Genomic DNA, 110,694 nt, shown 5'->3' on the forward strand with positions numbered 1-110,694 from the left:
GGCTTAAAGCAGAATCGTACGGATATCTGCTAAAATTTTTGTCAGTTTATTGGTAAAGCGTGCTGCATCCGCGCCATTAATCACACGGTGGTCATAAGACAATGATAACGGCAACATTAAACGTGGATCAAAACCTTCGCCATTCCAAACTGGTTGCATGGTCGCAGGTGAAATACCCAAAATTGCCACTTGAGGCCAGTTCACTAACGGTGTAAATGCCGTACCACCAATTGAACCCAAGCTGGTAATGGTAAAATTTGCACCTTGAAGATCTTTTGGAGAAAGTTTCTTATCACGCGCTTTTTGACCCAGGACACCAAGCTCAACCGCAATTTGCTTAATTGATTTTTGGTCAGGATGGCGTAATACAGGTACGGTTAAGCCATCTGGTGTCGCGACTGCAATCCCGATATGGATCTCATTACGTAGCAATACTGACTTACCATCATCTGCCAAGTGGCCGGCAAAATCACGCTCTTCTTTCAGTAGATGCGCAATGGCTTTAATGATGAATGCCATAATGGTCAGGCTAATGCCTTCTTTCTTAAAGTTACCTTTAAGATCATTACGCCATGCTTCAAGTGCAGAAATATCCGCTGCGTCAAACTGGGTCACTTGTGGAATAAAGTTATTCAGAGACAATTGCGGAATCGACACTTGCTGTAAGCGTGTCAGCGCTTTCTCTTCTACACCACCAAATGCTGTGAAATCAGGCAATTTTGGCAAGCCAGAAACTTGAGCAACCGCTTGAGCCACTTGCGGCGCGGTCAAACGCATTTTTACATAAGTAACCAAATCGGCTTTCATCAAGCGTTCATGCGGGCCAGATGCTTTAACATCTGCCAGTACAACACCCAATTCACGCGCCAGTTTACGCACGGCAGGGCCTGCATAAACTTTAGCATTGGCAGCACTTTGCTCTTTCGTCAACTTATCTACGCCATTTGTAGTCGCAACTACAGGTGCAGACTCTTGTACTTTAGCTGCTGCTTGAATAGGAGTTGTTGCTTTTGCTGTCTCGACTTTCGCAACAGGTGCAGGAGCCTGACCTTCAGCTTCAATCGTCACCAAAGCCACACCTTGGCTGACACTTTGACCCAGTGCAACATGAATTGCTTTGATCACACCTGTAGCTGTACTTGGTACTTCTACAGAGGCTTTATCCGACTCAGCAACACATAAGCTTTGATCTTTTTCAACACGATCACCCACGTTAACCAAAATTTCAGAAATCGTGGCTTTTTCCACACCTAAATCTGGAACTGCAATCTCTACCGAACCAGATTGAGTCACAACTGATGCAGCTACAGGTGCAGCTGTTGGTGCTGGTGTAGCGACAGAAGTTGATGCTGTTGGAGCTGTGGCTACATTTGCAGTAGGCATAGAAGCTGTTGTTTTCACCGTAATGATGACCACACCTTCTTTTACGGTATCGCCTTCCTTAATCTCAACGCTGACCACTGTGCCTGAAACTGAGCTTGGTACTTCTACAGTCGCCTTGTCAGATTCAACCACAACAATACTGTCATCAATCGAGATTTCATCACCAACTTTGACTAAAATTTCCCCGACCAGTGCTTTTTCAACACCAATATCAGGAACTTTAACATCAACGATTTGAGAATGAGTCAAAACTGGTTCCGCTGCTTGTACTTGAACAACAGGCGCTGTTTCGACTTTAACTTCGGCTTTAATCACTTCTGGTTGAGCAGGTACTACCGCTGCTGCTGATTCAAGTTCAATGAGGATCTGACCTTCAGACACTTCATCGCCTTCTTTAACCAGAATACTTTTGACCACACCTGCTGAAGTGTTAGGCACTTCAACAGAGGCTTTGTCTGACTCAAGCAATACAATGCTCTCATCCACAGCAATCGTATCACCAACTTTGACTAAAATTTCAGCAACAGTGGCCTTATCGACACCAATGTCGGGAGTTGTAATTTGCATGATTATTTCTCCTCGTTTGATGGTTCTGCATAAGGCGCAACATCCTGAACTGAAGGATGAGCTTGAGGTAACCATGCCACAGGACGATCAACATCAAGTTCAAATGAAGAAATTGCATCTTTAACAAGACGCGCATCTACTTCACCTTCATCTGCCAATTTTTTCAAGGTTGCAACGACAATGTGCGCTGCATCTACACCGAAGTAACTACGTAAAGTACCACGTGTATCTGAACGCCCATAACCATCTGTGCCTAAAGCCACAAATGGACGGTTATCTGGAAGATAGGCACGAATCTGTTCGCTATACGCACGCATATGATCAGTTGCTGAAACCACAATACCTTTAGTACCGCGAAGCTGTTTAGATACCCATGCTTCTTTGGCTTCTTCTGCTAATGGATGTAAGCGATTATATTCTTCACATGCCATACCATCACGTGCCAACTCATTAAAGCTTGTCGCGCTCCAAACATTGGAGTGAATTTGATATTCATCACGCAAAATTTGCGCTGCTTTAATCACTTCACGAAGAATGACACCTGAACCCATCAACTGTACTGTTGCTTTGGTATCGTCTTCAAGCAAATACAGACCACGTCTAATGCCTTCTTCTGCATCTTCAGGCATTTCAGGATGTTCATAATTTTCATTCATTACCGTTAAGTAATAGAACACACGCTCTTGATTCACATACATACGTTGTAAGCCATCATGCACGATGACAGCCAACTCGTAACCAAAACAAGGATCGTAGGAAATACAGTTTGGAATCGTATTGGCTAAAATATGTGAATGACCATCTTGGTGCTGTAAGCCTTCACCGTTTAGCGTAGTACGACCTGCGGTTGCGCCTAACAAGAAACCTTGCGCTTGGGCATCACCTGCCGCCCATGCAATGTCACCAATACGTTGGAAACCAAACATCGAGTAGTACATGTACATTGGAATCATTGGCAAGTTATTGGTTGAATAACTGGTTCCCAATGCAGTCCAAGCACTCATGGCACCCGCTTCGTTAATCCCTTCATTCAGCATATGACCATCTTTTGCTTCACGATAGTTCATTAACTGTTCTTGATCTTCTGGGGTGTAGTTTTGTCCATGGGCAGCATAAATACCCAATTGACGGAACATCCCCTCTAAACCAAAGGTACGTGCTTCATCAGGAACGATTGGCACAACACGATCTTTAATGGCTTTATCTTTCAATAATGACGCAATTAAACGCACCATCACCATGGTGGTCGATTGTTCTTTACCCGCACTACCTTTTAATACACCATCAAAGACTGAAAGCTCTGGAATAGCCAATGCTTCACTGTCTTTACGACGCGCAGGAAGATACCCACCTAAAGCCTCACGACGTGCTTTCATATATTTCATTTCAGGTGAGTTTTCACCTGGACGATACAGCGGCAAGCCTTCTAACTGATCATCTGTAAATGGCAAATTAAAACGATCGCGCACATAACGCAATGAATCTACATGCATTTTTTTGATTTGATGGGTTTTGTTGACCGCTTCAATTTCATCAGACAAACCATAACCTTTGACTGTTTTCGCCAAGATTACTGTCGGCTGACCATTGCGTGTCATTGCGGCTGCATAAGCTGCATAAACTTTGTACGGATCATGACCACCACGATTTAAGTTATCAATATCTTCATCACTTAAATCTTTGATCAGCTCTTTTGCTTCTGGGTATTTACCAAAGAATTGCTCACGTGTATAAGCACCACCTTTGACTTGGTAACGCTGATAATCACCATCCAAGGCTTCTTCCATACGCGCTTTTAACGCACCAGAAGTATCTTTATCAAGCAGTGGATCCCAATGACGCCCCCAAACCACTTTAATCACACGCCAACCTGCACCACGGAAAACAGATTCAAGTTCCTGAATAATTTTACCGTTACCACGTACAGGACCATCTAGGCGCTGTAAATTACAGTTCACCACCCAAATTAAGTTATCTAACTTTTCACGACCTGCAAGTGAAATTGCGCCCAAGCTTTCTGGCTCATCCATCTCACCATCGCCGAGATAAGCCCAAACTTTACGATCTTCTTCTTTAATCAAACTGCGATTCATCAAATATTTTTGAATATGTGCTTGATAAATCGACATAATTGGACCTAAGCCCATCGATACCGTAGGGAACTGCCAATAATCAGGCATTAAATACGGATGCGGATAGCTCGACAAACCATTGCCATTCACTTCACGACGGAAATTATTTAACTGATCTTCAGTTAAACGACCTTCCAAGAAAGAACGTGCATAAATACCTGGTGCACAGTGACCTTGATAATAGATCATGTCACCACCGAAGTGATCGCTATTGGCACGGAAGAAATGGTTAAAACCAACATCATATAAAGTTGCTGAAGAAGCGAAACTTGCCAAGTGACCACCGAGGTCATCACCGGTTTTATTGGCGCGTAGTACCATTGCCAATGCATTCCAACGAATGAGGGCACGGATACGGCGTTCCATATCTTGATCACCTGGCATTGCAGGCGTTTCTTCTACCGAAATAGTATTTAAATAAGGCGTATTGATCCGCTGAATCGGAACGTGTTTTGCAATTGCTTGTTGATATAATTTTTCTAGCAAAAATGCAGCACGATCGGTTCCCATATGTTGCAAAACGGAATCAAAGGCATCTTGCCACTCTTGGGTTTCTTGGGCGTCTGTATCACCGTAATACACCATAACTTACCTACTCCATACGATCTCTTTTCTATATCTTATATGTATCATGTTTTAGGGTTGTTAAGTTATCGTTACAGATGAATGTAAAAACGCACCATTATTTAATAACTAAATAGTCATACCGTATTGCTCATAAAAAAACAAAAAAACCGCCAAATTAGGCGGTCTTTTATACGATGACTATTCAATTCGATGATAGCGCTCAAATTATCGCTATACTTAAATAAATCAAATGGATGTCTAATCGTCACAATAAAACTTAAGGCAACATCGCTAAATAGCTAGATGGATTTTTACGTTGACCATCTTTAACCACTTCATAATGTAAATGTGGTCCAGTACAACGACCGGTACAACCCACATTCGCAATATGATCACCTGCATTCACACGATCACCAATACTGGCAATTAAACGTGAAGCATGTGCATAACGCGTGATATAGCCATTGCCATGGTTAATTTCAACATACTGGCCATAACCATTTCCCCAACCAGACTTGGTCACAATGCCTGGGCCAGTTGCATAAATCGGTGTACCACTTGGCGCAGAAAGGTCCAAACCTGAATGATGTTCAGCACGACCACCCATAGTCCGACCACCATAAGTTGAACTAACACGCTTCATATCTGGAAGCGGGTGGGTAACCAACCATGAAGAACCTGTATTTGCAGTGTAATTTTTCCCAGAATAGGAATTATTACCATATTTTTTAGCAATAGATTCGTTATTTAATTCAATCGGCTTGTCTTGCTGACGTAATTTAACATTGATTTGGGTACTTGCAGGCAGATCAATATCATCAGGATGCGTATACGCCCCTTGCGATAATGTTCTTGAAAGTTGCTCCAAACGATCTGGAGCTGAAGCACCTGTAGTTGCATCTAATTGAACTAAATCTGCGAAAGCAACTGAAGCAGCAGATGCTGCCAAAGAAAAAGCCAAAAGAATACGGCGCGAATGCATAAAAAACCTCTGGTAACTGTTCTTAAAAGTTCCTTGCGTGATCTCTTCCTTGATATTCACTGAAATGAACGCTTAAGATAAGACATAACTTTGTAGGAACAATGTATGTCTGAACCGAAAAACGTCTTCCAACAAACAAGACAACACATAAAAACAGGAAACTTATCGTTTCTCAAAAAGCAAGTTGCTGATTGGCAAAAACTTACTAAACTAATTCAACCACTTTTGCCGCAACCTGAGCAATGGCAAGTGGTCTGTTATCAATATGGTATTCTGACGATCACCGGTGAAAATCAAGCCATGATTAGTCAACTCGGTTACCTGCAAAAACAATATATTTCTCAATTATCACAAATACATGAACTGCAAGAGTTACAAAAGATTCACGTTCTCATCAGAGCAAAAACTCGTCCAGAAATAAAACCCATCAAAACTGCTAAACAAATTACACCAGCAGCACAGGAAATGTTACATAATGCCGCCGCTTTTGTGAGCGACCCCAAGCTTAGCCAAGCTATGCTACGTTTGGCAAGCAATAAAAAGTAACCGCACGCTATTTTTATAAGATCAAATACAGTTTGAAATGTGACAACAATCACACTAAAAATTGTAACAATATAACATTGCCACGCAAAGACAATGACTTATGTCACATTGACAAAATGAATTGGGCACAGCTTCTCGTCATCAAATGTTACAATTTCATAGCTACTCGGATCACTTTGAATATTCCGTAACAATTGATTATTCAATGCATGTCCAGACTTATAACCATCGAATTTGGCAATAATTTGATGCCCTAACAAATACAAATCACCAACAGCATCTAATATTTTATGCCGTACAAACTCATCCGCAAAACGCAAACCTTCTTCGTTGACTACACCAGTGTCATCTACACCAATGGCATTCTCTAAACTCGCACCCAAAGCTAAATTATTGGCTTTAAGATAATCCAAATCTTTCATAAAGCCGAAAGTTCGAGCCCCGCTGACTTCATACACGAAAGTTTCAGTCGAGAAATCAATAGTTGCAGACTGGTATTCTTTGGCAAAGGCAGGATGATCAAAATCAATGGTAAAATTAATTTGGAAACCATGATGAGGAGAAAAGGCAGCTCGCTTATCTTCAATTAATGCTTCTACTGGCTTGAGAATTCGTATAAATTTCTTAGCTGCATTTTGTTCAACCAATTCGCCTTGCATTAGTAAATAAATGAAGGGACCTGCACTGCCATCCATAATCGGCACTTCTGAAGCCGAAACTTCAATAATGAGATTATCTATTCCAAGCCCAGCAATCGCACTCATCACATGTTCAATGGTACCCACTTTGGCATTTTCTTGAACTAAATTTGAACACATAAAGGCTTCTTGAATCAGCATTGCATCTGCAGGAATCTCTACCGCTGGATTTAAATCGATACGACGAAAAACAATTCCCCCATCAACCACATGTGGTAAAAAGTTAATAAATACTTTTTGCCCGCTATGCAGTCCGATACCACTCGCTTTCACGACTCGCTTTAGGGTGCGTTGTTTCAACATGCTTACTCGATCTGCTTACTCAATCTGCTATACGTTAGCACATTTAGCCATTGATAAAAAACAAAAAAGGTAGTGAAAACCACTACCTTTTTTGTTCATCATAATTTTTAATAAAAATTATCAATTATTTACGCTGTTGATTTTTCAAATAATCTTGAATGCTCATTGGCGTAGAACGAGGTGATGCACTTGATGTCGTCACTGCCGCATCTGCATTTTGACGCTTACTAATTGCAGGCACATCATCTTCATCTACACTATTTTGTGCAGATTGCTGAATATTCGTTGCAATATTGACCTGAGCTTTACGTTTAATTTCTGTAGTGTCATTGGCATTACGCGTAAGACCAGTTGCAATCACCGTAACACGAATTTCATCACGTGCATCTGGATCAAACACTGTCCCAAAGAACACTTCACCTTCATCCAAATCGACAATTTGGTTGACCACATCAGTAATCACTTCTGTTTCGCGTAAAGTAACATCCGCACCACCGGTGATGTTAATTAACACACCTTTGGCATTCATGATATTCACGTTATCCAGTAAAGGACTACGAATCGCGAGACGAGCAGCTTCTTCAGCACGGTCAATACCACTACTCTTACCTTCGCCCATCATGGCATAACCACGGGTACTCATTGCCGTTTTTAAATCAGCAAAGTCAAGGTTAATATGACCTGGTCGTACCACTAAATCAAAGATACTACGCACTGCATTTAACAAGACATCATCTGCTTTACGATACGCATCTTGCATTGAAATATCACCATAAACGCTTAACAAACGTTGATTCGGGATAATAATCAATGAATCTACATGCACTTCTAAAGCATCAATGCCTTTTTCAGCAGAACGCTGGCGACGACGACCTTCAAAATTAAACGGCGTAGTGACAACACCTACCGTCAAAATACCCATTTCTTTGGCAATTTCTGCAACCACAGGGGCAGCACCAGTACCTGTTCCACCCCCCATACCGGCAGTCACAAATACCATATCTGCACCTTCTAGGTGTTGACGGATCTGTTCGCGACTCTCTTCAGCAGCAATTGAGCCGACATCAGGATTTGCTCCAGCACCCAAACCACGGGTACTTTGCTCACCCAATTGGATTTTAAATGGTGCATTCATCCGATCTAACGCTTGTTTATCTGTATTTGCACAAACAAACTTCACACCTTTAATGTCAGATTGCACCATGTGTTGTACAGCATTACCACCACCACCACCAACACCAAACACAGTAAAACGGGCTTGACCGTTACTATCGGTTTGTTCGTCTTCTAAAAATTCAAATGAGGCCATGACCTTTAGAGTTCCTAATTAATTATGGCAGCCACTTTAAGCCCGTATACTGCCTTGATCTTCAATAATAAAAATTGTTTTTTAGAATGCTGTGCATTACAAAGCTTGTCAAGTATCGGACAGCATGCTTACAACTTCCTAACAATATTCCCAAAAAAATAAACCTAAAAAATACCTTTTAATTTATTATTCAGTTCATTCCAACCATTCACAATACGTTCGAAAATCGGACGTTTACCATCATTTACTTCAGGCTCTTCAATAGAAGATTGCATGTCACTTTGGCTAAACATTAATAACCCAGCCGCTGTTGCATACATCGAACGACGCAAAGCCGATAAATATTGATCATCGGCATAAACTTGTATAGGTGGATTACCTAAATGAGCTGAGACCCCAAGCAAACGTCGTGTGAGTGTTACCATCCCTTCAATTTGGCAAACATCACCAGTTAACACTACACCATGATACAAACTTTGTAATGCGCCACGTTTTTGTAATTCTTCACGTACCAAACCTAATATTTCTTCGTAACGCGCAATAATAATTTCTGATAATTCTATACGACTAATGGATTGCGGACCATCAATTGCTTCAAACTGAATCATATGTTCAGGTTTAACTTGATGTAAATCTACACAACCATAAAGTAACTTAACACGTTCCGCTTCTTCTGTTGTGGTTTGTAATACAGCAGCAATATCACGGGTTACATTTTCACCACCACGCTGAATAGTATGCGCTAAAGCCAAATGCCCTTCAATATATACAGCAATATTAGTGGTGCCTGCACCAATATCTAATAAACACACACCATATTCTTTTTCATCTTTTAACAAACTACCTTCGGCCGTTGCGAGGCTGGAAACCACCATTTTTTCAACGGAAATATTGGCACCTTTCATCGCACGGTCAAGATTTTGCATAATATTAATCGGTAGCATCATCAATTGATAATGTGCAGTCATACTATGCGCAGAAAGATTAATTGGATTTTGTACCCATTCTGGAGAGTCATCCAACTCAAAGCCCAACGGTACCGCACTCGCCAAATAATGATCTGGTGTCATATGACTGGCTTTAGCTAAATCTAAAGCTCGTACCACTTCAGTCGTGGTAATACTATGTTCAGGATTCGTAATTGGTATACGACCTGAAGCATAAAAACTTTGTAATTCTGTACTGGGAATCGAGACCCAAGCTGAATGTACACGGCACTCCGCCATGTCTTCTGCTTCTTGAACGGCATGTTTAATGGCATTGGTCACTTTTTCAAGGCTGACAATTTTGCCTTTATTCATACCTTTATTCTGTGCGCTGGCCATACCAATAACCTGAATTTTATCAGGGGCATGCACTTTACCAATTAGAACTGAAACTTTATGTGTCCCAATGTCTATCGCAACAACTGAGGGAACAGCTTCGCTCATCACTTATACCATCTTCTGCATTGTTTATATTTGGCTTAATGCCTCTCTATCCAGCCACGTATTATGGCTTTGCAACTCTTCTATCTGCAACGCTTATGTCATCATTGGTTACAACAAACTGACCATTCACAATCTTCGGTGCAATCGAGTTTTTCCACTGAATTGAAATACCATTCCGATAACGTAAATCGATAGCAGAAATTTGTGACCAGACGGGTTTTAAATCAGTTTGTGCCAAATGACTTAAACGTTGCAACTTACTCATGGTTTGATCTTGATCCACAATTACACGTAAACCCGAATCAAACTGCATAAACCAAGTCATACGCTCAGTTAAATACAAATCTTTTAAACGTAGACCAAGAGGATGAAATAACTGATTAATTTCATTATAACGACGCATCATCATTTTGGATTGGCTGAGTGGCCCATGTAACATGGGTAATTTTGTATAATCTTTAATCACCACTTCAGTATAAACATCCCCACCATCACTCAGTAGACGTCCTGTTCCCCAACGCGCAATGGCATGCCGTGGCATAACACGCACCCGAATTGCATTTGGCCATGCGCGAGAAACCACCACTCGGTCTACCCATGATACTTGCAAGGCTTGATCACGAATTTTTTCTAAATCAGAGGTAAAGTAATTATCTGTCACTACTGGCTTTAAATGCTGCATCAGTTGTTGTGTGGCGATTTCAGAATCTGTGCCAACCACTTGTAAATTTGCAACGCGTGCATCAGTGATGACTTTATAGAATCCAAAAAAACCAAGCAACAGCACTAGACACGCAACAATTAACAATACCCATCCACCCGCATTGGTTAATTTTTCCTTACGGGTCGGTGCTTTTTCATGTATTGAAGTAATCGCTGCGCGTTTACGTCGCATAGAAACAGGAAGTTGAGCCATAAATTACTGTGTATCGCCTGCCAATGTTTGTTCTAAAATAGCTACGCACAGTTCATCAAAGCTATAACCCACTGCATTTGCTGCTTTAGGAACTAAAGAGTGACTGGTCATGCCCGGCACTGTATTAACTTCAAGTAGCCAGAAGTTACCTTGCTCATCTTGCATTGCATCAATACGCCCCCAACCACTGGCACCTACAGCTTGGAATGCACGTAAACAAAGTGCTTGTAATTTTTGCTCTTCAGCTTCAGTCAAACCGCAAGGAATACCATATTCCACATCATTACGATTATATTTTGCTTCATAATCATAAAAAGCAACATCTGCTGGGGGCTGCAAACGAATGACAGGTAATGGTTGGCCATTTAAAAATGAAATGGTAAATTCACGACCAGTAATCCATTGTTCAGCCATCACTACAGCATCATGCTGCACGGCTTTGGCAATCGCACCTGCAAGATCTTCTGCTCTTTCCACCTTACTCATTCCAACGCTTGAGCCTTCATGCACTGGTTTAATAATCAAAGGCAGGCCCAAAGCAGCAATAACCTCATTCAAGTCAGTCTCTTGGCTTACAATACGATAAGGTGCTGTTGGAAGTTCTGAACCTTGCCAAATTTGTTTGGTTTTGACTTTATCCATGCCAATCGCAGAACCCTGCACACCCGTACCAGTATAAGGTACGTTCAGCCACTCCAGCACTCCCTGGATTTGACCATCCTCACCACCACGACCATGCAAAACAATAAATGCACGATCATAATTAACCAACTCAGTGACGCTACGCTCTTGCGGGTCAAAAGCTTCGGCATTTACCCCTGAACGCAATAATGCTTCTAATACTGCTTTACCACTGTCTAATGACACCTCACGCTCAGCAGATTTACCACCAAGCAATACCGCTACTTTGCCGAATTTAGAAGCATTTGACACTTTTATATCCTTAAACTTATAAAGTTAGTCAATTTAAGTTAAACCACTTAAGCTCTTACCAACCTCCTAAGAGGTTTCTGCAAGCAGCCAATCTATGCGCTTATTTTAAATATAATTGATTTTGAGCTAATTCTAACGAAATCGCTCCCACGTTACCCGCACCTTGGGTCAATAACAAGTCATTCGCTTGTAACACTTTTTGCATGATGTTTTCGATATTCCCTTCTACAGGATCAAGCAAAATTGGCTCAACCTCACCGCGTAAACGAATACTCCGCGCTAAAGCACGACTGTCCGCACCCACAATCGGTTTTTCTCCTGCAGCATACACTTCCAGTAATAATAACTGGTCAACTTGTGACAACACGTCAACAAAATCGTCAAAACAATCACGAGTACGCGAGAAACGATGCGGTTGGAACATCATGACTAAACGACGATCTGGATGGCTCGCACGTGCAGCCTTAATGGTTGCTTCGACTTCTTTAGGATGATGCCCATAGTCATCCACCAATTTCACATCACCATCACCCAAGGCAAACTGACCTTGGACTTGGAAACGTCGACCTACGCCACTAAAACCTTCTAAGGCACAAGCAATCGCGGCATCTGAAACGCCTTCATCTGTTGCAATACCAATTGCGGCCAGTGCATTTAAGATATTATGTAAACCGGGCAAATTAATGGTTAATTTGAGCGGATCACGTCCTTTACGCAATACCGTAAAATGCGATTGCATGCCAATTTGTTCAACATCAATGGCGCGAATATCGTTGTCTTCATTAAAACCATAGGTTAGAACTGGACGGCCAATACGTGGCATAATTTCACGGATATTAGCATCATCACCACAGACTACCGCCAAACCATAAAAAGGCATTTTTTGTAAAAACTTAATAAAGGTATCTTTTAGTACATCAAAGCTACCGCCATACGTATCCATATGATCCGCATCAATATTGGTCACAATGGCGGCCATCGGTTCTAAATGTAAAAATGACGCATCAGACTCATCCGCTTCAGCGACAATATAACGACTCGCACCTAATGCGGCATTCACGCCAGTTCGATTCAACAACCCACCAATCACATACGTTGGATCCATGTTTTCTTCGGCCAACATACACGTCACTAAACTCGTAGTGGTGGTTTTACCATGTGTTCCTGCCACGGCAATACCATGACGATAACGCATTAACTCACCCAACATTTCAGCACGACGCACCACTGGAATTCGAGTTTCGATCGCGGCTTTAATTTCTAAATTTTCTGTATCAATTGCGGTGGAAACCACCAAGACATTGGCACCTTTAATATTTTCCGTAGCATGTCCAATATAAACTTTGATGCCATTTTCTTCGAGTTGTGCTGTCGTTTTTGATGCTTTAATGTCTGAGCCAGAGACCTTATAGCCTTGGTTTTTTAAAACTTCTGCGATACCGCACATCCCTGCACCACCAATACCCACAAAATGGATATGTTTGATACGGCGCATTTCTGGGATTTTAATCAGGCTTTTTGCTTTATCAGCAGGGCTTGTTGGAGACATAATCTACTCTAAAACTTACAAATCTTGAATTAAACCAACCACGCGTTGTGTCGCATCGGGTTGAGCTTGTTGACGAGCTTTTACAGCCATTTCCATCAGTAATTGGCGGTTCATCAATGGCGTTAATAAATCCTTCAACGAATCTGGTGTCATTGTGGTTTGCGAACAAATTTTCGCAGCACCAATATTTTCTAAAAATTTTGCATTGGCTGTTTGATGGTCGTCTACTGCACTAGGTAGTGGCACAAAGACTGCTGCTACGCCGGCAGTTGCCACCTCTGTCACAGTCAAAGCACCTGCACGACAAATAATTAAGTCGGCATCGGCATAAGCTTGCGCCATATCCTCAATAAAAGGTTGTACAACAACCTCTAAATTTTCAGGAGCATTGGCATATAACGCCTGAGTAGATTCTTGTTTATTTTGACCACATTGATGAAATACTTTCAATGGCAAAGCAAATTGTTTTAATGCTTGTGGGACACACTCATTTAAAGCTTGCGCACCCAAAGAACCACCCACAATCAAGATATGAATCGGTTCATGACTATTCTTACGCTCTTGGTAACGCCAAGATGGATTATAAATTGCGGTGATTTCAGCACGTACAGGATTGCCTGTGGTAACAATTTTATCACTTGCAGGGAAAGTATTTGGAAACGCCTGACAAACTGTTTTGGCGATACGAGATAATTGTGTATTGGTGAAGCCTGCAACTGCATTTTGCTCATGAATCAATACTGGAACACCCAATAGACGTGCTGCTAAACCACCAGGACCCGCGACATATCCTCCAAAACCCGCGACAGCATCTATATTTAGCTGTTTCATATAGCGCATTGCGCTCAAAGTTGCTTTTAATATTTTAAAAGGTGCAGCCAATTTCCGTAGCACACCATTACCACGCACACCTTGAATATCAATTTGATAAATTGGAATATCATGTTGTTTTAATAATCTGTTTTCCATACCCGTAGGCGTCGCCAACCAAGATACTTGACAACCCTGCTGTTGCAATTTTTGAGCGACAGCAAGTGCAGGAAATACATGTCCACCTGTACCAGCTGCCATCATCATAACGTTTTTGGTTGTGCTTTGTTGCGGTTTAGTCACGGTCTAATTCTTCAATTCAAAAATAAGATGAGAAAAGTAAATTTTCAAAAACCAATTGTAATCACAAACGCCTATAGGGAAAAGTTTATTTACTTTTTTTCACCTAGCATTTCATTGTTTTTTTCTACTGAAATGAAAGTTTAAACTAGTTTTATTATTAATCCATGAAAAAAGAAGAAAATTAATACAATTCTCTCAATCTTCCATCCATTATTACTCATTCAAAGGTATAGCTGAAGATACCTACAACAAAAAAGTGAATTTTAAAATTCAGCTGGAATTTCACCAAAAATTAGGCCTAAATTTATCTTATCATGCAAAAAATATATAATATTATGTATTTAATTCACTATAAAGTTATAAATATTCTCCCTACATTCAAAACCACCAATTTGTTTTCATGGATGAAACCATATTGTGACACCACAGATGAAACGACATGATGTTTGGATTATTTTAGCGGGTTACTTAGCCGCGATGCATGTTGGGAAACTTGCCACAATTATTCCAATTTTACAAAAATAACTAGATATTTCTCTAACACAAGCCGGCTTGGCCTTATCACTGGTTCAAGCCGCAGGAATGTTCTTTGCATTGAGTTTTGGGGTCTTATCAGAAAAAATCGGCTTAAAAAAATGCTTCCTTTCCGGCCTGATCATTTTAGGTTGTGCCAGCATCGGTGGGCTGCTCACTGACAACATTTATAGTCTATTTTTATTGCGCTTTTTTGAAGGGATTGGTTTTTTACCCAGTATTTATCTGAATCATCAAATTCAACTTAAAAGTGCAGGCGCACTGACTGCATTCGTCTCTATTGCCAATATCCTTGGGACACTGGCTGCTGGCCTACTTTTACATCGTGGATTACAGCCCAAAACCTTGATGCGATACGGTTTTGGCACCATGTTGCTGATGAGTTGGATTACGTTCTATTTATCAAGTTATTTAGCCTTCGGTTGGCAATATTTAAGTGTGATTTTATTTTCTACGATCGGCGGATTTATTCCCGCGACAGTATTTTCCACTAGTTTGTATATGCACCACAACATAATGCGATTGCTGCAAATGTCGGACTTATTTTACAACTTTCCACATTGGCGCAATTTTTACTGCCACCGTTGAGTGCTTTATTGGTTTCATATACACACAATTGGAGCAATATCGTCTGGATTACCACGGTGCTGTCCAGTTTAGGATTAGCCATAGTTTGGCAACTTTTTAAAACACATCCTTATTCAAGGATATAAAAAAGAGCCGCATTCGGCTCTTTTTTATAAATCATTTAAACCTATGCCGATGGACGACCTTGCTCGAGTACATCAAATAAATCATCTGCAATTGAAGTACCAAATGTTGCATCAATTTCACGAATACAAGTTGGGCTGGTCACATTAATTTCAGTGACATAATTTCCAATCACATCCACCCCCACAAAAACCAAACCTTTTGCTCTTAAAACAGGGCCAATTTTTGCCGCAATGGCTTTATCATTTTCCGTTAAAGGACGTGCTTCACCTAGCCCACCTGCCGCAAGATTGCCACGAACTTCACCATTTTGTGGAATACGCGCTAAGCAATAAGGTACTGGCTCACCATTAATCATCAAAATGCGTTTGTCGCCCTCAACAATTTCAGGAATATAACGCTGTGCCATAATTGGTTGAGTGCCATTATTGGTCAGCATTTCAATCGTCGAGCCAATATTGATGCCATCTTGATATAGGCGAAAAATACCTGTACCGCCCATGCCATCAAGTGGTTTTACAATCACATCCACCTGTTCTTTCAGAAACTCACGAATCAAACTGTCCTGTGAAGTAACTAAAGTAGGTACTTGTAGCTCTGGAAACTGTGTCGCAAAAAGTTTTTCGTTGCAGTCACGTAGGCTTTGTGGCTTGTTAATAATCCACGCCCCTTCTCGTTCCGCTTGTTCTAAAATATAGGTAGCATAAACAAAGTTCATATCGAAAGGTGGATCCTTACGCATCAACACCACATCATAATCTGCAATCGATTCTTTTTTTGGCTCGCCCAATTCATAGTAATGATTGTAGTCTTCGAACACTTTTAAAGGTGAAATCAAACCAAAAGCTTTACCTTGATCGATATATAAATCTTGCTGTAATGTATAACCTAGTTCATGTCCACGACGAGAAGCCGCCCATAGCATAGCCATCGTCGAATCTTTTTTAAGGTTTACATTTTCGATGGGATCCATCACAACAAGTACGCGCATATCTTTTACTCTGATATTTTTAAATTGGGAAAAGTATAGCGGAGATTACTGAAATGTGTTTTCACATTCTCACTAAAGCTTTATCTATAATTGTGAAGATCAATCAGGAGCAACATATGCAGCAAGCGATTATTGGCTTTCATTTAGATGATGAACAGCATTGGGTTGCTGACTTAGCTTGCAGTCACGCACAACATGTTCGACACAATCCACCGTGGCAAAACCGCCCATGGGTAACGACTGAAGCAGGACGTAAAGAGAAATTAGGGATGATGTTGGAATGTAAGCAATGTGACAAAAATTTCCCCATTTACTCAGATTAAGGTGATTGTGCTTTTCACATTTAAATAAAGAGTTTTCGCACAAGTTCATTCTACTTTTAATTTGAATCACTTGATCCATTGCAAAATAGAGAAAATTTATGGCAGGGATATAAAATTACACGGATTTTTTATCGAGATTGAAATCTAAAATTTTTTGCCTAAACCAAATATATTTTTTATTCTAAAACTTAGGACGTTATTTACGTCCTAAGCTAATATTCTTGTTTTTAATCTAACAGCTTAAATTCCATATTTCACACGGTAATCTTCCATTTTCGCTAAAGCGTCTTTTTCACCTTTCGCAGCCAAAAAGTCCATTAAATCTTTCATGGTAATTAACGCATGCACTGGAATTTCAAGCTCTTGCTGAACTTCTTGAATTGCAGATAAAGTCCCTTGACCTTTTTCTTCACGGTCTAAAGCAACCAATACGCCTGCAATTGTTGCACCAGCATTTTTAAGAATGGTGACCACTTCACGAATCGCAGTCCCTGCCGTGATGACATCATCAATGATCCAAACTTTTTTACCTTCAACAGAAGCACCAACCAATACACCACCTTCACCATGGTCTTTAGCTTCTTTACGGTTAAAACCCCAAGGTACACTTACGCCATGCACTTGTGACAAAGCCACAGCCGTTGCGGCTACAAATGGAATACCTTTATACGCAGGGCCAAAAATCACTTCCACGTTGTTACATTGTGTTAATTTATCTGCATAACCTTGAGCTAAAAGCGATAATGCTTCACCATCGTTGAGTAAACCCGCATTAAAAAAATAAGGGCTCACACGACCTGATTTTAAAGTAAACTCACCAAATTTAAGCACACCACGTGATAATGCGAGTTCGATAAAAGCTTGTGGGTCAAATTGAGCTGGCGTTGACATGAGGTGCTCCAAAAATTCATACATTGAGGTTATGACTGCGCATGATACCAAAGAGTAGCTATCCAAGTGATCAAAAAATTTTAAGAGTCGTTTCAATTAACGTCAATGGACTACGTTCTTCTGTCACCAAAGGCTTACTGGAGTGGTTAGAAAAGTCTGAGGCAGATGTGGTATGCATGCAAGAAAGTCGTATTACTCATGTTCAATGGACTGATAAATTCAAACCTGAAGGCTGGCATACCCATCTTTTCCCAGCTGAAAAACCGGGCTATGCGGGTACTGCAATCTATAGCCGCCTCCCCTTTATTTCAGTTAAAAATGGACTCGGCTTTGAACTTGCTGACAGTCAAGGTCGTTTTATTGCAGCTGAATTTGATCTAGGTTTAGAGCAAACTGTTCATATTTGCTCCCTCTATTTGCCTTCAGGCTCTTCAGGCGATGAAGCCCAAGCACGCAAAGATCATTTTTTAGAACAATACCAACAAATTTTAAAACAATGGCGCGATGAAAATAAATCAGTCATCGTCTGTGGTGATTACAATATCGTGCATAAGCGGATTGATATTAAAAACTGGTCAGGCAATCAAAAATCATCGGGTTGTTTACCCCATGAACGTGCATGGCTCGATCATATTTATGATGATCTCGGCTATGTGGATACTTTCCGTGAAGTGCGTAAAGAAGCGGAACTTTACTCTTGGTGGTCCAACCGAGGCCAAGCACGCGCTAAAAATGTGGGTTGGCGCATTGATTACCATGCTTGCTCACCGGACTGGAAAGACCGCACGGTCAATGCTTGGGTCTATAAAGAGGAATGGTTTAGTGATCATGCCCCAGTGATTATTGATTATCAAATTTAGTTCGCTGCTTCACATTAAGTGAACGAGTGTTTACTCAATATAGGTAAATTTCGTACAATATTTGTCGTGTTAGCGCATTTTTATTCAAGATCAATAAGTGCATTATTGCTGCACGGCACAGGGACATGGTCAGGATGACCACAAAGGGATAGGACGCCGTAGGATGGATAGAAAACAATTACGTTAAGTAGTTGTTTTCCAAGGATGAGACAATGGACGTTATATTGAGACCCGCATGATCAGGATGATTAAATGCGGGTTTTCTCTTTTTATAATCTTTAACCCTACCATCTATTTTATTTATTCAATTTAAAAATAATTTTTTACTTTATCAGTTTCACTACTTTAGTTTCGACTCTACTGATACCTCTCATTATCCTGAACTTTGTTTGCATTTTAATGACATTTAGTACGACTTAAATGCTTGATTATTTATTACTAACAATTGCACTTTATCAATTCGTTTTGCTACTCTGCTCAATCTGCATAAACAAAGTGATTGAGGCTAAATGATGTTAAAAATTTATGGTATTAAGAATTGTAATTCTATGAAAAAAGCATTTGATTTACTCAATGAACTAGGCTTGTCATATGAGTTTCATGATTATAAAAAACAAGGTGTTGATACACTTACTGTAAAAAATTGGCTTGATCAAGTGGGTGCGGAACTTATTCTAAATAAAAAAGGCACCACTTGGAAAAAATTAACTGAACAAGAGCAACAGCAGGCATTATCCAGTGAAGAAGCACTCATTCTCGCACTAACGACGCATACCAGTTTAATCAAACGTCCTGTGATTGATTTTGGACAGGGCTTTGTAGTTGGATTTAATGAAGATCACATCCGTACTCTAAAATAAATACTCAAATTAAATTCAAAATATTTTTGAGTTTTTCATAAAAAAGCCTGAATAAATTCAGGCTTTTATTTATTTTTTAAACCAATTTAATTGGCACGAATCCAAGTTTGGTTACGACCTAAAACTGAAACCCCAATATAACCGCGTAGTGTTAGTTTATTACCGGCTAACTCGCCTTTCAATTTATAAGTTTTACCATTTTTTGGATCTAAGATTGTACCGCCATCATAACTTTTCCCCCCAGTATTTTTTAAACCGTGCACAATTGTCACACCTTTTAAAGGTTTGTTGTGATATGGCCCCTCACACTTCTCACAAGATGTTTCTTCACCTGGGGTTAAAATACTTTGAATTGTAGCGGACAAAGTCCCATTCTTTTGTTCTGTAAATTTAACCAGTGCTTTAGGTTGGTTGGTTTGGTCATCAATGGTTTTCCAAACAGTGCCATTCAACGGATCAGCAGCATTTGCAAATACAGTCGTTGCAAGTAATCCTAATGCAAGTACAATTTTTTTCATTTTTTTCATTTTCCTAGTCAAATTTGACTTCTACAGTATTCAAAAATCACAACAAATTTGCAATTTTTGAATGTGACTATTTAGTGTACCCTTGTAACAAATGTTGGTGAACTCATCAAAAACAAGACTAAATCCAGACCATACGGAAAATGCATGAAAATTAATCCTGCGCTGAAACAATATATAACAGAAACTGTGCTAAAAACGAGCTTTAAAATACCCAGTCGTTTTAATTTACCTCCAACCAGTTTACGTTTTGCTTTAGAACAACTCACTAAAGTTTTTCCACAACGCAAAGATGTTCAGATTCGATCATTAAGAATTGTAGGCATTCATGCTGAGGAAATTAAGCCTCAAGTTAAAACCACGCAAATGATTTTGCATATTCATGGTGGTGCATTTTTTGTTGGTTCTTTAAATACCCATCGTGCCTTTCTATCTGAAATTGCAGCACGGACTCAAATGCAAGTTCTGCATATTGATTACCCCTTGGCGCCAGAACATCACTATCCAGAAGCCAGTGATGCCATATACGATATCTATCAACAACTTATTGATCAGGGTATTCAGCCCAAAGACATTATTGTGTCAGGCGATTCTTGTGGTGCAAACTTAGCACTCGCATTAGCACTACGTCTAAAAGAGGAAGATCCAGCTCAATTACCGAGTGCACTGATTCTAATGTCACCTTTTTTAGATTTGACCTTAACCAGTGAATCTCTACGCTATAATGCCAAACACGATGCGTTACTTTCAGTTGAAGCTCTTGAAACAGGAATCGAATTTTACGTCCCTAAAGGTATCGATAAATCACTGCCACAGTTGTCTCCAATCTATGGTGACTTAAAAGGATTGCCACCAACACTGGTACAAATTGGTTCAAAAGAAATACTTTTAGATGATGCCGCACGTTTCGAAGAATATGCTAAAGAAGCTGGCGTAGCTGTGACCTATAAAATCTATACAGGCATGTGGCATAATTTTCAAATGTTTAGCCCATGGTTTGAAGAAGCCAAACGATCATTAGCAGATCTTGCTGAATTCGCCCATAAAATCGATCAAGACTAAAGCAGCACTGGTCAACCACCGTGTTGACCAGTGCCTCGAATATAAAAATAATACAAGCACTTCAACTCAAATCTTCATTTAGACCCAAATTCAACAACTCAAACCAAGTGCAAAATAAATCACGTTTTTGTTGATAAAATGCTAATAATATCGTTTAATTAATAAACCAAAATTTGGTAAAGATTATAAAAATTGCTATGTTGAGATAAGCCTACAAAAAACTAAAAATATTTTAAAAATAAGGATGGTAAATTATAATGAACCATACAATCAATTCGGAACGACATCATCGTCTACATGTTTTTTTTAAAAATGTAATTAAAAATAAATTTATAAATCCTTGGATCAGTAAGTATCAAAATATAAATCCCGTTGCAATTGACCCACTCACAGGCATCTACAATCAGTTCGGTATTAATTCTTATCTCAAAGAATTACATCCACAAGTTGGGGTCGATTATGCAATTATTTTATTAAATGTCGATAATTTTAAACAAATTCAACAAGAGTTTGGCTTGAAATATGCTGATACGGCTTTACTCAGCATTGCAACTATTCTGTCTCAGCATTTACATGACACAGATCTTATTGGCCGTTATAGTGAACATGAATTCATCATGATCTTAAGCAACACCAATTTAGAACAAGCCAAACATGTGACCCAAAACTTAGCACGCCTGATTCAAACCAAAACCATTAAAGTACAAACGAAATCTATACTCTTACAAGCCAGCTGCGGGATCTCTATTTCAACGCCAGAAGCGTTGAGCAATCAAGTGCTACAACAAGCCGATCAAGCTTTATTCGTTGCAAAGTCTCATGGTTGTAACCAAATTCGAGATCAAAATACTGCACAATAAATAAAAATTAAATTTGGACTCACTTAGTTGACGTTCAAAAATGGATCTAGCCAATAATCTTGTGGAACAATGTAGGCAAGCCATCCAAAACCTTTATATTCCGCTCAATGAATAACCTGTGATTCATTTAACGGCAAGTTTTAGTATTGCTATGCATACCCACACGATTCAACTGAACAAATCATTTGCCATGCAGATCAAGCTGTATATCTGGCAAAAAACGCGATTGCAACCCAATTCAGGTTACAGCTTATGCTTAAATCAAATGAACATTAATATTTTGTACGGTATGGTTCTTCACATTCAACAAGGTGATGTTCTCTTTTTGCTTCTTGTATCCACTGTTGTGTTGCCGTATTGCTTAATATACTTTGCATATAGCGCTGACTTTCGTCGTTCAAAGGAATGCCATAACTGATAAAGCGCATCACAATAGGTGCGTAAAATGCATCAGCAATAGTGAAATCTTCACCACACAGAAACCCATCTATATTTGGACGAGCATTCCAAAGCGCTTCAATACGCTGTACATCATGTTGCAATTGCACACTTTCCTGCCAAAACTTTTTGCCGACCGTTGTCAATTCTGCTTCAATATTCATTGGACAAATACTACGTAATGCCATGAATCCACTATGCATTTCTGCAGTAATCGAACGTGCTCGCGCACGTGACTTGACCTGTTGTGGCCATAATTTTTTATCAGGATATAATTCTGCAAGGTACTCACAAATGGCTAATGAGTCCCAAACAATCAAATCATCATGCTTCAGTACTGGAACTTTTCCCGTTGGATTAATCGAAAGAATTTTTTGTTTAAATGCACCATCAATCTGAAAATCATCAAATGGAATTAAATACTCTTGAAAGGGTATGTCAAAGTTTTTCAAGACCAACCAAGCGCGCATTGACCAAGATGAATAGTTTTTATTGCCGATAAATAAATCCATAAGGATGTACTCTATGACTTAAAATGTGATCGAACATCTGACTCATCAGCATAAACTGATTCAATAAAAAAGAGCAACTCTCTGAGTTGCTCTTTCTGTTATAGATCTGAAGGATTATGCTTTTAGAATAAAAATGCGACCCCAAATCCTGCATGATAACTACGGTCATCACCATTCAAATCGACACCAATACTCGCGTCTAATTGAGCACGATCATTTAACGCATAGATTAAGCCAGAACCGAGACCATATTCATAATCTTGGCTTTCCGCTTTACGGTAAACAAATTCAGAGAATCCTGATAATTTACCTGCAATTTGATAGCCAAGCATTGGAATAGCCGTGACTGCCCAATGACCATCCTGCACCGCATAATTCATGGTAATCCCGGTATTCAGCAAATCACTGTATTGATACGCCAAGGATGAACCGATACTATAAATATCATCTTCTTCAGAAAAACCATCGTTACCTGTAGCAATTAAAGCACGCGCCAAAATCGCCATTGACAATTTATCATCATCTAAATCAATAGCCTGCTTCAGCCCAATGCTAACATCACCCAAACCAGAATCATGCGTTTTTTCGCCTTTGTACTTCGTTTGCGTCCAACCTGCACCTTCGAAACCCAACTGTAATTCCATACTTGAAGTTAATCCGGTACGAAATAACATATCAGTATTCAAAGTCACGGTTTTGGCTTGAGCACCATCAATTTTTGTTTCCGTATAGTTTGCACTTGGAAGACCTTGTTCCCATGCCAGATGCCCTACTGGCGTAATTCCGGTACCAAACCCTGTACCCGGACGATCAAATGAGAAATCGGCTGCCATACTGCTCATACTTATTGTTGAAGCCAGTACTAAAGTCATTTTATTTAAGATGGTCATATATTTGCTCTGAATTAGGCTAATTCTTTCGACATTTTTGCGCCACGACTACGCAATAACTCTAAAGTTTCTTTCTCTTCAGGTAAAGCCTGTGACCAATCAATTTGGTCAAAATCGCAATCAAAAAATAAATCACTGATTGAAGTCAGAATGGTTTTGCCTTCTTCATCTTTACTATTCGGTTCTACATTAATGTCCAATAAGCGCAATACTGCGGGTACACATGCTGCACTCGCAGAGTCCCATAAAGGCCCATAACATTCTTCAGCATCCCACAAATGAAAATTTGCTTTCGCTTGAATTAACGCATCTAAAATATCTAAATGAACTTGTAATGTTTGTTTTTTCTGCTCTGGACTTAATTTTTGCCCAGCTTCATAGGCTTCACAAATATTTTCCCACCATTTAAATAGACCATCCGACCAGACAGATACTGCAGGTCCTTTTTCTGAATCAATAAAATTTGGATCAAGACCATCAGCTAACAGGCGCTGAATTTGGCTCAAGTCTAAATCTTCTAAAGCCTGTAAAAATACTTGTTGTTGAGCATTTAACATGCCAATTTCTCACTTATATTAATCTGATTATTATGCCGAATATTTAGAAAAAAGTTTCGAAAAATTTTAATGGCTTAACATTTGATGTAAATCATGCCCATTTTTTGTTATTTTCTGACAAAAACATGACTAAAATAAAAAAGCCCCGAAGGGCTTTTTTTAAACTTCCTCATCCACGAGTTCAAGATGGCCACCTCGTGGGCTTTCTTTCTTCTCTAAGACGTGTTCCAAGCTGCGCTTCACTCGTTCAATTGCGCCATGTAATGCTAAATCAATATTCTTTGCTTTATGTGTCCCCACAACAGGTTTTATACCAGCAGCTTTTGCTTCAACCATACAGCGGATGTCATCATCTCCGCCTTTATCGCCATTTTCATCACTTATATGCACAGAAAATTGGGTAATACGTTCACTATGACGTTGAAATTCTTGATTCAGCTCTTCGCGTACATAGGTAATTAAGCGCTCGCTATTTTGAATGTTTTTATCAGTACGGATTTCAATGTTCATAAAATATCATCCTCTTTCTTTATTTGAACCTTTTACGCGAAATAAACTATTTTGCGCACGCCTTAAGCTTACTGTTTATCACAGTTTTTCATCTTCAATTAATTGGAATGACTGCCTCCACAATTGAACGGATGAACACTTTTTATCTGCAGATTCGTGTTCTTATATACTCAATATCAGGCCTTATTGAAAAATAAGCAAGTAGATTTTTAAAAAATTAATGAAAAGAATATGAAAATTGACAACTTCTTACAAAAAAATATAACACATTGTTTTATATGTATTTTTATTAGTTTTATTTCGCATAAAAAACAACCTTACTTTAGGATTTCTAATCTATTGGCTCAATAAACCTAAAATTATTGAATTCCAAGTTAAAATATTTCTAGCGATATATGCTCATCTTCACAAATTTTAAGAATTACATAATTTTTATCCGTTTATGCTATTTCAGCTTTATTTTTGCTTAATAATCTGTATCCTTTAAGCGCTTTCTTGGGGGAGAACTTTTTAATGAAACTTACACACATTACGGCACTATGCCTACTCGCTTCAACTGCAACTTTGACGCAAGCAGCACCTGTTTGGCAAGACTTCAGCATTACTGGTCTATATGGCGAAAACTATGAGTTAACACCAGACAAAAAACAGTCGACTGTAACGTTTGAATATGCAGCTAAGCTTAAATATGGTGATTTTTTTGCTTTTGCAGATCGCACCAATAGCAGCGGTCAATCGGATACTTATTTTGAAGTATCACCACGTTTAAGCTTAGGCGCAGTTTCAGGTCAAAAACTTGAACTAGGTCCAATTAAAGATGTGTTAATTGCTACGACTTGGGAAGGTGGTAAAGACATGAACAACTACCTCTATGGGGTAGGTGTAGATTTAGCGATTCCTTATTTCCAATATGCTCAATTAAACTTGTATCGTGCGAACAACGACCTTCAAGCCGATGATTATCAATTAACATTTACTTATGGTATTCCATTCAAACTGGCAGCTGAAGAATTTTTAGTCGACGGTTTCTTGGATTGGTCTACTGCAGAAGATGATAAAGTCGCTCACTCAAGTGAGTTGAACTGGACCACGCAATGGAAATGGAATATCGGGCCACACATTTCTCCAGCGACACGCTTATATCTTGGTGTTGAGCACTCTGTATGGCAAAACAAATATGGCGTTCCAGGTAAAAATGAAAACAACGTCAGTGCATTAGTGAAATATCACTTCTAATTGCACTACCACTTTTTTGTTCAAAGGCAAGACTTCGGTCTTGCCTTTTTATTGCGCTTACAGAGCAAAGTTTTTAAACTAGCAATACCATTTCTCATTCGGCATTTTTATGGACTTTTTAATTCGTCCTGCTCAAATAGAAGATTTACCACAGATTCTCAATATTTATAATACCGAAATTATCAATGGAACCGCAACGTGGAATCATCATCCTAAAACTTTAGCAGATCTAAAAATTTGGTTTGAAGACTTAACCACTCAGCAATTCCCACTCTATGTCGCAGAAGAAAAATCCTCCCATAATATTGCAGGATTTGCCGATTATTCTGCCTTTCGTTCAATTCATGGCTTTAAACAAACAGTAGAACATTCTGTATTTATTCACCCCAATTTTGCACGTCAAGGTTTAGGTAAGATCTTGATGCTGCAGCTGATTCAACATGCCAAACAACACAACATACACGTTATGGTCGCTGCGATTGATCATGCAAATACTGGATCAATCTTATTGCATGAAAAATTAGGCTTTAAACAAACGGGCTATATGCCACAAGTCGGTCAAAAATTTGGACAATGGCGTGATCTTGTTTTATTACAACTAATACTGGATTAACGCTTAAAAAAATTATAAATATAGCTGCTAAAAAGCCCCTTTCGGGGCTTTTATTTTACACGACTAAATCTGCCAAATTGCCTTTCTGTTCTAACCAATGCTTACGATCGCCAGAACGTTTTTTTGCTAATAATTTATCCAACAAACCTGCGGTAAAATGCGCATCATCTAAATCCAATTGCACTAAACGACGTGTATTCGGATCCATTGTGGTTTCACGCAGCTGACTCGCATTCATTTCACCCAAACCTTTAAAGCGCATGATTTGCGGATTCTTAGACTTGGCTTTCTTTAAGATAATCTCTAGCTCGTCATCATCTAACGCATAATGGACGTCTTTTGCATCATCTACACGATATAGCGGTGGCATGGCTACAAACAAATGACCCTCTTCTACCAAGGTATGGAAGTGCTTCACAAACAACGCACACAGCAAAGTTGCAATGTGTAGACCATCAGAATCGGCATCTGCAAGAATACAAATTTTACCATAGCGTAGTTCAGACAGATCATCACTGCCTGGATCAACCCCAATAGCAATGGCGATGTCATGCACTTCTTGAGAGGCAAGAACTTCGTCCGAAGAGACTTCCCAAGTGTTTAGAATTTTTCCACGAATAGGCATAATCGCTTGGAAGTTTTTATCCCGCGCTTGCTTAGCTGAACCACCCGCAGAATCCCCTTCTACGATAAACAATTCAGATTCTTCAAGCGTATGCCCCACACAATCTGCCAATTTTCCTGGAAGTGCAGGACCAGAAACAATCTTTTTACGTTCAACTTTTTTCGCTGCTTTTAAACGTCGACCCGCTTTGGCAATGGCTAATTCAGCAAGCTGCATTGCCACTTCAGAGTTTTGGTTAAGCCATAAAGCAAACGCATCTTTAGCAATATTTAAAACAATATTCGACGCTTCACGACTGGAAAGACGTTCTTTCGTTTGCCCTGAAAACTGTGGCTCTTGAAATTTTAAAGACAGAATGTAATTCACACCATCCCAAACATCTTCCGCTGATAATTTCATGTTGCGAGGCAAGAGATTACGTAATTCACAGAACTCACGCAAAGCATCGGTTACACCAGAGCGCAAACCATTTACATGCGTTCCACCTTGTGCCGTCGGAATTAAATTCACATAACTTTCCTGAATCTGCTCGCCGCCTTCAGCATTCCAGCAAATCGCAAATTCAGCTCTAGCGCGTTCAACCTCACCTGTCGCAACAAAAGCTGGCTCTGGAATAATGTCACGCTCTTGTAGCTCATCCATCAAATAGTCAACGAGACCATTTTCAAACTGCCACTCTATTTTCTCATTATTAATTTCATCAATATAAATAATTTGAAGCCCTGCAGCTAAAACAGCTTTGGCTTTTAAATTATGTTTTAATGCTTTTAAGGCAAATTTAGGAGAATCAAAATATTTATCTTCTGGCCAAAAACGAACCATCGTCCCCGTGGCACGTTTTGCGACTTTACCTTCTAAAACTTCAAGTGCTGAAACGGGTTCGCCGCGTTCAAACGCCATTTTATATAAATTGCCTTGGCGCTGTACTTCAACTTCTACCCGAGTGGATAATGCGTTAACAACAGAAATCCCGACCCCATGCAAACCACCTGAAAATTGGTAGTTATCGGTACTAAATTTACCACCCGCATGCAATTTGGTCATGATAATTTCTATCCCACTCTGACCATACTCAGGGTGGATATCGACAGGCATACCGCGACCATTGTCTTCAACCGACAACGAACCATCTTTGTATACTGTCACAGTAATTTTATTGGCATGTCCTGCAAGTGCTTCATCGACCGCATTATCAATAACTTCTTGTGCCAAATGGTTTGGACGAGTTGTATCCGTATACATTCCTGGACGACGGCGTACAGGATCTAAACCAGATAAAACTTCAAGTGATTGGGCCGTATATTGAGACACGTTGTAGGTTTTCCTTTTATTTTAGCGAATACGATAAAAATTCCAAAAGCATGGGGATTTTATCTGCAAAATTTTCCATGGCATGGTTGCCATGCATCTCTATCATGATCATGGAGGTATGCATAGCAGCACTATAATACTGTTCTGCTTCACGATAATCTAAAACTTCATCGCCTTGTTGTAACAGAACCAATATTTTGTCTGCATCCTGTACAAATGGCACGGCAATTTGTTCTAAGTGATCAAGTTGTGCATTATCTAAAGTCCAGTATTCATTTACCTTATAGGGAATTTGTTCAACTCCGAATAATTTTCGGAACAATTGCCATGGTCGCATAGCAGGATTGATGAGTACAGCAGGTACACCATATTTCGCGACCAGTTGTGTCGCATAAAACCCACCTAAACTACTTCCAACCAAGACCACATCATCCAATTGTTCAATTAAATTGGATATATTATCAATGACTTGTTGTGGAGGCATATTTAAATCAGGTAAATGTATTGTATAGGTTGAATGTTGCCCACAATAATTTTTTAATTGTTGGCCCTTGATCGAAAACGCATTACTTTGAAAACCGTGTAGGTAAATAATATTCATATCGACTTGTTTGAAATTTAGCTCAATTTGTTTTATTTTTACGTGATAAAAATCACAATTTTGTTACGATTGGTAGCTAATAACCTTTTGTTTGTCCGACAAAATAATTAACATTTGATGGTAATCATCGGTATCTTAAAACGGTTCAGGATGAACAATATCAGATGATTAAATAGGATTTATACATTGATCTATACCAAAAAGAAAGTATCAGGTATCGATCAATTAGAATTAGGATAACCAATACATGCCGAGCTTAACACCACTGCACGAAACCTATTGCAAATGGGATCCCTCTCCCCTGAGCCAAGCCGATGTGCTGGAAGGTTTAGCTCAATTGGTCAGCACTCGCTTAAGTGGTGTTGTTCAAGATCTAATTCAAGCCATTCAACGCGAAATGCTCTTGAGTGTATTTGGTTTAAGCAAACAAAAGGCCCAAAACTTTCAAACCCAACCTTATGTTGAAAAAGCCTATCAATTGGGATATAGCACTTTACAACACTATGGTAACTACTTGCTCGCCCCGAGTTTACGTAAAATTATTGAACGTTTTCCAAATTTACATGATAAGGCATTAACGGCAAGCATGCAGTTTCTGGTCAGTGCACTCAATGGTGTTTTAGGCGATTATCTTCTCAGCACTCAAAACCCGCTTGCGCTCTCGAGTCTACTATATGACCGTTATGGTATGGTTCAACAAGGTGATTTAGATGGACGTATCGTGATTTTTGCTCACGGTTTGTGTATGAATTACTTAGATTGGTCTAACCGTGGTAATGGTGGCATTGGCGAAAAACTTTTAGCACAGCGTGATAACAACACCATGTTGTATCTCAATTACAATACTGGACGTCGTATTTCAGCCAATGGGCGCAGTCTTTCGAATCTACTCGAAGACTTAGTTCAACGGAATCCGCGTATTACCAGTATTGATTTAATTGGCCATAGTATGGGCGGTCTTGTTTCTCGAAGTGCGTTGTTTTATGGCAAACAAAATATGCATCAATGGTTTCACATGGTGGAGAATCTAGTTTGTCTTGGCTCACCTCATCATGGTGCTGTATTAGAACGTTTTGGTTTTGCCTTACAAGAAAAAATTGGTCATTTCCCCCTCGTTAAAATGATCAGTCATATCGTCAATATTCGCAGTAACGGTATTTTAGATTTACGCTATGGCAGTGTTCGTGATGATGACTGGGAACACAATAATGCACGGATTGGCTTAGTTGATGATAATCGTAAACCAGCGCCATTGCCTTCACATATCAATACCTTTTTAGTGGCAGGTACGCTCGAATTTGCAAATAAAAAGAATAAGACCTTAAAAATTATTGGCGACTATTTAGTCAGTGTCAAAAGTGCCTTAGGTGAACATCCCAATCCACGCTTTCAACTGAAATTACCTGAATCGCATAAAGCTGTCTTTTATGGTTTAAATCACTTGGAAATTCAATATCACCCGAGTGTGGCGGAGCAAATTGCAAAATGGTTTTATCCGAATCATGAGCAGCTTGCAGAAGAACAAATCCGTAAATACCTCATTCAATTAGAAAATATGCAAGGTATTATCGAAACCTGATTGTATTGTATCCAAAGCCTGTTTCCAGAATACCACTCAAACCAGTTGATTAGGTTTTCGCTTCTTCGCATTCAAATCAGACCAAGTGACAACAAATTGACTGCGTCAGACTACGCACTACACCTGTACATAAAATTGTATTTAATGCCTTTAATTTGACTTATTAATCTCTAGTTTTAAAATTAAATTCCCATAAAAAAGCCAGTTCGGAAACTGGCTTTAAGCATAAATTTAAGCTGGATACTTACGCAATAATTGCCATAAACTGATTAAGGCCAATACGCTAAAGAACACTAAAGACCACACGGGTAAAGATTGTCCTAAGAAGGTCCAATCGACCCGAGCGCACTCACCTGAACCCGTTAAAACTTCTTTAAATACCGATTTCATCGGTAACGTTTCTACCCAATAATCCAGTCCTGGACCACAACTTGGTACTTGATCTGGTGGTAAATTTTGTAGCCATACGTGACGAGCAGCAACACCTGCCGACCATACAATTGCCACTAATCCTAAAAATGCATAAGCGCGTTTAAAACCAGAACGAATGGGATTATGTAAGCATGCGATTAAAGAAATAATCCCCAAACCCATTAAACCAATACGCTGGAATACACAAAGTGGGCATGGTTCTAAGCCTTGCCCATGTTCCAAATACAAGGCAAATGCCATACCCACGACACTTGCTAAAAACAAAATACCACTCACGAAGCGATAATTACGCCATTGCATGGATTTTCCTCTTCATTTTTTATAAAACTTATTTATCTAAAGTTGGCAAGATAGTCATTAAAACTGATACTGGTATCTTGCTCAAGTTGCTGTTGGTCTTGCAAAGATGACTGCGTCAGCGCTTCAAAATACGCTAAAGTTTCAGGGCTTAATACATGTTGTTGGTAACGTTCTAGATGCAGATTTGCCATCAAGCTACCGAAGCTCCATGTCCCTCCTTGTTCAAGGGTATCTTCAATCACTTGAGCAGATAATGTTTCTGCAACGTCATCAATACGACTTTGCATCACCAATAAAGCCTGTGTATACAAATCCGTTGCATAAGTTTGATTCAGCAACTCAGCTAAAGGTTGCATGGCATTGATATGCAACTGTACCCAATCTTCGAGTAAATATTCCTGCTCTGCCTCTATAATTTTAGCATTTGGTGCACGACCACGATTAACGATTTCAGCTTGGTTTTTATCAATTATTTCTTGTTCAGCATCAAACAAATCAGGGCTTTCTTTCAATAAACAATATAAAGCTAAAACTTCTAAGAAACCGGCACTATCTTCATTAATTCCGATTGCACTATAGGGATTCACATCCACCGCACGGAGTTCAACATAGCCAATGCCACGCTCTGCCAACGCTTGAGATGGCGTTTCCCCAGCCAATGGAACTTGTTTTGGACGCACTAAACTGTAGTATTCATTTTCAATTTGCAGCACATGATCATTAATTTGAATCGGCTCGCCCTGTTCATCATTTAAACCTAAATGACTGAATTGCTCATACGGGGTATGTACTGCTTTTTGCAGTTCTTCTACATAAGCGGTTAAATTATTGTAATGGATACCCAATTGTTTTTGTGCTGAATTTTGATAGCCAAACTGCCCCATTCTTAATGCAGTCGCATAAGGAAGATACAAGGTACCTTTCACCAAAGGAAGTAATTGATGCTCACGTCCAGTCATAAAGCATTTACATACCGATGGGCTTGCACCAATCAGGAACGTCACCAAAGGCGTTAACCGAATAAAATTTCGTATTAAGCCCAAATACCGATGACTACGGTAATCCTGTAAATTTAAAGCTTTTAATGCAGCATCCGTTTCATGCTGTTGTAAGGCTGAAAACACAGTATCTGGAAATGAAATATTATAATGTACACCCGAAATCGTCTGCATACGGCGGCCATAGCGAATGCCCAAACCATGACGGTATAAGGTTTTAAATTTACCAATATTGGACGTGCCATATTGCGCTAAACGGATATTTTCCTCTTGATCATCCAACATACACGGCATCGACAATGGCCACAGTTTTTCGCCATTTTCTAAATAACGATGCACTACCGCATGAATATCTGCCAAATAATTTAACGCTTGAGGAATACTTTCTTTTGGTGGAGTAATAAACTCCATTAAAGCTTCCGAATAATCAGTCGTGATATGCGGATGCGTCAGCGCTGAACCCAACGTTTTCGGATGGTCTGCTTGAGATAAGAAACCATTGCTTTGCATACGTAGGCTTTCACGCTCAATGCCACGTAACATCCCAGTAAACAATGCTGAATCGACCCAAGTCGGTAAAACAAATGGAGAAATCGCTTCGGGTTGACTCATACTCACTCGCTTATCTTAAAAGAGTTTCTTAAAATAAAATTATTGGATTACATCAGTATAACGTGAATTATGACTGCTACAGCATACCCGATTCGCTTTTGAACGAAGTATTCATTTTATTTTGAAAATTTTTTATCACAAAGTTACGCTATATGACATCATAAATTTGTGATTTTATAGAAGAATAACCACTAAAGAATTTTAAATATGATGAATTACCAAGAAGTTATCGATTTTTGGTTTAACCCCAATACGCAACCTTACTGGTTCGCTAAAAGTGATGAGTTCGACCAACAGCTACATAACCGTTTTAGCATAGCACTTGAACAAGCGCGTCAAGGTGAATTCTGGGAATGGCGTAAAACTGCTGAAGGTCGATTAGCAGAAATCATTGTGCTTGATCAATTTTCACGAAATTTATGGCGTAATTCCCCAGCATCTTTTGCACAAGATCCTATCGCACTGGTGCTTGCTCAAGAAAGCATTCACTTAGAACTAGACCAAAACTTACCTTCTGAACAACGTGCCTTTTTATATATGCCTTTTATGCACAGCGAATCCAAATTAATGCATGAACATGCACTGCAACTATTTGAAAGCTTAGGAAATCCCATAAATTTAGATTTTGAAAAACAACATAAACGTATTATTGACCGCTTTGGCCGTTATCCACATCGCAATGAAATTTTAGGTCGTCAATCAACCCTTGAGGAGTTAGAGTTTTTAAAACAACCCAATAGTCATTTTTAACTGTTGGAATAGTCTTACAAAAACCTGCTTGAAATTCATCATCAATCCACCCATTTATAACAATATAAATGATTAAAATGACTGATCCATCAAAAGGAACGAATCATGAAAAAAACATTTATCGGTCTGGCTATGGTGGCAGTATTCACAATTTCAGGTTGTGCAACCACACTGTCCAAACCTCGTACATTTGACCAATTAGGGCAATTTGCGACGTACCCACTTAATGCTCAAACTTACCGTATCAGCTTTAAAGGTAATAGCAACATGAGCTTTGGCACAGCAGAAGAAATCACCTTAGTAAAAGCAGCGCAAACGACCCTTTTAAATGGCTTCCAATTTTTTAAAGTCATGAATGATCCGAGTAATCGCACTCAACTGCCACCTCGTCAAGCCGTGGTTTATCCAACCCCCAACTTCTATCCTTATGGGTACAATGCCTACCGACGTCCTGGTGCATTCTATCCTCCATTTTATGACATGCCACAAGTGGTCACAATTGATCCTGTACAAGTGGCCTATACCATTGCATGTTTTAAAGATAAAAAATCTGCGCCAAATGATGCTTTTGACGCTCGTCTGATTTTACAGTCTTTAGGACAAAAATATGGGGTTAGTCCGACAGGACAGATACTGCAACCTCAACCGGCTGAGGTAACATCATCAAAATAATAAAATCTTAGGAATTTGAATGAGTGATTCTGAACAAAGCAGCATACCAAGTTTAAATCGCAGTAAACGTTTCGCCACAATCGCATTAGTCATTGCGATTTTGGCGTGGATTGTTTTAATTATTGTCGCCAAATTAATGCCAGAATATGCATGGTTTATTCATATTCTCATGCTCGGTGCAGAAGCAGGTGTGGTAGGTGGTTTAGCCGATTGGTACGCGATTACCGTGTTGTTTAGAAATCCTTTTGGTAAAATTCCAATTCCTCATTTTTTAAAAGATCATACTGAAATTATTCCACGCAACAAAGCGCGGATTGCAGAGTCGATGGGGAAATTTGTTCAGGAAAATTTCCTCTCTCCGCAAGTGGTCAAAAGAAGCTTAGCCGATGCCGATCTCAGTTTAGCGATTGGCCAATGGCTCGCTAATCCAAAAAACAATAGCCAAGTCGTTGATGTGATTCAGCAGACGGTACCGAAAATTTTTGAATTTGTCGGACAGGAACAAATTGGGCACTTTATTCAAAACAATACGGTGCAATGGGCACGTAATACACGAATGAATAGTCTGGCCAGCGAAATGCTGCGTGCTGTTTTAGAGAATGATTTCCATCAAGATGTGTTACAGCGTGGCTTAGATATTGCACATGAATGGATGATGCAGCATCCTGAAAAAACACGGGAACTGACACAAACCCTTTTTAAAGAACTGGGTGTATCACGACTTGCAAAAGGTGCAAGTTGGATCGGGATTGATGTAGAGCAACGTACCATTGATTCTTTATTAGAAAAAGTAGAATCTATGTTGGCCGATTCTGAACACCCTATTCGTCAACAAATAGAAGATGTTGCGCATCAGCTTATGCTAGAACTTGCCGATAGTCATAGCAATGCAAGTCTGCGTCTCAACGAAAATAAAAATGCCCTATTGGATAGCCCACCGGTATTAAACTTTATTACTGGTGCTGTGGTGATTCTCTGTGATGCAGTAAAACAGGACTTGATGAAAGCTGATTCGGGTATTGCACTGAATTTACGTATTGCGATTCAACAAGTCGGTGAAAACTTAATCCAAAATCAAGCTGTACGTGAGCTTTTAAATGAGCGTATGAGTGGTCTTGCGGTCAATTTAAGTGATCAATATAGCGAAAAAGTTATCCGTTTTATTAGTGAACGTATTCATGAATGGGACTCCCGTGAAATGATTGCTAAGATTGAAAATGAAGTCGGCGGTGACTTACACATGATTCGAGTCAATGGCGTAGTAGTTGGTGCATTTATTGGATTAACTTTAGGGGTAATTCGCGCAATTATTGATTTTGCGTTATAAGCTATAGCCATCACAACTTTCTATTGTTTAGGTCATGATCGAAATCCATTCCAAACTCCCTGCTCAAGGGGTCACCATTTTCAGCATCATGACCGCAATGGCACAACGACTGAATGCCCTCAATCTGGCACAAGGTTTTCCAGATTTTGCTGCACCTCCGGCATTATTAGACGCCCTGAGCCAAGCAACCCTAGCAGGCTTTAATCAATACCCATCGGGTGATGGCTTATTACCGTTACGTGAACAAGTTGCCCGTCTATTTTCACGCCGCGATCAACTGACACCCGATCCAGTGACCGAAATTACCATTACCCCTGGTGCCACCATTGGTATTTTTTGTGTGATTCAAGCCATAATTCATGCGGATGATGAAGTCATTATTTTCGACCCGAGTTATGATAGTTATGCACCCAGTATACAATTAGTGGGTGGCAAAGCGATCCACATTGCATTAAATACAGCTGACTTTTCAGTAGATTGGAATCAAGTCAAAGATGCCATTACCGATAAAACCCGTATGGTGATTGTGAATACGCCACATAACCCTACTGGAGCAATCTGGTCACGTCAGGATTGGTTAAACCTGATTGCATTAATTCAGGATAAAAACATCATTGTCCTGTCGGATGAAGTCTATGAACATTTGATCTATGATCATGAAAAACATCTTTCAGCACTGACTTTCCCAGAACTGAGAGATCGCAGTTTTGTAGTGGGTTCTTTTGGAAAAACCTTTCATGTCACGGGCTGGAAAACGGGATATTGTGTTGCTTCACCGCAACTGATGCGTGTTTTCCGTCAAATTTATCAATTCGCCAATTTCTGTGGTGTGACCCCAATCCAAATGGCACTTGCTAACTATATGCAGCAACATCCTGAGCATATAACTGGTTTATCTCGTTTCTATCAAGATAAACGTGATTTGTTTATTTCAGGACTTAAAGACTCGAAGTTTAATTTAGTTGCATCCAAAGGCACTTTTTTCCAAAATCTGGATTATAGCGCCATTCGTCCAGATTTAAACGATCGCGAAATGTGCCAATACCTTGCCGAAGAACATAAAATTGTGGCAATTCCGGTATCGGTTTTCTATCAACATCCACCTGAAAAATTACACTTAATCCGTTTTTGCTTTGCCAAAAAAGATGAAACCTTAATACAAGCCGCTAAAATTTTAACTCTGGTGTAATCTAACTATTTATCGTCAATAACAGTCTGGGTTACTGAAATACTCAGGCTTTTTTATTCCGTTATATGCTACTGTGGTTTAAGAAATGAATGAAAACTGGACAATAATATAACGATGTCACCTCGTCAAAATTTACTGCATCATCCACAATTTTGGAAAGCCTTCTTAATCTTTCTAGTCCCATTAATTGCAACCAATATTTTGCAAAATTTATCTGGAACAATTAATACGATTTTTGTAGGCCAGATGTTGGGCGTGGATGCCATTGCTGCAATTGCCGTCTTTTTCCCTATCTTATTTTGTATGATGGCTTTTGTTATTGGCTTATCCGCAGGTGCAACGGTTCTGGTTGGACAAGCTTGGGGCGCACAAAATATTGAAAAAGTCCATTGTGTAGTCGGTTCAACGCTGTTTATGACCCTAACGGGTGGAAGTGCAATTGCTTTATTGGGTGTGATCTTTGCCAAACACATTCTGCTATTTTTAGGGGTTGACCCTAAAGTGATGCACCTGTCGTTGCCTTATGTGCAGTGGATGCTCGCAGGTAGTCCTGTACTCTTTATTTATATTATTTATACTTCAATTTTACGTGGTGTCGGTGACAGCACCACTCCCATGCTGGCATCAGGGCTAACGATTCTCATTGGTTTAATGGTCACACCTGTCCTCATTGCAGGTTATTTTGGTTTTCCTAAAATGGGCATTATTGCTCCTGCTATTGCCACAATTATTGGGTTCTTATCCGTCTTAGTTTTTCTGTATTTTTATTTAAATAAAAAGCATCACCCCCTTAAATTAGATCGAGCATTAATTAGCCACATTAAGCATCAACCCGAATTGAGCCGTCTAATTTTAAAATTAGGTGTTCCAACGGGTATTCAAATGGTGACGAACTCTGTTGCTGGCTTAGTGATTATTGGCTTAGTGAATAAATATGGTTCACATGCCACGGCGGCTTATGGTGCAGTCAATCAAGTGCTAAATTATATTCAATTTCCTGCATTATCTATCTCAATCGCTGCCTCAATTTTTGCCGCGCAAGCCATTGGTGCTGGAAAATCTGAACTGTTAAGTAAAGTCACCAAAACAGCTCTAACCATGAATATCGTGATTACTGGAACACTGGTGGGTTTAGCTTATTTGTTTTCTAAATATTTAATGGCTTTATTTATTACCGATCCAAGTGTAGTGATCTTAGGTCAACAGCTCTTATTCATTGTATTGTGGTCGATCCTATTTTTTGGTGCGAGCGCTATTTTTGCCTCTATCATGCGTGCAAGTGGTACAGTCAATGTACCCATGTTTATCAATATTGCCGCCATTGCCTTCATAGAATTACCCTGCGCGTATTTATTTAGCCATCACTGGGGACTCCAAGGTATTTGGTATGCCTATGCCCTGTCTTTCTTTAGTCTTTGTATTCTGCAAGGGAGCTATTATCAATTTGTGTGGAAGAAAAAGACAGTTAAAGTGCTTCTTTAAAAAGAAAAACCTGCTAAAGCAGGTTTTTTAAATTTACAGCCGAAATAGCTTATTTAGGCTCTAAACGTTTACTCATCTTCGTGGCAAAACCCGTAATTTTTTGATATCCCGTCGGTAAGATACGTTGGATAAGATCTAAGGTTTTGGCATCATTCCCAATCAATAAACGACGCTTATCTTTAAGTACGGCATCCAAAATTTGCTGTGCCGCTTCTTCCGCTGGCATACGTAATAACTTATTAAAAGCCTTAGCTGATTTTTCAGGATTCATGCCTAAAGAACGCAAGCTATCATTCATTCGTGCATCATTGGCGATATTGGTACGAATCCCACCTGGATGCACACATAACGCACTTACACCACAATTTTCCAAATCAAGTTCTTGGCGTAAAGACTCGGTGAAGCCACGCACAGCAAACTTACTTGAGTTATAAGCAGACTGTGTTGGTTGTGCAGTTAAACCAAATAGACTTGAAGTATTGATAACATGACCTTCACCTGATTTTTTCAGATAAGGTAAAAATTCTTTAGTGCCATAGACCACCCCCCAATAATTAATACCCATAATCCATTCTAAATCTTCGTAGCTCGCACCCTCTACGGTAGAACCTAAAGCAACACCTGCATTATTAAAAATCATATTAACTGAGCCATGATTTTGTACAGTTTCTTCAGCCCAAGCTTTGATTTGATCACGATCGGCAACGTTGACCTTTTTACTGGTGACACGTACGTTATATTGTTTAAGCAATTCAGCAGTTTCTGCTAGTCCTTTTTCATTTACATCACTAATGGATAAGTGACAACCAGCTTTAGCCAGTAAAATTGCTAAATGCTGTCCCATACCTGAGCCTGCACCAGTAATTGCTGCGACTTTATTCTTAAAATTTTTCATTGAGTTTCCTTGTTTGAATTTTCCACACAAAATCATTTTTATTGTGCAGCTCACTTGATTACTATAAATTTGACAATACTTATTGTCAATATAATATACTTAGCTTTTGTTGCTGTAAATTTAAACAAAAATATGAACATAGGTTTAAACGGCATTTATTGATAAAATATTGTCATTGGCAGACACTCATTGGCACATATTCACTATGACTCAACAACATTTAACTTCTGAAATATCAGTAGAAAAAACGATAAAAAAAGCAGCCAAAGAGCGTCAATTTAAAGGAATGTCTCTATCTGAACGTAAACTGGCACGCCGACAAAAACTCATTGAGGCAGGCATCCAAGCCTATGGTACACATGGATTTTTTTCAGTAACCGTCAAAGACATCTGTAATGAAGCCAAACTAACGGAACGTTATTTCTATGAGTCTTTTAAAAAAAGTGAAGAGTTGTTTCAAACTATTTTTTTACAATTGATTGAATCTTTACAACAAAATGTCATGCAAGCGGTGATGCAAGCCGCACCTGATCCAAAAAATATGATTGATGCGGGTCTAAGTGCACTATTTTCAATGCTCAAAAATGATCCTCGTATGGCACGTATTATTTATATCGATGCCATGTTGGTACAAGAGCTGCATAATCACGCTACTATTCATGAAACCATGAGCCGTTTTGACCGCATGATTCATGCTTTTGTCATGCTGATGATGCCGCATATCAACCTCAATGAAAAAGAAGTTTCACTGATTGCCACTGGCTTAAATGGTTATGTCACCCAAATTGCGATTCGTTGGGTCATGGGAGGATTTAGATTATCTTTCGACGAAGTTTTACACTCATGTAAAATTGTTTTTGCTTCTTTACTGCAAACATTGTCCGAAAAGGAATAAAAAGATCAGATTGATCAAATAGAGCAATAAATGCCGTTAAAATAGAGATAGTCATTTGAATTTAAAATATTTAATGGCTCATTCAGAGTAGATAACAGACCTACACATCAGTGAAAATTGTCACAATTCATTGCAAAAATAAGTGAATCATCCATTTTTGCAATGATACTGTCATAATTAATCTTTGTAATAAGCCTGTCATAAATATAAAACGGTACACCGTTCATACATAGGATATTGCGTTGTGAAAGATGACTATATTTTAATCGTCGATGACGAACTTCCAATCCGAGAAATGATCCACACATCATTGGACATGGCTGGATTTCAATGTTTACAAGCAGAAGATGCAAAACAAGCCCATCAAATGATTGTCGATCAACGACCTGCATTAATCTTATTAGATTGGATGATGCCGGGTGGTGTCAGTGGCGTAGATTTATGTCGTCGTTTAAAACGTGATGAAAATCTTTCCGAAATTCCAGTGATTATGCTCACTGCACGTGGCGAAGAAGACCATAAAGTTCAAGGGCTAGATGCAGGCGCTGATGATTATATGACTAAACCATTTTCGACACGTGAATTGGTTTCTCGTATTAAAGCGGTATTACGTCGTGCCAATGCACTGAGTGGTGAAAAAGCCATTGATGCGAATGGCTTGATTCTTGATCCTGTCAGCCAACGGGTCAGCTTCAGTGATAAAATTTTAGAAATGGGCCCAACTGAATATCGCTTATTAGCCTTCTTTATGACCCATCCAGAACGTGCCTATACTCGCTCTCAACTGCTTGATCAAGTCTGGGGTGGAAATGTGTATATTGAAGACCGTACCATTGATGTCCATATTCGTCGTTTGCGGAAAGTGCTTGAACCTTTTGGTGTAGACCGTTATGTTCAAACTGTTCGAGGCACTGGCTATCGCTTTTCGACCCGTGCCGATGTTGCCTTAGGTTAATTTTAGTTTATGTATGAACCCTATCCCACACCCGATCTTGCTCGAGATCATAAAAAATTTCGCTATAGCAGTTTATGGACATTTGCCAAGCAAGATTTACGCCTTTTAGTCTTTTTACTGGTCATCGGAGGCTTTATTGGTTTGGGGGTGGGCTATTTCTGGGTTGGCCTATGTATTGCATTTTCAATTTTCTTTGCCTTTCAGCTTCGCTCCTTATATTTGGTCAATGAATGGATTTCCAATCGTCCTTATGAAGCCCCCCCCAATCTAGATGGAATTTGGGGTGCATTACTCTTCAATGTCTATCGCGCACAACGCCAAGAACGGGTTGTACAAGCAGAAATGGTGGGGCTGATTGATCGTGCACAATCCTCATTGGTCGCTTTGGCTGAAGCGGTCGTATTAACCGATGAATTACACCAGATTGAATGGTGGAATCCAGCTGCAGAAAAATTATTGGGTATTCAACCTTTAGACCGTGGTCGCAATCTGCTAACGATTATTCGTCAGCCCAGTTTTATCGATTATTTTAATCATATTGATAAATCTCCCGATGGGATCAAAATAAAATCTTCAGTTTTTGAAGAACATTATGTACAAATAAAATTGACTCGCTTTGGCAGTGAAAGTCGATTATTACTCGCCTATGATGTGACACGCATCCATAATCTGGAACAAATGCGTAAAGACTTTGTCGATAATATTTCTCATGAATTGCGCACACCGTTGACCGTACTCAGTGGCTATATTGAAACCTTTACCGATCAGGAAGATTTAAACCCGCGTTGGAAACGTGCTTTTGACCAAATGCATTCACAAACGCGAAGAATGAATGCCCTAGTCAATGATTTATTATTGCTCTCACGTTTGGAAGGCAATAAACAAATTGCCAAAAATCAAATTATTGAAATGCCCAGTTTAATGAATCAACTGTTTGATGATGCACAAGCCTACAACGTCGATTATGGTCATACTTTAAATTTAGACATTGATAGTCATTGCGACTTAATTGGCTCAGATACCGAACTGGCCAGCGCTTTTAGTAATTTAATTACCAATGCCATTAAATATACCCCCAAAGGCGGGACAGTCACGATTGGTTGGCATGATGATGGTGAACATGGCTACTTCACGGTACAAGATACCGGGATTGGGATTGATCCAAAACATTTACCCCGTCTAACTGAACGTTTTTATCGGGTGGATAGTGCGCGCAGTCGTCAAACCGGCGGAACAGGTTTAGGTCTCGCCATTGTCAAACACGTGTTAATGCAGCATGCAGCGTATTTAGAAGTAGAATCGAAAGAAAACCAAGGTTCAACCTTTAAAGTGGTCTTTCCTAAAGAGCGCCTTTATAATCCAGATGAAAGCTTAAATTCCTTTGAACTCTAGACCATGTTTAGAATAAAAAAATCCCTGTGCAAACAGGGATTTTTTTATTCTTTATAGAATTAAGATGCTGTACCTAAGCGCTCACCCATCACTACTGTTGAATTGGCTGTAAACGCTTCACTCCAAGCCATTTTATCTTGTTCAAATAAAATGATTGCGGTTGAGCCTAGGTAGAAACGGCCCAGCTCATCACCCTTTTCAAGTTTCATCTCATGATGATTTAACTCTAAACGACCTGATGGTTTAACTTTACCGGTAGCTACCGTTTCAATGCCCGCCACAATCATCGCGCCAACTAAAACGACCGCCATACGCCCCAATTCAGTATCAAATAAGCACACCATGCGTTCATTGCGTGCAAATAAACCTGGAATATTTTCCGCTGTGGTTTGATTGACTGAAAACAGTTCGCCAGGAATATACAATGTCTCGGTCAAAGTTCCTGCAAAAGGCATGTGCACACGATGGTAATCCCGTGGTGATAAATATACCGTTGCAAACTCACCATTCTTAAAAGGTTCAGCCAGTTGTGGATCACCAATGAGTTTTTCAACCGAAAAGCTTTGCCCTTTGGCTTGAAAAACATCACCTTCTTTAACCAAACCAATTTGTGAAATTGCACCATCTGCAGGGCTGACAATACTGCTTGAATCTGCATCAACTTCACGAACCCCCTCTTTTAATGCACGGGTGAAAAATTCATTGAATGATTTAAATTTCAAAGCATCGGTTTGTTGTGCGATAGATAAATCAATATCATATTTGGCTTTGAAGGCTTGAATCGCGACATTCTTAATCACTGGATGTTCACTAGCAGCAACTTTACCAACCACACGGCTCAGTTGTTGTTGTGGAATAACACGTTGCGCTTGAATGAAAATTTGTTTTTTTAACTTGGATGTAAGACTCACGAAGGTGATTCTCCAGTAATAATTGGACTGTCAAGGCGATTGCCCCATTCGCTCCACGCACCATCATAGGCTTGGATATTCCAACCGAGTAATCGACCCACGATATAAGCCAATCCCGAACGGTGATGTGACTGACAATATACCACTACAGGTTGATCCAGCTGAAAACCCAAGTGTTCTAAACGTTGTTGAGTGCGTTCTAAAGGCTGTAATTTTAAATGATTTTCACGATCAATTGCAGTACTCCATTCAAAATGAAGTGCATTTGGAATGTGACCGCCGCGTCGCGCTGCAAGTCGTTGACCGGTATACTCATCCAATGTCCGACAATCCCACAGCTGTACAGACTGCTGTTGTACTTTTTCTAATAGTTGCGGATATTCAATTCGATAGTTTTCAATATCAGTTAAATTGGGTGAAATCAAGTTCGCAACTGGGACAACTGGATCAACATTTGATGTTGTCGGCAGACCCGCGCCTAACCAAGCATGAATACCGCCATTCAACAAACTGACGTTGTTAAATCCAAGACAATGTAAATTCCAAATTAACCGCCCCGCCCATGCACCGCCTTCATCGTCATAGACCACCACATGATGCTCAGGTGAAATATTCAAAGCTTTAATCAGTGCGTTTAAACCCGCTTGATCTGGCAATAATCCCATTGCCTGCTCTTCTTGGCGTACCAATAGATTAGGTTTGAGGTGAATGGCATGCGGAATATGCAATTGCGCATAAACCGATCTTCGGCTGAGATCAATAATACGTAACCGCTCGTGCCCTAAAAAAGGAACAAGCTGATCCGTCTCAATCAATAAGCCAAAATTGAATTCAGGTACTGTCATAATATTTTTCGAATTTTAGTCCATCAACTGGCACAATCTTAACATAGTCATTTTTATCAGCATGCTGATTTTCTACATTCCTTTGCAAAAAATCAGCATTCATTACTCAAACTAAGCCTCTTCTTGAATTTCAAAAACCTGACGTAAGTATGCGAGAAAAGTATCGTTATCGGTCATGGTCTTACCTGGGCTGTCAGAAATCTTCGCCACAGACTGACCATTACATTCGACCAATTTCAATACGATATTCAGTGGGGTTTGCCCCATATCATTGGTTAAATTAGTACCGATACCAAAACTGACTTGGAAACGATCCTTAAAGTATTGATACAGACTCCAAGCACGTTCCAAATCTAGACCATCACTAAACGTCAGCATTTTTGATTTGCTATCAACTTTCAATTTTTTATAGTGCATATAAGCTTTGTCGCCCCATTCAAAGGGATCACCACTATCATGACGTAGACCATCAAACAGTTTCGCAAAATACAAATCAAAATCACGTAGAAATGCATCCATTCCTACCACATCCGTCAAGGCAATACCTAAATCACCACGATATTCTTGTACCCACGTTTCTAAAGCGGCTTTTTGAAAATCCCGCAATCTAACATCCAAGGCTTGAAAAGCTTGTAAGAATTCATGCGCCATGGTTCCAATAGGAAAAATACCCAATTCTTTAGCGATTAAAACATTACTGGTACCACGGAAAATAGTCGGTGCAACATCATGGAATGTTTGGATAATATGTTTTTGCCAAGCGAGACTATAACGACGACGGGTACCAAAATCTGAAACTAAAAAAGGTGGATCATTGGGATGCTGCTGCTGTGCATATTGTTTTAAAAGTTGCACTTTGGCTTGCAAACGGCGTTCGCCTTCAGCAAGCACTTCATCGGAACGGATTCGACGGAAATACAGTTCATTCACGATGGCGAGTACGAAAATCTCAAACATCATTGCCTGAACCATTGGGCCTTCCACCCAAATATCCAAACGACCTTCCGCATCAATCCCCGCTTTAATAAAGCGACGTTTGAGTTGAAATAATTCTAAATAATCAACAAAATCACTTTTAATAAAGCGCATGCTGCGTAAATAAATCAGTTCATCTTCTTTAAAGCTCAACTGACAAAGAAAGTCGAGTTGCTCATTTAAATCATCCAAAATATCAGCCAATGGATAGACCGTATCATCCAAATTGCGGCAACGGAAATGGTAAACACTATGCGTTTGTGGAAATTTATGAAGTACCACTTGCAGCATTGTAAATTTATACAAGTCGGTATCGAGTAAGGATTGAATGATTGGTTGCATAGCAGACCCATTAAGAAGTTCTTTTATCACGATAAAAGGTGAATTGACACTTACAAACCCAAAAGATGTGATTTATCAGATTTTTATCATTTTAACAAAAAACCAGAGTATGAATCATAAAATCAGGATCTTTTTTATCCGATCCAAAACATTAACATATTATTATCATTAAATTAATATTAAATATTTTTTTATACACTAGCATTGCAATGAAATTATTTTTTCATTAACATCATTTACAATAAAAACAGCATTTTATTGGTATTCCACGCAATAAATTCGATTTTTATAGATATTCAAATCCAAAAGTATGTACTTACTCACAAAAAAGGAATTGCGCCATGGCTAAACTTAGCTTGGATACACTAAATGATATTGACGGTTTCGTGGTTGCAGCACTCGTAGACAGCACCAGTGGCCTAGCGCTTGCAACAACAGGTTCTGGTATTGACTTGGAGCTTGCTGCTGCGGGGAATACAGAAGTAATTCGTGCAAAACGTAAAGTGGCAAAAGCACTTAATTTGAATGATCGAATTGAAGATATTTTAATTACCTTGGGTAAACAATATCATTTATTACGTCCATTGGATCGTAATGAAGACCTTTTCCTTTATTTGGTTTTAGATCGTCAAAAATCAAATCTAGCGATGGCGCGTCATGAATTAAAAGCCTTTGAAAAAGAATTAGATTTTTCTTAAGTTACCTATAAAAAAGCTGTCCTAAGTTTAGTCTAGGACAGCTTTTTTATTTATCAGTTCGCTTAAATCCTGACGAAAACAAAATCAAATCTAACTCAATTTTATAAAATAAAGTCGCTACTTCTACTCATCTATTTTTGATTTTTCTAAACCAGAAGCATTCATTTTTGTCGCATATTCCACACCATTTGTATGCAAATATTCACGAATCAATTGTCGTACCACTTGTGATGGTTTTAAATCTTGTCGATAACACAATTCTTCAAATGCTTGTTTTTTAATTGGATCAATCAAAATAGTTAATCTTGCTGTTTTATTTTCCATACCATTTACCTATTTCTACATGCTCATATTATTATCATATTATTATCATTAAATATTATCAAGATATGCTTGCAAAGTCAGGGACGTTTAAGCCAATTTATGCTCGTCGTTTATACCAAACTAACATAATAAGAAATATATAAAAAACCCTATTTTAACGATGTCTTTTTATGTTGCTCGCTTAAATATGCAATGAGCTGAAGCTAAGCTTTTGATCCGCTGCTTTGCTAAACTTACACAAAGCTAAATTTAACATGTGAATATCGAATATGCGGGCAGTATTACAAAGAGTTCTCGAAGCCAAAGTGGTTGTCGATGGTAAAATTACAGGACAAATTGAAAAAGGCGTTTTAGTTTTTCTTGGCCTAGCTAAAACGGATAATTTAGATAAAGGTACAAAGCTGATTGATAAGATTTTAAAATATCGTTTTTTTGATGATGAACAAGGCAAGATGGGCTGGAATATCCATCAGGCGCATGGCGAGCTTCTATTGGTGTCACAATTCACACTGATGGCACAAACTCAAAAAGGCTTACGCCCTGATTTTGCTCCGGCGATGCCTCCTGCTGAAGCCAAAATATTATACGAGCAACTTATTGATTATGCTCAATCACAATTTGAACAGGTACAAACGGGTATTTTTGCAGCGGATATGCAAGTGCATTTAATCAATGATGGGCCTGTAACATTTAATTTGGAAGTCGAATAATCCTTACCAGTAATCCGTAAATAAAAAGCCTATGACAATGCATAGGCTTTTTATTTACGCGATCATCACAGTCACTTAACGACCCGTTTTCTCTTTCAAAAACTGACGCGCCATTTTAATTTTATCTTTAACCGGTTTCGGTACTTTCGGTGGAATTAACTTTGCAACTTGGTTAAACCAAACCAACAAACTAAAGTCACCTTCCATCTTAATGCTACCTTCTTGCATCCCAGTCATGAATGCTGTCGGATCACCTTTAATCAGCGTTTTGACGCCTTGCTCACTATCAGCAAACTGCAAAATAAAATCTGCTTGCTCAACACTGCCTGAAACCGTATCAATATGGCCATTGTTCACAATGATTTGACGTGCAACGCCTAAATCTGTCCCAATTTGAATACGAAACTGACGATCATGAGTCAATTCGATGAATTTAGGGCTAGTACGAGTCAGTTGCTTCATGCGCAATGCAAGTCCCAATACCAAAAGATCAAGCGGATCCGTACTTGCATCGACGATTGGTAACTTCACCACTGGAATTGAAGAAAATTTCATGACATTTAAGCCTGTTGTTTTAGTATAAAATTGAATCCGCTCATCCTAGCATAACTTATTATTTTTAGAGCAAAGCTTTGTATAACAAAATATGAAAAAGGCATATGCTGAAATAAGCCCTTTTTAAAATTGTACTAAATTTTGAGAAACGTTCTAGACTAAATGACTTGCTCATTATTCATCTTCATAAAGAGGTGTGTGTTCAATATATTGGCGATTTTCCAATGCTTTCTGAGCACGACTATCTTCTCTTAATAAAAACACAGTTAACGCCATCATCGCCAAACTCAATGCAGTTAAATAACTATAAGCAACAGAGAGTGCAAAAACGTTTTGTACGCTAAATCTGATTGCTTCTAACATTCCCCAAAAAAGCATACCCGCACACATAAAACCTAACCAATGACGGTAAGGGGAAAAGAAAACAGTCATTAACGCCGCAGCAATCAGACCAAAACCGATCAATGTTGCAAAAGTCGCTGTTACCATAAAAATCTCCGTCAATTCAGTGATATTTCTAATGCCATCTTCAATCGTGTTTTACAACAATATGAGCTTATTTATGAAGTTTTATAAATGCTTCTGTCCTGCATTATGGATAGTTTTAAGCAGAAGAAAAGTCTTGCTTGAAGTTTAAACGACACACCTTGTCGCAACATTCTTTTGTCATTACACTTTTATTTTCCATATTTTTGATAGAGCCTATCAGGCATCAAGATCGGCGTGTCATTACAAAAAAGCACCGATCAAAATCAGCATAAAAAAACTTTTTTTCGATCTCTTGAATCGGTTTTCTCCTATCTAATTTTTTTCTCCAATCCTCGACATTCTTCATATACAAATAAAAAAATGCGACTCTGGGTCGCATTTTATGGTCACAATTTTGTCATGATTTAAGCACGATTTAAATCTTTATCGTGTACACCTAAAAGGTAGAGTACACCATCCAAACCTACACTTGAAATGGCTTGATTGGCGTTTTGACGGACCAAAGGTTTGGCTCTAAATGCGACACCCAACCCGGCAATAGACAGCATTGGTAAGTCATTTGCGCCATCCCCTACTGCAATCGCTTGTTCTAAGGAAATTCCCATGCTGTCAGCAAGTTCACGCAGTAACAAAGCCTTTCGAGCACCATCAACAATATGACCTTTAACTTCACCTGTAACTACGCCATCTTGTACGTCTAAAATATTGGCATGCACTTCATCAATACCTAATTTTGCTTGTAGATATTCTGCAAAATACTGGAAACCACCAGAAAGAATTGCTGTGCGATATCCCAACGCTTTTAAGGTTGAAATTAATCGTTCTGCCCCTTCTGTCACCGTCAATCGAGCCGCAATTTTTGGAAGCACTGAGGCATCTAAACCTTTGAGTAGGGCCACACGCGCACGGAAACTTTGTTGAAAATCAAGTTCGCCCAACATTGCACGTTCTGTAATTTCCGCCACTTGCGTACCGACACCAGCTTCAATTGCCAATTCATCAATCACTTCTTGCTCAATTAAAGTGGAGTCCATATCAAAACAGACCAAACGGCGATTACGACGGTAAGCATTATCCTCTTGCACAGCAACATCAACATTAAGTTCATTCGATAAACGTAAACACGCTGCTCGCATTGCTGTTGCATCAAGCATTTGACCACTCAAGCCAAACTGCACACATGATCGTTTTGGATCTTCAGCATCAACATTGAGTTCAGGACGACCGGATAAACGCGTGACCGTTTCAATGTTAAAGCCTTGGCTAGAAACAATATGTGTAACTGCTTGTAAATGTGCAGCCGTCAGCTCTGGTGCTAAAGCCGTCACGATATAACGGGTTCGTCCACCTTCACTCACCCATTGATCATATTCCGTGCCTGATATGGGTTTAAAACGAACGGTTAAACCAATATCATGTGCTAAAATAAGCATCTCTTTCATTGCCAAAGCAGTTGCAGTTTGGTCATTTGACGAAACAACAATACCTAAAGTCAATTGGTTATGAATGACAGCCTGTCCAACATCTAATATTTGCAAAGAATGTACGGACAATACCTGCATTAATCGAGTAAACTGATTGGGTTGATCAGGTCCTAAAAATGATATAAGAATGATTTCGCGCATGAATTGACTCTGGTCTGAGCTACAACTATTGTTAGAATCATAATCGATATAGAATATTTTTTCTTTGGAAGTTTACGTTGAATGCACCTAGACAAGGGCTATTTGCTAGCCTACTAATCGTAAGTTTTGCATTGCATACCTTTTTGTTGGTAGTTGCAACGACACATCAGCTAAATGAAAACCGTGCCAGCCAAGGTCAACTCATAACCAGTCAATTGGTTGCAGATAGCCTTGCTGAGCTAGAACCTCCAAATACGGTGTCATTGGCCTTGTTAGCCAATCGTTATGCGACCAACCCGAGTGTTGCCTCTATCCGTATTTTAGATGCCAAAAAACAAGTACTGGCTACCAGTGGTTTAGCTAAAACACGCCAAGGTGATGTCTTTGTCCGTGATGCATTACAACATGATAAAAATGTGGGTAGCATTGAAATCACTTTGATCAAACCCAGTATTGGTGAAATTTTACGTACCCAATGGCTCGCGATTTTAGTTTCACTCTTTATTCATAGCTTACTTTGGTTAGCCTATCGTGCCATTGCTCGCCCGACACGTAGTGAATATTTGGCTAAACTGAATAATGAAGCACGACTCAAACATGAAATTCAACAGCTGACTGAGGCGCTAGAAGCAGAAAAAACCAATCGCACTTTATTCATTGCTCAAGCGCAACAACAGACTAAACCAAAGCCGGAACCAAAACCGGCTAAGCTATCGACTATTGAACACGATATCATTGCTTTAAATATTCAATATTATGATCCTAAACAATTAATTCAAACCGTCAATCAATCCGTTTCTGTACCTTATTTTAATCTTTGCCAAATCTTCTTAAATAAAAGTATTGAACTTTGCGCACAACATTACAAACTTAATTCACATGACTTTATTCGTAATCAAGAATTTAATCAGCACGGTGCAACTGTAAGTGTTTCTTCACAAATCCTTCATGCAGCTGAATGTTTATTAATGGTGGGTTCAGTCTTCCAATTACTCTCTGAAGTACTGTATAAGCGCTATCGTGAAGAAAAGCGTTTTGTTTTACAAACGCGTTGCGCTGTTGCTTCCGCTGTTGAAGCGATGCAACTAAATGCTCCCCTCGCGGCTGAGCGTTTAACACATCATTTGATTGCAAAAGAAATGGCACTGCATTTGAGTAACGATCTTTTGAAAGAGATCAGTGAATATTATCAATTGATGGTCATGCCGAATCCAAATAATGTGCTGACTCGTCATGCCTTTATGATTAATGGCATGAATACAGCATGTGCCGAACTGGCTCAGAGTATTCGAACTGAAATTTTGAAAGGTAAAAAGAAGCAAAGCATTCCGACGAATGAACCGGAACAAGTCATCGAAATTTAGTTCTCATATGCTGTATCTAACCTGATTTAATGAACTTTTAAATCAGGTTTTTTATTGCCATATCACAACCTAGATCTTGAATTGACATTCAAGTGTCCATTCTTTAAACAAAAATATATGCTTTTGAATTTTCTATGGCTTTTCAATAGGCTAATAAGCTGTGTATAACAGTCTAGGGAAAGCGAATGTGATAAGCATAGGCAAAACACATGAAAACACGTAAACTATGCCACAATGAATTAATCAAAATGTCACGCAGACAGAACAAGAAGGTGAAGGTTGATGCCGCTCAATACTGTTGAAGAGCTTGTAGCAGATATCCGCGCAGGAAAAATGGTTATCCTGATGGATGATGAAGATCGTGAAAATGAAGGCGACTTAGTGATCGCTGCGACTCACGTGCGTGCAGAAGACATCAACTTTATGATCACGCATGCGCGTGGTTTAGTCTGTTTAACCTTAAGCCGTGATCGTTGTCAGCAACTCAATCTACCGCTTATGGTGGATGCCAATGGCGCGCAACATGCGACCAATTTTACGCTGTCGATTGAAGCTGCACATGGTATTACGACCGGTATTTCTGCGGCTGAACGTGCACATACGATTCAAACCGCTGTTGCTGCGCATGCCAAACCTTCGGACATTGTTCAGCCTGGACATATTTTTCCATTAATGGCACAACCTGGTGGTGTATTGCATCGCGCAGGTCATACTGAGGCAGGTTGTGACCTTTCACGCCTTGCTGGTTTAGAGCCCGCTTCTGTGATTTGTGAAATCATTAACGAAGACGGTACAATGGCACGTCGTCCTGATCTTGAAGTTTTTGCAGAAAAACATGGACTCAAGATTGGTACTATTGCAGATTTGATTCACTACCGTATGACCAATGAACAAACGGTTGAACGTATTGATCAACAAAGTATTGAAACTGAATACGGCACATTTGATCTATATCGTTACCGCGAAATTGGTAATCCAGATATTCATTTGGCTTTCGTTAAAGGTGAACCCAAGCAAGGGGTAACTACTGTTCGTGTACATGGCTTTAACCCTGTTCGTGACTTGCTTAAACTGAATAAGAAAGGTGGCGAAGCCGCTTGGAACTTAGACAAAGCCCTGAAAACGATCGCAAATAGTGAGCGTGGTGTATTGGTGTGGATTGGTCAACGTCATTTATCTGACTTAGGTCCAGCTTTGGATGCATTAACCACGCCTAAACCAACAAAGTCTAGTTCTGCACTGTCTCAGCAATATCAAACGATTGGTGTGGGTGCACAAATTTTACGTGATCTGGGTGTGGAAAAAATGAAACTACTCAGCTCACCATTACGTTTTAATGCATTATCTGGTTTTAATTTAGAAGTGGTGGAATACGTCACTGCTGATCAAACTTCTGTTCAATAACTTTTATTAAATATCGAGGTTGCTATGGCGATTCGCCGTATCGAAGGTTTATTACATCTCGCGAGCGAAGACCGTTACGCGATTTTAGTTGGTCGTTTTAACAGCTTTGTTGTAGAACATTTGTTGGAAGGTGCAATTGATACGTTGCATCGTCATGGCGTATCCGATGATAATATCACTGTCGTTCATGCACCGGGTGCATGGGAACTTCCAGTCGTGGCTAAAAAATTAGCAGCTTCTGGTAATTTCGATGCCGTGATTGCACTTGGCGCAGTGATCCGTGGTAGTACACCACATTTCGACTTCGTTGCAGGTGAATGTGCCAAAGGTTTAGGTGTAGTTGGTTTAGAGACTGGCTTACCAGTGATTAATGGTGTATTGACTACGGATAGTATTGAACAGGCAATTGAACGCTCTGGTACAAAAGCAGGTAATAAGGGTGGCGAAGCTGCTCTTACTGCAATTGAAATGGTTAACCTGTTAAAGGCAATTTAAAGCATGTCGCAAACACTCCAAGCTACTTATGCAGCAAAGCGCAAAGCACGTCGCTTTGCTGTACAAGGGATTTATGAATGGCAAATGAGCCACAACCCAGTGCATGAAATTGAAGCACGTACCCGTGTTGAAAACGCAATGCATAAAGTGGATCTCGGCTATTATCATGAGTTGCTCACACAAGTGGTCGCAAATCATGAAGCATTGGATGCGTTATTAATGCCAGTACTTGATCGCGAGATTAATGCATTGGATGGTGTTGAACTTGCAACATTGCGTCTCGGCGCATACGAACTTAAAGATCATCTTGAAGTTCCGTATCGTGTTGTATTAGATGAAGCAATTGAACTTGCGAAACACTTTGGCGGCGCAGACAGTCACAAATACATCAATGGTGTATTAGACCGTTTAGCAACTCGCCTTCGTGATGCAGAAAAACAACAAGCTAAATAAGTTATTGTTGCTATGGCTGAGTTCTCAATCATTGATACCTACTTTAATCGTAAGAATTTCTCTGCGGTTGATTTAGGTGTCGGCGATGACTCAGCCCTGCTCACGCCACCTCATCATCATCAATTGGTGATTTGTACAGATACGCTGATTGCTGGTCGACATTTCCCGCTTGATACTGATCCGCATGCGATTGGTTGGAAAAGTGTTGCTGTTAATTTATCTGATATTGCCGCTATGGGCGCGAAACCGCATAGTATTCTTTTGGCATTGAGCTTACCCCAAATTGATCATGACTGGCTCAAAGGCTTTAGTCAGGGTTTATATGATTGTTGCGATCAATTTGGTGTCAGTTTAATTGGTGGAGATACCACCCAAAGTCCGCATCTGACCATTACCGTTACTGCACTCGGCTGGATCGAAAGTGGCAAAGCCATTACCCGTTCTGGCGCTCAAGTTGACGACTTAGTGGTCGTTAGTGGTTCCGTCGGTGATGCTGCCTTTGCACTACAACACCCTAAACACTCCCTACAAAAACGACTGGATTATCCAACACCCCGCTGTGAACTTGGTCTGATGCTGAAAAATTTAGCTTCAAGCATGATTGATATCTCAGATGGACTGGCACAAGACTTGAGCCATATTTTAAAAGCGTCCAATGTCGGTGCAAAATTAGAACTATCACAGCTACCGATTAAGCCAGATTTAAGCCATTTACCTGAAAATGAGCAATGGCAATATGCTTTAGCCGGTGGTGATGATTATGAGCTCTGCTTTACTATTACAAAGCAAAACTACCAAGAACTTTTACGCTTACAACCCAATGTAACAACAACAATCATCGGGGAAATTACGCAAAAAAGCGGATTAATATTTGAAAAAGATGGCTTAGATCATCCACTTCAATTTCATGGATATCAACACTTTGCATAAACCTCCTATTATTTTTAAAAACATGACATGGTTTGAACGCTGTATTGTGTTCTGTGGAGTCGGTTTTGGTTCTGGCCTAGCCCCCAAAGCACCAGGAACCTTTGGTTCTGCTTTTGCACTGTTATTCATACCGATTTGGCTTGCAATTGGTTTTTCTAGCTCCATATTGGCCATATTGGTGATGTCTTTAATTGGCATTTATATTTGTGGTCAAACCGCTAAAATTATTCATGTGCATGATGATGGCCGTATTGTTTGGGACGAATTTGCAGGACAATCGATTACTTTTTTACCCTTGATCTACTTTGGACAAATGAATTGGATCTGGGTATTGGTCGGTTTTGGCTTATTTCGTTTATTTGATATCTGGAAACCTTGGCCCATTCGTGTCATTGACCAAAAAGTCGATGGCGGTTTTGGCATTATGTTCGATGATATTATTGCAGGCTTATGGGCAGCACTCTGTATCCTCATCTACTTATACTTTCCTATGGCTTAAGCCAAATCTGTTAGGTGTTATATGTCAACTACTGTGATCATTCTTGCTGCAGGTAAAGGCACCCGAATGCGTTCTAATCTGCCAAAGGTGTTACAGCCTTTAGCAGGATGCCCCCTGCTTGGTCATGTGATTGAAACAGCAAAAAAATTACACGCGAAAAATATTATTACGATTTTTGGTCATGGTGGTCATCTCGTTCAAGAAAGGTTCAACCATGAGAATATCCAATGGGTAGAACAAACTGAACAACTGGGTACTGGTCATGCAGTTAAAGTAACTTTGCCGGTCTTGCCCCAAGATGGTATCTCTTTAATTTTATCTGGTGATGTGCCTTGCGTCCAACAAAGTACCTTGCAACGCCTGCTTGATGTTTCGACAGAAACTGGAATTGGATTGGTGACATTAACCTTAGAAGATTCGACTGGATATGGTCGTATTGTGCGTAAGGATGGTAAAATTCAAGCCATTGTTGAACATAAAGATGCTTCTGAACAACAGCGCCAAATTAAAGAAATTAATACCGGTATTTACTGTGTTAGCAATGCTAAATTACATGAATGGCTGCCTAAACTCAGTAATGATAATGCGCAAGGCGAATATTATTTAACCGATATTGTTGCTATGGCACTGGCTGATGGAATGGAAATCGCTTCGATTCAACCTGAACTTGCCTTTGAAGTTGAAGGCATCAATGATCGTATTCAATTAGCTGCACTAGAACGTGAATTCCAAGCCTATCAAGCCAAACAATTGATGCAGCAAGGGGTACATTTAATTGACCCTGCTCGCTTTGACTTGCGTGGACAGCTTAGCGTAGGTACTGATGTCCGCATTGACATCAACGTGATTATTGAAGGGAATTGTAGCTTCGGTGATCACGTTGAAATCGGTGCAGGTTGTATCATTAAAAATACGCACATTGCAGCGGGCACAAAAGTTCAACCCTATAGTATTTTCGACAATGCTATTGTAGGCAATAATGTTCAGATTGGACCATTTGCTCGCTTAAGACCTGGGGCAAAACTTGCCAATGAAGTACATATTGGTAACTTTGTCGAAGTCAAAAATACCAGTATTGGTCAAGGCTCTAAAGCCAACCATTTTGCCTACTTAGGTGATGCTGAAATTGGTGCAGAATCGAACATCGGTGCAGGTACCATCACCTGTAATTATGATGGTGCCAATAAACATAAAACCATCATTGGTGATCAGGCCTTCATAGGTACCAATAACTCTTTGGTTGCGCCAGTCAAAATTGGTCATGGAGCAACCACTGGTGCGGGCTCAGTCATCACCCATGATGTCGCAGACAACTGCTTGGCTTTTGAACGTGCTAAACAAATTTCTAAAGAAAATTATCAACGTCCCCAAAAGGTCACGAAATAAGAGGATATAACGATGTGCGGTATTGTTGGTGGCGTTGCTGAACGTAGCATTACAAATATTTTAATTGAAGGTCTAAAACGCCTTGAGTATCGTGGTTACGACTCAGCGGGTGTTGCATTGGTTGACCAATGTCAAATTTTACGTGAACGTCGTGTTGGTAAAGTTGCCAATTTAGAACAAGCCGTAAATGAGTCGAATATTCAAGGCTCATTAGGGATTGCACATACGCGTTGGGCGACACATGGTAAACCGACAGAAAATAATGCGCATCCGCATATTTCTGACACAGTTGCTGTGGTACATAACGGAATTATTGAAAACTATCAAGAACTTAAAGATGACCTTGAAGCTTTAGGCTATGTGTTCACCTCACAAACAGATACTGAGGTGGTTGCTCATCTGATACATGATGCACTGAAATCAACCCCTGATTTACTCAAAGCTGTTACTCAAATTGTTCCACAATTAAAAGGCGCTTATGCGCTCGGAATTGTGCATACCGATCATCCCAATGAACTGATTGCAGTGCGTGAAGGCTCTCCTTTGGTGATTGGTGTCGGCATTGGTGAAAACTTTATCAGCTCTGACCAATTAGCACTATTACCAGTGACCAACCGTTTTATTTACCTTGAAGAAGGCGATATTGTTCGTTTAACACGTGAAAGCATTGAAATCTTTGTGGATGATCAATTGATTGATCGCCCAGTTAAAGAATTGGATGCAACCGTGAGTAATGCGTCTAAGGGTGAATATAAACATTACATGCTCAAAGAAATTTATGAGCAACCTGAAGCAATTCAACAAACCATTTCCCAAGCATTGAATGGTAATGCTTTGCGTGATGATTTCTTACAGCATGCCGAAGTTGATTTTAAAAATATTCAACAAGTGCAAATTATTGCTTGTGGTACCAGTTACCATGCGGGAATGATTGCCAAATATTGGTTTGAACAACTGATCGACCTGCCTTGCCAAGTCGAAATTGCCAGTGAATTCCGTTATCGCTCGCCAGTGATTGTGGGCAATACCTTGTATGTCTGTATTTCTCAATCGGGTGAAACGGCTGATACTTTAGCGGCATTACGTGATACGCAAAAACGTGCCAAGGCGAAAAGTTTAAATATCACCACCATGACGATTTGTAACGTTGCAACATCTTCAATGGTGCGTGAAACCAATCATCATTTGCTGACACTTGCAGGTCCTGAAATTGGTGTTGCCTCAACCAAAGCATTTACCACTCAACTTGCAGCCTTAATGTTGTTGATCCTGAAAATTGGTCAAATTAAACAGACGATGCCTGTTGAAAAAATTGCTGAAATTACCGCTGAACTTTGGCATATTCCTAAAGTCATTTTAGATACCTTACAAAATGACAAAGAAATTTTGCGCTTATCTGATTTATTTAAAGAAAAACAACACTGCTTATTCTTAGGTCGTGGTACACAGTTCCCTATTGCACTAGAAGGTGCATTAAAACTGAAAGAAATTTCATATATTCATGCTGAGGGCTATGCTGCGGGTGAGCTCAAACATGGGCCTTTAGCCTTAGTTGATCATGATATGCCTGTGGTTATTTTGGCACCGCAAGATGACATGCTCGATAAATTAAAATCGAATATGGAAGAAGTTCAAGCACGCGGTGGTGAACTATTTGTCTTTGCGGATGAAAATAGCGGGATTAAAAATAAAGATCGTCAACACGTGGTTAATGTACCAACCATCAGTTCACTGTTAGCCCCTATTGTATACAGCATCCCAGTACAATTGCTGTCTTACCATGTAGCGGTATTACGTGGTACAGATGTCGACCAACCGCGTAATTTGGCAAAATCCGTTACTGTTGAATAATATTTTAAAATATATCGTTCGATATTGTAAGCAGACAATAAAGTGTCATACCAAACAATATAGTTTCATACTGAACAAAAAAGTATCACACTATATTGTTTATATTATAAGCACCTGTTATGCTCATTTTAAATGAACACAACAGGTGTTTTTTTATGCTTTCAATCATACAACAACAAAAATGGATCAAAGATGGTCGAGGTCGAGGCGAGCTATCTTCATACAAACCTTGGCTTACTGTTCGTGACCTAGCTTCACGAGGTCGCTCCCATCGGATATATGGACATAAAACAAAACGAACTCATCACTTACTCTCAGATTTAGAGCTGGCTATTTTTTTAATTTTGGAATGGAATCCATTGATTCAGGATATTCGGGAACAATTTCCTCTCCGAATAGAACAAACAGAAGAAATTGCTCAAGCTGCATCTATTACTCATCCTACTATCAGGGGAGTAAAACAGATAATGAGTACAGATTTTTATATTCTTAGTTCTGATGCTCAAAAACCTAGATTTGCTATACAGGCCAAATATCAAAAAGATATTGAAGATACTCGAACAATTGAGAAACTAGAACTTGAGCGTAGATATTGGCAAAGTCGGGGGATTCCTTGGCAAATCATTACTGAACAGGAAATTCCCAAAATCGTTTTTAACAATATTAAATGGCTCTACCCTGTCATAAAAGAAGAAGATCATATTCAGCTATACGATAATATTGAATTCTATGTACAACAATTCCGTAAACACCCTAATTTATCTTTAATTCATTTAGCTAAAAAAATAGATTTATCTTATGACCTAGAAATAGGCACATCCTTGTCAGAATTACGTGTGTTATTTGCCCAACGGTATTTTAAGTTTGATTTAAACCTAAATTATAAAGATCTAAAATTTACCAATATCCAACTTGGTGATATGACAACATGGGAGGAGGTTCACCATGTTGCAAATCAATGATGTATATCTGGATCAAGATCAATATTTTAGGATTCTCAGCATCTTACCTGAGCATATTGTTTGGATTGAAATTAATAATATAAAAAACTTTCCTACTGTCATCAGTAAAAATGAATTATTTCAGGCTATTGAATCATTTGAAACATTCCGTGTTGATGATCCATTTCAAGATATCGTTTTAATGCAGCCTCTTGAAGGATCAATAACTCAAATAAAGAGAGATGAAAACTATAATCTTATCAAACCTATAATAGATCATGAACAATTTTATATTCCTCATGTTCGATCTTCCCTTATTAATGAAATTATCAAAAATCAGAAATCGACGAAACAAACTCTTTACCGATTACTTAAATAATACTGGCAAAGAGGACAAACACCGAATGCTTTAATTCCGAATTATCATAATTCTGGTGCAAAAGGAAATAAGAGGGTTTCGAACCAAAAACTAGGGCGAAAACGAATACTTAAAGAAGGTATAGGTGCTGTTATTACAGCAGAAATTGAACGTTTATTTCATATCACTATTAGTAAATATTTGTTATCTGATAAAAAACATACGTTGAAATATGGACACAGAGAATTTAAAAAATTATATCGTTCACTTCATCCTGAAACACCAGAAACTGAACTTCCTACATTACGTCAATTTCAGTATTTTTATCATCGAGAATACAGTGAAGTCATTCGTCTTCAGAAGCGTTCCAACGAAATTGAATATGCCAAAGACTTGGCACAACTACATTCCACAGTAAACACACAAGTGCTCGGCCCAGGTTCAAGATACGAAGTCGATGCCATAATTGCAGATATTTATTTAGTTTCTAACTTTGATCGGGATCGTATTATTGGGCGACCAATTCTTTACTTTGTGATAGATGTCTTCAGCCGCATGATTACTGGTTTATATATTGGTTTAGAGAATGCCTCTTACCAAACAAGTATGAGAGCACTTTACTGTGCTTTTACAGATAAAGTTACTTTATGTAAAAAATTTGGTATAGACATTAGATCTGAAAATTGGCCATGTGTTGGATTACCTGATGCAATTTTGGCTGATCGAGGAGAATTATTTGGTCATCAAGTTGAAAATTTAGAAAAAAGTTTTGCGATTCGACTTGAAAATACGCCTCCATATCGAGGTGATTTAAAACCTATTGTTGAAAGCCGATTCAAATTAATACAAGCTCAATTTACCCCAGATTGAATTAGCACGCGTTCTTTTCTTTCATAATGCCTATTTATCAAGGAACTGTATTGATCAAGGTATCTTAGCAAGAGAGTTTTTTGTTGATCCTAATATGGCACTGTTCATTAACGCCAATAAGTCGATCACCTTACAAGGCGTTAAGCTTTATTTATTTTATACTAGTGACAGTGTGATTCACGGCAATGCATTGTTCGATGAAAATATTTTCTCTGTGGTACAAGAGCTACCTTATAAGTTCAACTTTCAAGGCACACAAATCTTTTCATTCCGTCCTGATCTTGTACTATTTTTGAATGGCATTTATCTCGGCTATAGCGAATTAAAAAGTAACTACACCAGCCAGAACGCTAGAAAGAATGGACGCGGAAAGGTATTGAAGGATTACTTTGAAGCAGTAAAGGTATATCACCAATACATAGACAGCAATGCCATGCTGAGTGATAAAGAAAAACAGTATGTTCGCAAAGATTTTCTCAAAATTTTTGAGAATGCTATTCACATCACCACTACAGATATTGGCGAAACCTATGTGATTCGTACCATTGCTGATTATTTTGATGAGGTATTAGCCACCTGTCGTGAAGGTAAATTTGATCGTGAAGAAATAGAAAAAAAAGCACAGAGCGTATTTAAGCTATATCCTCTGCTTAACCTAGATGCCGAAAAGAAAGACAAGCTCAAAGAGCTATTTGCCGCATTATATGGCAGGCTGATGATTGAGAAAGAAATCCTGTATTACAACTTTATTGAACGGGATGTTTATGTCAACAAAGGTGTGAAGGAAGTTAAAAATGAGCAAGGTCATTTAATTTCACCACGACCAAAACAGAAATTTGGCACCGACAAAATCATGGCCAAGATCGATGAGCTTTTAGCACATGAGCAAGAGCCTGAATATTTTGAGAAGTTGTTGGAAAAACAGTTAGTTGGCGTTTCTGAGACCAAGAAAAATGAATTGTTGGAAAAGCGCAGGGCTTATTCTAATAACAAAAATGTGTATTCACTTTTAATGCAATATGCCGCTGGATTTGGAAAGTCTAACATCATCGGCTGGTCTGCCCTACAATTAAAGGATTTGCGTCGCCCCAATAGTGATGGCAAACCACAATACGTGTACGATAAAATCATGATAGTGGTGGATCGACTGCAACTGCGTAGTCAGATAGATTCTCTTATGCTCAACATGAACATCGATAAGCGTATGGTGATCGAGGCAACCAATAAAAAAACTTTTCAAGAAGCATTGGCATCTGACACTCGTTTGGTGATTGTTAATTTACAAAAATTTGGTGCAGTCCGTGAAATGCTTGATGCTGAAGTACTGAAAAAACTCACAGGTATGCGTATTGTTTTCTTGATAGATGAAATCCATCGCTCAAACAGTGGCGAACAGCATGAAGATATGGTAAGTATTTTTGATGAACTACAAAGCCCATTTGATGGCGTCACCTACACAGAACAAGCTACCAAGAAGAACCTGGTTATTGGCTTTACTGCCACGCCAGACGACCATACTCTAGCTCGATTTGGAGAGTTTAGCGGCTATGCCGAAAGTGAAAAACTATGGCGCCCGTTTGACAGCTATACGATGAAAGAAGCGATTGAAGATGGCTTTATTTTGAATCCGCTTAAAAATATTGTGCCTGTTGCATCTAAAATGTTATTTGATTTACCTACGAATCCACTTGAAGGTTTTACCCAGAAGGAATACAAGGACGCACAGAAAAAGCAGATCTATGAAAACCGTGATCGAATTGAAGCTATTGCCAAGTATATTGCTGACCTATTAGTTAAAGATGTTTATCGACAGATACGAGGCACTGGCAAAGCGATGTTGGCAGTTCATTCCATTAAGGCAGCCATTGCCTACCAAGATGCTGTGACAAGGCACTTTAATGATTTAGTAAAAGAACCTAAGTACGAGAAATACGCAGATGCACCCATTCATGTGGTGTATTCCAGTAACCAAGATGAACAAAGTGCGACTGGACTGAATGGCGGTTTAACAGAAGAGAAAGTTCTGGAGAGTTTTGCACTCAGTAAAAATGGCTTAATGATTGTTGTCGCCAAATTACAAACTGGCTTCGATGAAAAAAAGTTACACACCTTATTTTTAGACAAAGAGATAAAAGGCATCAGCGCCATTCAAACTATTTCTCGCGTAAATCGTACCACCAAATACAAGAACGATTGCAAGATCGTTGATTTTTCTTATAACAATGTGAATGTACAAAACATTAAAGATGCTTTCGAGCATTTCTCTGATGTGGTGGTAAGTGACTTTGATCCATTTGGTGATAAAAAAATATTAGATATATTGCTGATTGAATTGAATAAATCAGATACCTACGATAAATTTTTTGCTGTATTTATGACAATTTATAAAGACACTACCAAGCGCGATCAACCTGAGAGCTATCTAGATTTTGAAAGTAGCCTGAAAAAATACATCGATGCCAACCCGCAACGCACTGCTGATATCAAAGCCAAAGCAGCGCAGTACTTCACCATTCTTAACCGCATTGAATTCGTAATTCAGTTAAATACAAAGTACAGCGAACCAAGCTTTTTACTCTTCTGGCGTAAGTTCAATATGCTCTATAACATGCTGCATAGAAGCGACGATATCAAAGATCCAATCGAAGTGTATTTTGACAACCAAATTGGCATTATTGAAGTCGTTGCCGAAGAGTCGAAAAATAAGAAGAAAAAAACCACAACAGTTGCTGAAGGTATACCACCAGGCCCTGGAGGCCAATTTGATATTCTAGCCATCATTGCCGCACGTAATGAGCAAGAAGCAAAAACAGGAACATTGATCAAGGACTTCGAAACCAAGATTGTTGATTTCTTCCATTACGTACATGGGTCCAGTGAGGGCGAACGATTAATCATCAAAATGAAGTCGCATGTTTCTGAAAATGAAATTTATGATGATTTTTCAAAAATTTATCGCCGATATCGTGCACTCTATCGCTCTAAAGTAGGTGACTATTTTTTCAAAGAAACTGAGGATCTAGTTGACAAACTTTGTGATGACTTTGAGATTAAACTTAAGGCTAATTAAATATTTCACTATATTATTCAAAATAAATTATAGAACGACATCAAAATATTCGTTTCTATAATTTAGATGATAATATTTATTAGTTTTAGTATGAAACTTTATTGTATATGTTCTTATGAGGCTAATAAAAATTTTATATTTAGTATGAAACTTCATTGTATTATTGAATTTTATTTTAATAATATAAAACAATATCTTATAAAAAAGGCTGGTATGAAACTTTATTGTTTTCTTACAGATATGTGTATGAGAGTACTTTATTTCCATACTAAGTAATAAAGTCTCATACTGAGTAATAAAGTGTAATACTGAATTGCTCAAAAAATCCACACAATATATGCTCTAAAACAGCATGAATGTGTGGATTTTTTTATGGCCAACTTTAAGAATACACAAAATCATGAACTCAAAATTAAAAAGTGGATTAGCCAAAATTGTTTTAGAGCTTTGCAAAACACGTTTAAAATTTAAAATCGCCTACTATCAGTGTCATTCCGATATTTACAAATAAGATCCTACACAATACAACCGTTCTTTAAATGAATTGGCTAAAGCGTAATATAATAAACGTGTACCTATCCTAAGTTCATTTTTGTTATTCGAACCTTAATCATACCCATCATGTTAAGAAAAGCTGTTGAACCTATGATCAACTTGTTACAACGACCTATTTTCTAGTATCAGGCTTGTAGAATCTCTTTACTTACAACTCGCTTTACCCCACTGGCGAGCATTTCTTGCCATGCATGCTGTAAAGAACCATTTAAATCAATTCCTTTGGTAGCATCAGCAATCACATAAGTCTTAAAACCCAATTGACTCGCATCAATCGCAGTCCAAGCTACACAAAAATCTGTAGCAATACCGGTAACATATACTGTATCAATGCCACGCTCTTTTAAATAAGCCGCAAGTCCAGTCATGGTTTTTTGATCAGCTTCTTTAAAAGCTGAATAACTATCAATATGGTTTTTATATACAGTAGGTCGAATGAAAGCCTTTACGAATAATGAGTTGGGCTGTAGGAATATTTAGATCAGGATGTAATTCAGCATCAAGTGTGCCCTGCACACAATGGGCTGGCCACAGTACTTGTGTTCCATATTCCAATTCAAGCGTTTCAAAAGGCTGTTTGCCGACATGATTTTCTGCAAAAGAAATATGATTTTGAGGATGCCAATCTTGGGTAATCACAACATTTGCAAAGTGCTGCGCCAGTTGATTAATACGCGGAATAATCTGGTCGGCATGTGCAACCGCCAAATTACCACCAGGCGTGAAGCCATTTTGTACATCAACCACAATTAACACACTACGTTCAGATTGGAACATCATCCTGACTCCTTATTCTCTCAAACTGATTTAAAATAAATAATTGATATCTTAATTAGAGAAGTAAAAATCATAAATGATTCTTGTACAAATATAAAATGTGAAAAAACCTACTTAAAATTGACACTATTTTTCAATATAAGCAAATTTTTATATACATTGGTGTGTTGTGCTTCAATTAAAAATAGATTTAAAAATCAATAAACTACTTATTTTCAAAAAACAAAATCAACATATTGATGCCTGTTTAACTCGATTCTTAGTAAACCTCACTGAGTATTTGTTTATTTTTATAAAGTTTTTCTCTGCTTTGACTAAAGCATATTGTTCTCACTCGCTGAATCAGTCATAATTTGCATAAGCATTACTCAATCACTCAAATAAGTGATTGATGCTCAAATCAAAATACTGCAACCATCCACACATTCGTTTTATTACATTCAAGTGGATGGAAAAATAGGATATTTTTTCAAAATGACTCAGCAAGCACAGACCATTCAAGGCTCAATTGTCGCAATCGTCACCCCCATGTTTGAAGATGGCAGCGTAGATTGGAAGGGTCTCGAGAAGCTCGTTGAGTGGCATATTGCACAAGGTACCAATAGTATTGTTGCTGTCGGTACTACGGGCGAAGCATCTACGTTGAGCATGACAGAGCACACGCAAGTCATTAAAGAAATTATTCGTGTCGCAAATAAACGGATTCCTATTATTGCTGGTACGGGTGCAAATTCGACACACGAAGCGATTGAGCTGACGAAAGAAGCCAAAGAACTTGGTGCAGATGCTGCACTTTTAGTGACACCATATTATAACAAACCGACTCAAGAAGGCTTATATCAACACTACAAAGCTGTTGCAGAAGCCGTTGATTTACCTATTATTCTTTATAATGTACCTGGCCGTACTGGCGTAGACATGTTAAATGAAACCGTAATTCGTTTAGCTGACATTCCACAAATTGTTGCGATTAAAGATGCAACAGGCGATGTGCCACGTGGTAAAGAACTGCTTGAAGGTCTGCAAGGCAAAAACATGATCGTGTATTCAGGTGATGATGCAACGGCTTGGGAACTCATCGGTTTAGGTGCTCGTGGTAATATTTCGGTCACTGCCAATGTTGCACCGAAGATTATGAGTGAAATTTGTGCCGCAGCGCTTGCTGGAAATCTACAACTCGCTGAAGAACTAAATGATAAAGTTGCAAATTTAAACAATATTCTATTTTGTGAATCGAACCCAATTCCTGTGAAATGGGCACTTCACGAAATGGAATTAATTGGTACGGGTATTCGCCTACCATTAACTCCGCTTGCAGAACAATATCGCACTCCACTGCGTGAAGAACTTAAAGCAGCGAGTGTCCTTTAATAAGAGCTTAGTATGATGCAATTACGTTTTGGTTTAACTCTTGTCCTTTCTAGTTTAAGTCTGGCAGGTTGTAGTACATTTGGAATCAGCAATGGTTCTTTAGATTATAAAAACACAACCACTTTAGAGCCGCTTAAATACCCTGAGGGTTCAATGGTTAGACCAGCAACGCCATTGTATCCTGCACCTGTCGTTGATCCACTTGCGGTTGAACATGCACCAAAATTTGAAAACAAGCGTGCCAACCGTTTTGAGTTACCACGTCCTGATATGGCGAAAATCACAGCAAATAGTTCAAATTTAGCCTCAAATACCACTGTCGGACGTCCACAACTGATAACTGATGGAAATGCAAATCCGTTGCTTAAAATTGATGGAAATTCTGCTACAATTTGGCAATATACACTGGCCACACTCAGCAGTCTTAATCATACCCTTATCGGTCAAAGCAAAAATGCTTATGAAGCTACTGTGAAGATCGATAATAAAACCTATGTCTTAAGACTCACCTCTGTAGGTGCAAGTAATAATCTTGCTGTGTTTAATGCCGATAATAGTTTTGCAGATAAAGAAAAAGCTGCAGAATTGTTAACCCAGATTTACCAAAACTGGCCAGCCTAGTCGTTCTAGGCAATTTTTTTTTGAAAAAGGTTCCCCCATGTTAAAACAAACCTTGCTCTATACTGGTAAAGCTAAATCTGTCTATGAAACGGATAACGCTGATCATCTAATTTTAGTTTTCCGTGATGATGCTTCTGCATTCAATGGCGAAAAAATAGAGCAACTAGATCGTAAAGGTAAGGTGAATAACCGTTTTAATGCCTTTATCATGGAAAAATTGGCTGCGGCTGGTATCGAAACTCATTTCGAAAAACTTCTTTCTCCGACTGAAGTTTTAGTGAAAAAATTAGACATGATCCCTGTAGAATGCGTGATGCGTAACTATGCAGCAGGTTCATTATGTCGTCGTTTAGGTGTAGAAGAAGGTTTAGAACTTACACCTCCTACATTTGAATTATTCTTTAAAGACGACGCTTTGGGCGATCCAATGGTGAACGAATCTCAAGCGATTGCTTTAGGTTGGGCAACTGCGGAACAATTGGCAGACATGAAAGAACTCACTCAAAAAGTGAATGTGGTTCTTAAAGACCTGTTCGAACAAGGTGGCATGCTTTTAGTTGACTTTAAACTTGAATTTGGTGTGTTCCATGATCGTATCGTTCTGGGGGATGAATTCTCTCCAGATGGTTGCCGCTTATGGGATAAAGACACCAAGAAAAAACTCGACAAAGACCGTTTCCGTCAAGGTTTAGGTGGCGTTGTTGAAGCTTATGAAGAAGTTGCTAAGCGTATTGGTGTAGATCTTTCAGATATCTAATCAGATTCTGTTAGTGCAAAACCGAGTCGAATGACTCGGTTTTTTATTGCCTTGTACTCATCAACTCATAGGTTAGTTGAAAATCCCTGTACAATCTTCAATCCTCGTTCAAGCGCAAAGATAGGATGTTGAATATTTCAAGGATCTGAATTATTTAATCGTCACCTTCACTGGCTTAGAAAAGATATGATAAAAATATTGTTGATCCATCTGATACTTATAACCAGCTAAAACATAAGCCGTACCTTTCTGGGTAAAACTCAAACTTTCCGCTTTCAGTTCATGCTGAGGTGATCCAGCAAGGACTATAAATTGCTGAGCTTGCCCTTCCAACGCCATTCCATCTTGCTGTTTCAGTCGCACAGCCATGTGTACAGGCTGGCCCACTTTAATTTTCAGCTCAGTTGGAGCCTGAATATCAACAATATTTTTTGAATACAATTGCACAAAGTTGGTAGTCACGCCATTTAAACCAGCCACATACAGTTGCTTAAACGTCGTCTCATTCAAATTCCAAGGCCAATATGTCACCCCACGATGCTGAGTTTCAGCAAATAATTTTGTCAGGTCATTTCGATACGGAGGATGATAAGAAGACGTATATTTCTGAGCCTCTGCTAAAATTTGTCGACTACTAATTAAAACCTGATTTGAACTGGGCATAGTCTGAATTAATACCCCTGTTGAAACCATTGGTATATATTTTTTAACTAGCTGAATTTGCTCTCGGTTAAACGAGGTGATGACCACCTGATTCTCAACGCCATATTTTTCTATTTCAGCTTTTAAAGCAGGCACTAATTTTGGATTGGTACTTTTCAATTCAATCATGAGTACAAAATTTGGGGTGTTTTTAAAGGTCGAAAAATACTCCGCCAATGTCGGTACATGATAATTTTTATTTTTAGTTCTCAGCTGCTGTACCTCAGCCAAAGTCATCTCTTCTATTTTACCTGTGCCTTTGGTGGTGCGATTGACGGTTTCATCATGCATCACTACCACATGATTATCCTTAGTGATATAAATATCATTCTCGACAATATCAGCCCCTAAAGCAACAGCATGCTTGGCACTTTCAATCGTATTTTCATCTTCTAAACTTGGCACACCACGATGCCCAATAATAAATGGCTTTCTCAACAAAGTATTTTGCGGAAACTGTTTGAGCAAAGCATCAAAGGCTGCACTATCACTGGTTATGATGCCATTGACACCTGAAGCTAAAATCGAAGCAACCTCGGGTGCAGTTGTCGCTGATGAGTCCACCCAAACGGTCATCAATAAACGTTGCAAGAAGCTTACATTTTTCACATCAATCAATGCTTTTGGCAACACTACAATCTTAGCAAATGCTTGGTTGGTCATTTGCGTGATTGTATTTAAATCTTTGCGACTACTGCTGAAATTTTTTGCCTTGCTTAAATCCAATGCCGTCCGTGTCATGGGGATGTATTGATGTGCAAATTGTAGTAGCTCCGTTTCACTCGACAATAGTGTAAGGTCACTCAGGTCTTGCGATTTAGCCAACTGTTTTAGTGCAAGTATCGTCTGCTGATCTTGAATACTCAGTACCGCAATATTTTTGCGTTGTGTATTATTTAAATAATGTTGTAAGGTAAAAATGGGATTTCCTGATACATCCAATAAATTTAATTTGGCATCTAAGCGATAATAAACTTGATTGGCTTGCACAGCATTCACATTCAAATCAGCTGACATTTTTTGAATCAAGGTCGCTGCCGCAGAGACTTGTGTTGCCGATTCTTGCACGGCGGTGACTTTATTATTTAAATTCGGTAAAGCAGTGTTCTGTTCTGAAACTTGAATGCTTTTTACTTTCATCACTAATCCCGCTGCTGACAATCCGATCTCACCATTTAATTGTGACTGATCTAATTCGACATTCTGCAACAAGACATTATTCAAGTATTGTTGTACACGATTGCCATGTACAAGGATGGTTGCTTTATAAAGCTGATTGGCTTTTATATTTTCTGAAAATTCTTTAGTTTCAATAACATTCCATTGTCCATTAATTTTACGATTACCAAACTCCGTCCCATTCTTTGCTGCAGTATCAGCACGCAGCGTCAATTGATAATATTTTTTAGGAATAAAACCTTGAGCTGCGACAACATCATAAATCACACTACCCCAACGACTAGGGTTCACCGCTTGGTCTAAAGTAAATTCGACATCAATACGATAATTTTGTAGGTTTGCTAATTCTGTCGGTAATAAAATTGAGGTTGTCTGCGTGGCACTTTTGCGAGCATCAATATGCAAGAAACCATCTCGAATAAAGATATTGCCTGCATTATTGCCCGGAACTCGCCATCCCTGAGGAATTATTTTTTGCTGTTCAAAATTGACTTGCGCATAAGTTTTGCCAAGTGCTGAGGTGGCTGAAATATTGGCACTTTTTATATTTGTTGTACTTTCGGCATAACTTTCAACAGAAAAACTGGATAATAGAATTATTGTTAAGAATGATAATTTCATAGATGCTTTCTTAAAAACTGAAATGGTTATTTCAGTTTTTAAGCCTAACTCGATAAGGTTTAGACACATTCTAAACTTTTCTATAATGAACAACATCCATTTAAAACATATTCAACTCGGTCATCTTGAAAGATCCATTTATTCTGACTGCTGATTATCTTGCCATCGGCGTTGTTGTAAGCGTTCACCTTCAACTTCACGTTTATTCCGTGCAGATTCATACAATCTTGTACCCTTTAATTCCGGTGGCAGATATTCTTGTCGTACAAAATGCTCAGGATAATGATGCGGATATAGATAATCAACACCATAGCCCTGCTCTTTCATCAGCTTGGTTGGCGCATTGCGAAGATGCAGTGGCACGGGTAAATTCGCTGTCTTTTCAGCAAGCTCTAACGCCTTATTAATCGCCAAATAAGTACTATTACTTTTCGCGCTAGTCGCCAAATATACTGCACATTGTCCTAGAATAATGCGGCATTCCGGCATACCAACTGCTTGTACAGAACGGAAACACTCTCCTGCAAGCAATAAAGCATTCGGGTTGGAATTACCAATATCTTCAGATGCAGCAATCAACATACGCCGTGCAATAAAAACGGGATCTTCTCCACCTTTGAGCATTCGCGCCATCCAGTACAAAGTCGCATCTGGGTCACTTCCTCGAATCGACTTAATAAATGCGGAGACAAGGTCGTAATGTTGTTCGCCAGATTTGTCATAACGTGCAATATTTTGCTGTGCCACTTTCACGACCGTGGCATTGGTGACAATATTTTCAACATCAGCTTCAAAAGTACTGGCAATTAAATCAATTAAATTAAGTGCTTTACGTGCATCACCTGCCGCGAACTGTAGCAAAGCATCATATTCTTCAATATGCAAATAACGGTCTTTTAAAAACTGATCTTGCTGGAGCGCGCGATTGATTAAATCTTGAATAGCTTCATTGCTTAAAGCATTTAAGCTATAGACCTGACAACGGGACAGCAAAGCATTATTGACTTCAAATGAAGGATTTTCAGTGGTTGCACCAATTAAAGTAATTTTTCCCTTTTCAACAGCATTCAATAAGGCATCTTGCTGAGACTTATTAAAACGATGAATTTCATCAATAAAAACCACTGGGATCAGTAAATCACCACTATCGGCAATAATTTCACGCAGTTCTTTAACACCAGTATTTAAAGCAGAAAGACTCACAAATGGTCGATCAACGGCTTGAGCCAACAGCAAAGCAATGGTGGTTTTACCAACGCCAGGAGGACCCCAAAAAATAATGGAAGGCAAATGCCCTTGATCAATCATTTGCCGCAATGGCGCATTTGATCCGAGTAAATGATCTTGCCCGATAATTTCAGACAAATCACGCGGGCGAAGACGTTCAGGAAGTGGGATATGGGTGTCTGACATATTCTTTTTAAATCATTAATTTCTATCCATAGTCTACTATGGAATACAATCAAGCAAGAATTTTTAGCAGCGGATTCTGCAACTTTAAATTGGCCAATCAATTTTGTTTCTTTGAAAAATGTCCACGCGTTGCTAATGCTCAGCTCCGCTATGCTCAACATCTATTCTAGATAATGACGGACTGATCTTGGGTTTATCTGACCCAACGCACCACATAATCTTCAATATCATCTTCGTTGATATCGACTTCAGAAATACAGCGCCCTGCGGCAGATTTCTTGGCTTTCATAACGCTATCTCGTGAGCCAGTATTGAGATAATGCCACGAAGGTAATTTTTTTCCTTCATTTAAGCGTCTATAAGCACAACTAGGTGGTAACCAATGAATCGTTTGCAATTTTTTTTGGGTAAGTTGAATACAATCAGGAACCTGTGTTGCACGATTTGGATAATCTGTACAAGCTGCTGTTTTACAATCGAGTAATTTACAAGAGACCATGGTATAAGCAACTTCTTGCGTATCTTCATCTTCGAGTTTCACTAGACAACATAAGCCACAACCATCACACAACGCCTCCCACTCAGCCTGATTCAACTGATCCAGTGGATATTTTTTCCAAAATTGTGGGCGTAATTCAATACTCATAAAACACTAAAAATCTGAAAGCACTATTTTTTGATTATATCAGTTTTTGAACATCGGCTTGTAATCATCTAGCTTACATAAAACAGTCACTCAATAGCTGCAACGTGACATTGTTTACACACAACGATACAGCGGTTTTTATAAGCAAATTTTATACTAAAAAAACAATTCAAAGAAAATGGAGATAACTTATGTTCCGTTGGGCCATTATATTTGCAGTGGTTGCACTGTTGGCAAGCCTATTAGGATTGAGTGGTGTCGCAGGCATGTCTAAAGATTTTGCTATTATTTTATTGGTGGTTGCTGCAATTTTTGCGGTGATTGGCTTCATTAGCAGAGGCAAAATTTAAGCCCCTTTTTCCATTTTTAGATGCAAAAAAGAAGGCCTGATTCCTTCTTTTTTTATACCTCCTTTTAAATATTTCCTCACATTTCTATTGTTATTATTCGAAACAAAGTCATTTTCAATACAGCTTTTTATGATTTAATCGATCCTGTTCTTTATTGTATACAAGGATTTAATACATGATGGCTTCCATCCAAACACGAGAAATACAATATACCGCAGCAGATGGTACAACATTAATGGGCTATTTTGCCGCACCTGAACATACTGCACCTGTCGCGGGTATTATTGTTTCTCCAGAATGGTGGGGACGGAATGAATATACTGAACAACGTGCCAGAGAATTGGCAGCACATGGATATGCCGCTTTAGCAATTGATTTGTATGGCGATAAAAAAGTGACCACAGATGCTAAGCAAGCCTATGCGTGGATGATGCAAACCTTTGAGCATACGGATACCAATGTCATCCGTTCATCTGCTGGACTCGCAGCTTTGGCTGCTCAACCTGAAGTGAATCAAGATAAACTTGCGGCAATCGGCTTCTGTTATGGTGGCAAGGTTATTCTTGATTTAGCGCGCTCAGGGGCAAGTTTAAAAGCAGTCGTGACGTTTCACGCCAATTTATCAGCGCAAACGCCTGTTGAAAAAGACCATGTTCAAGCCGAAATTTTAGTCTTACATGGTGAAAAAGACAGTATGGTCTCTTTAGCAGATGTCGAAAATTTTAAAACTGAAATGAGCAATGCCAATGTGAAATATACTGTAATTGTGCTAAAAGATGCTAAACATGGATTTAGTAATCCATTGGCCGATGAAAGAGCCAAAGCCAATGGCGTAGATTTAGCTTATAACGCTAAAGCCGAAAAAGATGGCTTAAGTGCGATGTATGATTTACTGCAACGCCAATTGGGTTAATCATTTACAGCACGAATTAAATTATGAATTTTTAAAGATTCAACTTTAAGATGAGGGAATTAAAATGACTGAACAAAACTGTCCTTTTTGTGAATTTGATGAATACGACATCATTGATAAAAATGAATTTGGGGTAATTTTACCTGAGCAAAATCCTTTAACGAAAGGTCATTCTGTCATTATTCCTTTGCGTCATGTTGCTTCTTTTTTTGAGATTACAGACAAAGAACGTAAAAGTATTCTGTCTTTACTCGAATTAGCACGGAATGAGCTCAAAATACGCCATCAACCCGAAGGTTTTCATATTGCTTTCAATGATGGGCATGTCTTTGATGAGCAACATTCTGGCCACTTACATATTCATATTATCCCGCGCTATAAAGACCAACCTTTGATTCTAGATCAGCGTTGGGGTGTCATCGCTCAATCCTAAAGATTAAATTTTGTTTAATTTTAAAAAGCGCTACGGCGCTTTTTTTATGCCAATTGAAGTGAGTCATGCCTGAATTGGTTATACTAGCCGGCTCCTCACCTCTAGCAAATCCTATGCCGCAATTTTCCTTTTCAGATGCTCTTTTAACTTGGTTTGATCAGCATGGTCGTCATGATTTACCTTGGCAAGTGACCGATGATCCCTATAAAGTTTGGGTATCTGAAATTATGTTGCAACAAACCCAAGTAAAAACGGTATTGCAGTATTTTGACCGCTTTATCACACGTTTTCCGACGGTAGATGATTTAGCGACTGCATCTTGGGATGAAGTTGCACCTTATTGGGCAGGTTTAGGTTATTACGCTCGTGCGCGCAATTTACATAAAGCCGCAGCAATTGTGCATCACAATGGACATTTCCCCACAAACTTAGCCGAATGGGTCGAACTGCCAGGCATTGGGCCATCGACAGGCGGCGCGCTGATGTCTCTTGGTCTACGAGAGTATGGTGTAATTATGGATGGCAATGTCAAACGCGTATTGTCGCGTTTTTTTGCCATAGAAGATGATTTATCTAAACCTATACATGAACGCGCTATGTGGCAGTTAGCAGAAAGCTTATGCCCTATACCGCGCAATCATGACTATACCCAAGCCATCATGGATTTAGGTGCCACAATTTGTACACCGAAAAAACCACTCTGTTTATATTGTCCAATGCAACAACAGTGTCAAGCACATCAACAAGGTTTAGAAACTGAACTTCCTTACAAGAAACCGAAACAACCGGTTCCAATAAAATCTGCAAAAGTTTTATTAATTCAGGCAAATCAACAGTGGTTATGGCAACAACGTCCACACTCTGGGCTTTGGGGTGGTTTATGGTGCTTACCGATTATTGAAGATGATGTAGAATTTTCACAACTCTGTCAGCAATTGAACTTAATTTCCAAAGTAGAACCGGTGCAAATCTCACATAGCTTTACTCACTTTACTTGGATTCTTACTGCATATATTTTTAACATTGATCAAGATCAGCAAGAGTTTATACAGACTGAAGTCGGTGGTGAATGGCACTCAGCACAAAAAGCTACACAAATGGGCATTCCAACTGCCATGAAAAAATTGATCTCAGCGCTGGAGATATGACATAGTCGGACACAAATTCATTCCATTTATTCATGTTAAAAATTTAAGAACAAGGACGTCCTGTGTCAGCTTTTTTCCGCTTTTGCTTATTGAGCAGCTTTGCAATTTTTATGACGGCATGTACTACGGCACCCAAAAAAACTGCTCCCCTAGTACCAAAAAGTTTGATCCAACTCAAAGCCATGTCACTCGCTAATCACCTGCCCATTCCCGTAGATGGGATTCAAGAAAAGAATTTAAAAGACACTTGGGGAGCAGCACGAAGTCAAGGTCGTAATCATGAAGGGATCGATATTCTTGCTCCACGTGGAACAAAAGTTTTTAGTACCACTGAAGGGATTATCAGTAGTTTAAAAAGTAATAATTTAGGTGGTAAAGTAGTATGGATTCTTGGACCAAGCGGTGCATGGCATTACTATGCCCACTTAGATGAACATAACCATCGCTTGAATGAAGGCGACTACATTCAAAAAGGTACGCTCATCGGTTATGTTGGCAACACGGGTAATGCACGGCATACTGCACCTCATTTGCACTACGGACTGTACTTAGCGGGTAAAGGCCGTGGTGCAGTCAACCCTTATCCATATTTACGTTAATTTATAGTTTAGGAAATTTTCATGTCAGAAGCTTTGATCGATCGGTTAGTTGAATTTGCAGAATCAGGCAATCAGCAGAAGGTCGTGCTCAATGGACAAACTCATCAAGGTTGGATTATGGAACTCTCTGAAGATGCTCTGTTGATTAGTACTGGTTTTGCAGATAAAACTGGGCAAGATATCTGGATTAAATTTAGTGAATTAAATCAGGCAAAATTATCCTTTTGGGATAATAAAAAAGATCAATGGATCGAATTCAACCTTTAAAACGTGACATTAGGAGCATCAATTTGACAACTCAACGCTGCGGCTGGTGCTCAAATGATCCACTGTATATGGCCTACCATGATCATGAATGGGGCAAACCCAATCATGATGAAAAGCATTTATTTGAAATGATTTGCCTGGAGGGACAACAAGCGGGGCTTTCTTGGATTACTGTGCTCAAAAAACGAGAAAGTTATCGGGAACATTTTTTTCAATATGCGATAGAAGACATCGCCCAATTTACGAATGAGCACTTAGAATCAAAACTACAAGATACAGGCCTCATTCGGCATATTGGAAAACTCAAAGCGATTCGTGACAATGCGATTGCATGGCAAAACATGAAAAACCAAGGCATTAATATGGTCGACTGGTTTTGGAATTTTGTTGACCAGCAGCCCTTAATCAATGACGTTCCTGACTACAAACAGGCTCCTGCACAAACAAAAATGAGTCAAAAAATTTCTAAAACTTTAAAGAAAAATGGTTTTAAATTTGTGGGACCAACCACCTGTTATGCCTTTATGCAGGCTGTAGGTATAGTCAATGATCATGAAAATAACTGTACTTACCGTTAAGCATCTCTCGTAATAAAACCAAAAAGAATAGGAAAGACTCAACTATGACAAACTCAACGATTCAAGCCTATGCGGCAATGCAAGCGGGTGAACCTCTTAGACCTTATCAGTTTGATGCCGGAGAACTGCAAGCACATCAAGTTGAAGTTAAAGTGGAATATTGTGGACTCTGCCATTCTGACGTTTCCGTGATTAACAATGAGTGGGGCAATTCTGTTTATCCTGTCATTGCTGGACATGAAATCATCGGCACCATCACACAACTGGGTTCAGAAGCAAAAGGACTTAAGGTGGGTCAGCGTGTTGGCATTGGTTGGACCGCAGAAAGCTGCCAATATTGTGACCCTTGTGTCAGTGGCCAACAAGTTCTATGTACGGGTGAAAAGAAAGCAACCATTGTCGGACATGCAGGTGGTTTTGCTGATAAAGTCCGTGCAGGTTGGCAATGGATTATTCCCCTGCCTGAAGATTTAGATCCTGAAAGTGCTGGTCCACTTTTGTGTGGTGGAATTACGGTATTTGACCCGATTTTAAAACATCAAATCCAAGCCATGCACCATGTGGGTGTGATTGGTATTGGTGGTTTAGGGCACATAGCAATCAAATTATTAAAAGCATGGGGCTGTGAAATTACCGCCTTTACCTCAAGCTTAGATAAAATCGATGAACTAAAAGCCATGGGTGCCGATCATGTGGTCAATAGCCGTGATAGTGCAGCTTTAAAAACTCAACGTGCTAAATTTGACTTACTGCTATGCACTGTCAATGTATCTCTAGATTGGAAGGCATATCTAAATACCCTTGCCCCCAATGGCTCAATACATATGCTGGGAATGGTGCTTGAACCGATGGCGATTCCTGCTGGAGCGCTCATTAGTGGAGCGAAATCTGTTACGGGTTCACCGACGGGCTCTCCTTTTGCATTGCGTCAGTTATTACAGTTTGCTGCACGTAAAAATATTGCCCCACAAATTGAGCTTTATCCAATGTCAAAAATTAATGATGCTTTGACACGGCTACATTCTGGTCAAGCACGTTATCGCATTGTCTTAAAGGCTGATTTTTAAAATAACATGATGAATCAGGTGGTATCACTACCACCTTTGAACTGTTATACAAGAATCTATCTTCAAAGCATATAAAATTTTGATAGCTATTCATTGAATAAAATGAATAGTTATCCATCATGTTTTTTAAAAACTTAAGCAACATTTACTGAGGTTAATTGCCCTCGAGTCCAATCTGCCAATAAGACAATGGCATCACGAATTTCATCCGACAATTCATGTCCTGCATTCAAGCGAATACAGTTTTTATAGCGACCGTCTTCACCGAAGACTTCGCCAGGGACAATATTAATTCCTTGCCGTTGCGCAAAACGATACATCGCTAAACTATCAATCTGTTCAGGCAATTGAATCCAAAGCGCATAACCACCATTCGGTTGATTTAAACCAATACCCACCTGATGAAAAGCAGTAATGATAAATTGTCGATACTGTTCAACCTGTGCCATGAGAATCGGTTTCAGTCGAGTTAAATGCTCACGATAAGCACGACTATAAATTAAATCAGCCAGACCCAATTGCAATGGCGTATTCACTGCAACATTGGACATCAGGACTTGTGCTCGTAAATGCTGTAAGCGTTGTGGAAGACAAAACCAACCCACTCGATAAGCAGTGGATAAAGATTTAGAGACTGATCCACAGAAAATCACATAACCCTGTTGATCCCAATATTTAATCGGTAAGGGTCGTTTAAAACTAAAACCACACTCAGCATAAATATCATCTTCAATCACATAACATTGATACTGATGAGCCAATTGAGCAATTCTTTCTTTCTGTGCATTGCTTAAGCAAAAACCTAAAGGATTTTGAAAATTTGCAGTCAGTAAGCAGGCTTTTGCACCGCTACTTTGCATGACTTGCGCTAAACGCTCTACATCAAATCCATCTGTATCGGCAGGAATTTCTATAATTTTTCGCTTTAAAGCAGCCAAAAGTCGTAACTGACCATTAAAGTTAGGCGTAGGTACGATAATACTATCGCCGATTTCAGTCAGGGTTTGAATCATCACGGATAATGCCGGCATGCAACCGTTGCTGATATAAATATCATTCTTCGCAATATAAAAACCATCTTCTGCCCAATGTTCAGATAACGCTTCTCGCAAGCGCATGTGCCCTTGTTTATCACTATATAAAAAATCTTCGGGCTTACTATGCTTTAAAGCACGCTGAATGGAACGGCGTAAAGCTTCCACCGGAACCAGATTCGGAGAAATTTGAATTGCCCCTAAATGAATCAATTTATTATCAATCGATGCTTGTTGAATCTCAATTTGTAATTCTAAATTTGAAACTTCTCTGGGTTGAGATTGAAAGTCAGGATGGGTCGGTCGTGGAGTGTGTTGGATCACTGATTTTTTCGCACTGACAAAGTAGCCCGACTTATTTTTGACGTAAATCAAGCCCTGTGCTTCTAATAATTCATAGCAATTTTTGACGGTATTCATACTGACATTTTGCTGTTCTGAACATTGGCGCAGTGAGATTAAACGTTGCCCCGCAACTAATTTCCCCTGCCGAATTTTTTCCGCAATTTGTTCTGCCAAAATTTGATATTGGAATGCCATACATCTGTACTCATTTTTTAGAATTTTGTGTAACTGTATCTATCAACATAACAGATTTATGCTGCATGTACAGTTCACCAACTTCAAAAGGAGCAATGCATGAAAATAATTAAAAGCAGTACCATAATTTTAGGGATGAGCTTTCTATTCACTGCTTGCCAACCTCAAGCGACAAATTCATTGGCACAAAAGCAGCACTTTATTTGTAAGTCTTTAATTGAAGGCTTCTTAAAAACACAACAATTGGGGCAATACCAATTACAACATCTACAACCGACTTTACATCAAGCATCGGCACAGCGTTTGTATCGTTATCACATCAGTTCAGATCAGACAATGCGGATAAATATGCCACATCAACAAGATCTCAACTTTGCATGTAATCAAACTTCTGCACAACGCTTTGAATTAAAATTACTGAATCAGGAACAGCGAGAAATTCAAACTTTATTGAATTTAGATTTACCACCACAAAAGACTATCGATACTTTGACAGCTTTTGTACTAAAAACTCAATAAACAAACGGACTCGCTTTGGCAAATGTTCTTGTTGATAGTAAACCGCATGAATACTTTGCTCATGCAATTCGATTTGATCTTCGAATAACGTAATCAAACGATTGTTGTGAATATCCCGATGTACCAAAAATGCAGATAAACACGTAATGCCTAAGCCATCCAATGCCATTTGACGCACAGTTTCTCCATTGGATGCTTTAATTTTTGGACGAACCGTCAGTTGCTCTCCATCCACACGAATGGGCCAAGTATTTAAATGTGCGACTTTACTAAAACCAATTTGCGCATGCTTCAAAAGATCTTTGGGGCTTTGTGGATAACCATTCAGCTCTAAATACTCTGGGCTTGCGACAATATACAAACGGCTTTTACAGAGTAATTTTGCATGTAAACTTGAATCATTCAACTGCCCAAAACGGATTGCAACATCAGTTTTATGCTCCAATAAATCAATGATTTGATCATTACTATTCAATTCAATTTCAATATTGGGATAAAGCTGAGTAAATTCCCGCAATAATGGCACAATCACATGCAAAACAAATGGTGTTGCTGAATCGACCCGAATTAAGCCTGATGTTGCACTATCTGACTTCAGTAAAGCATCTTCCGCTTCATTTAAGTCATGCACAATTTTTCGGGCTTTCTCTAAAAATAGTTGTCCTTCATGCGTTAATTTTAGTTTACGCGTTGTCCGTTCCAGTAAAGTGACATTCAGTTTGGTTTCAAGGCGTTGCAAAGCACGACTGACCCCAGAAGTAGTTTGTTGTAAATGTCGTGCTGCGGCAACAATTGAGCCACTATCAACAATATAGATAAAGGCTTGTAATTCTTCTAATGTTGATTTCATAATGACAAACAACTCACTTTTATTGATTTTCAATCAACAATATTTTGCAGAGTACCTGATTTTTTAGCAACTCTAAAAACCGCATAATGTTGCTAACGCTATCAATGTGTAGTTTTTAAAATGACAAATATCATTCCAAAATTTGGTGTGGGTAAGTTATGCAGCAGTATCTTATATAGGTGCGTATTGACTGCAGTTGCACTCATGCTCGTTTGTACTCAAATTAAATTCGCTCAACAACCTATACAACAACTCAGCTAGATCGTTCGTGATTTAAGTACTACAGATGAAGACCGTCGCAACTTCAATATTGCTTCGTGGTCTGAGATATTAAAATCTTTCTCTTCTCAGACCTATTCAATAGGTAAAATGAAAGCTATTTTAAAATCTCAGGTAAAGCTGGCAATTTATTGTTTTTGGCTAACTCTACTTTCATCTTCTGTAACATCTGATATGGCTGCTGCTCCACCAACATATTGGTTACACTTTGTGGGATAGACCCTTCTGGATCAGCAAAACCTGAGGTAGTAACTTTAACTTTATTGTCTGCAATTTTTTGAAAAGTCCAATCCCCTTCATAATTCTTTAACCGAATATAATTGGCATCCAAAGCCTTCCCTTGACTCAGTGCTTTATTTTTAATAGTGACCATTCCATTACGATCCTTTGACATTTTGCCACGAACCACCATATCGCGATCTTTTAAAGGAAATGGAAAATCTAAAACCATGTAAAGGATAAACTCACCTTTCTTATCATCCCGAGATAACAGTTCAGCTTTGGCAACATTCGGCGCCCATTTCGGCGTATTCGCAATATCTAAAACCAATGCGATGGCATGATCCATAGAATAATCTAAGGTTGTTTCTGCCCGATAAGACAAAACTGGATTATTCGCATTCTGATAGGTCCAAACCTTAATATTATTTTTATCTAAACTAAGCTTGGCATTATTCGGTAAAGCAGCCTGCGCTGACAGGCTCAAGGCACTGACAACACAAGCAATCAACATCACTATTTTATTCATTTTATTTTTCAATTAGATTCTATTCTTTTACATTTTAACCAACTCTGGTTTAGGCTTAAATATCATTTAAGCCTAAAACGTCTTTCATATCGTATTTTTTGGCATCTTTACCCACGACCCAAACAGCGGCACGAACAGCACCGGAAGCAAAGTTCATACGACTGGTTGCTTTATGCGTAATTTCAACACGCTCACCATCTGCAATAAACATTGCCGTGTGCTCACCGACAATATCGCCACCACGAATAGTTTGGAAACCAATACTTTTACGCTCACGCGGCCCCGTCTGACCTTCACGACAATACACGGCATCTTCTTTCAGATCACGCCCCAAAGTATCTGCAATCGCTTCACCCATCATCAATGCTGTGCCTGATGGTGCATCAACTTTATGACGATGATGTGCTTCAATAATTTCAATATCAACGGTATCTGCAAATACTTTTGCCGCCAGTTCTAACAATTTAATCGAAACATTGACACCCACAGAATAATTGGCTGCATAAACCACTGGTGCATGGGTTGCACTCTCATCTAAGCTTGCTCTCTGAGCATCTGACATTCCTGTCGTTCCAATAACCATAGCAACACCTGCTTCACGACACAGCTTAAGATGCTGTTCAGTCGCTACTGGCGCAGTAAAATCAATCACCACATCGCAGTCTTTTAAGATGTCATGTAAATGCCCGACAACCTTCACGCCCACAGCCCCAATTCCTGCAAGCTCACCCGCATCTGTACCAATAAGTGAACTTTCTGGACGCTCAACCGCAGCAGCCAGTTGGTAACCTGCTTGGTGTACCGCTTGAATTAAAGTACGTCCCATACGGCCACCGGCCCCCAATACACCTATGCGTGGAGTTGCTGACATAACATATTCCTAATGTTGATTCTAAATTGCCCTTACTATAACAAAACTCTGAACTGAGACTAAGTTTCAGACCTAAATATTTCAGCGAAAATATAATCAGACATGCTTAAGCTTTTTAGCAACGCAAAACCAAAGGAATAGCGTTCAATACAAATATACCTATCAGATATTCAAATTTTTTTCTTAAAAATAAATCAGTGTTGCTACAAGTTTTCATCTCTCTGTAAACATCGTTACGCAGACTACCCACCACGAATGATAAAAAGATGAATTATAAGGAGATCAGGATGCATTCGAAAAAAATCGCTTTAAGCTTAGTGTTCGGCATGAGCATGAGTACCAGCTGGGCTGAAACCATGACGACAGCAAATACAACCACGGTTATTGAAGACAAAGCAGTGTCTAAAAATGTCAATAATATTACAGAAGCCCAAGTTGAAATTAGGATTGAAGATATCGATTTACCCAGTTTAGAATAAGTCTGAGTTCATAATTTTGAACATAAAAAAGGGGAATATTGAATATTCCCCTTTTTTGCATCTCAGTTCGTTGAATTAATCAAATAAACCAAAGAACGATTTTTTCTTCGGAGATGATTTATTGTCATCACCATCCATCGTTTCTTGCAGCTCTTTTAATAACTCACGTTGACGCGCAGTTAAATTTACTGGTGTTTCAATCACAATGCGGCAAAGCAAATCACCCTGCATACTGGTACGTACAGGTTTAACCCCTTTACCACGTAAGCGGAACATTTTACCCGTTTGAGCTCCCTCAGGAATTTTCAAACTCACACGACCTTCCAATGTTGGAATTTCAATTTCTTTACCCAATGCAGCATCAGCAATGCTTACAGGTACGTCCATATAGAGGTCTGCGCCATCACGTTGGAAGATTTCATGTTCACGTACCACAACTTCAACGTATAAATCACCTGACTGACCATCACGAATCGCTTCGCCTTTGCCAGTTAAACGTACGCGGTCGCCATTGTCTACGCCTGCAGGAATCGTTACTTCTAATGTTTGTTGACGATCTGAAACACCTGAACCATGACATTTATTACACGGATTTTTAATCGTCTGACCTTGTCCACGGCAAGTACCACATGTTTGCTGTACAGAGAAAAAGCCCTGTTGCATACGCACTTGACCCGCGCCATGACAAGTTTTACAGGTTGCTACATCATTTGGATTTTTTGAACCTTTACCATCACATGCATCACACGGTGCAGGTGCAGTAAAAGTAATGGTTTTTTTAATACCTTTAACCGCTTCTTCAAGGGTTAGTTCCATCACATAACGGAGATCCGAACCACGACGAGCACGTTGCTGACTACGACCACCACCACCGAATGCGCCACCGAAAATATCACCAAATTGGCTAAAGATATCTTCTGCACTGAAACCACCACCGAAGCCACCGCCACCACCATGGCCGCCTTCAAACGCATTATGTCCCATACGGTCATACATACTACGTTTTTCGCTATCAGAAAGGATTTCATACGCTTCTGCTGCTTCTTTAAACTTGTCTTCAGCTGCAGCATTGTCAGGGTTACGGTCTGGATGATACTTCATCGCCATCTTACGGTAGGCTTTTTTAATTTCATCATCACTAGCGGTTTTAGCGACGCCTAAAACCTCATAATAATCACGTTTAGCCATGTTTGGCGATGCTCCACAATTTGAGATACTTTACTGCGAAGTAACATGGGGACGCTTATTTCATTTTACAAGCGTCTATCCGAAAAATTTTAGAATACCGCTTTATTTTTAATATATTTACTAAAGCCTTTTAACCAAGCATTAAGCAGATAAAGCCATGCAATTGCGCTAAAAACCACACCAATTACAGCACATGCTTTAACCCAAATAAAACTATCCCAATAAAAGAAAATCAGTGGAATAAACCATAAGGCAGCAAAAATAGCCAAGAGCATAAATAAGACCACGCTACGCATTACCCATAATGCTTGAGCATGCATCCAGACTTCTGCATTATCGACTTGAACCACTTTACGTGCCAACCAATATGAAATGACAGCAGTTACAATGGTAAATAATGCTAGAAACATACAAACATAAGAGATCGTAATGTATCGACGATGCTGTTCTAAATTGTCTCGCCCCATAGGTGTCTATATACCTCTAATCCATTGCATGTTCATTTATTTTTATGCAATGAAATTTCCTGTGTTATTTTCTATCAAAGATTAGATGCTACTATATTGAATTTTTCAATATTTCGCACCTAATATTCACAAAAAACTCGACCTAATTCGTTGGTTTCTGCACCTTAAACCATGTTGCATATAATGCTGGCAAGAAAAATAAGGTTAAGAATGTTGCAACAATTAATCCGCCCATAATCGCCACCGCCATTGGACCAAAGAAAATACTCCGTGAAAGTGGGATCATCGCTAATACTGCCGCTAGCGCAGTTAAGATGATCGGCCTAAAACGACGTACCGTTGCATCCAAAATTGCATTCCACTGATCTTGTCCAGCACGAATATCTTGCTCAATTTGATCAATTAAAATCAGTGAATTTCGCATAATCATACCGGACAGTGCAATGGTTCCAAGCATTGCTACAAAACCAAAAGGCTTATTAAATAATAACAGGAAAAGTACCACTCCAATTAAACCCAATGGCGCAGTTAAAAATACGATGAATGATCTTGAGATACTCTTCAACTGAATCATCAGCAACGTAAATACCACCGCCAAAAATAATGGCACACCTGCATTGACTGAACTCTGCCCTCGTGCAGATTCTTCAACCGTCCCTCCGACTTCAACTAAATAACCAGCTGGCAGTTCTGCGCGGATTTTTTCTATTGAATCCGCCATTTCTTTCACGACTGTTGCCGGTTGTAAATGCGTCCGAATATCTGAGCGAACAGTAATGGTGGGTAAGCGGTTACGATGCCAAATCAAACCATCTTCAAATTTATAGTCAATCTGCGCAATTTGTGACAAGGGTACGGTTGTACCTTTAGTGGTAGGCACTGCCAGATTTGATAATGCCGCAACATCTAAACGCTCAGCCTGTACACCCCGAATACGAATATCAATCAGTTCGCGCTTTTCACGATATTGATTTATCATCGCACCACTGATTGAGCTATTTAAAAAATTCGCTAAATCCTGTGAAGTGACTCCCAATTGACGCGCACGGTCTTGATCAATATTCAACGTGATAATTTTACTTGGCTCTCCCCAATCTAAATGCACATTACTGGTATTCGGATTTTGCGCAATGGTTTTAGCAAGCTGTTGAGCGAGTTTACGAACAATATTTAAATCTTCGCCTGAGACACGATATTGCAGTGGATAACCCACAGGTGGGCCATTTTCTAATAATGAAACACGAGTACGCACATCAGGCAGTAATTTACGAATTTGTTCATCTAATGATTTACGGATTTCATCACGATCATCTAGGGATGAAGCTAAAACCACGAATTGGGCAAAACTGGCCTGTGGCATTTGTTGATCTAGCGGTAAATAGAACCGTGGTGAACCCGACCCAACATACGCCACATAATTATCAATCCCTTTTTGCTGAGCTAAAAATTTTTCCACTTTTTCTACCGCATTTTCAGTAGCAGTCAGTGAAGCACCTTCCTCTAACTTTAAATCAACCAAAATTTCAGTACGATTCGATGGTGGGAAAAATTGTTGCGGGACGAACTTAAACATGACAATGGACAGCGCAAATATCCCAACGGTAATAGCGATCACCGTTTTACGATAGCAAACACACCAATTCACAATTTTTCTAACGCTTTGATAAAACTTTGATTTGTACGGATCAAAATGCTCACCAGGATGATGCACAATTGGTGCTGGTACTGGTTGCTTTCTTAAACGTGCCCATAACACTTGATACCACGGGGCTTTTTGCGCAACTTGAGTAAAATCAGGTAATAATTTATCCCCTAAATATGGCACGAATAATACGGCGGCAATCCAAGACACAATTAATGCTAAGGTGACTACTTGGAAAATTGAACGAGTATATTCACCTGTACTCGATGCAGCCGTCGCAATAGGTAAAAAACCTGCTGCTGTAATCAGTGTTCCGGTCAACATCGGGAAAGCGGTACTGGTCCATGCAAAGCCTGCGGCTTTTACTCGGCTATAGCCCTGCTCCATTTTAATCGCCATCATTTCAACGGCAATAATGGCGTCATCAACCAACAAACCGAGTGCAAGAATCAGTGCGCCCAATGAAATTTTATGCAGACCGACATCAAAGAAATTCATTCCAGCAAAGGTCATGGCAAGTACCAGTGGTATAGAAAGTGCAACCACCAATCCCGTTCTAAAACCCAGTGAAAAGAAACTCACCAATAGAACAATAATCACGGCCTCAGCTAAAACTTTAATGAACTCATGGATACTGCGTTGTACCGCAACAGGTTGATCTGAAACTTTTTTTAACTCCATACCCAAAGGCAAAGATTTTTGTAATTGTCTAAACTCGGTTTCTAAATTTTTACCTAAAGCAATAATATCTCCACCTTTACGCATAGAGACTGCAACACCAATACCATTTTCCCCCATAAAACGCATGCGTGGTTGGGCTGGATCACTAAAGCCGCGATATACTTCGGCAACATCACTCAATCGAATGGTTTTATCTCCAACCAAGAGTGGCATGTTCTTCAAATCATCAATATTTTGTAATGCACCGCTGACACGAACTTGAATACGATCAGTCCCCGTTTCAAAAAAACCTGCGCCCGTTACACTATTTTGTTTGGCTAAGGCTTCTTGAATCGCCGTGACAGGAATACCCAATTGCACCGCTTTAGTATTCGAAATTTCAATCCAAATTTTTTGATCTTGTAAGCCAATTAAATTAACTTTGCTAACATCTTTGACCCGTTGTAATTGCAGTTGTATCCGATCTGCATATTCTTTTAGGGTGGCATAACTGAAATCTTTGCCGGTCAGAACATAAATATTGCCAAAGGTATCGCCAAATTCGTCATTAAAAAAAGGACCCTGCACCCCATTTGGCAATTGATGCTGAATATCGCCCACCTTTTTGCGTGCTTGATACCATACATCAGGAATCTGACTTGATTTCAACGTATCTTTGGCAACAAACATCACCATTGATTCACCTGGACGCGAATACGCCATAATCCGGTCGTATAAGCCAGTGCTCATTAATTCTTTTTCAATTCTATCTGTAACTTGTAGTGAAACTTCTTGCGCTGTTGCCCCTGGCCAGTAGGTTTGTACCACCATAACTTTAAAGGTAAAAGGTGGATCTTCACTCTGTGATAACTTTGAATAAGAAAAGAATCCGACGATGCTCATCAAAATCATCAAATATAGAATTAATCCTTTGTTATTCAATGCCCATTCAGAAAGGTTAAATTTAATACCTGCGCTCATGAACCCTCTCCTACCGGATGAGTCGCTAATGCGCCCGTTTCATTGCGAATAGTCACAGCACGATTCTCGCGATCGACTGGATGAATTTTTTGTTTTTCTTGCAGTAAATGTACCCCACCGACGACCACCCATGCATTCGCATTTAGCCCACTCAATACTGGAACACTGTCACGCCCATAGGCTCCTAAAGTGACAGGGATTTTATGAATGGTTTGATCTGTATTTACGACCCAAACATAAGCTTTATTGTCATTTGCGGAAACACTTGAGAGCGGAACACTCAAGGTATTTTGAGTCGTATTGCTGAAAAATACACGCGCACTTTGCCCAAGCTGTATCAGTGATTGAGCATCTTTCAATGCCACTTTGACACTAAAGGTCCGGGATTGATCTGCTGCGGGTGCGATCTCACGGATATAAGCCGAAAATTTATCTTCAGGCTTAGACCATAATGTTACCCATGCTGGTTGCCCGACTCGAATATCAGAAATTGCTTGTTCAGGCACACCGATCACAACATCACGCTCACCATCAATGGCCAATTGAAAAGCCGCTTGCCCAGCGGAAATGACTTGTCCAATTTCAATATTACGCGCAGTAATCACCCCATTTTTATTGGCAACCAGTTGGTTATAACCCGTTTGATTGGCGGCTACAGCATAATTTGATTGTGCTTGTTTCAGTGTCGCTTGCGCTGAATCATACTGGTTTTTAGCGACATCATATTGCGAACGACTTACCGCATTCATCGGTAATAATTGTTGAAAACGCTTAAATTCATCATCTGTAATTTTGACCGCAGATTGCGCACTTTCAAGTTGCGCTTTGGCCGAATTTAATTGCAGTTGAGCATCTTGAACATCCAATTTTGCTAAAACTTGTCCAATTCTAACGCGATCCCCCACATCCACATAACGTTCTATAATTTGCCCCCCCACCCGAAATGCCAGTGCCGTTTGCTGCCGAGCTTGTACATCTCCAGCATAACTTTGCTGCTCAAGATGGGCTGTACTGGGTTGAGTCACCATTACAAAGGGGATTTGTTCAACTTCTGGCACTTGTTTACTACAACCCCATAATGTCACGCTACATATCATCATCATGCAGATTGTCGTGGTTTTAAAAATACTCATACGCAATGCTCTTATTCAAATGCTTTTTTTCGGGCAAAATAGTGAGGGATACTAATTTTCTTCAATTTCAATTAATATACCGCAGGGTACATTAATTGTGAATCGCATTAAAAGTAAATGACTTCTTTTTCTTTTTTTTGGAATGTAGAGTGCAAACAACAGCAGGGCGTCCTAAGGACTTAGAAAAGCGTAAGCAAATTTTAGAAGCCTCTAAAGCTTTGTTTTTAAAACATGGTTATCATGGTTCTAGTATGAATCAAATCGCCAAAGAAGCTGGCGTAACTAAACTAACGGTATATAACCACTTCAAAGATAAAGAAAATTTATTTACGTGCGCCATTGAAGCCACCTGTGAAGAGTCGATCGCTGCACGACCTTTGACCTTAAATGCCGATTGTGATTTTCAGCAAGAATTTTTCCATGCCTGTGAGTTAGCCTTAAATGTTATTAGTTTGCCTGAAGCACTTAAGCTTGAGCATTTATTATTAGAGCTTGCGGCTGAACAAAATCCGTTAGCACTACAATTTTATAATGCCTCTCATCAGCGCATGTGCGTGGTATGGCAAGATTTTTTTCAACAAGCTGCGCAATTTGGATTTATTCAAATGGCTGCCGTTGAAAAACAAACCGATCTCATTTTATCGCTATTACTTGGACTCAGACATCATGAAGTTCTATTAGGCATTCGGAACCCACCCTCAACCGCTGAAAAACATCAAATTATTTTAGACAGTATGGAACTATTCCTTCTGAAATATAACCCAACGACATCGTATTAAAACTCTAAATAATTCACTTGAATTGATTCAGGCATACTCAATCAGCGAACGAATAAAGCAAAACTTTACATACTTTTGTATACCCCTGCTTGGAATGCCACAGTTTCGCGCTATAGTCGAAATAATAAGAATCGGAGAGTGAAAAATGATTCAACAAATTGATGCTCCACTGCGTGAAGATGTACGCTTACTTGGAAATATTTTAGGGGAAACCTTAAAAGAACATGCAGGACAAGATTTGTTTAATCAGATTGAACAAATTCGTGCTTTAGCCAAAGGTGCACGAGATGGCCAAATAGAAGCCGAAAAACAACTTGAACAACTCTTTCTCAATTTGAAAGATGATGAAATTCTGCCCCTGACCCGTGCTTTTTCTCACTTTCTCAACTTTGCCAACATTGCTGAGCAATACCATGTGGTGCGCAGCCGTCGCCAAAGTGAATTTGATGAAAATGTACCCTCACCCAATGTTCTTGATCATTTATTTAAAAAGTTTAAAGAAAAACAAATTCCAGCAGATACGCTGTATCAACAAGTTTGTGAACTCAAAATTGAATTAGTCCTCACAGCACATCCAACGGAAGTCAGCCGTCGTACCTTAATTCAAAAATATGATGGCATTAACCATTGCCTGTCTCAATTTGATCAACAAAAATTGACCCCCAAACAACGTGCTGAAGTTTTAGTCAATTTAAAACAATTGGTCTGTTCTGCATGGCAAACGGATGAAATTCGTCAACATCGCCCAACACCAATCGATGAAGCCAAATGGGGTTTTACCACTATTGAACAAACGTTGTGGAACGCTGTGCCTAAATTCATTCGCGGGCTGAATGAGTTAGTTGACGAAAATTGCGATACCAATTTACCTTTAGATGTTGCACCGATTCGTTTTGCATCGTGGATGGGCGGTGATCGTGATGGAAATCCAAACGTTACCCATAATATTACTCAAGAAGTTTTATGGCTTTCACGTTGGAAAGCAGCAGACTTATATCTGCGTGACATTGAAGATTTACGTTGGGAACTTTCAATTCAAACCTGTAGTCCAGAGTTAACCCAAGCACTTGGTTTTCAACATCCTGAACCATACCGTGAATATTTACGTACTACACGAGAATGCTTAAAAATTACTCGCCAGTGGTTGGCCGATAAATTACAAGGTCAACATTCAGACGTCGATAGAAGCCAAATTATTCATCATAAAGATGAGTTACTACAACCACTCCTACTCTGCTATCGCTCCTTGATGGCCTGTAATTTGCCTGAAATTGCCAACGGTAAATTGCTCGATTTTATTTACCGAGTGAATTGTTTTGGAATTGAACTGTTAAAACTGGATATCCGTCAAGAATCAGGTCGTCATCGCCAAGCCATTTCCGCAATTACCGAATATTTAGGTCTAGGTAACTTTGAAACTTGGACAGAGCAAGCACGCCAAAACTTCTTATTACAAGAACTGCAAAGCAAACGCCCATTATTACCTAAGCATTTAAATGAACCAGTCGGTAGTCTGATTGAACATCCAGATGTACAAGAAGTTTTTGCCACCATGCGCACCTTGGCAGAACAACCCAAGGAAAGTTTAGGCGCTTATATTATTTCCATGGCGGAATACCCAAGTGATGTTTTGGCTGTACTGCTATTGCAAAAAGAAGCAGGCATTGAACATCCATTACGCGTGGTTCCCTTGTTTGAAACCCTCAAAGATTTAGATAGTGCTTCACATACCATGAGTACGTTGTTCAATATGCATTGGTACAAGCAGCATATTCAAGGTCAACATGAAGTGATGATTGGCTATTCTGACTCAGCCAAAGATGCTGGTTTCATGTCTGCCAATTGGGCACAATATCGTGCTCAAGAAGAGTTAACTGCAATTGCTAAACAACATGGCATCAAGTTGACTTTATTCCATGGCCGCGGTGGGTCGATCAGTCGGGGTGGCGCACCAACGCAACAAGCATTGTTCTCTCAACCTCCTGGTTCAATTTCAGGTGCAATTCGTGTTACTGAACAAGGGGAAATGATTCGCTTTAAATTTGGCCTTGAAGAAATCGCATTACAAAATCTAGAAATTTATACGGCTGCAACTTTAGAAGCAACCTTACTTCCGCCACCCGTGCCACAAAAAGAATGGCGTGATCTGATGGATACCATGACGGATTTATCGGTACAGGTATATCGTCAAACCGTGCGTGAAAATCCACATTTTGTGAAATATTTACGTACCGTCACCCCTGAACTTGAATTACAAATGTTACCGCTAGGTTCACGCCCAGCAAAACGCAAAGTCAGTGGTGGCATTGAATCATTACGTGCCATTCCATGGGTTTTTGCTTGGACACAAATTCGTTTAATGCTACCTGCTTGGTTAGGGACTGGTGCAGCAATTAACCAAGTCATTGATCAGGGACAAAAACCATTACTCGATGAAATGTTACAGCAGTGGCCGTATTTCCAGACGCTCATTGATATGTTGGAAATGGTCCTGTCTAAATCCGATCAGCATATCGCTTTATATTATGAATCACATTTGACTGATGATCCTGATTTAAAAGTCCTTGGTGCCGAATTACGTCAGCGTTTACACGATGCTGTGCAAACATTATTGGCGATGAAAGGTGAATCCAAGTTACTCAGCAGCAATGATGTGTTGGATCAATCCATGAAAGTCCGTAAACCCTATTTATTACCACTACACTTACTGCAAGCGGAACTGATGAAACGTCGTCGTGGTTATTTAGCCCAATGTCCAGCAGAGCATACCCCTGTCGATCATGCCTTAATGGTCAGTATTGCAGGTATTGCAGCAGGCTTACGTAATACTGGTTAAAACCTATCTCCTTTCCAAAAAGAGTACAGCAAGTCTGTACTCTTTTTGAATATCATAACTGCCCTATGCAAACTGATTCATAGTGCCCATACTCTTTTGGACTTGGTTCATCATAAACTGAATCTTCAAATTCACTCATCTTTAACTCAAGTGCCCCACACCAAGAAAGATCAAATAAATTTCCAAACCATAAAATGCATTTTTTATATCATTTACAGGTTAAATTCTTTTGCCTTACATGGTTTTATATTTTACCAATTGGTAAATAACAATATAAATTTCAACAATACCAAATTCTTAGTTTAACTAAAAACATTAAAACTCAACTCTAGAAAGAGTATGATGTGCTCAATTTGTTTTTTGAGCGCTCATTTTATGTCCAATTGGTTTCCAAAATGGCGTCCGTATGACGGAAATATTGATGCCCGACCAGTAGGTACCAATGAATATTTACCTCCTGCGCAAAGTGCTGTTTTAGGGATTCAACATGCCTTTGCCATGTTTGGTGCGACAGTCCTTGCACCTTTCTTAATGGGCTTTGACCCAAATCTGGCAATTTTAATGTCAGGTATTTGTACCATCCTGTTTTTCTTTATTACCGGTGGTCGTGTTCCTAGTTATTTAGGTTCCAGTTTTGCCTTTATTGGCGTGGTAATTGCTGCAACTGGTTATGCCGCTTCGGGCACAGGTGCACCAAATGCCAACATTGCTTTAGCTGCTGGCGGCATTATGGCGTGTGGTGTGTTATATGCCATTTTTGGTTTTATTGTCATGGCAACGGGCACCAACTGGATTGAAAAACTCATGCCTCCAGTGGTTACTGGTGCAGTGGTGATGATCATTGGTTTAAACCTTGCGCCAGTCACGGTTAAAAGCGTGGTGGGTAATAACTTTAATATGTGGATGGCTTTAGTTACTGTACTGTGTATGGGATCTATTGCCGTATTCACCAAAGGTTTATTACAACGTCTATTATTATTGGTGGGTTTACTTTCGGCTTACTTGATCTATTACATTGTTGCGAATGTCATGGGAAATGGTACGCCAATTAATTTCACCCCAATTCAACAAGCAGCATGGTTTGGTTTTCCATCTTTCCACTCACCAGAATTTAGCCTAAATGCGATGCTGATTATTGCACCAATTGCATTAATTTTAGTCGCTGAAAATTTAGGCCATATTAAAGCTGTGAGTGCCATGACCGGTGAAAACCTCGATCCACAGATTGGTAAAGCGTTTGTGGCCGATGGTATTGCCACGACCTTATCTGGCGGTGTTGGTGCACCGGGTATGACTACCTATGGTGAAAATATTGGTGTGATGGCCGTGACCCGTGTGTATTCCACCATTGTCTTTGTCATTGCCGGTGTTTTCGCGATTTTCTTGGGTCTTTCGCCAAAATTTGGTGCGGTGATTCACACCATTCCAACCGCAATTTTAACTGGTGCTTCGATTGTAGTATTTGGTTTAATTACCATTGCTGGTGCGAAAATCTGGATTGAAAATAAAGTCGATTTCTCGAAAAACAAAAACTTAATGGTGGCTGCGGTAACCATTATTTTAGGTACAGGTGACTTTGCTCTTCAGTTTGGTAGCTTTAATTTAGGCGGGATTGGTACAGCAACGTTTGCAGCACTGATTCTGAATTGGTTCTTTAGCTTAGCCGATAAATCATAAATATAAATCCCCATTTTTAGGCAGCCTATAGGCTGCTTTTTTTATGTCATCAGTTTTAATAATTTTAGTATGATGAGATTAATTTCACTGAGATGGCATCATCCATGCGCCTCGACTTTTTTGATTTGCAGTTATTCTTACACATTATAGATACAGGCAGTCTCACGAAAGGTGCGGAGCGTTCAGCGATTTCTCTACAAGCTGCCAGTGAGCGGATTAAAAAACTCGAACAACAATTTACCATCAGTTTATTTAGTCGCCATGCTTCAGGAGTCAAACTCACCATCGCAGGTCAAACATTTGCCGAACAGGCACAATTACTGCTCCAACAATATCACCAGTTACAGCAAGTTATGGCTATTTATGCGCAAGATACCCATTCACAAGTGACTCTATGGTGTAATTCATCCGCTCAAAGTGAATATTTACCCTTTTTGCTCCCCCCCTATCTGCTCGAGAATCCCAATATACAGATTGATTTAAAAGAAGCGGAAACCCGCGATATTATTCAAGCATTGGATAAAGGTACGGCGCAATTAGGCTTAATTTCAAGCTTTTTTAATTCAGAACATCTACAAACTTTAGAATTTAGCGATGACCCTTTGGTTTTAATTTGCCCCATCCAACATCGATTAAAGGACAAAATGCAGCTGCAATTGGTTGAGGTCATCCATTATCCCTTTGTTGGTCTGATGCAATATCATTCCCTACAACAATCCATTGAAACGCAAGCCAAACTATTAGGCTATGCAATTCAATATCGTTTACGCTTACCCAATTTTACAGCGATCGCACAAGTGGTTGCCAATGGCGTCGGTATTGCCATCATGCCCAAACGAGCTGCAAATCGCTTAACAACGCTTTATCCATTTCATCAAATTGAACTCAATGGCGACTGGGCCAATCGGAAACTATTATTGGCTGCAAAAAATTTTGATGATTTACCTGTGTCCTATCAGCATTTAAGCCAGTTTCTACTTTCAAAAAATTTTAAATGATTCTTCTGGCTTACACCAACTTCAGGAAATACATTAGATGACACCAAACTGATGCAACACCATATAAGCACCAAAATTGACTAACCCAATAAAGAATATTTTACGAAATTTTTGCTCAGAAATACGGTATCGAATTTTTGTCCCAATCCACATTCCGAGCAATGCGGGTATCAATGAGATCAGCGACATTTTGTAATCAATCGGCATATTACCCACTGGGTTTTGATGCAAAAATACAGCTAAACAAAGAGTCGATATAGTAAAAGCCAAGCCAAGGGATTGTACCAAGTCATCGCGTTTTAAATGCAATGACTGTAAATACGGCACCACTGGAATCACTACCACACCAGTTGCCACCGTTAGCGCCCCCCCTAAATAGCCCACAATAGGTGATAACCATTTTTCATGAGGCACAAGGTTGGGCATATTTTTCGCAAACAAGCCATATAAACCGTACAATGTCAGCATGCCACCCAATAATGCCTCACTATGGAAACCATTCCCTTTCTGATTTAAAGTCGGAAAAATACTCCAAATTGATCCGACCACAATACCGATTAATAACGGCCAAAAACGGCGCACCAAGCGTAGAACATGCCCCTCGGCAAAGAGTTGCCAAAAATTCGTGACCATGGATGGGATAATAAGCAGTGTCGCTGCCTGAAATGGACTAATCACTAACGTTAACAATCCCATAGCAACGGCAGGTAATCCTAATCCAATGGTGCCTTTAATCATCCCTGCGAGCGTAAATACGCCGATTACAAACCACAGCATGAACCCTACCTCTAAAACGTTAAGTCAAGGTTATAGAAAAATCTAGCGTTGAAAAATCATTGTTTTTGGAAGTAAGACTCAAGCATAGATTGAGGCTAGCCTCATCTTTTTCATTTCTGAATGGTCAAAAAATTTACGCTCTTTTTACGTTACTGCTTAGCGCAATATTCCTATAATTTTTTATCTCTACTCGATGTTAAAAATATGAATAGCCCATTTATAATCCAGCTTCAAGTTCGATGAATCACCTGTATTTGACCTCTCAAGATGCTGATCAATTCTTACTAGAAGTTAATCAATACTTAAATAAATATCCTACAACCGAACATATTGATATTTGCCTGCATGATTTAAATGGACATCTACGTGGCAAAAGAATTGATATCAAAAGCCTGAAAAACCTCTCCAAAGGTTGTTATTTTCCATTATCGATTTATGTCATGAATTTAGACGGCAAAGTAATTGAAGAAAGTGGGCTTGGAAAATACATGGATGAACCAGACTATCTTTACTTACCCATTTTAGGCTCTTTACGCCCTTGTGCAAACCAATCAGAAAAACATGCACAAATGTATTTGACCAGGAAATCTGAAAATGGTTCAGACTGCATCTTTGAACCGAGAAATATCTTAAAAAGAATCCTGTTAACCCTAAATCAAATGAACTATTTTCCGGTCATGGCATGAGAAGTCGAATTTTATTTATATTCCAAACAGAGCCATACCGAATTTAACATTGGTCAAACCCAATGTTTTGATGTGGATGCCCCTCACAATTATCAAACTGTATTAGAAAAAATTGAAATAGAAGCCAAAAAACAACATATCGAGATCACAGCCATTGTTGCAGAGAGTTCATCGGGTCAGTTCGAAATTAATATTCAACATAGTGCAGATATCTTAGAACTCTGTGATGACATTATGGCGATTAAACACATTGTGAACCATAGCGCCCACATGCATGGTTTAACTGCGAGCTTTATGGCAAAACCCAATATATTGAGTACTAGCAGCGGTTTGCACTTTCACATGAGCCTTTTAAATCAATTTCAACAAAATATCTATGCAACGGATGATCTTAAACAACCGAATCAACACATGCGGTAGATTATTGCCGGTCTGCTTCAGCTCATGAAATGAAACCGCATGATGTAAGAACCTTATTGCCTAATCATCAACTCGAAGCGTTAAAACTCTTTGAAAAAATGCAATTCTTAAACAATATTTGGGTGCTGATTTTATGCAATTATGGGCGGCTTGGAAAAAATACGAATACCAATTGGTCGCCAATCAAATTACCAACTTGAATTACAATGGGGACTATAGAAATGCTCTTACAATGATCCGTTTAAGGGCGAATTTCTTTCAATTCTCTTTGAATAAAATGCTGAATCATTTCCCGATATAAGTGTTCCACCAAATCAGGATTCGTACCCAAATCAATGGCTTTTTGACGCACTTTATTAATGACTTGTTGCACACGCTCAGGTGACTGTACCTCTTCAGCTGTACGCTTAAAACGTACAGCTTGATCAACATAAAACTGTCGCGTTGCAATGATCTCAATTAAAGCCTGATCAATCGCATCAATTTTCTCACGGACTTGATCAAGCGACTCACATTTTTCTTTCTGCATTTGAATTATCTTCTATATGTTTAAGTTCTGCATCATTATCGCTTTTATACTTTTGTTCTAACACATTACTCAGGATACTTTCAATCATCCACACACGATATAAGCTATTAAATACATACTGTTTCCCATCGACTCTTAATTCTAAAATAGGAAAATCAGGCTGATGCTTCTCGGCACATTTTTGATCATTGGCTTTTAATAATTCAGCAACATCATCATCCACGAAATGCGCAATATCTAAATCTTGTTTTAATCGCTGTAAATGCGGTTTAAAGGCTAAATCTTGACCTTTAGTCCAGACTGCCTGCAAAATTTCATACATGACATCTACACGTTGTTCTTCAGGCACGCTATAAAATAGTCGCGCCATATTGAGCGTTCCGTCTGCTGTTGGTCGACAAAATGGAGTAAATTTCACTTCAGTTCGTTTTGACAATCGGGTTGCCAAACTCCAATCAAAAAAGTCCTTCGCATGATAGCTCAGCGGATATACATTCAATTGAATATTATAATAATTGGCCAGTTCTTCTTTAATATAGGCCAACAACAACCAACTGATTGGATCTTCTAAAGCGATATATAAGTCTAACTCAGGATGCATAGCATGAATTTCTGCCAATTCCTCTGCATCACTGACGATATGTTCACGCCATTCAATATGGTCAATCAAAAAAATCGGGTTATCAATTAATAGTTTTTGCTGTTTTAGACGGCGTGTGAGCCGCAATAAATCATCGACTGCATGATATTTACGATCACCAAACTCAAAATAGCTTTCCAATACAGGAAGATGCTCAAACACACGTTCTGAGAAATTTTGTGGTTGTTGATGCTGACTTGCCATCACGAATAAAGTCCGTAACTTACCATATTGCTGTTGCCACAACATATGAAAGACGTCTTCGAGTAAATAAAGAAAGTTTTGACCCGTCAGTGGTGTATTTCTAAGGATGATTTCCGCCTGTTTTAAGGCTTCTGGAGTCGGCTGTTCTGGTTTTTCATTATCATAACTAAAACGGTGCTGATGCGCTAAAATTTTGGCATCATTTAAACTATATGTACGCCATTCATCCATACTCATGCCATTAGGTGGCTCAGCAGCAGTATCAGAAATAATTACTTTCAATGGCTTTAATTCATCACTGAGAATTTCGTCTAACTGCGGCAGTTGCTGTACCGCCAAATAGCTATACACATCATCTAAACGCAAATAGATACTTAATCCGTGTTCTGTTGGTAACACCTTTTGACGAATTGGCTTTTCATAGAACCAACTCGATCGAATTGGATCGAACCAACGGCGTAACAGCGACATGAGATTAGCCCCGAAATAAACTCTAAACGAGTTTCAGATGTTGATTTAAATTCATCCAAGGATAACATTCATTCAATCTAGATGCTAAAAACACGATGAATTTTATGCAAAAACTTAGCGTAAATTAAATTAAAATTTTCATGACCTTTAAAGCATAGATGTTCTATAAACCAAGCCCCGTATGGCTTTCTGACTGAAAAATAAATCAATTCTAGACAGTCAAAAATATTTTATAGTGTGTATAAACAGCACCATAAGCCGAAGATAAAAAAACACCCAATCTAACGGTTGGATGTTTTTTTATCTATTGCTGTATTACAGACTACAGAACACTTTAAAGTTCGCGTACAGCACCTTTCGATGCGCTTGTCGTATGCATCGCGTAAGCTTTCAATGCTTTAGACACTTTACGTGGACGCTGTTCAGCAGGCTGCCAACCTTTGGCTTCTTGCACTTCACGGCGCGCTGCCATGGTTGCTTCATCGACTGCTAAATGAATGGTACGGTTTGGAATATCAATTTCGATACGGTCGCCATCCTCAACCAAACCAATTGCACCACCTTCAGCCGCTTCAGGTGAAACGTGACCAATGGAAAGACCTGATGAACCACCAGAGAAACGACCATCTGTTAATAATGCACAGTCTTTACCTAAACCTTTCGATTTTAAGTAACTGGTTGGATATAACATTTCTTGCATACCCGGACCACCACGAGGACCTTCGTAGCGAATTACCACCACATCACCCGCTTGAATACCACCGCCCAGAATGCTTTCTACCGCAGCATCTTGGCTTTCAAAAACCCGTGCTGTGCCGTTGAATTTCAAAATTGAATCATCTACACCCGCAGTTTTGACGATACAGCCATCCAGTGCAATGTTGCCATATAGTACAGCCAAACCACCATCTTCTGAGAAGGCGTGTTCAGCATTACGAATTACGCCTGTTTCACGGTTACCATCTAAAGTTTGGTAATAACGGTTTTGTGAGAATGCAGTTTGTGTCGGAACACCGCCTGGTGCTGAACGGAAGAATTCATACACATCTGCATCTTCAGTACGAATGATGTCCCATTTGTCCAAGGCATCTTTTAAGGTTTTTTCATGTACCGTTGGTACAGAGGTATCCAATAATCCAGCACGGTCTAACTCGCCCAAAATCGACATGATCCCGCCAGCACGGTGTACATCTTCCATATGTACGTCTTGTTTTGCCGGTGCAACTTTACACAGCACAGGAACTTTACGCGAAAGTCGATCAATATCGGTCATGGTAAAATCGACTTCGGCTTCATGCGCCGCCGCCAATAAATGCAAGACCGTATTGGTTGAACCGCCCATGGAAACATCTAGCGTCATCGCATTTTCAAACGCCGCTTTGGTTGCAATAGAACGCGGTAAAATACTGTAATCATCTTGTTCATAATGACGTTTTGCCAATTCAACAATCAACTGCCCCGCACGTTCGAATAACTTTTTACGATTCGCATGCGTTGCTAAAGTTGAACCATTGCCCGGTAAAGACAAACCTAAAGCTTCGGTCAAACAGTTCATTGAGTTAGCTGTAAACATGCCTGAACATGAACCACAAGTTGGACATGCAGAGCGTTCATACTCAGCCACTTCTTCATCAGTAAAGCTGTCATCTGCTGCGACAATCATGGCATCAACCAAATCAATGGCCTTTTCATTACCACGGATTTTCACTTTGCCCGCTTCCATTGGGCCACCTGAAACAAAGACTACCGGAATGTTCAAGCGCATTGCTGCCATCAACATTCCTGGGGTAATTTTGTCACAGTTCGAAATACAGACCATTGCATCTGCACAATGCGCATTCACCATATATTCAACCGAGTCCGCAATCAAGTCACGTGAAGGCAATGAATACAGCATACCGTCATGCCCCATCGCAATCCCATCATCGACCGCAATGGTGTTGAATTCTTTGGCTACACCACCTGATGCTTCAATTTGACGTGCCACCAATTGGCCCAAGTCTTTTAAATGCACATGACCCGGAACAAATTGAGTGAATGAGTTGACCACCGCAATAATTGGTTTACCGAAATCTTCATCTTTCATTCCAGTCGCGCGCCATAAGCCACGCGCACCAGCCATATTTCTTCCATGTGTCGATGTTTTTGAACGATAGTCAGGCATTGTGTATTTCCAACAAAGTTTGAGCTTGAAATGAATCCTCTGATTCACTCTGGCTGAATAATACGTATATAAAACGTAGAATCAGTCGAAATATAGGCCCAGCATACTCCAGCTTATGGTTTAACAAGTGACCACAGATATGGACTCTTTTTATACGATAACACTGAAGATATTCCAGCTGTCTATATAAATAAATTAAGGTTATTTGATAATATAAACCGATACTGGCAAATTAAATACAAAACTTTCATGAATAATTTTAAAAAATTAATAATATATTTTTATAACTAATGCGTAATATCCAAAAAAACTTTTATAAAAAATCTATGCTCAAAGGTAAATGCATTGTTAATGAGCAGCTCGCGTAGCACTCTTATTATTATAAACAGTATAGCAACGCTACTTTTATTTTCCACCTAGTATAGATATGCGCCTTTTTATTGATTCAAATAAGAAATGCATTGTCATTCTTAATGGTTAAGCTTTTCTGCATAAAAAATCGGGAAAATCCAAAGATTTTCCCGATTAAATCTCTTAGTTAATAACACCACTGATACCAATACGTACACTTGGATCACCTTGTGAAGCAACTGCCACACCACCTGTGAGGGACCAACGCCCATTATTAGCGGTCTTACGGAGCGTTACACCTATCGCATTTTCACCACTGTGATAGGCAGCGCCCACTGCATAGGTATATTTACCAGCAATGTAAGGTGCATTTTCAAGCGCCATCGCTGCAGCAATACCAGCATTGGCTTGTTCCTCTACACGATCAATACGATGATTGGTTGCACGGAATGCATCCTCTAATCGATTATTAACATTATCAATTTTGCTATTCAAATTCTGATCAACTTGATTCAGTGCATCAATCGCACCACCGACATTATTGTATGTTTTATTGTCTACGTTATATGTAGGTGCATTAAAACTACCCGTAATGTTGTCATATCCAGCACCACCACCTAAATAATTCACCACTGCTTGATTCGTTGTGTGCAATTGTGAACCGTTTACAGCATCTGTAGAAGTCGCATTTACAGCACCCTTAGCCACACCAGTAACAACACGATTACCATCAGTCCCAGATATATTCACTAACGTACCACCAGTGTCTTTGGCGACGGTAATATTACCTTTAGATCCGCCAACTTGTTTGACTAATCCAACTGAACCATTATTAATATCATTTTTGATATTGGTAATATCACTCGTATTATTGGTAATCTGCCCTTGTAGATCATCACGTACATCGGCAAGCTGGCCACCATTAACAGCATCCTTAGAACCCGATGCAACAGTCCCATCAGCTAGGTTGTGTATCCCTGTGCCATTAGCCCCTCCAGCCAGTGTGATGTTATTTTTATCCACGCTACTATCTGGATTTTTATTATATAGAACGGCCTGATCATTCACTTGATTAATATTGGTTTGAACATTATTGATTGCTGAGTCTAGCTGACTTTTATTGACAGCATCCGAACCGGCAACACCATTTGCAACGTGAGTAATAATTTTATTACCAGCATTAATCCCTCCAGTCGTAATACTTGGCCCACCAACAATTGTTAAACCTGTCCCACCCAATTGCACAACTGATCCAATTGAAACACCATTATTGTCCAGTCTACTGTTGCCTGTAGTAATGCTAGTCGACACTAAGTTTGGATTCGTCTCTATTTCTAGAGTTTTGCCGACCTGTGTAAGCGCAATGTTGTTCCCAGCAATGAAGTCAAGGTCATCTCCTGGTGCAATTATTGTGGAACTATTCCCAGACCTGACTCCTGTACCTGACTGAGTGGTACTGAATGTCCAACCTTTATTAGCATTATTCGCATTTTCAGATACTATTTTTAATTGCTCTTCAGAAGCTGCACGGCCTACGATTGCAAAGTCACTCGCTGTAAGCGTGGTATTCGACAAACCTACAATGGTATTTTTTGTCTTATCTGTGATGACCGAACCAACCGTTACTTGATCAAAGTTCACCTTTGGTGCTGTCGCAACACTAATATCATTACCACTCCGTGATATCTTGATATTCGCTCCATCGTTAAATTGAACTGTATCATTCGCTTTTACCGCTGTTGCACTATCTCCATTCGCTTGAATTTTGAATGTTTGGTTCTGTAAATTTGCTACATTTTGATTGGTGTTATCTAACTGCCCCTTATTTACTGCATCAGAAAGAGCGACACCATTAGCCACATTATTAATCACTTGATTACCTGCACTAATACCTGTGCTTGTAAATTTCGGACCACCTACAATGGTCAAACCACTGTTATTTAGCTGACTATTACCTGTAGTAATACTAGTGGATACCAAGTTTGGATTGGTTGCTACTGTAATCGTTTTTCCTGCTTGCGTAAGTGCAATATTATTTCCTGCTATAACTTTAACTTCATCACCAGGTTTAACCTTGGTAGAACTACTACCTGATACTGTTCCAGTACCCGATTTTCCTGTATTAATTTTCCAACCTTGACTTGAATGATCAGAATCACCATCACAGCCACAGTCCTCATGGGGCCCATTCGCCATCGCTTCAGGACTTAAGCTCACCATTACAATAAGAGTTGCTGCACCTACGATTGCCGTCACTTGGGAAGATTTTGTTTTAGCTTTAGCTAATTCAGATACCGCTATCCACGTCCCTAAGGTCGCACTCCAAATCACTTTATAGATATTGTTCATGTGTTATTCCTTTTAGATATTTAGGTCGATTTTTTCACCCAAAAACATAAAGTTGCTTATTTTTTTAACATCATTATTACAAAGATATATAATTTTTATGTGACTTGATTCTCCTTTTTTTATATATACCTCTAGTAGTTATAATAATCAGATCATCTTTCGATTTCTATTACTTTTTAATATTTTTTAACAATTATTGACAATTAATCATTTTTTTATTCATTATTATTTAATTTATATAATAAATATAAGATACAATTCACACTTATTTTAATATGCAAATCGCTATATCCGTAAAGAATCACCTTGTGATTATTTTTATAATCGAGCAGCCTCTACAAAAATGGCATTCTGATTCTAAAAAATACGTTTAAAGTTTATTAGCTACAGCATCCGCTCTAGAGCTTTGTTATAATTTTAGTTAAGCCATCATTTCGAGCTCATTCTTTGAAAATCATCTTTGCGGGTACACCTGAATTCGCTGCCATTGCATTAGCGTCACTCCTAAACACCGAACATGAAATAGTCGCTGTTTATACTCAGCCTGACCGTAAAGCAGGACGTGGGCAAAAATTATCAGCTTCAGCCGTGAAACAGCTCGCATTAGAAAATGATTTACCCGTTTATCAACCCTTACATTTTAAATCTTCGACCGAAGAAGGTTTGATGGCACAACAAGAATTAGCCGCATTAAATGCAGATGTTATGGTGGTTGCTGCTTATGGGCTGATTTTGCCACAAGTGGTTTTAGATACGCCAAAATATGGATGTCTGAATATTCATGGTTCTTTGTTACCGCGTTGGCGCGGTGCAGCACCCATTCAGCGTGCCATTGCTACTGGCGACACTGAAACTGGTATCACCATTATGAAAATGGCAGCAGGTTTAGACACTGGCGATATGATGTTTAAAACGATTTGCCCAATTACGTCAGAAGATACCTCTGCAACACTACATGACAAACTTGCAGCTCAAGGTGCAGAAGCCATTTGTACTGTGTTAGCTTCAGAAGAAAAACTACAACATTACTTCGCAACACGTGAAGTTCAAGATGAAGCTTCAACAATCTATGCCCATAAACTCTCTAAGAGCGAAGCTCAAATTGACTGGACACAAACAGCAATTGAGATTGACCGTAATATTCGTGCATTTAATCCATGGCCTGTGGCATTCACGCCTTTAGATGACACTCAAAATTTACGTATTTGGAATTCATCACTTTCTCAGCATGCTGCTCATTCTGCACAAGCGGGTGAAATTGTAGCAATGGATAAACAAGGTGTTCATGTTGCCTGCGGTGATCATCATTGTATTTGTATTAACAACTTACAATGGCCGGGTGGTAAAGCACTGAATGCTGTACAAATCGTACAAACTCAAAAACTTACTCTTGGACAAATTTTATAATGAAACAATCTGCACATTACGCCTCAGAGAGAGCGTTAAATTTACGCGCTCAGGTTGTTAAAACTTTATTGGCTGTCCAAAATGGTCAATCACTTGCATCGGTTTTAAATCAACACATGAATATTGTGTCCGATAAAGACCGTGCTTTGTATCATGAATTGGTTTTAGGTTGTTTGCGCCAATGGCATGCGCTCAAACAAGTTGCACTACCACTACTCAGCAAACCACTAGATAATGCTGTGGTTGAAACCTGTATTTATGTGGGTTTATACCAATTATTGTCTACACGTGTTGCAGCACATGCAGCAATTTCTGAAACTGTAGATGCAGTGAAGCAATTGGGCATGGAAAGTTTAAGTGGTGTCGTGAATGCCATTTTGCGTCGTGCTACTCGTGAAACTGAACAATTCTATGAAGTCCTTGAGAATGCACACGGCTTACCAAGCTGGTTATACAAGCGCTTAAAGAAAGATTGGGGTGATGATTTTGAAGCATTGAGTTATGAACTCAAGCAAGTTGCGCCTTTAACCTTACGTGTCAACACCCTACAAGTTAGCCGTGAAGAATATCTAGAAATTTTAGAAGATGAAGGCATTGATGCGCATGCTTGTGAAATTTCACAAGTCGGTATTGTACTGGATGAAAGTTTACATATTCCAAGCCTCCCTGGCTTTGAAGCGGGTGGTTTTTCTGTACAAGATGAACATGCACAACTCTGTGCCACCTTATTGCCGAACCTTGATGGCAAAATTGTGATTGATGCCTGTGCTGCTCCAGGTGGAAAAACGGCACATATTTTAGAGACTTATCAACCCAAAAAATTGATCGCATTAGATCAAGATGAAAAACGCTTAAAACGTATTCATGAAAACTTAGAACGTTTAGCATTAGGCGACCAAAATGTCAGTATTATTACTGCCGATGCAGCGAAATGGGCTGCACCTGAACTGGCAGATTGCATTGTTTTAGATGCACCTTGTTCAGCAATTGGTGTCATCCGTCGCCATCCAGATATTCGTTTATTGCGCCAATCCGGTGATATTGCTAAAACTGTCGAGTTACAGAAAAAAATTCTAGAAAATATGTGGCAGCAACTCAAAGTGGGTGGCACCTTACTCTATGTCACTTGCTCAATTTTAAAAGTTGAAAATGAACAGCAGATGGTTAATTTCTTTGCGACACATGCAGATGCTCAAGAAATTAAAATTGAAGCCGATTGGGGTATTGAACAAATACATGGCCGCCAACTGTTGCCGAAAATTGGCCATGGTGATGGTTTCTATTATTGCCGAATCGAAAAAATGGCATAAATTTGGATAATGAAAATAAAAAAGGTGGCTTTCAAGCCACCTTTTTTTACTCAAATTTAATCATCTAAGCTCTCAGGATGTTTTACGAGATGAAAAATCGCCATAAGCAATCCTCCCCATAAAAACAGCATAGAGATTATCATCATCACAATTGCAGAAGTATTCATTCGTGTAATCTCCTATCGATCATGAATTTTTGACATTAACAATGCACCGAGGGCACAGAAAATAATACTGCCCCAACCAAAACATAAAAGCAGATTACTCGAATAGTCTCCATACCCTTTTTGAATGAGTGAATTTAACGCAAGCAACAAGGTCGATAATAAAACCACAGGTGTCACAATGGTTAATGTGAACTCCCAAGTTTTACCCAATTGGATCGTTGAAATCCGATTAATGTGTGTTTCAAGTTCAGACATCAATACTCGTTTAAACCAAGACACCATAATAATTGAAATTAATGCACCCGAAACAATACCGAGGTTATTAATAAAGTGATCAATGATATCGACTAGCTTAATGGCATTATTGGTAGAGAACAGGAAAATTGAAACGGCACCTGTACCACCACCAACCACAGAGACTGCTTTAATACGACCCCACTTTAATTTATCCTGTAATGCCGCAATTGGCACTTCAAGAATACTCACCATTGAGGTAATGCCAGCAACAAAAAGTGAAGTAAAGAACAAGATACCAAAGAAATCGGCTCCTGCTCCTAAACTTGAAATCAACTTAGGAAATGCAATAAAGGCTAAACCAATACCGCCACTCACGACTTCCTCAACAGGTTTTCCTGCCGCATGTGCCATAAAGCCAAGTGCTGCAAAAACACCAATACCCGCTAAAAGTTCAAAGGATGAATTGGCAAATCCAACGATCAGACCTGAACCAGTCAAGTTAGTTTTTGGTTTCAGATAGGATGAATAAGTCACCATAATTCCAAAGCCAACAGATAAGCTAAAGAAGATATGACCATATGCAGCAAGCCAAACCTTATAGTCCATCATCTTAGACCAATTCGGTGTAAAGAAGGCATTTAAGCCATCTGCTGCACCAGGTAAACGTACCGCTTGAATCACGAGAATCGTAAATAAAACAATCAAGAGCGGCATAAAAATTTTGTTGGAAAGCTCAACACCTTTTTTTACACCACCATATAAAATCGCTAAGACACCAACCCAAACACCCACTAATGGCCAAAATAAGTGGCTAATAAAGGTCAGATCAAAAGTTTTAGATTCTGTGGTCTGCAAATAGGTCTTAAAGAAAAAACTTTCAGGATCTGATCCCCATACTTGTCCGATGGAGAAATAAATATAACTACCAGCCCAAGTCAACACACCTGCATAATACAAACCAATAATAAGACAGACGCAAACTTGCCACCAACCCAATGTCTCTGCTGGCTTCCACAATTTTTTATAGGCTTTTGGAGGTGCGCCCGAACTGCGGTGTCCCACAGCATAATCTAAAAACAGCAAAGGTAAACCTGCTGTTAATAATGCAATTAAATAAGGAATTAAAAATGCACCACCACCGTTTTCATACGCAACGTATGGGAACCGCCAAATATTTCCTAAACCAACAGCAGAACCAACTGCTGCAATAATAAAGCCTGATCGTGCTGACCAGTGTTCACGAGTTTCTAACATAAAGCACCTAATACTATAGGCATCTTTAGATGCTGCTTATTTTGTTTGTGTATCGCATGCAAAAAAAGAACCAAAAAATTTTGTTGTTTGAATAAGAGAGTACCTTATGAGCACTTTGTTCTAATTACAAACCAGCAAAAACAATCACTTCTTGCTTAAAGAAAACGATTCAAAAATTGCTGTTTATTAATGCAACAATACCTGTTTTCCTTAATTTTTTCTGTAATTCAGGCATTAAATCGATACATTTTTCTTGTTATTTATCACTCTTCGTTGTTTTTTCAACCATCTATTCATAAATTGATTTAAAAATACAATTAAATTTTACTTATCTGAATAATTCATTGCAAAGTCCTCGGCAAACGATAATGCCCAATAATTTTATATTCATGCAGAATATCATTCTCACGAGTCCCGTAACCTATGTTATGAATCACCAATGCTGTTTTTGACAATAATGTTACTTTATTGGAAATAATACCAATATGTACCAATCCATTACCTAAATCCCAGGTAACAATATCTCCAGGTAAATATTGATTTTCCTGAACGGTATAACCCTGACGTTTGAAATAAGTCATGATATTCGGAACTCGTCGATGATCAATATTCTTATCTGTGCTTTTTAAACTCCATTTTTGTGGATACTGCTTAAAATTATTGCGCATATCCTCATGAATACGCTGTTGTAAATCAATACCTTGATGACGTAATGCACGTACAATGACATCTGTACATACGCCTTTCAGAATGGGAACATCACCCAGCGGATAGTTTAATGCCGTATATGCTGGGTCGTAGTACAGAGTTTGACCAATTTGTGAACGTGCATCATCAACCAATTGTCTCGGTTGAAATGCGAAACTGCTTAAACTATAAAAAACCAAACCCAATGTGAGGATGGTCTGAAATAATGCTTTTTTCATTGTTCTTATTCTCTATATCAATCACTAAAATCTAAACAAGAAACCTTACTCCCTTTCAATATGACTTATTGTTCAATGACAAGCAACTTTTCTGATTACAGATCCAAAGCTATAAAATACAACTCTATCTTTAGCTTGATTATCGTTATTTCAAATCTATAACCTAATAATGCAAAATCATTTAAACCTCTATATCATGCGCTTAGTTTAAAGATGCAATTACAGTCATTAAGCAACAAAACAAAGAAATGAAAAATCATTTCATCAATGAGGAATTATGAAAATATTTAAATTACCACTACTTGCAACAATTTTAGGCATAAGTTCTTTTGCACAAGCTGATTTTATTGGCTTAAAAGGAGACATCAGTTATTGGAATGTTGGCGGGACTTCTGAAATTAATCATAAATCTAGTCTATCCAATAATACTGGTTTAGATGATTTATTATTAAATCCTTATGCTGGAATAAACTCAAAACTCGATTTAGAGACTAAAGGCACTATTCAAGCTTCTGTCGCATTTGAACATCCAATTCCGATCATTCCAAATGTAAAATTAAAATATACAAAGTTAGATACTGAAACTAAATCTAATATTGAACTAGCCAAAACCAAAATTGATTTAGATCATACTGACTTCATTCTTTATTATGAAATTCTAGACAATATCGTCAAAGCAGATATTGGTGTAGGCGCAACTAAGCTCAATGGTACTGTAAAACAATTGACGCAAAATTTAGATATTGATAAATATGCCCCGATCATTTATGCAGAGGCTGGCGCAAAACTACCATTTACAGGTCTAAGTACAAAAGCTGAAGCCACTTATACCAATGTTAATGATGTAAAAATCACAGATGCTCAGGCTGAAGTTCAATATGATTTTGTTAAATCTATTGTTTTAGATCTCGGTGTTAAAGTGGGTTACCGTGTTTTGAATATCGAACTGAATGATTTAGATAAACGTGATATGAAGTTTGATTTTAAAGGCCCATATATTGGTTTAGATGCCCACTTTTAATTCTTAAAATTTTTAAATCAAATAGATCAACATTCTAATGTTGATCTATTTTTTATTTTATTCCCCTTTATTCCGTACATATTTCCCATAAAAAAACACCCCAACTGTTAAGTTGGGGTGTTTTTAGAATTAATGAGCTGGCGATGACTTACTCTCACATGGGTAACCCCACACTACCATCAGCGCTAAGAGG

Annotated in this window: 99 protein-coding genes and 3 pseudogenes; 53 read left to right on the top strand and 49 right to left on the bottom strand. The window is 39.2% G+C overall.

Features of this window, described 5'->3' with window-relative positions; genetic code table 11:
• Nucleotides 1–3 precede the first annotated feature (3 nt).
• The 3 genes from B9T28_RS11930 to B9T28_RS11940 all read right to left on the bottom strand — a co-directional run bounded on the left by B9T28_RS11930 (nucleotide 4) and on the right by B9T28_RS11940 (nucleotide 5,631).
• Complete coding sequence (locus B9T28_RS11930) at nucleotides 4–1,950, bottom strand: 2-oxo acid dehydrogenase subunit E2 (RefSeq protein WP_086204214.1); 1,947 nt, start codon at nucleotides 1,948–1,950, stop codon at nucleotides 4–6.
• 2 nt (nucleotides 1,951–1,952) lie between these two features.
• Entirely contained in the window at nucleotides 1,953–4,667 is a 2,715-nt protein-coding gene (gene aceE / locus B9T28_RS11935; protein WP_086204215.1) for a pyruvate dehydrogenase (acetyl-transferring), homodimeric type, read from the bottom strand.
• A 259-nt stretch (nucleotides 4,668–4,926) separates the two neighbouring features.
• Nucleotides 4,927–5,631, bottom strand: a complete 705-nt coding sequence (locus B9T28_RS11940) for a M23 family metallopeptidase (protein WP_086204216.1) — start codon at nucleotides 5,629–5,631, stop codon at nucleotides 4,927–4,929.
• Nucleotides 5,632–5,736: 105 nt separating this feature from the next.
• Here B9T28_RS11940 and B9T28_RS11945 point away from each other — a divergent pair, with 105 nt between their 5' ends.
• The gene (locus B9T28_RS11945; protein ID WP_086204217.1) at nucleotides 5,737–6,177 is read left to right on the top strand and encodes a DciA family protein; all 441 of its coding nucleotides are present in this window, start codon (nucleotides 5,737–5,739) and stop codon (nucleotides 6,175–6,177) included.
• A gap of 98 nt (nucleotides 6,178–6,275) precedes the next feature.
• Here B9T28_RS11945 and lpxC read toward each other — a convergent pair whose 3' ends face one another.
• From lpxC to murG, 7 genes are all read right to left on the bottom strand, one after another.
• Nucleotides 6,276–7,178 (bottom strand): UDP-3-O-acyl-N-acetylglucosamine deacetylase, encoded by a 903-nt coding sequence (gene lpxC / locus B9T28_RS11950; RefSeq protein WP_086204218.1) that lies wholly within the window; start codon nucleotides 7,176–7,178, stop codon nucleotides 6,276–6,278.
• Nucleotides 7,179–7,302: 124 nt separating this feature from the next.
• Entirely contained in the window at nucleotides 7,303–8,487 is a 1,185-nt protein-coding gene (gene ftsZ, locus B9T28_RS11955; RefSeq protein WP_086204219.1) for a cell division protein FtsZ, read from the bottom strand.
• A 164-nt stretch (nucleotides 8,488–8,651) separates the two neighbouring features.
• The gene (gene ftsA, locus B9T28_RS11960; RefSeq protein ID WP_086204220.1) at nucleotides 8,652–9,917 is read right to left on the bottom strand and encodes a cell division protein FtsA; all 1,266 of its coding nucleotides are present in this window, start codon (nucleotides 9,915–9,917) and stop codon (nucleotides 8,652–8,654) included.
• 61 nt (nucleotides 9,918–9,978) lie between these two features.
• Nucleotides 9,979–10,833: a cell division protein FtsQ/DivIB gene (locus B9T28_RS11965; protein ID WP_086204221.1), complete on the bottom strand. Its 855-nt coding sequence runs from the start codon at nucleotides 10,831–10,833 to the stop codon at nucleotides 9,979–9,981.
• Nucleotides 10,834–10,836: 3 nt separating this feature from the next.
• Nucleotides 10,837–11,766, bottom strand: a complete 930-nt coding sequence (locus B9T28_RS11970) for a D-alanine--D-alanine ligase (protein ID WP_086204222.1) — start codon at nucleotides 11,764–11,766, stop codon at nucleotides 10,837–10,839.
• Nucleotides 11,767–11,866: 100 nt separating this feature from the next.
• Nucleotides 11,867–13,315: a UDP-N-acetylmuramate--L-alanine ligase gene (murC, locus tag B9T28_RS11975; protein WP_086204223.1), complete on the bottom strand. Its 1,449-nt coding sequence runs from the start codon at nucleotides 13,313–13,315 to the stop codon at nucleotides 11,867–11,869.
• 15 nt (nucleotides 13,316–13,330) lie between these two features.
• Nucleotides 13,331–14,428: an undecaprenyldiphospho-muramoylpentapeptide beta-N-acetylglucosaminyltransferase gene (gene murG, locus B9T28_RS11980; RefSeq protein WP_086204224.1), complete on the bottom strand. Its 1,098-nt coding sequence runs from the start codon at nucleotides 14,426–14,428 to the stop codon at nucleotides 13,331–13,333.
• A gap of 429 nt (nucleotides 14,429–14,857) precedes the next feature.
• Here murG and B9T28_RS11985 point away from each other — a divergent pair.
• Nucleotides 14,858–15,675: pseudogene (locus B9T28_RS11985) on the top strand (MFS transporter).
• A 41-nt stretch (nucleotides 15,676–15,716) separates the two neighbouring features.
• On the opposite strand, the gene gshB reads toward B9T28_RS11985, so the two are convergent.
• Entirely contained in the window at nucleotides 15,717–16,664 is a 948-nt protein-coding gene (gene gshB, locus B9T28_RS11990; protein ID WP_086204225.1) for a glutathione synthase, read from the bottom strand.
• 116 nt (nucleotides 16,665–16,780) lie between these two features.
• On the opposite strand from gshB, the gene B9T28_RS11995 reads away from it, so the two are divergent.
• Nucleotides 16,781–16,987, top strand: a complete 207-nt coding sequence (locus tag B9T28_RS11995) for a DUF3565 domain-containing protein (protein ID WP_086204226.1) — start codon at nucleotides 16,781–16,783, stop codon at nucleotides 16,985–16,987.
• 240 nt (nucleotides 16,988–17,227) lie between these two features.
• Here B9T28_RS11995 and pyrE read toward each other — a convergent pair whose 3' ends face one another.
• Entirely contained in the window at nucleotides 17,228–17,878 is a 651-nt protein-coding gene (gene pyrE, locus B9T28_RS12000; RefSeq protein WP_086204227.1) for an orotate phosphoribosyltransferase, read from the bottom strand.
• Nucleotides 17,879–17,919: 41 nt separating this feature from the next.
• Here pyrE and B9T28_RS12005 point away from each other — a divergent pair, with 41 nt between their 5' ends.
• Both B9T28_RS12005 and B9T28_RS12010 read left to right on the top strand, forming a co-directional pair.
• On the top strand, nucleotides 17,920–18,738 hold the full coding sequence (locus B9T28_RS12005; RefSeq protein WP_086204228.1) for an exodeoxyribonuclease III: 819 nt from the start codon (nucleotides 17,920–17,922) through the stop codon (nucleotides 18,736–18,738).
• A gap of 512 nt (nucleotides 18,739–19,250) precedes the next feature.
• Nucleotides 19,251–19,598: a Spx/MgsR family RNA polymerase-binding regulatory protein gene (locus B9T28_RS12010; protein WP_086204304.1), complete on the top strand. Its 348-nt coding sequence runs from the start codon at nucleotides 19,251–19,253 to the stop codon at nucleotides 19,596–19,598.
• Nucleotides 19,599–19,684: 86 nt separating this feature from the next.
• On the opposite strand, the gene B9T28_RS12015 is transcribed toward B9T28_RS12010, so the two are convergent.
• The gene (locus tag B9T28_RS12015) at nucleotides 19,685–20,116 is read right to left on the bottom strand and encodes a DUF2147 domain-containing protein (RefSeq protein WP_086204305.1); all 432 of its coding nucleotides are present in this window, start codon (nucleotides 20,114–20,116) and stop codon (nucleotides 19,685–19,687) included.
• Nucleotides 20,117–20,269: 153 nt separating this feature from the next.
• On the opposite strand from B9T28_RS12015, the gene B9T28_RS12020 reads away from it, so the two are divergent.
• On the top strand, nucleotides 20,270–21,184 hold the full coding sequence (locus B9T28_RS12020) for an alpha/beta hydrolase (RefSeq protein WP_086204229.1): 915 nt from the start codon (nucleotides 20,270–20,272) through the stop codon (nucleotides 21,182–21,184).
• A 257-nt stretch (nucleotides 21,185–21,441) separates the two neighbouring features.
• On the top strand, nucleotides 21,442–22,044 hold the full coding sequence (locus tag B9T28_RS12025; protein WP_086204230.1) for a GGDEF domain-containing protein: 603 nt from the start codon (nucleotides 21,442–21,444) through the stop codon (nucleotides 22,042–22,044).
• Nucleotides 22,045–22,316: 272 nt separating this feature from the next.
• Here B9T28_RS12025 and B9T28_RS12030 read toward each other — a convergent pair whose 3' ends face one another.
• The 4 genes from B9T28_RS12030 to B9T28_RS12045 all read right to left on the bottom strand — a co-directional run bounded on the left by B9T28_RS12030 (nucleotide 22,317) and on the right by B9T28_RS12045 (nucleotide 24,951).
• A complete protein-coding gene (locus B9T28_RS12030) occupies nucleotides 22,317–22,994 on the bottom strand; it encodes a glutathione S-transferase family protein (protein ID WP_086204231.1) in 678 nt (225 codons plus the stop codon).
• 122 nt (nucleotides 22,995–23,116) lie between these two features.
• The gene (locus tag B9T28_RS12035; protein ID WP_086204232.1) at nucleotides 23,117–23,884 is read right to left on the bottom strand and encodes a transporter; all 768 of its coding nucleotides are present in this window, start codon (nucleotides 23,882–23,884) and stop codon (nucleotides 23,117–23,119) included.
• A 14-nt stretch (nucleotides 23,885–23,898) separates the two neighbouring features.
• Nucleotides 23,899–24,441 carry an ankyrin repeat domain-containing protein gene (locus B9T28_RS12040; protein ID WP_086204233.1) on the bottom strand — a complete coding sequence of 181 codons (543 nt, stop codon included), beginning with the start codon at nucleotides 24,439–24,441 and terminating at the stop codon, nucleotides 23,899–23,901.
• A gap of 159 nt (nucleotides 24,442–24,600) precedes the next feature.
• Complete coding sequence (locus tag B9T28_RS12045; protein WP_086204234.1) at nucleotides 24,601–24,951, bottom strand: HPF/RaiA family ribosome-associated protein; 351 nt, start codon at nucleotides 24,949–24,951, stop codon at nucleotides 24,601–24,603.
• Between the two features lie 513 nt (nucleotides 24,952–25,464).
• Between B9T28_RS12045 and B9T28_RS12050 the strand changes: the two genes are divergently transcribed.
• Entirely contained in the window at nucleotides 25,465–26,187 is a 723-nt protein-coding gene (locus B9T28_RS12050) for an outer membrane protein OmpK (RefSeq protein ID WP_086204235.1), read from the top strand.
• A gap of 109 nt (nucleotides 26,188–26,296) precedes the next feature.
• Entirely contained in the window at nucleotides 26,297–26,800 is a 504-nt protein-coding gene (locus B9T28_RS12055; RefSeq protein ID WP_086204236.1) for a GNAT family N-acetyltransferase, read from the top strand.
• A gap of 55 nt (nucleotides 26,801–26,855) precedes the next feature.
• On the opposite strand, the gene parE is transcribed toward B9T28_RS12055, so the two are convergent.
• Together parE and B9T28_RS12065 are read right to left on the bottom strand one after the other, a co-directional pair.
• Complete coding sequence (parE, locus tag B9T28_RS12060; protein ID WP_086204237.1) at nucleotides 26,856–28,736, bottom strand: DNA topoisomerase IV subunit B; 1,881 nt, start codon at nucleotides 28,734–28,736, stop codon at nucleotides 26,856–26,858.
• Nucleotides 28,737–28,752: 16 nt separating this feature from the next.
• Complete coding sequence (locus B9T28_RS12065; protein ID WP_086204238.1) at nucleotides 28,753–29,337, bottom strand: YqiA/YcfP family alpha/beta fold hydrolase; 585 nt, start codon at nucleotides 29,335–29,337, stop codon at nucleotides 28,753–28,755.
• A 247-nt stretch (nucleotides 29,338–29,584) separates the two neighbouring features.
• Here B9T28_RS12065 and B9T28_RS12070 point away from each other — a divergent pair, with 247 nt between their 5' ends.
• A complete protein-coding gene (locus B9T28_RS12070; protein WP_086204239.1) occupies nucleotides 29,585–30,916 on the top strand; it encodes a PGAP1-like alpha/beta domain-containing protein in 1,332 nt (443 codons plus the stop codon).
• 231 nt (nucleotides 30,917–31,147) lie between these two features.
• On the opposite strand, the gene B9T28_RS12075 is transcribed toward B9T28_RS12070, so the two are convergent.
• Nucleotides 31,148–31,648, bottom strand: a complete 501-nt coding sequence (locus B9T28_RS12075) for a disulfide bond formation protein B (protein WP_086204240.1) — start codon at nucleotides 31,646–31,648, stop codon at nucleotides 31,148–31,150.
• 32 nt (nucleotides 31,649–31,680) lie between these two features.
• Nucleotides 31,681–33,258, bottom strand: coding sequence for a glutamate--cysteine ligase (gene gshA / locus B9T28_RS12080; protein WP_086204241.1), 1,578 nt, complete (start codon nucleotides 33,256–33,258; stop codon nucleotides 31,681–31,683).
• A gap of 210 nt (nucleotides 33,259–33,468) precedes the next feature.
• Here gshA and B9T28_RS12085 point away from each other — a divergent pair, with 210 nt between their 5' ends.
• The 5 genes from B9T28_RS12085 to B9T28_RS12105 all read left to right on the top strand — a co-directional run bounded on the left by B9T28_RS12085 (nucleotide 33,469) and on the right by B9T28_RS12105 (nucleotide 38,678).
• Nucleotides 33,469–34,008 (top strand): DUF924 family protein, encoded by a 540-nt coding sequence (locus B9T28_RS12085; protein ID WP_086204306.1) that lies wholly within the window; start codon nucleotides 33,469–33,471, stop codon nucleotides 34,006–34,008.
• A 105-nt stretch (nucleotides 34,009–34,113) separates the two neighbouring features.
• Complete coding sequence (locus B9T28_RS12090) at nucleotides 34,114–34,680, top strand: CC0125/CC1285 family lipoprotein (RefSeq protein ID WP_086204242.1); 567 nt, start codon at nucleotides 34,114–34,116, stop codon at nucleotides 34,678–34,680.
• 19 nt (nucleotides 34,681–34,699) lie between these two features.
• A complete protein-coding gene (locus tag B9T28_RS12095) occupies nucleotides 34,700–36,007 on the top strand; it encodes a DUF445 domain-containing protein (RefSeq protein WP_086204243.1) in 1,308 nt (435 codons plus the stop codon).
• Nucleotides 36,008–36,041: 34 nt separating this feature from the next.
• On the top strand, nucleotides 36,042–37,196 hold the full coding sequence (locus B9T28_RS12100) for a methionine aminotransferase (protein ID WP_086204244.1): 1,155 nt from the start codon (nucleotides 36,042–36,044) through the stop codon (nucleotides 37,194–37,196).
• A gap of 114 nt (nucleotides 37,197–37,310) precedes the next feature.
• Nucleotides 37,311–38,678 (top strand): MATE family efflux transporter, encoded by a 1,368-nt coding sequence (locus B9T28_RS12105; protein WP_086204245.1) that lies wholly within the window; start codon nucleotides 37,311–37,313, stop codon nucleotides 38,676–38,678.
• A 49-nt stretch (nucleotides 38,679–38,727) separates the two neighbouring features.
• Here the strand turns inward: B9T28_RS12105 and B9T28_RS12110 are convergent, their stop codons facing one another.
• On the bottom strand, nucleotides 38,728–39,573 hold the full coding sequence (locus B9T28_RS12110) for an SDR family NAD(P)-dependent oxidoreductase (RefSeq protein WP_086204246.1): 846 nt from the start codon (nucleotides 39,571–39,573) through the stop codon (nucleotides 38,728–38,730).
• Between the two features lie 205 nt (nucleotides 39,574–39,778).
• On the opposite strand from B9T28_RS12110, the gene B9T28_RS12115 reads away from it, so the two are divergent.
• From B9T28_RS12115 to phoR, 3 genes are all read left to right on the top strand, one after another.
• The gene (locus B9T28_RS12115) at nucleotides 39,779–40,468 is read left to right on the top strand and encodes a TetR/AcrR family transcriptional regulator (protein ID WP_086204247.1); all 690 of its coding nucleotides are present in this window, start codon (nucleotides 39,779–39,781) and stop codon (nucleotides 40,466–40,468) included.
• A gap of 244 nt (nucleotides 40,469–40,712) precedes the next feature.
• Nucleotides 40,713–41,423: a phosphate regulon transcriptional regulator PhoB gene (phoB, locus tag B9T28_RS12120; protein WP_086204248.1), complete on the top strand. Its 711-nt coding sequence runs from the start codon at nucleotides 40,713–40,715 to the stop codon at nucleotides 41,421–41,423.
• Nucleotides 41,424–41,432: 9 nt separating this feature from the next.
• Nucleotides 41,433–42,815 carry a phosphate regulon sensor histidine kinase PhoR gene (phoR, locus tag B9T28_RS12125; protein ID WP_086204249.1) on the top strand — a complete coding sequence of 461 codons (1,383 nt, stop codon included), beginning with the start codon at nucleotides 41,433–41,435 and terminating at the stop codon, nucleotides 42,813–42,815.
• 59 nt (nucleotides 42,816–42,874) lie between these two features.
• Here phoR and asd read toward each other — a convergent pair whose 3' ends face one another.
• The 3 genes from asd to pncB all read right to left on the bottom strand — a co-directional run bounded on the left by asd (nucleotide 42,875) and on the right by pncB (nucleotide 45,888).
• Nucleotides 42,875–43,726: an archaetidylserine decarboxylase gene (gene asd / locus B9T28_RS12130; RefSeq protein ID WP_086204250.1), complete on the bottom strand. Its 852-nt coding sequence runs from the start codon at nucleotides 43,724–43,726 to the stop codon at nucleotides 42,875–42,877.
• Nucleotides 43,723–44,571, bottom strand: coding sequence for a sulfurtransferase (locus B9T28_RS12135; protein ID WP_086204251.1), 849 nt, complete (start codon nucleotides 44,569–44,571; stop codon nucleotides 43,723–43,725). The genes asd and B9T28_RS12135 overlap by 4 nt, the downstream gene beginning before the upstream one ends.
• Before the next feature lie 111 nt (nucleotides 44,572–44,682).
• Entirely contained in the window at nucleotides 44,683–45,888 is a 1,206-nt protein-coding gene (gene pncB / locus B9T28_RS12140; protein WP_086204252.1) for a nicotinate phosphoribosyltransferase, read from the bottom strand.
• 341 nt (nucleotides 45,889–46,229) lie between these two features.
• Here pncB and B9T28_RS12145 point away from each other — a divergent pair, with 341 nt between their 5' ends.
• The gene (locus B9T28_RS12145; RefSeq protein WP_086204253.1) at nucleotides 46,230–46,586 is read left to right on the top strand and encodes a roadblock/LC7 domain-containing protein; all 357 of its coding nucleotides are present in this window, start codon (nucleotides 46,230–46,232) and stop codon (nucleotides 46,584–46,586) included.
• 123 nt (nucleotides 46,587–46,709) lie between these two features.
• Here the strand turns inward: B9T28_RS12145 and B9T28_RS12150 are convergent, their stop codons facing one another.
• Nucleotides 46,710–46,910: a CopG family transcriptional regulator gene (locus B9T28_RS12150; protein WP_086204254.1), complete on the bottom strand. Its 201-nt coding sequence runs from the start codon at nucleotides 46,908–46,910 to the stop codon at nucleotides 46,710–46,712.
• Nucleotides 46,911–47,179: 269 nt separating this feature from the next.
• Between B9T28_RS12150 and dtd the strand changes: the two genes are divergently transcribed.
• Entirely contained in the window at nucleotides 47,180–47,620 is a 441-nt protein-coding gene (gene dtd, locus B9T28_RS12155) for a D-aminoacyl-tRNA deacylase (RefSeq protein WP_086204255.1), read from the top strand.
• A 75-nt stretch (nucleotides 47,621–47,695) separates the two neighbouring features.
• On the opposite strand, the gene B9T28_RS12160 is transcribed toward dtd, so the two are convergent.
• From B9T28_RS12160 to serB, 3 genes are all read right to left on the bottom strand, one after another.
• Nucleotides 47,696–48,175 carry an SCP-2 sterol transfer family protein gene (locus B9T28_RS12160; protein WP_086204256.1) on the bottom strand — a complete coding sequence of 160 codons (480 nt, stop codon included), beginning with the start codon at nucleotides 48,173–48,175 and terminating at the stop codon, nucleotides 47,696–47,698.
• A 174-nt stretch (nucleotides 48,176–48,349) separates the two neighbouring features.
• Complete coding sequence (aciT, locus tag B9T28_RS12165) at nucleotides 48,350–48,664, bottom strand: ciprofloxacin tolerance protein AciT (RefSeq protein ID WP_086204257.1); 315 nt, start codon at nucleotides 48,662–48,664, stop codon at nucleotides 48,350–48,352.
• Between the two features lie 404 nt (nucleotides 48,665–49,068).
• Nucleotides 49,069–50,289 (bottom strand): phosphoserine phosphatase SerB, encoded by a 1,221-nt coding sequence (gene serB, locus B9T28_RS12170; protein ID WP_086204258.1) that lies wholly within the window; start codon nucleotides 50,287–50,289, stop codon nucleotides 49,069–49,071.
• A 77-nt stretch (nucleotides 50,290–50,366) separates the two neighbouring features.
• Here serB and B9T28_RS12175 point away from each other — a divergent pair, with 77 nt between their 5' ends.
• The 12 genes from B9T28_RS12175 (at nucleotide 50,367) to B9T28_RS12225 (ending at nucleotide 63,910) form a co-directional block, all read left to right on the top strand.
• Entirely contained in the window at nucleotides 50,367–51,653 is a 1,287-nt protein-coding gene (locus tag B9T28_RS12175; RefSeq protein WP_086204259.1) for a hypothetical protein, read from the top strand.
• A 282-nt stretch (nucleotides 51,654–51,935) separates the two neighbouring features.
• Entirely contained in the window at nucleotides 51,936–53,057 is a 1,122-nt protein-coding gene (ribBA, locus tag B9T28_RS12180; RefSeq protein WP_086204260.1) for a bifunctional 3,4-dihydroxy-2-butanone-4-phosphate synthase/GTP cyclohydrolase II, read from the top strand.
• A gap of 24 nt (nucleotides 53,058–53,081) precedes the next feature.
• Nucleotides 53,082–53,552 carry a 6,7-dimethyl-8-ribityllumazine synthase gene (gene ribH, locus B9T28_RS12185; RefSeq protein WP_086204261.1) on the top strand — a complete coding sequence of 157 codons (471 nt, stop codon included), beginning with the start codon at nucleotides 53,082–53,084 and terminating at the stop codon, nucleotides 53,550–53,552.
• 3 nt (nucleotides 53,553–53,555) lie between these two features.
• On the top strand, nucleotides 53,556–54,005 hold the full coding sequence (nusB, locus tag B9T28_RS12190; protein WP_086204262.1) for a transcription antitermination factor NusB: 450 nt from the start codon (nucleotides 53,556–53,558) through the stop codon (nucleotides 54,003–54,005).
• 12 nt (nucleotides 54,006–54,017) lie between these two features.
• Nucleotides 54,018–54,935, top strand: a complete 918-nt coding sequence (gene thiL / locus B9T28_RS12195; RefSeq protein ID WP_086204263.1) for a thiamine-phosphate kinase — start codon at nucleotides 54,018–54,020, stop codon at nucleotides 54,933–54,935.
• Nucleotides 54,913–55,434 carry a phosphatidylglycerophosphatase A family protein gene (locus B9T28_RS12200; RefSeq protein WP_086204264.1) on the top strand — a complete coding sequence of 174 codons (522 nt, stop codon included), beginning with the start codon at nucleotides 54,913–54,915 and terminating at the stop codon, nucleotides 55,432–55,434. The genes thiL and B9T28_RS12200 overlap by 23 nt, the downstream gene beginning before the upstream one ends.
• A 21-nt stretch (nucleotides 55,435–55,455) precedes the next feature.
• Nucleotides 55,456–56,820: a bifunctional UDP-N-acetylglucosamine diphosphorylase/glucosamine-1-phosphate N-acetyltransferase GlmU gene (gene glmU / locus B9T28_RS12205; RefSeq protein WP_086204265.1), complete on the top strand. Its 1,365-nt coding sequence runs from the start codon at nucleotides 55,456–55,458 to the stop codon at nucleotides 56,818–56,820.
• 12 nt (nucleotides 56,821–56,832) lie between these two features.
• Entirely contained in the window at nucleotides 56,833–58,671 is a 1,839-nt protein-coding gene (gene glmS, locus B9T28_RS12210) for a glutamine--fructose-6-phosphate transaminase (isomerizing) (RefSeq protein ID WP_086204266.1), read from the top strand.
• Between the two features lie 155 nt (nucleotides 58,672–58,826).
• A complete protein-coding gene (locus tag B9T28_RS12215; protein WP_086204267.1) occupies nucleotides 58,827–59,633 on the top strand; it encodes a TnsA endonuclease N-terminal domain-containing protein in 807 nt (268 codons plus the stop codon).
• Nucleotides 59,617–59,991 carry a hypothetical protein gene (locus tag B9T28_RS15065; protein WP_252053626.1) on the top strand — a complete coding sequence of 125 codons (375 nt, stop codon included), beginning with the start codon at nucleotides 59,617–59,619 and terminating at the stop codon, nucleotides 59,989–59,991. Before B9T28_RS12215 ends, B9T28_RS15065 begins: the two co-directional genes overlap by 17 nt.
• A 144-nt stretch (nucleotides 59,992–60,135) precedes the next feature.
• A complete protein-coding gene (locus tag B9T28_RS15070; protein WP_491046950.1) occupies nucleotides 60,136–60,840 on the top strand; it encodes an integrase catalytic domain-containing protein in 705 nt (234 codons plus the stop codon).
• 94 nt (nucleotides 60,841–60,934) lie between these two features.
• A complete protein-coding gene (locus B9T28_RS12225) occupies nucleotides 60,935–63,910 on the top strand; it encodes a DEAD/DEAH box helicase family protein (RefSeq protein WP_252053630.1) in 2,976 nt (991 codons plus the stop codon).
• Nucleotides 63,911–64,590: 680 nt separating this feature from the next.
• Here the strand turns inward: B9T28_RS12225 and pncA are convergent.
• Nucleotides 64,591–65,242 (bottom strand): annotated as a pseudogene (pncA, locus tag B9T28_RS12230) (bifunctional nicotinamidase/pyrazinamidase).
• A gap of 474 nt (nucleotides 65,243–65,716) precedes the next feature.
• On the opposite strand from pncA, the gene dapA reads away from it, so the two are divergent.
• Genes dapA through purC form a run of 3 tightly spaced genes read left to right on the top strand, consistent with a single transcriptional unit; the run spans nucleotide 65,717 to nucleotide 67,991 of the window.
• Nucleotides 65,717–66,613 (top strand): 4-hydroxy-tetrahydrodipicolinate synthase, encoded by an 897-nt coding sequence (gene dapA, locus B9T28_RS12235; protein WP_086204268.1) that lies wholly within the window; start codon nucleotides 65,717–65,719, stop codon nucleotides 66,611–66,613.
• Between the two features lie 15 nt (nucleotides 66,614–66,628).
• Nucleotides 66,629–67,234 carry a lipoprotein-34 precursor (NlpB) gene (locus B9T28_RS12240; RefSeq protein WP_086204307.1) on the top strand — a complete coding sequence of 202 codons (606 nt, stop codon included), beginning with the start codon at nucleotides 66,629–66,631 and terminating at the stop codon, nucleotides 67,232–67,234.
• Between the two features lie 37 nt (nucleotides 67,235–67,271).
• Nucleotides 67,272–67,991, top strand: a complete 720-nt coding sequence (gene purC / locus B9T28_RS12245) for a phosphoribosylaminoimidazolesuccinocarboxamide synthase (protein WP_086204269.1) — start codon at nucleotides 67,272–67,274, stop codon at nucleotides 67,989–67,991.
• A 150-nt stretch (nucleotides 67,992–68,141) separates the two neighbouring features.
• Here the strand turns inward: purC and B9T28_RS12250 are convergent, their stop codons facing one another.
• The 3 genes from B9T28_RS12250 to B9T28_RS12260 all read right to left on the bottom strand — a co-directional run bounded on the left by B9T28_RS12250 (nucleotide 68,142) and on the right by B9T28_RS12260 (nucleotide 72,552).
• The gene (locus tag B9T28_RS12250) at nucleotides 68,142–70,493 is read right to left on the bottom strand and encodes a glycerophosphodiester phosphodiesterase (RefSeq protein ID WP_086204308.1); all 2,352 of its coding nucleotides are present in this window, start codon (nucleotides 70,491–70,493) and stop codon (nucleotides 68,142–68,144) included.
• Nucleotides 70,494–70,631: 138 nt separating this feature from the next.
• A complete protein-coding gene (locus B9T28_RS12255; protein ID WP_086204270.1) occupies nucleotides 70,632–71,906 on the bottom strand; it encodes a replication-associated recombination protein A in 1,275 nt (424 codons plus the stop codon).
• 193 nt (nucleotides 71,907–72,099) lie between these two features.
• Entirely contained in the window at nucleotides 72,100–72,552 is a 453-nt protein-coding gene (locus B9T28_RS12260) for a YcgN family cysteine cluster protein (RefSeq protein WP_086204271.1), read from the bottom strand.
• A 191-nt stretch (nucleotides 72,553–72,743) separates the two neighbouring features.
• On the opposite strand from B9T28_RS12260, the gene B9T28_RS12265 reads away from it, so the two are divergent.
• The 8 genes from B9T28_RS12265 to ahr all read left to right on the top strand — a co-directional run bounded on the left by B9T28_RS12265 (nucleotide 72,744) and on the right by ahr (nucleotide 77,907).
• On the top strand, nucleotides 72,744–72,902 hold the full coding sequence (locus tag B9T28_RS12265; RefSeq protein ID WP_086204272.1) for a DUF1328 family protein: 159 nt from the start codon (nucleotides 72,744–72,746) through the stop codon (nucleotides 72,900–72,902).
• A gap of 175 nt (nucleotides 72,903–73,077) precedes the next feature.
• Nucleotides 73,078–73,815 carry a dienelactone hydrolase family protein gene (locus B9T28_RS12270; protein WP_086204273.1) on the top strand — a complete coding sequence of 246 codons (738 nt, stop codon included), beginning with the start codon at nucleotides 73,078–73,080 and terminating at the stop codon, nucleotides 73,813–73,815.
• Between the two features lie 64 nt (nucleotides 73,816–73,879).
• Entirely contained in the window at nucleotides 73,880–74,248 is a 369-nt protein-coding gene (locus B9T28_RS12275; protein ID WP_086204274.1) for an HIT family protein, read from the top strand.
• 113 nt (nucleotides 74,249–74,361) lie between these two features.
• Complete coding sequence (gene mutY, locus B9T28_RS12280) at nucleotides 74,362–75,396, top strand: A/G-specific adenine glycosylase (protein WP_086204309.1); 1,035 nt, start codon at nucleotides 74,362–74,364, stop codon at nucleotides 75,394–75,396.
• Nucleotides 75,397–75,506: 110 nt separating this feature from the next.
• Nucleotides 75,507–75,995 (top strand): M23 family metallopeptidase, encoded by a 489-nt coding sequence (locus B9T28_RS12285; protein WP_086204275.1) that lies wholly within the window; start codon nucleotides 75,507–75,509, stop codon nucleotides 75,993–75,995.
• Nucleotides 75,996–76,016: 21 nt separating this feature from the next.
• Complete coding sequence (locus tag B9T28_RS12290) at nucleotides 76,017–76,262, top strand: hypothetical protein (RefSeq protein ID WP_086204276.1); 246 nt, start codon at nucleotides 76,017–76,019, stop codon at nucleotides 76,260–76,262.
• Nucleotides 76,263–76,285: 23 nt separating this feature from the next.
• Nucleotides 76,286–76,840 (top strand): DNA-3-methyladenine glycosylase I, encoded by a 555-nt coding sequence (locus tag B9T28_RS12295; RefSeq protein WP_086204310.1) that lies wholly within the window; start codon nucleotides 76,286–76,288, stop codon nucleotides 76,838–76,840.
• Nucleotides 76,841–76,884: 44 nt separating this feature from the next.
• Nucleotides 76,885–77,907: an NADPH-dependent aldehyde reductase Ahr gene (gene ahr, locus B9T28_RS12300; RefSeq protein ID WP_086204277.1), complete on the top strand. Its 1,023-nt coding sequence runs from the start codon at nucleotides 76,885–76,887 to the stop codon at nucleotides 77,905–77,907.
• 134 nt (nucleotides 77,908–78,041) lie between these two features.
• Here ahr and B9T28_RS12305 read toward each other — a convergent pair whose 3' ends face one another.
• On the bottom strand, nucleotides 78,042–79,481 hold the full coding sequence (locus B9T28_RS12305) for an aminotransferase-like domain-containing protein (protein WP_086204278.1): 1,440 nt from the start codon (nucleotides 79,479–79,481) through the stop codon (nucleotides 78,042–78,044).
• Nucleotides 79,482–79,580: 99 nt separating this feature from the next.
• On the opposite strand from B9T28_RS12305, the gene B9T28_RS12310 reads away from it, so the two are divergent.
• Nucleotides 79,581–80,000 carry a hypothetical protein gene (locus tag B9T28_RS12310; protein WP_086204279.1) on the top strand — a complete coding sequence of 140 codons (420 nt, stop codon included), beginning with the start codon at nucleotides 79,581–79,583 and terminating at the stop codon, nucleotides 79,998–80,000.
• Here B9T28_RS12310 and B9T28_RS12315 read toward each other — a convergent pair.
• From B9T28_RS12315 to dapB, 3 genes are all read right to left on the bottom strand, one after another.
• Complete coding sequence (locus B9T28_RS12315; protein ID WP_086204280.1) at nucleotides 79,960–80,850, bottom strand: LysR family transcriptional regulator; 891 nt, start codon at nucleotides 80,848–80,850, stop codon at nucleotides 79,960–79,962. The genes B9T28_RS12310 and B9T28_RS12315 overlap by 41 nt on opposite strands.
• A 376-nt stretch (nucleotides 80,851–81,226) precedes the next feature.
• Complete coding sequence (locus B9T28_RS12320; protein WP_086204281.1) at nucleotides 81,227–81,877, bottom strand: START domain-containing protein; 651 nt, start codon at nucleotides 81,875–81,877, stop codon at nucleotides 81,227–81,229.
• A 55-nt stretch (nucleotides 81,878–81,932) separates the two neighbouring features.
• The gene (gene dapB / locus B9T28_RS12325) at nucleotides 81,933–82,748 is read right to left on the bottom strand and encodes a 4-hydroxy-tetrahydrodipicolinate reductase (protein WP_086204282.1); all 816 of its coding nucleotides are present in this window, start codon (nucleotides 82,746–82,748) and stop codon (nucleotides 81,933–81,935) included.
• Nucleotides 82,749–83,035: 287 nt separating this feature from the next.
• On the opposite strand from dapB, the gene B9T28_RS12330 reads away from it, so the two are divergent.
• Nucleotides 83,036–83,227 (top strand): hypothetical protein, encoded by a 192-nt coding sequence (locus B9T28_RS12330; RefSeq protein WP_086204283.1) that lies wholly within the window; start codon nucleotides 83,036–83,038, stop codon nucleotides 83,225–83,227.
• A 75-nt stretch (nucleotides 83,228–83,302) separates the two neighbouring features.
• Here B9T28_RS12330 and dnaJ read toward each other — a convergent pair whose 3' ends face one another.
• The 4 genes from dnaJ to B9T28_RS12350 form a co-directional block, all read right to left on the bottom strand.
• Nucleotides 83,303–84,415: a molecular chaperone DnaJ gene (gene dnaJ / locus B9T28_RS12335; RefSeq protein ID WP_086204284.1), complete on the bottom strand. Its 1,113-nt coding sequence runs from the start codon at nucleotides 84,413–84,415 to the stop codon at nucleotides 83,303–83,305.
• Nucleotides 84,416–84,504: 89 nt separating this feature from the next.
• Nucleotides 84,505–84,882, bottom strand: coding sequence for a hypothetical protein (locus B9T28_RS12340; RefSeq protein ID WP_086204285.1), 378 nt, complete (start codon nucleotides 84,880–84,882; stop codon nucleotides 84,505–84,507).
• Nucleotides 84,883–85,024: 142 nt separating this feature from the next.
• The gene (locus B9T28_RS12345; RefSeq protein ID WP_086204311.1) at nucleotides 85,025–88,153 is read right to left on the bottom strand and encodes an efflux RND transporter permease subunit; all 3,129 of its coding nucleotides are present in this window, start codon (nucleotides 88,151–88,153) and stop codon (nucleotides 85,025–85,027) included.
• 8 nt (nucleotides 88,154–88,161) lie between these two features.
• Nucleotides 88,162–89,298 (bottom strand): efflux RND transporter periplasmic adaptor subunit, encoded by a 1,137-nt coding sequence (locus B9T28_RS12350; protein WP_086204286.1) that lies wholly within the window; start codon nucleotides 89,296–89,298, stop codon nucleotides 88,162–88,164.
• Nucleotides 89,299–89,447: 149 nt separating this feature from the next.
• Between B9T28_RS12350 and B9T28_RS12355 the strand changes: the two genes are divergently transcribed.
• From B9T28_RS12355 to B9T28_RS12370, 4 genes are all read left to right on the top strand, one after another.
• Nucleotides 89,448–90,077, top strand: coding sequence for a TetR/AcrR family transcriptional regulator (locus B9T28_RS12355; RefSeq protein ID WP_086204287.1), 630 nt, complete (start codon nucleotides 89,448–89,450; stop codon nucleotides 90,075–90,077).
• A gap of 145 nt (nucleotides 90,078–90,222) precedes the next feature.
• Nucleotides 90,223–92,913 carry a phosphoenolpyruvate carboxylase gene (gene ppc, locus B9T28_RS12360; RefSeq protein ID WP_086204288.1) on the top strand — a complete coding sequence of 897 codons (2,691 nt, stop codon included), beginning with the start codon at nucleotides 90,223–90,225 and terminating at the stop codon, nucleotides 92,911–92,913.
• A 375-nt stretch (nucleotides 92,914–93,288) separates the two neighbouring features.
• Nucleotides 93,289–94,590: a solute carrier family 23 protein gene (locus B9T28_RS12365; RefSeq protein ID WP_086204289.1), complete on the top strand. Its 1,302-nt coding sequence runs from the start codon at nucleotides 93,289–93,291 to the stop codon at nucleotides 94,588–94,590.
• 104 nt (nucleotides 94,591–94,694) lie between these two features.
• On the top strand, nucleotides 94,695–95,588 hold the full coding sequence (locus B9T28_RS12370) for a LysR family transcriptional regulator (protein WP_086204290.1): 894 nt from the start codon (nucleotides 94,695–94,697) through the stop codon (nucleotides 95,586–95,588).
• 33 nt (nucleotides 95,589–95,621) lie between these two features.
• Here the strand turns inward: B9T28_RS12370 and B9T28_RS12375 are convergent, their stop codons facing one another.
• Nucleotides 95,622–96,365: a sulfite exporter TauE/SafE family protein gene (locus B9T28_RS12375; RefSeq protein WP_086204291.1), complete on the bottom strand. Its 744-nt coding sequence runs from the start codon at nucleotides 96,363–96,365 to the stop codon at nucleotides 95,622–95,624.
• A 239-nt stretch (nucleotides 96,366–96,604) separates the two neighbouring features.
• Here B9T28_RS12375 and B9T28_RS12380 point away from each other — a divergent pair.
• Nucleotides 96,605–97,690, top strand: a pseudogene (locus B9T28_RS12380) (type I glutamate--ammonia ligase).
• 22 nt (nucleotides 97,691–97,712) lie between these two features.
• On the opposite strand, the gene B9T28_RS12385 reads toward B9T28_RS12380, so the two are convergent.
• The 4 genes from B9T28_RS12385 to B9T28_RS12400 form a co-directional block, all read right to left on the bottom strand.
• Nucleotides 97,713–98,000 carry a chorismate mutase gene (locus B9T28_RS12385; protein WP_086204292.1) on the bottom strand — a complete coding sequence of 96 codons (288 nt, stop codon included), beginning with the start codon at nucleotides 97,998–98,000 and terminating at the stop codon, nucleotides 97,713–97,715.
• Nucleotides 97,981–99,315, bottom strand: coding sequence for a hypothetical protein (locus tag B9T28_RS12390; protein ID WP_086204293.1), 1,335 nt, complete (start codon nucleotides 99,313–99,315; stop codon nucleotides 97,981–97,983). Before B9T28_RS12390 ends, B9T28_RS12385 begins: the two co-directional genes overlap by 20 nt.
• 334 nt (nucleotides 99,316–99,649) lie before the next feature.
• Nucleotides 99,650–101,479, bottom strand: coding sequence for a dihydroxy-acid dehydratase (gene ilvD / locus B9T28_RS12395; RefSeq protein WP_086204294.1), 1,830 nt, complete (start codon nucleotides 101,477–101,479; stop codon nucleotides 99,650–99,652).
• Between the two features lie 534 nt (nucleotides 101,480–102,013).
• Complete coding sequence (locus tag B9T28_RS12400; protein WP_086204295.1) at nucleotides 102,014–104,179, bottom strand: ESPR-type extended signal peptide-containing protein; 2,166 nt, start codon at nucleotides 104,177–104,179, stop codon at nucleotides 102,014–102,016.
• Between the two features lie 447 nt (nucleotides 104,180–104,626).
• Between B9T28_RS12400 and fmt the strand changes: the two genes are divergently transcribed.
• Both fmt and rsmB read left to right on the top strand, forming a co-directional pair.
• The gene (gene fmt, locus B9T28_RS12405) at nucleotides 104,627–105,586 is read left to right on the top strand and encodes a methionyl-tRNA formyltransferase (RefSeq protein ID WP_086204296.1); all 960 of its coding nucleotides are present in this window, start codon (nucleotides 104,627–104,629) and stop codon (nucleotides 105,584–105,586) included.
• The gene (rsmB, locus tag B9T28_RS12410) at nucleotides 105,586–106,896 is read left to right on the top strand and encodes a 16S rRNA (cytosine(967)-C(5))-methyltransferase RsmB (RefSeq protein ID WP_086204297.1); all 1,311 of its coding nucleotides are present in this window, start codon (nucleotides 105,586–105,588) and stop codon (nucleotides 106,894–106,896) included. The genes fmt and rsmB overlap by 1 nt, the downstream gene beginning before the upstream one ends.
• Nucleotides 106,897–106,952: 56 nt before the next feature.
• On the opposite strand, the gene B9T28_RS12415 is transcribed toward rsmB, so the two are convergent.
• The 3 genes from B9T28_RS12415 to B9T28_RS12425 form a co-directional block, all read right to left on the bottom strand.
• Nucleotides 106,953–107,063 (bottom strand): methionine/alanine import family NSS transporter small subunit, encoded by a 111-nt coding sequence (locus B9T28_RS12415; RefSeq protein ID WP_086204298.1) that lies wholly within the window; start codon nucleotides 107,061–107,063, stop codon nucleotides 106,953–106,955.
• Between the two features lie 12 nt (nucleotides 107,064–107,075).
• On the bottom strand, nucleotides 107,076–108,554 hold the full coding sequence (locus B9T28_RS12420; protein WP_086204299.1) for a sodium-dependent transporter: 1,479 nt from the start codon (nucleotides 108,552–108,554) through the stop codon (nucleotides 107,076–107,078).
• Between the two features lie 341 nt (nucleotides 108,555–108,895).
• Nucleotides 108,896–109,480 carry a DUF1287 domain-containing protein gene (locus B9T28_RS12425; protein ID WP_086204300.1) on the bottom strand — a complete coding sequence of 195 codons (585 nt, stop codon included), beginning with the start codon at nucleotides 109,478–109,480 and terminating at the stop codon, nucleotides 108,896–108,898.
• A gap of 277 nt (nucleotides 109,481–109,757) precedes the next feature.
• Here B9T28_RS12425 and B9T28_RS12430 point away from each other — a divergent pair, with 277 nt between their 5' ends.
• Complete coding sequence (locus B9T28_RS12430; protein WP_086204301.1) at nucleotides 109,758–110,501, top strand: TIGR04219 family outer membrane beta-barrel protein; 744 nt, start codon at nucleotides 109,758–109,760, stop codon at nucleotides 110,499–110,501.
• Nucleotides 110,502–110,694: the final 193 nt, after the last annotated feature.

This window comes from Acinetobacter silvestris, from assembly GCF_002135235.1.
In the GTDB taxonomy this organism is placed as follows: Bacteria; Pseudomonadota; Gammaproteobacteria; order Pseudomonadales; family Moraxellaceae; genus Acinetobacter; species Acinetobacter silvestris.

Bases quoted from the DNA above. Each gene is read 5' to 3' on its own strand.
- B9T28_RS12270 (WP_086204273.1), top strand. From the start codon at position 73,078: ATGATGGCTTCCATCCAAACACGAGAAATACAATATACCGCAGCAGAT.
- B9T28_RS12215 (WP_086204267.1), top strand. From the start codon at position 58,827: ATGCTTTCAATCATACAACAACAAAAATGGATCAAAGATGGTCGAGGT.
- B9T28_RS12105 (WP_086204245.1), top strand. From the start codon at position 37,311: ATGTCACCTCGTCAAAATTTACTGCATCATCCACAATTTTGGAAAGCC.
- serB (WP_086204258.1), bottom strand. From the start codon at position 50,289: ATGCGCGAAATCATTCTTATATCATTTTTAGGACCTGATCAACCCAAT.
- ppc (WP_086204288.1), top strand. From the start codon at position 90,223: ATGATTCAACAAATTGATGCTCCACTGCGTGAAGATGTACGCTTACTT.
- aceE (WP_086204215.1), bottom strand. From the start codon at position 4,667: ATGGTGTATTACGGTGATACAGACGCCCAAGAAACCCAAGAGTGGCAA.
- dnaJ (WP_086204284.1), bottom strand. From the start codon at position 84,415: ATGGCTAAACGTGATTATTATGAGGTTTTAGGCGTCGCTAAAACCGCT.
- B9T28_RS12285 (WP_086204275.1), top strand. From the start codon at position 75,507: ATGACGGCATGTACTACGGCACCCAAAAAAACTGCTCCCCTAGTACCA.
- B9T28_RS12305 (WP_086204278.1), bottom strand. From the start codon at position 79,481: ATGGCATTCCAATATCAAATTTTGGCAGAACAAATTGCGGAAAAAATT.
- B9T28_RS12350 (WP_086204286.1), bottom strand. From the start codon at position 89,298: ATGAGTATTTTTAAAACCACGACAATCTGCATGATGATGATATGTAGC.
- B9T28_RS12275 (WP_086204274.1), top strand. From the start codon at position 73,880: ATGACTGAACAAAACTGTCCTTTTTGTGAATTTGATGAATACGACATC.
- B9T28_RS12385 (WP_086204292.1), bottom strand. From the start codon at position 98,000: ATGCAGAAAGAAAAATGTGAGTCGCTTGATCAAGTCCGTGAGAAAATT.
- B9T28_RS12315 (WP_086204280.1), bottom strand. From the start codon at position 80,850: ATGAAATCAACATTAGAAGAATTACAAGCCTTTATCTATATTGTTGAT.
- B9T28_RS12255 (WP_086204270.1), bottom strand. From the start codon at position 71,906: ATGTCAGACACCCATATCCCACTTCCTGAACGTCTTCGCCCGCGTGAT.
- B9T28_RS12115 (WP_086204247.1), top strand. From the start codon at position 39,779: ATGACTCAACAACATTTAACTTCTGAAATATCAGTAGAAAAAACGATA.
- murC (WP_086204223.1), bottom strand. From the start codon at position 13,315: ATGTCTCCAACAAGCCCTGCTGATAAAGCAAAAAGCCTGATTAAAATC.
- B9T28_RS12145 (WP_086204253.1), top strand. From the start codon at position 46,230: ATGGCTAAACTTAGCTTGGATACACTAAATGATATTGACGGTTTCGTG.
- B9T28_RS12055 (WP_086204236.1), top strand. From the start codon at position 26,297: ATGGACTTTTTAATTCGTCCTGCTCAAATAGAAGATTTACCACAGATT.
- B9T28_RS12390 (WP_086204293.1), bottom strand. From the start codon at position 99,315: ATGTCGCTGTTACGCCGTTGGTTCGATCCAATTCGATCGAGTTGGTTC.
- B9T28_RS11945 (WP_086204217.1), top strand. From the start codon at position 5,737: ATGTCTGAACCGAAAAACGTCTTCCAACAAACAAGACAACACATAAAA.
- B9T28_RS12075 (WP_086204240.1), bottom strand. From the start codon at position 31,648: ATGCAATGGCGTAATTATCGCTTCGTGAGTGGTATTTTGTTTTTAGCA.
- gshA (WP_086204241.1), bottom strand. From the start codon at position 33,258: ATGAGTCAACCCGAAGCGATTTCTCCATTTGTTTTACCGACTTGGGTC.
- ribBA (WP_086204260.1), top strand. From the start codon at position 51,936: ATGCCGCTCAATACTGTTGAAGAGCTTGTAGCAGATATCCGCGCAGGA.
- B9T28_RS12025 (WP_086204230.1), top strand. From the start codon at position 21,442: ATGAACCATACAATCAATTCGGAACGACATCATCGTCTACATGTTTTT.
- lpxC (WP_086204218.1), bottom strand. From the start codon at position 7,178: ATGTTGAAACAACGCACCCTAAAGCGAGTCGTGAAAGCGAGTGGTATC.
- B9T28_RS12010 (WP_086204304.1), top strand. From the start codon at position 19,251: ATGTTAAAAATTTATGGTATTAAGAATTGTAATTCTATGAAAAAAGCA.
- B9T28_RS12225 (WP_252053630.1), top strand. From the start codon at position 60,935: ATGGCACTGTTCATTAACGCCAATAAGTCGATCACCTTACAAGGCGTT.
- B9T28_RS12160 (WP_086204256.1), bottom strand. From the start codon at position 48,175: ATGAAATTTTCTTCAATTCCAGTGGTGAAGTTACCAATCGTCGATGCA.
- aciT (WP_086204257.1), bottom strand. From the start codon at position 48,664: ATGGTAACAGCGACTTTTGCAACATTGATCGGTTTTGGTCTGATTGCT.
- ilvD (WP_086204294.1), bottom strand. From the start codon at position 101,479: ATGCCTGACTATCGTTCAAAAACATCGACACATGGAAGAAATATGGCT.
- dtd (WP_086204255.1), top strand. From the start codon at position 47,180: ATGCGGGCAGTATTACAAAGAGTTCTCGAAGCCAAAGTGGTTGTCGAT.
- B9T28_RS12370 (WP_086204290.1), top strand. From the start codon at position 94,695: ATGCGCCTCGACTTTTTTGATTTGCAGTTATTCTTACACATTATAGAT.
- B9T28_RS12095 (WP_086204243.1), top strand. From the start codon at position 34,700: ATGAGTGATTCTGAACAAAGCAGCATACCAAGTTTAAATCGCAGTAAA.
- pyrE (WP_086204227.1), bottom strand. From the start codon at position 17,878: ATGTCAACGCCAGCTCAATTTGACCCACAAGCTTTTATCGAACTCGCA.
- B9T28_RS12250 (WP_086204308.1), bottom strand. From the start codon at position 70,493: ATGAAATTATCATTCTTAACAATAATTCTATTATCCAGTTTTTCTGTT.
- B9T28_RS12330 (WP_086204283.1), top strand. From the start codon at position 83,036: ATGCATTCGAAAAAAATCGCTTTAAGCTTAGTGTTCGGCATGAGCATG.
- B9T28_RS12005 (WP_086204228.1), top strand. From the start codon at position 17,920: ATGATACCAAAGAGTAGCTATCCAAGTGATCAAAAAATTTTAAGAGTC.
- B9T28_RS12375 (WP_086204291.1), bottom strand. From the start codon at position 96,365: ATGCTGTGGTTTGTAATCGGCGTATTTACGCTCGCAGGGATGATTAAA.
- mutY (WP_086204309.1), top strand. From the start codon at position 74,362: ATGCCGCAATTTTCCTTTTCAGATGCTCTTTTAACTTGGTTTGATCAG.
- B9T28_RS12260 (WP_086204271.1), bottom strand. From the start codon at position 72,552: ATGAGTATTGAATTACGCCCACAATTTTGGAAAAAATATCCACTGGAT.
- rsmB (WP_086204297.1), top strand. From the start codon at position 105,586: ATGAAACAATCTGCACATTACGCCTCAGAGAGAGCGTTAAATTTACGC.
- ahr (WP_086204277.1), top strand. From the start codon at position 76,885: ATGACAAACTCAACGATTCAAGCCTATGCGGCAATGCAAGCGGGTGAA.
- B9T28_RS12050 (WP_086204235.1), top strand. From the start codon at position 25,465: ATGAAACTTACACACATTACGGCACTATGCCTACTCGCTTCAACTGCA.
- B9T28_RS12430 (WP_086204301.1), top strand. From the start codon at position 109,758: ATGAAAATATTTAAATTACCACTACTTGCAACAATTTTAGGCATAAGT.
- B9T28_RS11995 (WP_086204226.1), top strand. From the start codon at position 16,781: ATGCAGCAAGCGATTATTGGCTTTCATTTAGATGATGAACAGCATTGG.
- B9T28_RS12425 (WP_086204300.1), bottom strand. From the start codon at position 109,480: ATGAAAAAAGCATTATTTCAGACCATCCTCACATTGGGTTTGGTTTTT.
- B9T28_RS12320 (WP_086204281.1), bottom strand. From the start codon at position 81,877: ATGAATAAAATAGTGATGTTGATTGCTTGTGTTGTCAGTGCCTTGAGC.
- B9T28_RS12310 (WP_086204279.1), top strand. From the start codon at position 79,581: ATGAAAATAATTAAAAGCAGTACCATAATTTTAGGGATGAGCTTTCTA.
- B9T28_RS12020 (WP_086204229.1), top strand. From the start codon at position 20,270: ATGAAAATTAATCCTGCGCTGAAACAATATATAACAGAAACTGTGCTA.
- B9T28_RS12400 (WP_086204295.1), bottom strand. From the start codon at position 104,179: ATGAACAATATCTATAAAGTGATTTGGAGTGCGACCTTAGGGACGTGG.
- B9T28_RS12045 (WP_086204234.1), bottom strand. From the start codon at position 24,951: ATGAACATTGAAATCCGTACTGATAAAAACATTCAAAATAGCGAGCGC.
- dapA (WP_086204268.1), top strand. From the start codon at position 65,717: ATGACTCAGCAAGCACAGACCATTCAAGGCTCAATTGTCGCAATCGTC.
- B9T28_RS11965 (WP_086204221.1), bottom strand. From the start codon at position 10,833: ATGGCTCAACTTCCTGTTTCTATGCGACGTAAACGCGCAGCGATTACT.
- thiL (WP_086204263.1), top strand. From the start codon at position 54,018: ATGGCTGAGTTCTCAATCATTGATACCTACTTTAATCGTAAGAATTTC.
- B9T28_RS12200 (WP_086204264.1), top strand. From the start codon at position 54,913: ATGGATATCAACACTTTGCATAAACCTCCTATTATTTTTAAAAACATG.
- B9T28_RS12035 (WP_086204232.1), bottom strand. From the start codon at position 23,884: ATGACCATCTTAAATAAAATGACTTTAGTACTGGCTTCAACAATAAGT.
- B9T28_RS12365 (WP_086204289.1), top strand. From the start codon at position 93,289: ATGTCCAATTGGTTTCCAAAATGGCGTCCGTATGACGGAAATATTGAT.
- B9T28_RS12070 (WP_086204239.1), top strand. From the start codon at position 29,585: ATGCCGAGCTTAACACCACTGCACGAAACCTATTGCAAATGGGATCCC.
- B9T28_RS12090 (WP_086204242.1), top strand. From the start codon at position 34,114: ATGAAAAAAACATTTATCGGTCTGGCTATGGTGGCAGTATTCACAATT.
- ftsZ (WP_086204219.1), bottom strand. From the start codon at position 8,487: ATGGCCTCATTTGAATTTTTAGAAGACGAACAAACCGATAGTAACGGT.
- B9T28_RS12240 (WP_086204307.1), top strand. From the start codon at position 66,629: ATGCAATTACGTTTTGGTTTAACTCTTGTCCTTTCTAGTTTAAGTCTG.
- B9T28_RS11930 (WP_086204214.1), bottom strand. From the start codon at position 1,950: ATGCAAATTACAACTCCCGACATTGGTGTCGATAAGGCCACTGTTGCT.
- ftsA (WP_086204220.1), bottom strand. From the start codon at position 9,917: ATGAGCGAAGCTGTTCCCTCAGTTGTTGCGATAGACATTGGGACACAT.
- B9T28_RS12085 (WP_086204306.1), top strand. From the start codon at position 33,469: ATGAATTACCAAGAAGTTATCGATTTTTGGTTTAACCCCAATACGCAA.
- B9T28_RS15065 (WP_252053626.1), top strand. From the start codon at position 59,617: ATGTTGCAAATCAATGATGTATATCTGGATCAAGATCAATATTTTAGG.
- B9T28_RS12265 (WP_086204272.1), top strand. From the start codon at position 72,744: ATGTTCCGTTGGGCCATTATATTTGCAGTGGTTGCACTGTTGGCAAGC.
- glmU (WP_086204265.1), top strand. From the start codon at position 55,456: ATGTCAACTACTGTGATCATTCTTGCTGCAGGTAAAGGCACCCGAATG.
- purC (WP_086204269.1), top strand. From the start codon at position 67,272: ATGTTAAAACAAACCTTGCTCTATACTGGTAAAGCTAAATCTGTCTAT.
- B9T28_RS12015 (WP_086204305.1), bottom strand. From the start codon at position 20,116: ATGAAAAAAATTGTACTTGCATTAGGATTACTTGCAACGACTGTATTT.
- B9T28_RS11940 (WP_086204216.1), bottom strand. From the start codon at position 5,631: ATGCATTCGCGCCGTATTCTTTTGGCTTTTTCTTTGGCAGCATCTGCT.
- B9T28_RS12420 (WP_086204299.1), bottom strand. From the start codon at position 108,554: ATGTTAGAAACTCGTGAACACTGGTCAGCACGATCAGGCTTTATTATT.
- dapB (WP_086204282.1), bottom strand. From the start codon at position 82,748: ATGTCAGCAACTCCACGCATAGGTGTATTGGGGGCCGGTGGCCGTATG.
- glmS (WP_086204266.1), top strand. From the start codon at position 56,833: ATGTGCGGTATTGTTGGTGGCGTTGCTGAACGTAGCATTACAAATATT.
- B9T28_RS12150 (WP_086204254.1), bottom strand. From the start codon at position 46,910: ATGGAAAATAAAACAGCAAGATTAACTATTTTGATTGATCCAATTAAA.
- B9T28_RS12290 (WP_086204276.1), top strand. From the start codon at position 76,017: ATGTCAGAAGCTTTGATCGATCGGTTAGTTGAATTTGCAGAATCAGGC.
- B9T28_RS12030 (WP_086204231.1), bottom strand. From the start codon at position 22,994: ATGGATTTATTTATCGGCAATAAAAACTATTCATCTTGGTCAATGCGC.
- B9T28_RS12340 (WP_086204285.1), bottom strand. From the start codon at position 84,882: ATGGGGCGAGACAATTTAGAACAGCATCGTCGATACATTACGATCTCT.
- ribH (WP_086204261.1), top strand. From the start codon at position 53,082: ATGGCGATTCGCCGTATCGAAGGTTTATTACATCTCGCGAGCGAAGAC.
- B9T28_RS12065 (WP_086204238.1), bottom strand. From the start codon at position 29,337: ATGAATATTATTTACCTACACGGTTTTCAAAGTAATGCGTTTTCGATC.
- B9T28_RS12135 (WP_086204251.1), bottom strand. From the start codon at position 44,571: ATGACAGTACCTGAATTCAATTTTGGCTTATTGATTGAGACGGATCAG.
- B9T28_RS12415 (WP_086204298.1), bottom strand. From the start codon at position 107,063: ATGAATACTTCTGCAATTGTGATGATGATAATCTCTATGCTGTTTTTA.
- B9T28_RS12040 (WP_086204233.1), bottom strand. From the start codon at position 24,441: ATGTTAAATGCTCAACAACAAGTATTTTTACAGGCTTTAGAAGATTTA.
- pncB (WP_086204252.1), bottom strand. From the start codon at position 45,888: ATGCAACCAATCATTCAATCCTTACTCGATACCGACTTGTATAAATTT.
- gshB (WP_086204225.1), bottom strand. From the start codon at position 16,664: ATGCGCGTACTTGTTGTGATGGATCCCATCGAAAATGTAAACCTTAAA.
- B9T28_RS12100 (WP_086204244.1), top strand. From the start codon at position 36,042: ATGATCGAAATCCATTCCAAACTCCCTGCTCAAGGGGTCACCATTTTC.
- nusB (WP_086204262.1), top strand. From the start codon at position 53,556: ATGTCGCAAACACTCCAAGCTACTTATGCAGCAAAGCGCAAAGCACGT.
- B9T28_RS12110 (WP_086204246.1), bottom strand. From the start codon at position 39,573: ATGAAAAATTTTAAGAATAAAGTCGCAGCAATTACTGGTGCAGGCTCA.
- phoR (WP_086204249.1), top strand. From the start codon at position 41,433: ATGTATGAACCCTATCCCACACCCGATCTTGCTCGAGATCATAAAAAA.